This is a genomic window from Actinoplanes sp. ATCC 53533 (assembly GCF_003947245.1).
In genome coordinates this window covers 172,397-283,570 of sequence record NZ_QHHV01000006.1, presented here as the reverse complement: position 1 = coordinate 283,570, position 111,174 = coordinate 172,397, and the positions used below count along the sequence as shown (strand labels likewise).

Genomic DNA, 111,174 nt, shown 5'->3' with positions numbered 1-111,174 from the left:
TCGGCCTGTTCGGCTTGCTCGGCCTGTTCGGCTTGCCCGGCTGGCCCGGCTTGCTCGATCTGCTCGACCGGCCCGGCCGGCTCGACCGGCCCGGCCGGCTCGACCGGCCCGGCCGGCTCGACCGGCCCGGCCGGCTCGACCGGCCCGGCCTGTTCGGCTTGCCCGGCTGGCCCGGCCTGTTCGAGCTCCTCGGCTTGTGCGACCGGCCCGGCCTGTTCTGCCTGCACGGCCTGCTCGACTGCTTCGGAGTGCTCGACCGGTCTGGCGCGCGTTCCCTGGCTGGTCTGTGGGTCGCGGTTTTGTGCCGGCTGGCGCGCCGCACGAGAAGGTGGCGGCACAGGCGCCGGCGGGGGATCTGCCGCGCCGGGTCGGTCGGTTTCGAGGCTGGTGGGCTTGATCTGGAGATCTTCCGGCCAGCAGCCCGCCTGCTGTTCGCGGACGTGTCGCAGCCGCTCGGCGTGACGACGTTGTAGACCCCATGCGCGGCGTCGTTCATGATCGCGGCGAAACTCGTCACGGCTCGCCGAATAATTGCGGGCCTTCGTTCGGTCGCGTAGGCCCGCGAGTTCGGCCCGGGAAAACAATTGGAGTTGCCCCATGCCACCAATTATTCCGGACACGGGCCAAGATCACAGGCCCCTATCAACGGCGGGCGATACCAATTTCATGACCAGCGTCACACCCGTGAGAATTGGGTGGCAAAGGTGATCCAGAAAGGCATGTCATCGGTCCTGCCGCGATCTGGGCGCGACGCCGTGTGACGGCGAGCGGGCGCTCCCGACGTTCGCGGGCGCTCCCGACGTTCGCGGGTGCTCCCGACGTTCGCGGGTGCTCCCGACGTTCGCGGGTGCTCCCGACGTTCGCGGGTGCTCCCGACGTTCGCGGGTGCTCCCGACGTTCGCGGGCGCGTCCGCGTGCGGGGCCGGGGCCGGGGTGCGGGGGCGGTGCGGGGTCCGGTGTGAGTGCGGACGGTGGCCTCGGTGACCGGGTACCTGATCGGTTGGTGAGTTTGATCGTCGAGTTGTTCGTGGCGCGTGATGGCGCCGCTGTGCTCAGTGACGCTGGGAGCGGGCCAGGGTGAGGGCTTCGCGTCGGCGACCTACGGCAGATTTTCGCCGGCTGGTCCACGTTCGAGGAGTGGGAGAGCATTCTGACGTGCCGTAGCGTCGAGGGGCTCGTTGCCGGCCGTGGCCCGAACGTTGTTGCCGGCGGGGTTGGCTTGCCTGGTGCTCTGGCCGTTTCGCTGGATCTCACGAGGGCGTTGGCCGTCGCTGATGGGCACCGGCTCGACAGTGCTGCCGAGCGGTGGGTCGAACTGCGTGCCGAGGACGGTGAGGTCATCGACGACGAAGTGGCCCAGGAGATTGTCCACCACGTGGCGGCGCTGGCCGTCGGGGCAGTACGGACCGGGATGTCGCTCTTCTGCTGGATCTGTTGACCTCTATGGCTCAGGTAGTTCGCCGTCCGTTTCCCGATGAACGTGGAAGATCTCGTCCAGTGTGGCCCACGGGGAAGTGACTCGGTTCGGCGAGAGCGCCTCGGTGCGTACACCGAGGGCAGTGGCCGGGCTACCGGACGTCGGGAACCACGCGCGCGCCCAGTCCGTTGGCGGTTTGGCCACGGCGTCGCCTGTCGAGGACATCGCTCAATTGTGCCGCTCAAGATCGATCTCACACTCAGGCCGCCACGACGACCTCGGTCGCGGTCGCTGTGGGATCCGCACCTGAAGTTTTTTGACCATCGCGGCCGGCATCGAGTTCCGTGGGCCGCCGTGGACGCCGCCTGGATCTGCCGAACGCTTCACCGGCGAAACCGTCTACGCCAGCACCGACTTCCGCTTCCACCAGGCTGAACCAGCAGAACTGGCGTCCTGGATGCGTGGCCACCGGGCCTTCGAAACAAGGTCCATCGGGTTCGCGACGTCATCTACGACGAAGACCGATCCCAGATCCGCACCGGTAGCGGACCCCAGTCATGGCGGCTCTGCGCGCCGCCGCCAACCGCCACCACCGGGCAGACGCGACGATCCTGGGGGTCGGTCCCGGCTGGGCCGGAGACTGTTTCGGTATGGTCGGCGGATGCCAGTCGACCTGCGCCCCGCCACCGAGAACGACGTTGCCGCGATCGCGACGATCTGGGAGTCCGGGTGGCGCGACGGGCACCTTGGCAATGTGCCCGACGAACTTGCCGCCCTCCGCACCCCCGACACCTTCCGTGACCGGGCCGCCGGGCGGGTCGCGGACACGACCGTGGCTGTGATCGACACCCAGGTCGCCGGGTTCGTGATGGTTGTCGGCGATGAGGTGGAACAGGTTTATGTGGCCGCCGCTCATCGGGGCGGCGGCGTCTCCGGCACACTGCTCGCCGAGGCGGAGCGGCTCGTCGCGAGTGGCGGGCACCCGGTGGCCTGGCTCGCCGTGGTGCCCGGCAACGCCCGCGCCCGCCGGTTCTACGAGCGTAATGGCTGGACCGACGACGGTGGTTTCCTTCACGAGGCACCAGACGCCGGCCGCACCGTCATGGTGCCGTGTCTCCGCTACGTGAAACAAATCGCATGATCCGGCGCGACGGAGAGCTGCCGGTTGCACGGCTGGCAGGATGTCCGGCGTGACGTACCAGGTGCGGCCGCTGGGGCCGGGGGATCAGCAGCTCGCGTGGGAGCTCGGGAGCCTCGCGTTCGGATACCGCGAGCAGCCCATGCCGGAGGGCTGGACCTCTGACTCCGCGGGCCGGCGTACGCTCGGCGTTTTTGACCCGGCCGGGCGGATGGTCGCCAAGGCGGTGGACCGCGAGCAGGGCCAGTGGTTCGGCGGCCGGGTCGTGCCGACCAGCGGTGTCGCGGGCGTCGCGGCCGCGGCCGAGTCGCGCGGGCGCGGCCTGGGTCGGCTGGTGCTGACCCGGCTGCTGCAGGGAGCCCGGGAACGGGGCGCGGTGATCAGCACCCTGTTCGACACCACCCCGATGCCGTACCGGGCACTGGGCTGGGAGGAGGTCGGCGCGCTGGTCTACTACAGGGTGCCGAGCCGGGTGCTGGCCGAGATTCGCTTCGATGCCAGGACCACGTTGCGGCCGGCGACCACGGCCGACATCCCCGCCGTCCATGAGATCTACCGCGAGGTGGCGCGGGCGGGCACCGGCATGATGGAACGTTCCGGGCCGGCCTTCGGGGCGACCGCCACGCAGCTGCTGGCCGACTACCACGGCTTCACCGTCGCCGTCGACGACACTGGCACCATCGTCGGCTACGCGAGCTGGGACCGCGGTCCCGGCTACGACTCGAACGGCAAGCTCAGCGTGGACGACCTGATCGGACTGACGCCCGAGGCGACGCGCACGCTGCTGGCGATGCTCGGCGGCTGGGCCAGCGTCGCGCCGACCACGCTGATCCGGCTGGGCGCCGCCGATCCGGTCTGGTCGCTGCTGGCACGGAGCGACGCCAAGCCCGAGTCCACGCAGCCGTGGATGCTGCGCGTCGTCGACGCACCCGGCGCGGTCGCCGCCCGTGGCTGGCCGCGGCATCTGACCGGCGAGGTCGACCTGGAGCTCACCGATGACGTCTGCCCGTGGCACCAGGGCCGCCATCGGCTGGTGCTCTCCGGCGGGACCGGCCGGCTGGAGCCGGGCGGCGCGGGCACCGTCCGGCTGACACCGCGGGGCCTGGCCTCCTGGTACGCGGGCGCGGCGACGCCTCAGCAGCTTCGCCGCAGCGGATTCCTGACCGGCGGCGACGCCGGCACCGACGAGCTGCTGCGCACCGCGACCGCCGGCCCCGAGCCGACACTGCACGACTACTTCTGAGCTCCCGCGGAGAGATCACAGCTCCGCATCACGGGGCTGTGATATAGGGTCGTCACCCAGCGGGAAGGCGGGTCGGACGCGGGCTACCTCGGTGCGTTTGTGGTCGGTCTTGACCGACATCGTGCGCGAAGCCGTTGGTCTGGCCGTTTCCCGCTCTCACCGCGTTGGTGAACGACGATCCGCTGTCCGCCGCGATCGACGCCGTCTACCACGCCGCCGTGGCCCACGGCGACGACCGCGACCGCTTCCTCGCCGAGGCTCACAGCAGCCTCGGATGATCCGGATCTCCAGCGCCCGGCCGTGCCGGCGACATGGAACCCGGCTCCTGTCCGACATCCGGATTCGCCGATGCGAGGGCACTCCAGGACGGGGTGTGACACCGAGCGAATGCAGTCGGTCCTGCAGGTCGGTCATCAGCCGACCTTCGATCGCCGCACCCCTACACTCGCGAGGTGAGCTACGGGACTTTCGCACGGCAGGTGCGGGACAGTTCGTTGCCGGACGGTGTGCGGCTCGCCGCGTTCAAGGGTTGTCTGGAGCGCTACTGCCCGATCGGGTACGAGGCATCGTTCCGCTACCTCAAGCTGTCCGTCGGCCCCTTCGAGCGCGATCCTGATGCGCTGCTTCGAGCCCTGGTGATGCTGACCGCCAGCCGCGACCTGTGGCTCGTCGCCCAGGCCGCGTACGCGGAGAACCGGCGCACCGCCAAACGTTCCGGCCGGCGGACGCCCGCGAAGAACGAGCCGCAGCCCGGCGGGCACTGGCTGTGGCTCGGCGCGGAGCGCGCCGCGGCGTTGTTCGCCCTCGAGCACGAGTACAGCCGCCGCGGAGCCCCGGAAGCCAGCCTGGGATCGCTGGTCGAACGCACCCTGACAACTCGCGGCGTGCTGGACGCGGCCGACCGCACCCTCCTCGATCAGTTGCGGGCGGACGTCGACCACTACCGCACCCGTGGCTTCGACTGGGAGAAGCCCGACTGGCAAAGCTGGCACCGGTCGTCGGACGCTCTACGCCTGCTCGCTCACGTCCGCAACGCGGCCTACGCGCGCAACTGACAAACCCAGCCTGGTCCGGCAGCCACTCGCTCCGACCCCGCCGGGTAAGCCCTGCGGGCGCAACTGACAAGCCCAGCCTGGTCCGGCAGCCACTCACCCCGCCGGGTAGGCCCTGCGGGCGCTAAGCTGCCGCCCGTGGTGAGGGCTGTCCGCGCGATCGCGTTGCTGTCGCTGGTCGCCGGCTGCGATGCCGGCGGCGGCGCCGTCGTGCGGGCGGACCCCACGCCGGTCTCCTCATCGGTGGCGGCCGCCGTCGATCTCCGGACGCTGGAACGGTGGTCGTACTGGCGGATGACCCGCGGGGACGGGCTGGGTGATCCCGACCCTCCGGCCTGCGGCGCCGACCCCGGGTCGCAGCTGTGGTTTCTGGCCGCTCACGATACGACCCGATCAGATCGGCACTACGACTGCGCGATGCCCAGCGGGCGGGCTCTGCTGGTGGTGGCTCTGTCCATCACCAGTGCCGACAAGCCGCTCTGCGAACAGGGCCTCACGCGGGCGGTCGGCGGCAGCGCCGTAGCCGCGTTCGACGGCGACCCGGTGCCGCTGAGCGTGACGCGGATCGAGGAACCGGCCGCGCCGGGAGCCGTGTGGACGTGCGATGAGCTGATCTGGGGCACGGTTCCGCCGATGACCGCCGGCCGGCACCGCATTGTCCTGACGTACACCGACGACGTGGCCCCGGCCGCCTCGGCCACCGTGGATGTCACCGCGCAATAGTTCGGTGACCGGGTGTCGGACGGGGCGGATTCCGTCGCCGGTCCTCTATGCGATCGCAGCGCGCCGCATCGGCGCACATCGTGCTCCACGGAGGATCTGTGAGCCCTGTACCTCAACGTGTCATCGCGGTCGTCGCGGCGACCGTCCTGCTTGTCCTGCCCGCTTCCGCTGCCGGGGCCGCGCCGGCCAACCATCGGCCGGCCACCCCGGCGTCGCTGGCTGTCGGCGGTGTCGCCTGCGCTGCCGGCGGCGTGCTGGTCGGCACGACCACCCCGCAGATCGCCGCCGACTTCGCCGACCCCGACCTGGGTACGGGCACGGGCGAGACGCTGACCCCGACGTTCGCGGTCTGGCCGGTCGGCAAGCCGGCGCAGCGCACCGAGTGGACCGCACCGACGCTGACCCAACCGGGGAGGGTGCTCACGAAACTGCCGGCCACCCTCGTCGACGGTGCCCGTTATCGCCTGACCGCCCGCGCCACCGACGCCAGCGGCACCACGTCGGCCTGGGCATCCCTGTGCGGCTTCGCCGTCGACACGACCGTGCCACACCGACCGGTGGTGACGTCCGCCGACTACCCGGAGAACGAGAGCGCCGGCGGCGTCGGCATCACCGGCGGGTTCACGTTCGCGGTGGCCGGCGGGGACAAGGACGTCGCGAAGTTCCGCTATTCGTCGAGCGACGGCGGCTTGCTCGAGGTTCCGGTGGGCGGCGACGGCCGAGCCACAGTCGAGATCACCCCGGCGAGGATCGGGACCAACGTCCTCACCGTCCAGGCGATCGATCACACCGGCAACCGTTCGGCCGAGACGACGTACTCCTTCTCGGTCATCGACCACGAGCCCAAGGTCATCCAGGAGAACCCGGACGCCGGGATCGGTGAGCCGCGAACCATCCGATTCTGGAGCGCCGTCCCCGGCACGGCGTCGTTCACCTACCAGCTCAACGATAGCCCGGCGGCGACCGTCACCGCGGACGCCGACGGCTCGGCCACCGTGACCGTCACACCGGACCGACGCGGTGACAACCCGCTCACCGTTTCCAGCCGCACGGCGAGCGGCGTCGTCTCTCCCCAGGTCACCGTCAACCTCTATGTGGCCGTGCGGATCCCGCAACCGGTGATCAGCTCGCCGGACTTCCCCGAGGACGGCACCCCGCCGCCGACGGCCGGACGCGAGGTGACGATCGTCCTCCGTACGGACTCACCGGAGGTCACCGAGTTGGTCTGGTCCGCCGACTTCGGCGAGACCCAGCAGACCGTGGCCGCCGATCAGAACGGCAACGCGACGGTTCGCTACACGACGCCGGACTGGGCCCTGTATCTGGAGATCCAAGCCCGCGCCCGCACCGCGGACGGCCTCGAATCGAGCACAGCCTATGCCGGGTGGGAGCTGACTCCGGCGGACACACCGGCACGGTGACCGATCGCTGCGGGGCCTAGCTTCAGGCGCCCGTCGCCACCGGCCGGGGTCGGCGCTGTTGGACGCCGACCCCGGCCGGTGCCGGCTCAGGTCGAGCTCCTATGGCGTGGCCGGCTTCGTCGGGGCGCCGGCGATCCGGGTGATGAGGAAGTCGAGCCGTTCCTCCTGGCCGTCCGGGGGGATGCGGCCGCTTTCCGACAGGACGGCGATGCCGTGCAACGCGCTCCATAGAACCTCGGCGAAGAGTTCGCGTCGGTCGTTGTCCGGGTCGAAGCAGCTGACGAACTCGTCGAAACCCGCCCGCAGCGGGGGCGGTGTCTCGGCGCTCGCGAACTTCAGGTCGGTCGGCAGGATGAACATGGCCTGGTACAGGGCGGGTCGCTCGGTCGCGAACCCGAGGTAGGCGCGGCAGACGGCGCGCAGGGCCTCGCCGAGATCGGGGGCGGCCTGCCGTGCGCGGCGCAGGTGGGCGGCGAGCTCGCTGAATCCGTCCAGGGCGACGGCGCTGACGATGGCTTCCTTGCCGTTGAAATGGCTGTACAGCACCGGCTGGCTGTATTCGACCCGCTCCGCCAGCCGTCGTGTCGTGACCGCCTCCCAGCCTTCGGTCTCCGCGAGTTCGCGCGCGGCCGTGATGATCAGCTGATGACGGTGGGCGCGGTCACGTTCGCGGCGCTCGCTGATGGCGGACATGACCAGATTCTAGCAACGCTAGACATCCTGTCGAGGACAAACTATCGTCGCTACAACAACTAGCGCCGCTAGATTGCCGCTGTCACCAAGGGGGAAGCCGCCCATGCTCATCACTGTCGCCACCGTGCTCGCCGGGCTGATCGGCGCGGGCATCATCGCCATCGGCGTCCTGCAGATCCGGGCGCCACAGACCGCCGCCGGCTTCGGCATCCCCGGCACGCCGACCGGGGACCGCACCTTCCAGGCCTGGCTGACCGTCAAGTCCGTGCGCGACATCGCCTCGGGGGTCCTCATCTTCATCCTGCTGGCGGGAGCGACACCCCATCTGCTGGGCTGGTACATGCTGGCCGCCGTCGGCATTCCCGCCGGCGACGCGCTGATCGTGTTGCGCAGCAACGGGCCCAAGGCGGCCGCTTACGGCGTCCACGGGGCCACCGCCGCGGTGATGCTGGCGATCAGCGTGCTCCTGCTCGTCGCATAACCGTTCGCAGCCCGGAAGGAGCCGCCGCTCATGCTCAGCTTCGAGATCTCCCCGATAGGCACGGTCCGGAATGACAGGACCGATATCCAGCACACCGACAACTGGGGCGCCGTCCGCAGCACGATCACCATCGACGAGCGCTTCGGCGATTTGTGCCTCCAGGGCCTGGAGGGCTTCTCACACGTGGAAGTGCTCTTCATCTTCGATCAGTTCCCGGAACGCGGCGACTACCGCGAACCCCGTCCCTACCGCGGCCGTTCCGACCTCCCACCCGTTGGCGTATTCGCCGGCCGGGGCCCGCGCCGACCAAACCGCATCGGGGTGACGTGCTGCGCCATCGAATCCGTCCGTGGTCGCGCATTGACGGTGGTCGGCCTCGATGCGGTCTCGGGCACCCCGGTCATCGACCTGAAGCCGACGATGGCGGAGTTCCTCCCGGTGCGGGTCAAGCAGCCGGAATGGGTCAGCCCGCTGATGTCGGAATACTTCCAGCCGTGAGCGCGGGGGAGAGGGGGGTGATGCTCAATGTCATCGGATCGGCGGCGGCAACCCATGATGTCCGACCCGGAACGGACGAATTCCGCCGCTCAGAGTGCGGCGATCCGGGCCGGAGCGCGTTCGGCCCGGCTGAGGGTGCGGAGGACGGCGGTGCTTCCGTGCCGGGAGGCCGCCCAGCGGCACAGCAGGTCGAGCACTGTCTCAAGTGCTGACTGGGGAAGTGCCGGGGTCTGCGCCCCCACGCTGACGGCCAGATCGTCGCAGTGCACCGCGATCTCCAGCATCCGGGTGGCGAGGAAGTCGTCGAGGGACAGCGCCCACGGGCCCCAGGGCAGTTGGACGGCCCGGTCTGCCGGCTCGGCGGGCAGGCGCTGCCGCAGCACGGCGAGGGCGGCGCCGGCCTGTGCGTTCAACGCCGCTACGCCGACGGCGGCGGACTGCTCACCGCCGTGCCGGATGCCGGTGTTCAGTTCGCTGTCGATGTCGCCGTCGGTCCACGTCGACCGCCCGTAGTGGTCGAGCAGCGAAATCGGCCGCGTGTCGGGCGGGCCGGCGTCCAGCACCGGGACAACCTGGGTGATCTGGCTGACCAGGTGGCCGGCGAGCCCGCTGACCTGGAACTTTCTCAGTGCGCTGGGCGCGTCCCACGAGCGGGCCACCGCCGGGTCCGCGGTGAGGGTGGTGGCAACCGTAGCCGCGCTCAGATAATCCTGCCTGATCATCACTGCGTCTCCGATCACTGAAAGTGAACAGTCGATAATGCAGTGTGACAGTGGGCTCAGGTTCGATGCCAGCACGCGGTCTGCCGGGCAAGCTTCGGGTCATTGTTCGGCCCGGAGCGGAGTCCGCCGGTCGGGCCGGGCGCGAGTTTGTGGCCGGGAGGGCCGGTGATCACCGCTTCGTGTGGAAGGCTTCGACGATTGCGCCGGGGATGCGGCCTCGTTCGGATACCTCGTAGCCGTTCTTCGCGGCCCATTCCCGGATGGCCTGATTCTGGTCCCGGTTGGACCTGGCCGGCGCCGCCGCGGACCGCGAGGCGAGACGGCCTCCGGCGCCGGTGCGGCCGATCCGGGAGGCGACCGTGAGGTAGGGGTCGAATGCCTTGCGGAGTTTGCCGGCATTCTTCTCGGACAGGTCGATGGTGTATGTGACGCCGTCGAGTCCGAACTCGATCGTATGGTCGGCGCCACCGCCATCGAGGTCATCGGTCAGTACGGTGATGACTTGCTTGGCCATGATTTCTCACTCCCGTCGCGGGCGGCTCAAGCCGCGGTGAAATGCAGCTGTTCCGACAATCATAGTCACGGTGGATTCCCGCCATCGAGCGCATTGACGAACCGGGAAGTCGCGCGAATCGGAGCAACGGTGCGACGGCACACCTGCTGCCGCTGTATCGACGCGTCCGAAGTCGATGTCGAAATCGGCGGGCGGGTGGGGGTGACCGTCCCCACTAGGATCGCGGCGTGACGACGGCGACAGCGGAAACGGGCCTCATTCCGGAGCCACCCGGGGTGGCGGAGCCCGCCGGCGGGCGCGGCGTTCCGGACATCGTGCGGCGCCGCCTCGCGACCCTCGACAACTGGCTCAACCCGCATTCCTGGCTGGTCACCGTGGTCGTCGTGGCGATCGCCGCGATCCTGCGGTTCCAGGGTCTCGGCACGCCGAACAAGTTGATCTTCGACGAGGTGTACTACCCGACCGATGCGTGGGACATGCTCCAGCACGGCGTCGAGTGGGATGAGGCGAGGAACAGCCCCGCGTACGTGGTGCACCCGCCGCTCGGCAAGTGGCTGATCGCCCTCGGTGAGATGGTCTTCGGCAACACCACGCTCGGCTGGCGGGTCCCGGCCGCGATCGCCGGCACCCTGATGATCGGAATCCTGATCCGGGTCGCCTACCGGCTGTTCCACTCCGTGGTGCTGGCCGGCGCGGCCGGCCTGCTCATGGCGCTCGACGGCTTCCAGCTGGTGCTGTCGCGCACCTCGCTGCTCGACATCTTCCTCGGCCTGTTCGTGCTCGCCAGCTTCGCCGCGATGCTGCTCGACCGCGATCACTACCGGCGTCGGCTGCTGCGCGCCCTGGAGGACGGCGCCCGGGCCGGGCACCGCATCGTGCCGTGGTGGCTGCTCGTCTCCGGCGTGTTGTTCGGGCTCGCCTGCGGGGTGAAGTGGAGCGCGCTGTTCTTCCTGCCGTTCTTCGCCGCCCTGGCGCTGGCCTGGCGGTGGCAGGCCCGCCGTTCGGCCGGCATCTCGCGGCCGGTCCTCGCCGGGATCGTCGGTGACCTCGGCTGGGGTGCGCTCGGTGTGGCCCTGACCGTCGTGTGCTACCTGGCCACCTGGACCGGCTGGTTCGTCACCAACACCGGATACTTCCGGCACTACCGGGCCGACAACGGGCTGAGCGAGCCGCCGGTGATCGGGGCGCTGCTCAACCTCTGGCACTACCATCTCCAGGCGTACACCTTCCACAGCGGCCTGATCAAAGCGCACCCCTACCAGTCCTGGCCGTGGCAGTGGCTGCTGCTGGGCCGGCCGGTGGCCTTCGACTGGAGCACCGGCGGGAGCTGCGGGGCGCCCAGCTGCGCGCGGGAGGTCCTGCTGCTCGGCACCCCGATCCTGTGGTGGTCCTTCCTGCCGGCGCTCGCGGCGCTGGTCTGGTTCGGCATCGCGCGGCGCGACTGGCGGGCCTGGGCGATCGGCACCGGCGTGGTGGCGGGGCTGCTGCCCTGGTTCTACTTCGCGGTGCGGGACGGGCGGACGATGTTCTCGTTCTACGTCCTGCCGGCGCTGCCGTTCCTGATCCTGGCGGTCGTCTACGTGCTCGGGGCGATCATGACGCCGCCCGGCGGGACGGCCGCCGGCCGGGAAGGATCCGACAGACAGCTGATCGGCACGATCGTCGCCGGGACGTACGTGGTGCTGGTGGCGCTCTGCTTCGCCTACTTCCACCCGATCTTCGTCGGAGAGCTCATCCCGTACGACAGTTGGTCGCGGCGGATGTGGCTCGGCGGTCGCTGGATCTGACGGCACCGGGGCCGGGAAAGGTGATCTCGATGGTGAGGCCACCACCGGGCCGGGGGCGGGCGGTGAGAGTGGCCCGGCTGACCCGCAGGGACGCGCTAACCCTTCTCCGCGCCCTCGTTGGCGTCGCGGACGAAGTAGCGCTGGAAGATCACGAAGATGATCGCCACCGGGATCGTCGCCAGCAGCGCCGCGCCCAGTTTCAGCGGGTACTGGTTGCCCGCGCCGAGGGAGCCGCTGACCAGGTCGGCGAGCCCGCGGGGCAGGGTGAACAGGGACGGGTCCTGCACGGCGACCACGGTGTGCGGGAATTCGTTCCACGAGCCCTGGAACGCCAGGATGGTCAGCGTGATCAGGGCCGGCCGGGCGCTCGGCAGCACCACCGACCAGAAGGTGCGGAAGAGGCCGGCGCCGTCGATGCGGGCGGCCTCCTCGATGCTGACCGGGACCGAGTCGAAGAACTGTTTCATGATGAAGACGCCGGCGGCGTCCGCGATCATCGGCACGATCAGCGCGGCGTAGCTGTTGTAGATGCCGAGTTGGTTGAGGACCAGGAACTTCGGGATGAGCAGGACCACGCCGGGGACGGCCATGAGCCCGATCATGGTGGCGAAGAGCGTGCGCCGGCCGGGGAAGCGCAGCCGGGACAGCGCGTAGCCGGCCATCGAGCCGAACAGCACCCGGGCGATCGTGACGATGACGGTGACCAGGACGGAGTTGCCGAGCCAGATGGGGAAGTCGGTGCCGGAGAAGATCCGGGTCATCGAGGTGGTGTCGAACGGCTGCGCGATCGGCGACAGCGGGTTCGCCGAGGCGTCCGCCTCGGTCTTGAACGAGTTCGCGATCTGGATGACGAACGGGTAGAGGAAGACCAGCGAGAAGAAGACCAGGATGGCGTACCCGGCGAACCGGGCGCTGAGCGTACGCATGTCAGGGCCTTTCCCGCAGCGCCCGCCGCTGCAGCAGGGTGAGCGACACGATGATCAGGAAGAGGACGAACGAGATCGCCGCGCCGGAGCCGTAGTCGAAGTCGCGGAACGCGGTGCTGTAGGAGAGGTAGGCGGGTGTCAGCGTGGTCTTGGCCGGGTTGCCCTTGCTCATCACGTAGATCTGGTCGAAGACCTGCCAGGTGCCGATCAGGCCCAGGGTGAGCACCAGGAACATGGTGGGCCGCAGCTGCGGCAGGGTGATGAAGCGGAAGCGCTGCCAGCGGGTCGCCCCGTCGATGAGGCCCGCCTCGTCGAGCTGGGCCGGGACGTTCTGCAGCGCCGCCAGGAACATCAGCATGAACGTGCCCGAGGTGGTCCAGACGACGAGCGAGATGATCGCGCACATCGCCACGCTCGGCCCGGAGGTCCAGTCCCACCAGGACAGGCCGAGCAGGCCGTGCCCGGTCAGGGCCGCGGGTGGTGCGTCGGTGTCGACCAGCCCGACGGTGTCCAGGGCCAGGTGCAGCACGCCGCGCGGGTCGGCGAACCACTGTGGTCCGTTGATGCCGAAGAAGCCCAGGATCTCGTTGATCGCGCCGCTGTTGGCGAACATGAACAGGAAGACCACGCTGATCGCCACGGAACTGGTCACCGACGGGAAGTAGAACGCCGTACGGAAGAAGCCCTTGCCCTTGAGGAACCGGTTGTTGACGACGAGCGCGAGGCTGAGCGCCAGCACGGTCTGCAGCGGCACGACCGCGATCACGTAGTAGGCGTTGTTGCGGATGCTGATCATGAAGTTCTGGCGGGCCAGCCCGTCCTGCGTGAACAGGCTGGTGTAGTTGTCCAGTCCGGCGAAGGGGACCCCCGACTGGAACGGGCTGCCTTGGCCGTTCCAGTCGGTGAAGCTGACCCAGAGCGCCATCAGGATCGGCACCACGAGGAACAGTCCGAGGACGGCGACCACGGGTGCGACGAAGAGCCAGCCGGCCACCCGCTCGTTGCCGCGGATGCCGCCACGCTTGGAGTCGGCCACGGAGGTCAGCCGCCGAGCACTGTCTTGGCGTTCTTGTCGAAGCGCTGCAGCACAGCCTTCGGGGAGCTGGTGGCCAGGCCCTGCAGGCCGGTGTCCAGGTCGGCGAGGACGGTGTCCATCTTGGGGGCGTTTACCGGGCCGTGACCGTACGCGGCGCCGGCGATGAACGGTGCGTCCTCGGGGAACTTGGCCGTGTACTGCGCCTGGGCGGACTGCCGGGAGGGCATGACCCCGAACGCGGTCGCGAACTCCAGCTGCTGGTCGCCGGTTGTCATCGCCTCGACGAACTTGACCGCCTGGTCCTTGAACTTGCTCTTGGCCGCGATGCCCCAGCACTGGGTGAACGACAGCGTCCCCTTCGTGCCGGTGGGCCCGGCGGGCAGCTCGTGCACGGTGTATTTGACGGTCGGGAAGTCGGCCTTCATGGCGCCTTTGATCCAGTTGCCCTCGATGACCATGGCGGCTTTGCCCTTGCCGAACGCTTCGCCGCCCCAGCCGGCGTCGAGTTGCTTCGGGAACTTCGCTAGGCCGTCCTTGAGTAGCCCTTGGACGTAGGTCAGTGCGGCCTCGTTCTGCGGGGTGTCGGCGGTGGCCTGTTTGCCGTCGGGGCCGGTCCACCAGCCGCCGTTCTGCACCAGGAAGGCGCCGATCCGGTCGCGGGTGTCGCCGATCGCGAGCGGGACGGTGCCCTTGGCCTTGATCTTCTGCGCGGCGGCGGTCAGCTGGTCCCAGGTCGTGGGGATGTCGGCGTCGGTCAGCCCGGCCTGCTGCCACAGCTCGGTGTTGATCTCCAGGGCCAGCGTCGAGGTGTCCTTGGGCACGCAGTAGACCTTGCCGTCGTAGGTGAACGTCTGCCGCAGGTTCGGGTAGAAGTCGTCCACGTTGGTGATCTTGTCCGCGTACGGTTCGAGGGCCCCGACGCTGGCGTAGTCGGCGAAGCGGGCGGCGTCGATGTAGAAGACGTCCGGCGGGGTGCTGCCGGCGAACGCCTGCCCGAGCTGCTGGGTGATGTCCTGGGCCGGGGTGACGGTGGCCTTGCTGCCGGAGGCGCTCGCCCACTTCGCGGCGGCGTCGGTGACGGCCTTGGTCTCGGCGTCGCCGGACGACGCGATGAGGATCTTCAGGTCGGCGGGCCCGGCGCTCTGCTGGGCCGCGCCGCCCTGGTCGTCGTCGAAACCACTGCCACAGGCCGTGGTCGTCAGCAGGAGTGCGGCCGCGACCGCGGTGACAAGTCTGCTGCGTTTCATGAAGGGCTCCTCAGGGTGCTGTTTGGCGAATGACGAGAGCGGGCTGAAGCAGGAGCTGGCTGGGCGCCGCGGAGCGGTCCAGGACGCCGGCGAGCAGGTCGATGCAGCGGGCCGCCACCTCGGTGAGCGGCTGGTTGACGCTGGTGAGGCCGACGGCCTGGGCGACCGCGGTGTTGTCGAAGCCGATCACCGCGCAGGCCCGGCCGGAGTCACGGACGGCGCGCAGGGCGCCGAGGGCGAGCGAGTCGGAGGCGCAGACCAGGGCGTCGACCGACGGCAGGAGGTGGGCGACGGCGGCGGCGCCGTTCTCGATGCCGTCCTCGACGGCGACCTCGAGGCCGGCACCCGGCAGGCCGGCGTCGGCGAGCGTGGCCGCCCAGCCGGCGCGGCGTTCGTCGCCGACGCCGTCGCCGGGCGGCCAGCCGAGGAAGCCGATCCGGCGGTGCCCGGTGCCGAGCAGGTGCCGGGTCGCCGCGACGGTGCCGGCGGCGTTGTCGACGTCCACCCAGGAGTGGGTGTCCGGGGCGCCCCAGGGCCGGCCGAAGGTCACGAACGGCACCTCGTGCTCGGCCAGCCAGGACGTGCGGACGTCGCCGCGGTGCGTGCCGGTCAGCACGAAGGCGTCCAGTTCGTAGGAGCTCAGCAGGTTTTCATAGGTGGCTATCTCGTCGGTGTCGTCGGTGGCGGTGTAGAGCATCACCCGGTAGCCGGCCGGGGCGGCGGCGTCGGTGAGCCCGTGCAGGAAGCGGTCGAGCACCGAGCCGTTGATCCCGTCCCGGTCCGGCTCGATGCGCACCGCGATGAGCCGGGACCGCCCGGTGCGCATCTGCCGGGCGGCCTGGCTGACGCGGTAGCCGAGGGCCGCGATCGCCTCACGGACCCGCTCGCGGGTCTCCTCGCGCACCACCTCGGGGGTGTTGAGCACGTTGGAGACCGTCTGCCGGGAGACCCCGGCACGTGCGGCAACGGTAGCAATCGTAACCTTTGACAACTTTTAATCTCCTAAGTCCTCTTGAACGATCCAATCCCGATCGGGCATCATTGGATCGTTCAAGTTGCGGGGATGTTTCGAACTGTGCGCCACGTCACCGCTTTCTGTCAAGACCCGCCGAGGGGATCTCCATGAACCGTCTTCAGCCCTTGCTGCACGACCTGGTCGCCACCGTCGCCGCGCCGACCACGGCGCTGGCCGGGGCCGACGGGCAGATCCGCGCGGCCGGCGTGCAGGGCGCCTATCACGCCGACACGCGGGTGCTCTCCGCGGCGGTGCTGTGCCTGGACGGCAGGGAGACCGAACCGATCGGCCACGCGACCGCCGGCGCCGGCACCACCCACTTCGTCTCGCTGGCCCGCTGGCTCGGCGATCCCGGCGCGGACCCCACCGTGCGCGTCGAGCGGGTCCGCACGGTCACCCCGGGCCGGATCGAGGAGCGGATCACCCTCGCCTCGACCGCGTCCGCCCCGGTCGGCACCACGGTCACCGTCGACCTGGCGGCCGACCTGGCCCCGATCGAGGTGGTCAAGGACGGCGCCCCGGGCACGCCGGTGGCCGCCCGCCGCGCCGCGGACGGCGGCCTGACCTGGCAGCGCGACGGCATCACGGTCACGGTCACCGCGGCGCGGGCCGACACCACCGACGACGGGCGGCTGAGCTGGGCGGTCACCCTCGACCCGGGTGCCACCACGACCCTGACCTTCACCGTACGGGCACACGACGCGGCCGCCGTGGTGCACGCACCGGTCCGGGCCCGCGACTTCAGCGCCGCCGAGGTCACCTCGGGCGATCACCGCCTGGGCCGGCTGGTCGCGCGCTCGCTCGACGACCTGCACGCGCTGCGGCTGACCGACGGCCAGGACGTCTACCTCGGCGCCGGGGTGCCGTGGTTCCTCACCCTGTTCGGCCGCGACAGCCTCTGGGCGGCCCGGATGCTGCTGCCGATCGGCACCGGCCTGGCCGCCGGCACGCTCCGGGTCCTCGCCCGCCACCAGGGCACCAAGACCGACCCGGCCTCCGGCGAGGCGCCCGGCAAGATCCTGCACGAGCTGCGCCGGACGGAGTTCGTCCTCGCCGACGGCCTGCACCTGCCGGCGGCGTACTACGGCACCATCGACGCCACCCTGCTCTGGATCAGCCTGCTGCACGACGCCTGGCGCTGGGGCCTCGCGGAGGCGGAGGTCGCCGGGCTGCTGCCGCACCTCGACGCCGCGCTCGGCTGGCTGGCCGGCGCCGCCGACCCGGACGGCGACGGCTTCCTGGAATACCTCGACACCAGCGGGCACGGCCTGGCCAACCAGGGCTGGAAGGACTCCGGCGACGCCGTTCGCTACCGCGACGGCCGGATCGCCGAGGCGCCCATCGCGCTGGCCGAGGTCCAGGGGTACGCGTACCGCGCGGCCCTGGACGGCGCCGCCCTGCTGGACGCGTTCGGCCGGCCCGGCGGCGAGCGGTGGCGCGAGCACGCCGCCGCCCTGGCCGGGAAGTTCCGGGCCGTGTTCTGGGTCGACGGCGGCTACCCGGCGCTGGCCCTGGACCGCGACAAACGCCCGGTCGACTCGCTCACCAGCAACATCGGCCACCTGCTCGGCACCGGCATGCTGAACCCGGCGGAGGAGCGCGCGGTCGCCACCGCGCTCGGCGGCGAGGCGATGTCCGGCGGCTACGGGCTGCGCACGATGTCCACGAACGACGGTGGCTTCTCGCCGCTTTCGTACCACTGTGGTTCGGTGTGGACCCACGACACCGCGATCGTGGCCGCCGGGCTCGCCCGGGGTGGCTTCGCCGCCGAGGCGACCACCCTGATCGACGGGCTGCTGACCGCCGCGGAGACGTTCGACTACCGGCTTCCCGAGCTGCACGCCGGCGACGCGCGCTCGGCGCTGAGCCGGCCGATGCCGTACCCGGCGGCCTGCCGCCCGCAGGCCTGGTCGGCCGCCGCCGCGGTGCTGATGCTGCAGGCCGCGATCGGCCTGGAGCCGGACGTGCCGAACGGCCGCGTCCGGCTGAATCCGTTGCCCGGCCTGCCCTTCGGCGCGGTGACGGCGCGGGGCCTGCGGATCGCCGGCAGCCCGGTCGACGTCACCGTCGGCGCCGACGTCGGCATCACCGGGCTGCCCGCCGGCCTGTCGGTCGGGTGTTGACAAAGGAATAGACGCACGGCGGTTCACTCCTTGACCACGCAGTGCGATCATCGAGCTACGGCACGCCACCATCCGACGGAAGGGGTGGCTATCGATGAGAACCGCGCTCACCGACGGTCAGTTCGCGCAGGAGCTCAGCAGGTACCAAAAGTCCGCGTTCCGCCTCGAGCTCCAGCCCGTCTACACCGTCGGAAGCGAGCGCGAGCTGTTCGACACGTTCCGGGCCGGGCGCCCGGAATCCCCGGAGACTCGCGAAGGGTTCCGGGCGTACTACCGGCAGGTCCGCGAGAAGACCGACGCCGGGATCCGCACCGAGCGGGTCCGGCTCGCCGATGACCCGCCCACGGAATATCAGCGGTGGATCCGGTACATGGACCGCTGGAACATCGAAGCGGGCGAAGTCATCCACTATCTGCCGCGCGCCATCGCGCGACGCGTCGGGCTCACCGGCGCGTTCGGCGGCTGCGACTGGTGGCTCCTGGAGGACAGCCGGCTCATCCGGATGACCTTCGACGACCACGGCCGGCTGACCGGCACCGAACTGACCACTGAGGACGACGACCTGCGGCAGGCGCGCTCGTGGCGTGACCTGGCGATCCGCACCGCGCGAGGAGAAGCCGGGTGAGGCCGGACGTCAGCGTCGCGCGGCCACGGCGGTGGTCAGGGCGGTGAAGTGCCGCACGGCCTCCCCGGGGCCGCCGCGGGTCATGATCGTGAGGCCGATGGTGGCGCTGTCGTCGCGCAGGGGCCGAAACCGCACGGCGTGGTGCTGGGCGGCCGCCGTCGAGGGCACGATCGTGACGCCGAGGCCGCATTCGACCATCGCGATCTGCGAGGTGACCGACCGCGCCCAGTGCGCCGGGATCGGGCTGAACCCGGCGGCGCGGCACAATGTGGCCATCGCGTCGTGGTAGTCCGGTGAGATCTGCCGGTGCAGCCAGATCCAGGTGTCGCCGGCCAGGGTGGCGAGGTCCATCGGGCCGGCGGGCCCGGCCGCGGGATGGTGGGCCGGGAGCGCGGCGACGAACCGGTCGGTGAGCAGCGTGGTCGCGGTCGTTCCGGGCGCGGGGGCGGTCTGGCGGACGACGGCGAGGTCGAGGCTGCGGTCGAGCAGGCCGGCCGCCGCTTCGTGGGAGTCGATCTCCTGCGCCCGGATGTCGATGTCGGGCCGGTCGGCGTGGAAGCGTTCGATCACGACCGGGAGCGGCCACGCGAACGCCGACGTGACGGCGCCGATGCTGAGCCGGCCGCCGCGTCCGGTGGCGGCCTGCCGGGTGGCGCTCGCCGCGGCCTCGGCCTGGCGGACGAGAGCCCGGCACTGATCGAGGAACACGCCGCCGGCCGGGCTCAGCGCCACCGACCGCTGCGTGCGGTGCAGCAGCTCGCAGCCGAGCTGCCGTTCCAGGAGCTTGATGGCCTGGGACAGCGGTGGCTGGGACATCCGCAGCCGCCGCGCGGCCCGGCCGAAGTGGAGTTCCTCGGCGACGGCGATGAAGTACCGCGCCTGGCGCACCTCGATCATTGATTCATCCAGCCTCTCACTGAGATAGCGAATCAGACCTTCAGAATATGGGTCGGGTCTGCTGAGCTGAGCGACATGAACAGTCCGGACCTGCTCGACCAGTTCGCGGCGGTCGACTCCGCCGCGGTCAGCGACGCGCTCGACCGGCTCGGCCTGCCACCGGGCATCGGCGGCGTCCGGCCGGTGTGGGGCCCGGCGGCGATCGTGGGATTCGCGGTAACGGTCGGCCTCGAACCGGCCGACGACCGGCCGGCCGGTCCGCACATCGCCACCACGGCCGTCGAGTCCGCGGACGGCGAATCCGTGATCGTCGTCGACAACCAGGGCCGCACGGACGTGTCGTGCTGGGGCGGCATCCTGAGCCTGGGCGCGGCCCGGCGCGGCGTTCGCGGCGTGGTCGCCGACGGGGTGTGCCGCGACGTCGCCGAGGCCCGCGAGCTGGGCTTTCCCGTCTTCGCGCGGGGTGCGGTCCCGGCGACGGCGCGGGGCCGCCTGCGGCAACGCTCCGCGGGTGAAACGGTGCGGCTCGGCGGGCTCGCGGTCGCGCCGGGCGACGTGATCCTCGCCGACGAGACCGGGATCGTCGTGGTCCCGCGGGACCGGGCGGCCGACGTGGTCCGGCTCGCCGCCGCGATCGTCGCCCGCGAACGGACGATCGCGGACGAGATCCGGGCCGGGGCGCCCCTGTCCGAGGCGATGCACGACGCGCGCCTCGCCGGGGACCTGGGAGACAGCCGGTGAGCCCGGCCCGGCCCTTTACGACGGACGTGTCCACCGCCTCGGTCTCCGACGCCCTGGATTCCCTGGGTCTGCCGGGGTCGCTGCCCGGCATCGGACCGCTGCGGGCGGGCCAGCGCGCCCTGGGACCCGCGTTCACGGTCGGGTACGAGCCGGTCGACGAGCGCGGAGGCACGGTCGGGGACTTCCTCGACGACGTGCCGCCCGGCGCGGTGATCCTGATCGACAACGGCGGCCGGACCGACTGCACCGTGTGGGGCGGCATCATGACCCAGGTCGCGCGGTTGCGGGGCATCGCGGGCACGGTCATCCACGGGAGCTGCCGGGACGTCGCCGTCGCCGGGGCGATCGGGTACCCGATCTGGTCGGCCGCCAGGTTCATGCGTACCGGAAAGGACCGCGTCCGGGTCGCCGCCGTCGGCCGGGCCGTGACCATCGACGGCGTCACCGTCGCGCCGGGGGACATCGTGCTGGCCGACGATGACGGCGCCGTCGCCGTTCCGGCGGGCCGATGGGACGAGGTGCGGCGCGCCGCCGAGCGCGTCGAACGGGTCGAGCGGGCCGTCGTGGCCGCCGTGCACGGCGGCGACGGCCTCGCCGAGGCACGCGCCAGGCTCGGCTACCACTCGCTGCAGACCCGTACGGGCACCTCATGAGCGACCTCGCCCGCGGTCACTCGACGGCCACCCTGTCCGAGGCGTCCGGCCTCGCCGTCGCCCTCGCGCCCGGGGTGCGCCCGGTCTGGCCCGGCGCGCGACTGTGCGGGCCCGCCTTCACCGTGCAGGGCGCCGGCGGCGACAACCTCGCCCTGCACCGCGCCGTCGTCCGGGCACCGGCCGGCTCCGTGCTCGTGGCCGATCACGGCGGGGCCCGTTTCGGGCACTGGGGCGAGATCCTCACCGTCGCCGCCCGGCAACGGGGCCTGCGCGGCCTGCTGATCGACGGTGGCGTACGCGACGCCGCCGACCTCGAACGCCTGCGTTTCCCGGTCTTCTCCCGCGGCGACTCGATCCGTGGCACGAGGAAGGACTTCCCCGGCGTCCTGGGCGTTCCCGTCACCGTCGGGGACGTCACGGTGCATACCGGAGATCTGATCGTCGGCGACCTCGACGGGGTGGTCGCCCTGCCCGGGGCCGGCCTCGACGCGCTTCTCGACCGGGCCGACGCGCGCGTCGCCCACGAAGCCGAGATCATGGCCCAGTTGCGGCGCGGCCGGACCACGCTGGACCTCTACTCCTTCGGCGCGGACCGGTGAGCGCGGTGGCGGACAACCGGGACAAGCTCGAAGGATTCACCCTTCCGCTCGCGATCGGCGGGGCCCAGGTCGAGATCGCGGGCCTGTACCGGGCCGGCACCGGCATCCCGCTCGTCTTCCTGCACGGCTTCGGCTCCACGAAGGAGGACTACGCGGACGTCGTACACCAGGACGGGCTGGCCGGCCGGCCGATCCTGGCCTACGACGCACCGGGCTGCGGCGCCACGACGTGCTCGGACCTCGCCGCGCTGTCGATCCCGTTCCTGGTCACGGCCGCCGAACGGACGCTGCGGGCGAGACGGATCGGGCGGTACCACCTCATCGGCCACTCGATGGGCGGGCTGACCGCGCTGATGCTGGCGGCCCGCAACCCCGGCGCGGTGGCGGGCTTCGTCAACATCGAGGGCAACCTGGCGCCGGAGGACTGCTTCCTGAGCCGCCAGATCATCACCCACGCGCACGACGAACCGGCGGAGTTCCTCGCCCGGTTCGCCGGCCGGGTCGCCGGCTCGCGCTACTACGCCAGCAGCCTGTACGCCGCGAGCCTGCCCCACAAGGTCCGCGCCGCCGCCGTCCAGCCGATCTTCGAGTCCATGGTCGACCTCTCCGACCACGGCGGCCTGCTGGAACGCTTCCTGGCCCTCCGCGTCCCGAAGATGTTCATGTACGGCCGGCAGAACAACTCACTGTCGTACCTGACGAGGCTGGCCGGCGAGGGCGTGCACGTCGCCGAGATCGCCCACAGCGGCCACTTCCCGATGTACTCCAACCCGCCGGCGATGTGGTCGTCCATCACCGGTTTCCTGAACGGCCCCGCGAGACAGCCAGCACCGCCCCGATGAGCAGGACCGCCGCGCCCACGGCCTGCACGGCACCGAACGACTCGCCGAGGAAGATCGCGGAGCAGGCGATGCCGAAGACCGGCACGACGAACATCATGATCGACGCGGAGGCGGGCCCGACGGCGCGGATTCCCCGGTAGTAGAACAGGTTCGCCACCGCGGTCGGCCCGATCACCAGGAAGGCGAGATTCAGCCACCCCGAGGCGGGCACGCCGGACCAGGCGACGCCGGCCGCCGACGGTGCGGCGTAGGCGCCCAGCAGGACCGCACCCGTCAGCATCGCGTACGTCGTCGCCGTCAGCGGTGCGATGCCGGCGAGCACCCGCGGTCCGGTCAGGGTGAACGCCGCCCAGCAGGCCGCGCTCAGCAGGAACAGCGCGTCCCCGGCGAGCCGGTTGCCGCCGCCCGCGGTCACCGGCGCTCCGGCCGTACCGATGAAGAAGACCACCGCGCCGGCGGCGCCGGCACACAGGCCCGCGATCCGCGCGGCCGAGGCCCGCTCCCGGCCCATGACCAGCAGGAACGACGTCGTGAGCACCGGGCTCAGGACCGGGACGATGATGCTCCCGTCGATGGCCGGCGCCAGCGACAGCCCCCAGAAAAAGATCATGTTGTACGCGAAGACGCCGAGCACCCCCGCCCCGGCGACCCGCGCCCAGTCGCGCGGCGACGTCCGGCGGGCGCGGTCGCCGGCGCTGGTGCCGGCGCGGTCGCGGTGGGAGAGGCGCAGCACGGCCAGCAGCACCAGCGCGCCGCCGCCGAAGCGCAGCGTCGCCGCCACCGGGTGGGGCAGGTGCTCGACCACCTGCTTGGAGCTGCTGAAACCGCTGCCCCACAGCACCATCGTGGTCGTCAGCAGCAGGTACGGGCTGGTTTTGTCGGTGGTTCTCGATACCGTGTCTGGCATGTGCTCCCCTCCCGGTGGCCTGGTCATCGTCGGCCCGGGCCGGGTGCCGGGTCTTGTAGGCTCGTGCGCCGCGTGCCCGCCGGTGGCCGCATGACGGGCGACCGGGAATGGGCCAGCTACTGGCGGTCGGCCGACGCCCCGCTGGAGGCGATGCACGCGCACTTCCGGCACCACCGCTACCAACGGCACAGCCACGAGGCCTACTCGTTCGGCGTCACCGAGCGCGGCGCGCAGACCTTCGCCTGCCGGGGCGCGGGGCACACCAGCGCCGCCGGGATGGTGATGGCGTTCAACCCGGACGAGGTGCACGACGGGCACGCCGCCCACGAGCTGGGGTTCACCTACCGGATCGTGCACATCGGCCCCGAGCTGGTCGCCGGCGTGCTGGCCGACATGGCCGAACGCAGGGTCGGCCTGCCGCTGTTCGGCGCGCCCGTGCTGCACTCACCGCTGCTGGCGACCCGCCTGCGCAGGCTGCACGCCGCGCTCGCCCGGGGCGCGTCCCCGCTCGAACGCGACGAGATCGTCGCCTCCACGGTCGCCGCGGTGACCCGCCTCGCGGGGAGCGCCGGCGCCATCCGGACGCCGCCCACCGTCCCGGCGCCGGCCGCCACCCGGCTCGCCGCCCGGGCCCGCGGGTTGCTCCACGACTGCTACGCCGAGCCGCTCAGCGCCGACGCGCTCGCGGCCTGGGCCGGGTGCAGCCGCTACACCCTCTACCGGTCGTTCCAGGCGGTGTACGGGATGGCGCCCAGCGAATACCAGCGCCAGCTGCGGCTGCGCGCCGCCCGCCGGCTGCTCGTCGCCGGGCGGCCCGCCGCGCGCGTCGCCACCGAGGTGGGCTTCACCGACCAGGCGCACCTGACCCGCTGGTTCACCCGCCACTACGGCATCACCCCGACCACCTACCGGCGGGCCGGATGATGGGACGGTGACCGCGAACCTCTCGACGCCGCCCGCCATCCCCGCCGGCACGCTCCCCGCCGGCACGCTCGCCGCCGCCCCGCAACCCCGGCTCCCCGCCCCCGGCGGCCTGCTCCTGCGCCCCTGGGCAGCCGCCGACGCCACGGTCTTCCTCGCGGCCTACCGCGACCCCGAGATAGGGCACTGGCACACCCGCCAGCCCGCGTCCGCCGACCAGGTCCGCGAGTGGTTCGACCGGTACGGCGCGGACTGGGCGCGGGAGAAGGGCGCGCACTGGGCGGTCACCGGCGGCGGCGGTGAGGTGCTGGGGCGCATCGCCCTGCGCGGGATAGACCTCGACGACGGCGTCGCGGTGTGCGCGTACTGGGTGCTCCAGGCCGCCCGCGGCGCGGGAGTGGCGTCCCGGGCGCTGACCGCCGTGAGCGCCTGGGCCCTCGGCGGGGCCGGCTTCCACCGCCTGGAGCTGGATCACTCGACCCGCAACCGGGCCTCCTGCCGGGTCGCCGCCAAGGCAGGCTTCCTGCTGGAGGGCGTGAAGCGAAGCGCCGCGGTCCACTCCGACGGCCGCCACGACATGCACCTGCACGCCCGCGTCCGCGACGACGGGCCACCTGCCTGACCTCGCCCGATCGCTGTGCCGTGGTCGTCGGTCGTCGGTCGTCCGTCGTCGGGTCCGGGGAGGTGTTGACGGCCACTCCGCCTTGTCTCCCTTGCTCCCTCTGGAAGGACTTGCACGCTGGATCTCCCTCTGGAAGGACTTGCACGCTGGATCTCCCTCTGGAAGGGGCTTGCACGCTGGATGGACAGCGCCTCGGCGGCGATCGACAAGGCGATCAGCCGGTCGCTGCCGTCGTTCCTGGTGCCCGCGATGACGTCGTTCCTGGTGCCCGCGATGACGTCGTTCCCTGGTGCCCGCGCTGCCGTCGTTCCTCGTGCCCGCGATGACGTCTTTCCTCGTGCCCGCGACGATGACCAGGCACCGGATCGCCACCTGCGAGGCGCGGTCCTGCTGGACATCGGGCGGACGACGGTGCGACCCAGCGAGCGCATTGCGGCAGACGTGCACGGCCGCGCTCGTCGGGGCTACGTGCGCGTTGTATCGAGGTAGGTGAGATCGTCCTCGCCCTCTTGGCGGCGGCTCGCGAATGGATGTCAGGACGTCTCTGGCGTGGCACCGGCCTGTGGTGAGGCGCCGGAATCGTCGCGGAAGGCCAGCCCGGCCGCGTCCATCGCCGTGCGCAGGTGGCGAAGGGCGTAGGGCCCGACTCCGTGTAGTGCCTGCACCTCGCCGGCACTGAGGGCGGCGAGCTGTTCGAGCCGGAGCACGCCGTGCGCGGTAAGCGCGCGTGTCGCGGCGGCGCCGATGTGTGGCAGCGGGATGCCCGGCTCCGGTACCGACCGGCTCTGGGCCGACCGGGGATGACCCTCGTGGTCCAGGACGGCGGCGCCGCGCGCCGAGAGCCGGTAGCCGATGTCGAGCGATTCGGTCAGGCCGCGCTCCTTCAGCTTGCGCACGTTCTGTTTGAACGACGGGGTGTCTCGCCCGATCCGTTGCGCGAGGTCGGGTGCCCGGGTGGCCGGCAGTTCGTCGATCAGCATGAGCGTTGCCCGGGTCCACGGCCCGGTCGGCGAGGCGCGGTCGAGCCGGTCGAGCCACGCGACGATCGCGTCGATCTCCGCGGCGTCGGGTACTGCCTCCCGCAGCGCCTGCCGCGGGTCGACGCCCGCATACCGCAGCCCGATCCGATACACCGGCCGGTCGGGGTGCAGGCGGTCCAACCCGTGGCGGAGCGCGGCCAGCGACGCCGCGCCGGCCCGGCGGGCGTCCGCGGCGGTCAGCGACCTGATTGGCACGCGTTCGACGGACGTGACCTCGACCAGTCCGACGGCGGTACGCATCCGGGTACCGACCCTGACCCGAGGCCGTTCCCACCGGCGGAACGCCACGTCGATATCGCCGGCCCGGATCGCCGCCAGTTCTGTGGGACGCATCTGCACGCCACCCAGTTCACCACACACCACGATCGCTCCGGGCATTCCCGTGTGCATACGCCACGGATGTGGGGGTCGCCATGGGTGTCGAGCACCGGTGGTCCTGGCAGATAGCGCTGACCAGCGGCTGCACATCGCCGCGCGCCCGGATCGCGGCAGATGATCGTGGCCGGCCGACGGCCGCCTGAGCGGGCCGTCGGCCGGTATCGACGCCAGTCAGTCGCGGACGTAGTAGTGGCCGTTCGTGTCGTCATACCGTCCAGCGGACCGGCAACAGCGACGGAAACCGCCGCCCGGACCCGCAGGGACAGGGGTCCCTGCCGCCGAGCTTCTCCACGAGTTCCGTATCGTGACCGACGATGCGGTCGCCTCGCTTGACGTGGGTCTCGCTAAAGGGAACCCCCGACGGCGCTTGCTGCTCGGCTCAAAAGGACATCTCGAACTTCTCGTCGCGGTCCATCATGACCTCCTGACCATCACGAAACCTCTCTGCGGTGGTGGATCGCAGCGCGGGAGAACGATAGGCGCCGTGGTCGCCACCGCGCGACAGAGTTTCGAGGTCTTCCGCCGGGCCGCGCGATCAGCGCGGACGGCCCGTCACCACATCGACAGCCGGCTGCGCCTTATCGAAGGCCGAATCCTGACTTTCCCGAAAGCTGTGTTCCGCCGAGGTCAACCTAGATGAGGAAGTCTTTCGTCAGGTCGCGGCGGTCGCCTGTGGTCGAGCCAGAATCCATAATGGCGGAGATCGGCTTCGAGCCCGCTTCCCAGGTATTCGGCGTACTCGCGAAGCCCCGCCGCGTTCTCGCGTTCGTCAGCCCGTTCGCGGGATGACCATCGTCGTTGTAGGTCGTCGATCCAGGCGGCTAGCCGACCGCGATCGACCCACCACTCCTGCAGCAGCCGGAGCGTCCAGTGTTCATCGCCATCAGCGGCATAGCCGCCGCACGGGTCGTTCCAGGCTGCCGTCAGCACGAGCTGAACCTCGCTCGCGTTCCTGGGTTGCCGGTACACGATCTCGCTGCCGTAATCGTCCTCGTAAACCACATGCGCGGGCGCGATGTCGCGGCCTGTCCAGCAGGAATCGGTCAGTGCGCCGTAGAACGGGCCCGGCACGTTGCGCCAGTCACGCTCTGTCCACCGACCCCGTAGATACGCCTCCGGCGGTCCCAGTCGCCGTTCTCCTCGGGAAAAGTTCGCCACATCCAGGCCGGCAGAAGCAGCGACCGTTGGCATGGGATCCCAGTACATGGCAAACAGGCTAACCAGATGGCGAACAGAGCCCGGAACCCACTCATTGAGGAAGGACGAGACGTCGGACGCCAAGAGTCTCGGCGTTGCGCCCAAGAGATCCCGCCGCATCCTCGCATGCCTCCGGCGCACTGCATTGGCGCCTGCTGATCCAGTCCGGTGGCCCGGCACGCGTTGACCGCGGCTGTCAGGAACTGGCTCGGGGCCCGAGTCTCAGCCGCAGCGGCTCCTCGCCTTCGGTGTGCAGCAGATCGGCCAGCCTCGCGACGCCCAGAGCGTCGCGGACCTCCGCTTCGCTGACCAGCAGACGCCTCGCCAGCTCGCGAGTTGTGGTCTCCAACGGCAGCCGCGGTGTCCACCGCAGTATCGCTTCGATGTCCTCGGCCAGTCGGGCATCCCTGACAGCCTCACTTCGGGCCAGCCAGACCGGAGGCTCGATCGCCGAGTCGGGCCAGAACTGCAGCAACCAGTGATAGCGGAATTCTGGAGGGCCCTCGGCGTCTTCTCGTCGCCGGGCGATCCGGACCCGGAACCATTCGGCTGCACCCAGCTCGAGGTCTTCCCTGTCCCCGGGGCCACTGGTCACCCAGGCCAGCGAAATCGCGCCGGAGCTTGAACGGTACGGCGTCTCGAGGACGTCGTCGAAGTGTCCCCGGTCGGCCGGCGGTGGCTCGCTGTCGTGCAGTTCAAGACGAATACGGTGATCGTCCAGGTCGGGGGCGTCGGCATAGATCCAACCCGCGCCCGAGCCGGCGAATGTGCCGTTCGGCGTGTCCCCCCGGTCGCGGTAGTGCGGAATGTGCGGATCTTCGTGTGGCCACGCGACGCTCGGGTCCACGAGGACGAGAAGGCTGTATTCCAGTGAGAGGTCATCGTCTTCGAATGTCCGTACCACCCCCATGCGCAACAAGCTACCAACAATCACCGCCAAGCCTCGTGTGAACAGCTGGGCGGGTCGGCGCGAAGCTCCGGTGGGAGCAGATTGACCCGACGCGGACAAGGGCTTCTACCGCGGCCCGATGGAGTCCGCCCGCTGCCGCGATTCAAGCCGACCTCAGGGCAGATCTAGGCTGTGCGCGTGGGATACACGGGGACCGTGGTCGTGGGTTGGTCGGCGGGGTTGCTCGTCCATGAGGACGGTATGGACAGTTTCGGGCACCAGCATCGGTATGTGCGGCAGCTCGGCGACGGCTGGCAGCTCGTGGAGACCGGCGGCCGGATCGAGGCGCCCGAGCTGCGGAAACCATGCCGTCGACTGGCGACATCGACCGGGCGCCCGGTGCTCGCGGCACAGGTCTTCGACAGCGACTGGGCCCTGCTGTGTGCCGCTGTCGGCGATCGTGCCGGGCGGGTGACGCGTCTGCATGACGTCGAAGAGGGCTGCTGCGACGAGCATGGGCCCAAGGGTCTGCCCGGTCCGAGCGGTCGCGCGGTCGAGGACGTGGTCGGCGAGCTGTTGGAGTGGAGCGCGACGGCCGGCCTGCGCGCCGACCCGGCGGCGGTGCACGCGGCCGTGACCGGAGATCAGCTGGCGGACGACACCGTCTTCGCTGTCGTCCGTGCCCTCGGCTTGACAACCATCGGCCGGACGTCGCCGCGGGCCTTCCCGGTGGAGGGCTGGCCGTTCTCGCCAATCTCCACGCTGGCCTACTTCGCCCGGATGCGGGCTGCCGCCCAGGAGATGGACGACGAGGCTGAGCCGGCGGCGCCCTGGGAGGTGGCCGCGATCGCGCTGGACGCCGAGCTGTGGGCGGCGGCCTATCGTCCGCCGGTCGACGTCGCTTCGCTGGCCCTGCGAGCGGTCGACGTGATGGCTGCCCGCCGTCTCGCGCGCGGCGAGATCGACGAGAGGCAGGACGACCTCGATCTGGTGGACACTCTGCTGGCCGAAGGACGCCTGAACCCGGAACCGGAGATCGCGGACGACCACGACCGACAGTGGGCCGACCTGAGGGCCGCCCGGTAGGCGTACCTTCACGGCCGCGCCACCTGACCACAGGCGATCGGAGCAGCTGTCGTGCCTTGGGCCCGCCGCGCTGGGCACGGATCGCGGCAAATGAGCGCACGCATCCTTGCCACCTTGCGTCCGTGCACAGGCGGAGGCGCAGCCCTCGAGTTCACCGCTCCCTCGAGTTCTGCACGGGCGTACGGGTGCCGGCCGGGCCTTCCGGCCGCAAGCGCGGTGGCTACTTGACGGTCACCGCGCGGGTGATGTCGTTCGTCGTATCGACCGGGTGCACCGCACCGCTGTACAGCAGCCAGATGATCCCGTCGCCTGGGTGAGCTCCTCACGGATGAGGTGACAGCGGACTCCCTATGTTGTACGACCACTTGATCGAGAAGAAGCCGTCGTTCCCGGCCACATAGTCCGAAGCCAGAGACCGGAACTTGGAGACGGGAGCGAAGTACAGCTCGACGTCGGCAGGGTCCTTCGTCAGCTTCAGGTCCGTCGTCGCCGTACGGGCATTGAAGTCGGAGATCACCGTGTTCAGGCAGCTTCCGCTCTTGCCGGAACCACCATGAACCCGCACCATCGCCACTGGGCGCTCCCACCTGCTCGGGCGCGCGTCGGTCACCGGTCGGCGGGCACCAGATGGGGAAAGACGTGGCGGACCGCGACCACGATCCAGTCAGGGCTGTCCCCGGAAAGACGACCCGTCGTTAGCAGGCGGCCAGCGCGGCGGCGCGCACGAGGTTGAGCACGTCTCGGCCGGACGGCTGCCACCCATTCCAGGCGGCGTAGGCCGCCCCGGTGCCGGACGCGAACACGCCCTCGTCGATCGCGCGCTAGGTCAGCCCGGCGCCGCCGGCGACCGTGAGGGTGGCGCCCCCGAGCCCAGCAGACCCGGGAACCGGCGGTGGCCGAACCGCCGGTCAAATATTGCAAGAGGAGGCCAGCGGTAGCGGGCCTAGAGGGTCGTCACACTGGATCGGGCTCGCCGCCGCAGGTCTGCACGATGTACTTCGAGTAGCCCTGCTTGATGCCCCAGTCCAGCACGACGCCGTCACAGTTCGTCGTGTGGCCGCCCTGTTGGTGGGTCCGGGCTGCGTCGGAGTAGTACAGCCAGCCGCACATGGTGTTGGCGAGGCACTGGGGGTAGGCCGCGGCCGGGGCGGGCGGGGCGAAGGCGAACGCGGCCGCGGAGACCGCGGACACTAGCGCGAGACGGCGCACCATCGATGTCATTCAATGATGGTCGCCGCCGCGAGGGTGATGCGCAAGAAACTCCAACGGTCAGGTCTCGGCGAACAGACGGTGATCTTGGTGATGCTCGGCGAGGCGTGTGGTCGGCCCGTACAGATGAAATGGTGGCCAGATGCCTTTCGTAGTCGATGTCTGCGTCGTCTTCCGTGCCAGTCAAGGCCTGCCCTCGCCCGTCAGGGCCGCTGCTGGACAGCAACGGCTCGTCTCCGGCGAAGATGTCGAGGTGGCCCTGCGAGCGGGCGTCGGCTTCGAGGACGACGACCTCACCGAACGCGGCTGGTTTTTCGATACGGACGCGTTGTCGGCGCGGCTGGCGGCGTGGGCGGACCTGCTCGGCGACGGTCCGTGGACCAACCGGTTCCCCTTCCGGCCGACCTTCGAGCTCGTCGCCCGCCACCTGTACGGCGAGCTCGTAGCCGTGGTCCCCGGGCTGGCCTTCGTGGAACTCGAGGACCGCACGTACGGTAGCCGCACTCGCTACCTGCCCGCGGCCTGATCCGGCTGGTCTTCAGGCTCGCGGTGACGGGTGGTCACGGACTTGGTGCTCCCGGAGCGCGGCGGTCGAGGCCGTTGCCGCGCACGCTCGGCAAGATGAGAGCGTGCTCGATCTTGGCCGCGGTGGCGTCCGCACGGTCATGCAATGGATGTAGTGGCATAGTGAGCCGGTCGTCGGACTGTTTATGGTGTCCGCCATGGCGCGAGCGGTCTACGGATATCGAGTCGATTTCGGCGGAGGCGAGCGAGCGGTGATGTCGCTGCTCGAGCCGGTGTGGGTGGACAAACACGGATTGCATCCGGAGGTCGTGCTGGCAGTCGTACACCATGATGCCGACCTGGATGAGCCCGGTCCGGCTGACATTCGGGAGAACCCGCCGTTTCTGCGCCTCTTGTCTCGAACGATCTGGGAAAGCGTGGTCAGTTGCGAGGCGATCCGCAGGCAGGCGCACATCCAGGGCAACGGCTTCGTCTACCTGCTCGACGAGCGCACGAGCGACCCTGGCGGCCGGGTGCCGCCAGAGGACATCCTCGGAACGGTGCAGGTCCGTGATGCCCAGCCGGTGGCGGGCAGCTACCAGCACAACCCGCGGCACCGCCTCTATACGGCGGCCGGATGGTTCCAGCTGCCGGAGGAGATCGAGACAGTCCTGCAACGTACAGTGCGGTCGCGCACCCTGCGGTGACCTGCGCATCCTCGAAACCTTGACGCGGCGGATCCCACACGCCGGCCGCCGCCGCACGACACGTGCTCCGCGCGGATCGCGGCAGAGCGTGCACCGGGCGGTGCGAGGCGTCGATCATTACCCTACGATCCCGCCATGTTTTGGAAACGTGCGAATCCGCGGCAGCCTCCACCCGATCGCCCCACCGATGACGAGGCCATGGCGCTGTTGCGCGACAAGCTCGAGGAACTCGCGCCCGGCTTCACCAAAGGCAGCTGGGTGAAGAACGGCATGCTATTCGGTCGGCACAGTCCGTGGGCGGTGATGTCGCTTCCCAACCACACCGAAAGTCCCGAGCATTTCGATCTCGGATTCTCCACGAGGTTGGGCGAGTCCGAAGCCGGTCTGATCATCGACTGCATCAGCGGTTTCGGAACGGGGCCTGCGGCATTCGACACGGTCCTGCACATCTGGAGCGAGACGTCCGGAGCCTGCTTCCTGGAGATGGCGACCGGCGGAACCGGTCGGTACGCCACCCATCTGCGCGACGACGATCCCGCGGCCATCCCAGGATGGCACACGATCAGCTCCGGCGTGCTGGGCTACGGCCCCGATGACGCGAGCAACGAGGTGCTACAGGCCGCGGTGCTCGACAGCCAGATCCTGCGTGCATTGGCGGCCGAACTGACGCCCGACCTGGACCGCCCGGAACTCAACGGCGTCAAGGTGTATCTCTGCCGGACCCCGGACTCGACCATCGCCGAGATCCGAGTCAACGGCGAGCCGGCCGTACTCGCCTCCGAAGCCATGGCCGCGCACCCCTGGCCCAACGTGGCCGTTTCCGCGATAGCCCGCTTCTATGCCGTCGCCGTGCATCCCACCTGACGCCAGAAGGCGCGGCCCGCAACATCCGCTCATCGGCTACGTCCGTGCGCCAGCCGCTTACCTCGCCGGCACGCTGCGTAGCGAGCGGATCGCGGCAGAAGAGAGCACCGCGATCTTGGCGTCCGGTCGCCGGGTTCGCGGCATTGAGGACGTCAGGGTTCGTCGGTTGTCGGACGGATGCGGTTCCATTGTGGATCGAAACAGACCAGTCCCCGATCGGCCGCCATGCGAGCGGCGGCAGCGGAGACCTCGTCGGCCATGCTGAATCGCATGGCGAAGTAGATGATCGGCCCGGATGCATTGTTGATCAGTGGGCCGTCCGACCAAGGGCTGCTGTCGTCCTCATCCTCGGTAAGGTCGACCCAACGGGCAAGCAGTGCCATGACGTAATCGCGTATCGCCTGGGTCGGTGGAACTTCGACGTCCGACTCCATGTAGTCGCGATACAGCCGCTCGAAGGCTTCGCCGCCTTCGGCGTCGGGGGGTCGGCTACCCTCCCAAACCGCAAGATCGTAAGACATTCACACTCGCTTTGACTGCGCCAAGAGGGTTTACGCGTAAACTACTACGGTTGCCCGCCAGTCTGCAGGTGGGAGCAGCTTGGCAGGCCCGAGACGCCGAGCTGGGGCCGACCAGCCGTCGAGACACGAAGGCACGACACCGCCGTCAGGGTCTGGCGCCGTCACAATCCGGCCCACGGCTACCCGCTGTGGCCGGTCGCGTGGTCGGACCATACGCCAATCGCGGCAAATGAGTTGACCGGCGCTCACAGGTCGTGAACGTAAAGCCGCATCGTGACCGGGGTTCCATCGGGTTGTTTGTCGGTGCTGGAAGTGAAGTCGTGGACGTAGACAAAGCCACTCTTCTCGGCGACCCGGACGGACGAATAGTTGTCCGGATCGACCCGGATGGCAGCGCGCGTTCCGATCCGGTGCTTGCGCATGTATTCGCACATGAGACGGACGGCTTCACCCGCGACCCCACGCCCGCGTGCCCACGGGTGGACGGCGTAGCTGATGTTGGCATCTCCCGTTTCAAGGCCGTCCCCAACATCCGGGTCATAGTCGACGTACCCGGCGAGACGACCATCGAGGCACACTCCGAAGCCTCGCTTGCCGCACCCCGCGCGGGCATTGTCGGCCAGCCTGTCGAAATGGACTGTCGTCGACTCGACAGCGCCATAACCGCCGGTCAACCATCGAACCGTGCGTTCATCCTCGCCAGCGTTGTGCGCCTCGACATCCTCGTGCGTCAGCGCGCGCAGCGTGATCCTCATACGAGAACCTTAAAGAATGCGCCGCAGTGCACGACAGCGATATTCGATGCCCTCATATCGGCCATGACAATGCGGCCCGTTGCCGAGTGGTCTCAGGATTGACCGCCGTCCGACGTGTCAGTCCCGTAGACATGCTGGCGGACCTTCCAGAGCTCGGTGAGCCGGGGGTGGGCCAGTCCCTGCGCCCGGCTGAGCTTCTGGCCGAAGATCGGACTGTCGGGCGCGGCGGCGCCGCCGTCTATGAGGGTCGCGGCGGGCGTCGGCGAGTCTGTGACGGGTCCGACACGGCATCCGAAGGTGATGTGGTCGTCGAGGCGCGTCGCTACGACCGCGGTGGTGCGGTGACGATCGAGAACGGCCTTTTGGGCTCCCAGGCGCGACGCCCCCGGGGAGCGGCGGGCTTCCGCGCGAAACTCGATGGCCCGCCCGGCTCGGGCCGTGTGATGATCGACGTCGGGTCGCTAGCTCAACTGGTAGAGCATCCGGCTGAAACAGCGCGTCCGCTCTCCGCCCACGCGGTCATGGGAGCGCTTCCTTCTCTCTATGGGATCGGAGGGTTCGGGGTTCGAGTCCCCGGCGGCCCACATGTACGAGAAGATCATCATCCAGAAGACCCTGCGCGTGCCGGCCAGCACCGGCGTGGCCGGCGACGGCACGCCGGTTGCCCGGCAGCTGGATGCGGCGCTGCTCGACGTGGGATTCTCCGCGTCGCGGGCGTTGCTGGACCACATCGGCGCCCTGGCACCCGAGCCGGCGATGGATCTCGCCGCCACGGTCGTCTCCGCGGTGCGCGAGCTGGTCGGCGACCACGTCCGGCACAACGCCTACTTCATCGGCTTTCCGGGCGGCGTGCCGGACACCGTCGAGTTCTGGACCGAGCGGCTGCGCGCGGCCGTGCTCACCGGCGGCGGCACGGCGACCGAGGCGCAGCTGCGGGACGCGGTCCGCTCCGGCGGGATCGACCTGCTCGAGCTGCCGGGCTACGGCACTTACCAGCACACCTACGACGAGTTGCTGGCCGCGCACGACGAGCTGATCGCCACCGCCGGGGACCGGGTGACCCTGCTCCACCTCGGCGACACCGCCGAGGTGGAGGCGGAGCGCCTCTACCTGGCTTTGGCGGGCAGCACGACGCCGCACGGCGAGGCCGACCTCGCGATCCTCAGCGAGCTCGCGGTGGCCCGGATGGACGGCGCGCAGCCGGCCACGATCCCGGTGCGGGAGAACCGTGCCGTGCTCAACGGGGTCCGGCTCGTGCTGGGCCGGCCGCTGGTCGCGGTGGACAGCATCACCGACGTGCTGCGTCTGGCCAGCCAGGTCTCCGGCGGCGATGTCTCACTCGCGGCGCCCACGCGGTTGCGTGCCTTCCCGCGCCGGGAGCGGCGGGTCCTGCTGGCCGCCCTGAACGAGGTCGTCGCCGCGAGCCCGGCCAAGCTCGGTGACGTCGCCCGGCACACGGAGCGGTGGAAGCGGCTCGGGGAACGGCTGCACCCCCACGAGTACGCCGAGTGGCCGCACGCCCGGGAGGTGTTCGCGGTCGCGCGCGGCGAGCGGCGGGTCCGTAACGTGGCCGGCCGCGCGGAGGAGGCGTTCCGCGCCGGAGCCGTCGGTTCGGCCGCGTCGGTGCTGTCGGCCGCGCCGGGCATGCTCCTGCGATCCGCGGACCGGCTGCTGCGGCAGGCCTCGCCGGCGGAGCGCGCCGCCGTGGTCGAAGCCGTCACCGGCGCGCTCGGCTCGGCGTCCGGCCGGGTGCTCTGCTCGCTGCGGGAGCACATCGACAACCGGCTGACTCCCGCGTCCGCCCGCATGTACGCGAGCCGTTCCCGGAACGCGTGGGTCGGGCCGGATCGGCGGCCACCGCTGCCGGCCGAGCTGGTGGCCGAGCTGTCGGCGCTGCTCGACGCCGAGATCAGTGCCCGGCTGCCGCAGCCGCGGCGCCCGCTGCTGGTGGACCCGGAGGTGCTCGAGGTCGCGCTGCCGCTGTCCGGCAAGGCCACCGAGGGCGGTTTCCGGGTGCTGCCGCGGGGTTCGCGGGCGCCGGTCTCCGGTGAGCTGCTGCGCTTCTTCACCTACTGGCGGCAGACCAGCCGCCGCACCGACTACGACCTGTCGGCGCTGCTGCTCGACGACGATTTCCACACCGCCGGCCAGGTGTCCTGGACGAACTACCGCCACGACGGCGCGGCGTACTCCGGCGACATCACCGATGCGCCGGACGGCGCGACCGAGTTCATCGACATGCCGCTGACGGTCGGCGGCCGCTACGTGGTTCCGCAGGTCAACATCTATTCGGGCGAGTCGTTCGGCGAGGTCGCCGAGTCGATGTTCGGCTACCAGGCCCGCGCCCGGGAGCAGCGGGGCGCCCCGTTCGACGCGCGGACCGTGCGGGCGCGCTCGCAGATGCGCGGTTCGGGCCGGGTCGCGCTGCCGATGGTGTTCGCCAAGGGCGAGCACGGCTGGCAGGCGGTGTGGCTGCACCTGTACCTGTCCGGCAGGCCGTCGTTCAACCGGGTGGAGGACAACACCTTCACCACGGCAGACCGGGTGCGGGCGCTGCTGGAGCGGCGTTACCTCACCGTCTCCTACCTGGTCGACCTCTGGCGCGCGGGGACCGAGGTGACCGCGTGGGACGGCCGGCTGCCGGACGAGCCGGTCACCTTCCTGGGCCTTGAGGCACCTGAGGGTCTGCCTGAGGGTTCGCAGGTCTATCCACTGGATCGGCTCGGTGAGCTGATCCCCGAGTAGCCGTGCCGGCCGAGGCCATGCGGGCGCTTCCTTCTCTTCCGTTCGATTCGGGAACCTCCGCGCAAGCGGAGGATTGACGATTCAGCGACCGCGCTCTCCTCGGCCGGTCACCGGCACAGCCGTCGACCACAAAGCCGTCCCGGCCCACCAGTCGGCGGCTTGTGCCCAACTACGTTCGCACCCGGGTGATGAAGGCGGAGATGAGCGGCCAGTAGCGGTCGGGGCGGTCCAGCCAGGGGAAATGCCCGGCCCCCTCGATCACCTGGAGCCGGCCGATCCCGGGCGGCAGCGCGTCGACGATCTCTCGCGCCGCCGCCACGGAGGTGACCGGATCACGATCGCCCGCGCAGGCCAGCGTCGGGCAGCTGATGCGGGCCAGCTGGTCGACCACGTCGAGCCGGCGAAGCAGCTCCGCGCCGCGCGTGCCCAGGCCGGGGTTGCGGATCGTGCGCGCCCGCTGCTGCGTGGTCGGGACCGCGGGGCCGAAGGCGGCGAAGACCGCCGCCGACTGCTCCTCGGTCACCGGGTCGCCACCGTAGTCACGCCGGGCGAACTCGGCCACCTCGTCGCCCGCCACCGCGCGGAAGCCCTCGACCAGCCGGCCCAGATCGAACCGGGCCATGGTGGACTGCAGCACCATGGCGCCGGCGTGGCCGGGATGGCGGGCACCGTAGAGCATGACGATGAAGCCGCCCATCGAATGGCCGAGGACGACCGGGCGGACGATGCCGAGAGCGTCGCAGAAGGCCCGCACATCGTCGGCGCAGACCTCGAAACTCCAGTCCGCCGGATCGTGCCGCGCCGAGCGGCCATGATTGCGCACGTCGAGATAGACGACCTGGGACTCGCCGGTCAGGCGGGCGAAATGCGGCTTGAAGTAGGAGTGGTCGAAGCCGCCGGGCCCGCCGTGCACGAGGATGACCGTCGGTCGCTCGCGCGTCCGCGAGCCGTGGGGGACAACCCCCGGCCCGTCGACATCGAACCACAACCGCGTCCCGTTGACCTCGATCTGCATCCGACGCTCTTTCCCGCGCCTCCGGCCTCGCCCCCTCGGCACAGCCGACCCTACTCAGCGCCACCTCCCGCACCGTCGGCGAGGGCCGGTGGGTTCGGCTATTTGGGCGGTTCTGTGCCGGCCTGCTCGCTGACCATGTATTCCGCGTACCAGTCGGGCCAGTTCTCGTCCACCTCGCCGGTCCGCCGCTCGTGCTCGCCGTGCGCGGCGGCCGCGCGCCGCAGCGCGCTCGCCACCTCGCTGGCCGACGTGAACGTCGTCGTCCCGGTGTCGACGCGGCCGGGCAGCCGGGTGGTGACCTCCTGCAGCAGCCAGCCGTTGCCGTCCGGGTCGCTGAAGGCGGCGACGGAGCCGTAGGTGGCCCGGTCGGGCGCGAGCCCGGCGGCCTGTCCCTCCGGCGTCAGGTGGAAGATCTCGCCGACGTCGGCGCCGCGCTTGACCAGGTCGTCGCGCGCGGCCTCGATGTCGGCGACGATCAGGAAGATGCCCTGCGCCGAACCGGGCGGCGCCGCCGCGGTGCCCGGGCTGAAGTGGATCGAGCACGCCGAGCCCGGCGGCGTGAACTGGATCGCGCGGGCGCCGCCGAGGATGAAGTCGGCGTCGAGCCGCCAGCCGAGCCCGGCGTAGAACGCCTTCGCCCGGTCGAGGTCCGTGACCGGGATGGTGATCACCTCAAGCTTCAGGTCCGTGCCGTCGCGGTTGTCCATTGTCGTCATTACGGCCTCCTCGAGTCGCTCGGAGACCACGTTGCCACCGTCCGGGTCACATATCCAGGGCGATCGCGTGACAAGCCGTCAGGCCCGCGGGGCGCTTTCGCCGCGGTTCGCGAGCGCTCGCAGGGAGCGTACGTAGCGGTTGGTGACGTGCTCCTGGACCAGGCGGGTGAACGGGCCACCGGCGCGCGCGAGGGCCGTGGCCGGCCGGGAGAACGCCCGGATGCGCATGCGGACCTCGCCGTCCCGGGTCAATCGCACGGTGAATGCCTCCTCGCCCCGTTCCGGGTGGCCGGGCAGGGTGCCGTAGGCGAATCCCTGGCAGTCCTCGGCGTCGATGGCATAGACGACGCGGCACGGAATCGCGATGCTCATCGGGCCCCAGCCCGCGCGCAACACGACGAGCGTGCCGGCGGCGGCGCGGGCCGCGTCGGCCGCCACTCCCAGGCCGGCTCCGCGATGCATCTGCCAGCCGAGCAGGGCCTCGGTCGCGTCGTGGAAGCATTTCGGTCCGTGCCCGATGACGACATCACGAGAGACGTGGCCATATCCGGAAGGCAGGAACTCATCGCGGGTCGCGCCGACTTGCTCGTACGTGAAGGGGGCTGGATCTCCGGATCCCACAGCGAGACCCTATCGCCCGGCGCGGCCGGCCGCGGCGCGGTTAAATCGGTAGGCGGTGTCGATCTCCGATCGCCATACTGGCGCCATGAAGCTTGCCGAGGCACTTGCGCTGCGCGCGGATGCGTCGCGTCGCGCCGAACAGCTCCGTTCCCGCATCACGGGCAGCGCGCGATACCAGGAGGGCGAGGAGCCGGCCGAGGACGCCGAGGCCCTGCTGGCCGAGGCCGGCGCGGTGCTCGATGAGCTCGAGTCGCTGATCCGGCGGATCAACCGCACCAATTCCGCCACCCCGGTCGGGAGCGGCACGCTCACCGACGCGCTCGCCCGCCGCGACGTCCTGCGCCTGCGGCACAGCGTGGTCACCTCCGCCGCCGAGGCCGCGGCCGGGGACGGCCAGCGGGGGTTCCGGCAGTTGCGGTCCGAGCTGAAGATGATCCCGGCGCTGCCGGTGGCCGAGTTGCGGGGCCAGGCCGACGATCTCGCCCGGCAGCTTCGCGAGGTCGACACGCTCATTCAGCGGACCAACTGGGAGGCCGACCTGCTCGACTGACGATCGCGGTGCGGAGCGGGTAGCCGACGTGGAGGCGTGCGCAGACCCGAGGGCCGGCGGGTATTTCCGGCTCCCTCCTGGTGCGCCGAGGGCAGGCGCTGGGGTTCGATTCCCTGACTTACCTCGCATGCCCAGCACGGCACACAGGTGAGGGTGCACAGTGCACAGCACACTACCGAGTGCAGATCCACGACGGTGAGGGTGGGACAGGGGCATTCCGCACCCCATTTCAGATCGGCGCGCCGCCGAAACCGATCTCGTTGCCGTCCGGATCGCGGAAGGTGGTCTTGCGGACGCCGTTTCCGTAGGTTTCGCGCGTGGCCGGCTCCAGGCCGCGCTCGGCGATGTGCGAGATGCGCTCGTCGAAGTCGCTGACGAAGACGGTGTGCCTGGCATGCCCGGCGTGCTCGGGCAGCACCTCGATGAACAGGTAGCGGTGGGTGGCGAGCTCCCACACCGCCTCGGTCTCGTTGGGCAGGAACGACGGCGGGCCGCCGAGGAGCCGCTCGTACCAGGCCGCCGCCTCGGTGTAGTCGCGGACGGGGACGCCGGCGAACAAATCTACGGTCATGGGGTCATGCTAAGAGCTCGCTCGAGCACGTCGAGCGTCGTGTCGCGCAGCAGGCCCACCTTGTACTCCGTCTGGGCCAGCGGGGCGCAGCGTGCGGTCGCGTGGGTGGATGCGGCGCGGAGAGTCGGGAGAGTGGCCGGCCGGCCCACCAGCGCGGCCTCGACGCCGGTCAGGCGGACGGGAGTGCGTGCGACGCCGCCCGCGACGACCACCGCGAAGGTGATCGTCGTGCCTGACAGCACCAGGCGGGCGATGGCCTCCACGAGCGGCCATTCGGCGCCGGACCGGGCCGCGACGCGCTGGTACGCGGCCCGTTCGCCGGTGGCCGGTGCCGGCAGGTCGACGGCGAGGAGCACCTCGCGGTCGGCCAGGGTGTGGTCCCGGGTGGGGTCGGAGCCGTCGCCGTACAGCTCGGCCAGGGCAACCGTGCCGCGGGTGTGCACCTCCACGGTCGCGTCGTAGGCGAGCAGGACGGTTGCGAGCGACGACGGGTGGGGCGCGACGCACGGGCCCTGGTCGATGACGGCGGAGTAGAGGTGCACCCCCGTGCGCGCCGGGCAGGTGTCTCCGCCGGTCTGATGGCAGGAGAAGTGTGGGTTGCGGTAATACCAGCAGCGGTTGCGTTGCAGCAGGTTTCCGCCGACGGTGGCGGCCGCGCGGATCTGGGGCGTGGCCAGCTCCGCCGCCGCGAGGGGCAGGCCCGGATAGGCCGCGCGGAGCCGGTCGTCGTCGACGATCTCGGCGATGGTGGTCATCGCGCCGAGGCGGGCGGCACCGCCGGCGCGCCAGGTCACGCCGCGCAGCGCGGGCACGCCTTGGAGGTCGATGAACGGCCCCCGAGCCCGGGCCCGGACGTCGGTGCCGCCGGCCCGCAACTCGCCGCCGTGGGTGGCGAGTGCCTCGACGACCTCGTCGACGGTGGACGGGCGGGTCATCAGCTGATTCCTTCGCGGAGTCGGTCGGGCCGGATCGGGAGGTCGTGCGGACGCCACCCGGTCGCGGCGTGCACCGCGTTTCCGATCGACGCCGCCATGCCGACGGTGGACATCTCGCCGAGCCCGACACCGTGTCCGGTCACGTGCTCCCAACCCTCCTGGTGGAAGTGGAGGCTGATCTCCGGTGTGTCGCCGATGCCCGGGATGCGGTAGTCCTCCAGGTTGTCGGTGAGCACGACACCCGTCGCCGGGTCGACGTGGCGTTGCTCGAAGAGCGCGTAACCGATGCCCTGGATGATGCCGCCCTCGCACTGGCTGCGGGCGAGCCGCTCGGCGTAGATGTGCCCGGCGGCGATGCCGCACCACACCCGGGTGACCCGGACCGTGGCCAGGCGGGCGTCGACCTCCACCTCGGTGAGGTGCACGGCGCCGGCGAAGCCCCGGCCGATCGCGAGGTTGCCGATCGGGAACGGGGTCACGTATCCGCGGCGGTCGCGGCGACGCTTGCCGACCACCCGCACACCCTCGGCGTCGCCCAGGGACTCCAGGACCGGGCCGGCGGGGAGCGCGGCGCGCAGCCGCCGCGCCGCGTCGATGGCGGCCGGGCCGATCGAGGGGGTCGCGCTGCTGGCCACCGACGCCGGTCCGTAGACCGTGCCGGTGCGGCCGACCTCCACCCTGACCCGGCCCGCGGGCAGGCCGAGCTCGGTGCGGACGAGATCGGCGATCACGCTGCGGCTGCCGGTGCCGATGTCCTGGGTCGTCGTCCGGGCCACGACCACGCCCCGCTGCACGACGAGTTCGATCTCGGTCCCGGGATCGAGCAGGTAGAGCCAGTTGGTCGCCGCGACGCCGACCCCCCGGCGGAACCTGCCGTCCGGCGAACCCACCGGCTGCCGGCCGGTCCAGGCCGGGAGCGCCGCGGCCCAGTCGTAGAGGGCGCGCCGCTTGGGGTTGCCGTCCCAGCGCCGGCGCAGGGCGATCGGGTCCTCGCCGCAGCGGTGGGCGATCTCGTCCACCGCCTGTTCGAGGGCCCAGGCCATCGGCGGCCCGCCGGGCCCGCGGAACGGCGCGGCCGGCGGCCGGTGGGTGAGCACGTCGAAGTCCCGCAGCCGCCGGGGCGCGGTGCCGTAGATGTACCGGCTCAGCGCCGCCGCGTTGGATCCGATGGATGTCCCGCCGTCGCTCCACGCGTCCAGGCTCATCGCGGCGAGGCCGGCGCCGGCGTCGGCCAGCAGCGAGAGCTCGATGCGGGTGGCGGGCCGGCTGCCGCCGTCGGTCAGCTCCTCCGCCCGGTCCAGCACCACCCGGACCGGCGCCGCGGTGATCCGGGCCAGCTCGACCGCCGCGACGAGGTCGCTGGTGATGTGGACCTTCGAGCCGAAGCCGCCGCCGACGTGGTCGGCGACGATGTGGATCTGAGCGGGCTTCAGGCTCCACCGCTTGGCCGCTTCCGCCGCGACCGCGCTGACCGCCTGGGTCGACAGGTGCAGGTGGAGCTCGCCCTTGTCGTCCCAGCGTGCGACGCAGGCGTGCGGCTCCATCGCGGTATGGACCTGGGTGGCGGTCGTGAACGTCGCCGACACGAGGCGCTGGTCCCCGCGCTCGCGGGCCTCGTCGATCCGCCGCATCGCGGTGCCCGCGCGCCAGCTCGCCGCGGCCGGCCCGCGCACGTTGCCCTGCCACTTGGCCGGGCTCAGCGGCGCCTCGTTCGATTTGGGCGCGCCGCGCCTCTCGGCGCGGGAGCCGTACACCACCGGCGCGTCGGGCTGCTCCGCCTCGGCGGTGGTCAGCGCGGCGGGCAGCGGCGTGTACTCCACTTCGGCGCTGGCCGCGGCGGCCAGCGCCGCGGCGCGAGTCGGGGCGGCGACCGCCGCGATCGGCTGCCCGACGTAGCGCACGACGCGGTCCGCCGGCATCAGCTCCGCCACCGCGGCACCCTCGACGTGCACCGCGCCCACCCGGGCGTGCGGCCGCGTGGCACGGATGATCACGCCTTCGAGCTGGCCCTCCAGCCGGACGTCGGTGGTGTAGCGGGCCCGGCCGGTGATCTTCTCCCAGGCCTCGACCCGGGCCGGCACCGGGTCGTCGCCGTCGTGCCGGCCCGCGCACGCGGCCGCGATCGCCGCCAGGATCGACTCGTAGGCGCCGCATCGGCACAGGTGCCCGGCCATGGCCCGGGCGATCTGCGACCGGGTGGGGGCGACGTCGCCGTGCGCGGCGCGCCACCGGTCGGTGAAAGCAGCCGCCGCCACGACGAAGCCCGGCGTGCAATAGCCACACTGCAACGCGTCGTGGGCGGCGAAGGCGCGCTGGACCGGATGCGTGCCGCCGAGCCCCTCCACCGTCGTGACGTCGCGTCCCTCGATCGCGGCGCCCGGCGTCAGACAACTGACGACCGGCGTCCCGCCGACGAGGATCGTGCAGGCGCCGCAGACCCCGCTGCCGCAGGCCGGCTTCGCCCCGGTCAGGCCGAGACCCTCGCGGAGCAGCTCCACCGCCGGGGTGTCGGCGCCGGCGTCCACCTTGGCGGTCTTGCCGTTGACGACGAACTCCATCGCCTACCCCCTCAGGAAACCGTCGACCCGGCCGGCGATGGACACAGTGGACCATCGAGACGTCATGGTAGCGACAAATTCGATGGATGAGCGGCCGTCAGGGCGACGTGCGGGCGAAATCGCCGTGGATGGGATCCAGCTGAGGCTGGACCGAGTTGCGGCCGCGCTGCTTCGCGGCGTACAGCCTGCCGTCGGCGGCCTGGAGCAGCTCCGGGACGGTCTCGCCGGGGGTCAGGCAGGCCACCCCGAAACTGATGGTGACCGTCAGGTCCGGCCGCACGCCGGGCCAGTCGTGCATCTCGACCTCGTGGCGCAGCCGCTCGCAGATGGCGTACGCCGCGGCCAGGTCGATGCCGGCGAAGGCGAGGAGGAACTCGTCGCCACCCATCCGGGCGACCAGGTCGGCCGGACGGCTGCCGGACCGGAGGATGCCGGCGACCGTCCTGAGCACCTGGTCGCCGACCGGATGGCCGAGCCGGTCGTTGATGGACTTGAACTCGTCCACGTCGCACACCGCGACGCACAGCGGCCGCTCGGTGGCCTCGGCGGCGCTGAGCAGCCTCGGGAGTTCCTCGTCCTGGTACCGGCGGTTCCACAACCCGGTGAGCTGGTCCTCGCGCGCGTGGCGGACCGCCTGGCGGGCCTCGGTCTGCAACGCCCACTTCTCGTGCTCGAGCTCCTTCAGCCGGACGCGGTGCAGCTCGGCCTCCAGCCGCGCGTTCTCCGTCTGCATCCGCGCGTCGGTCAGCTCGAAGCGGTTGGTCAGCAGCCGCGCCCGGGTCGCCGCCACCGCCGACCGGGCGGTGCGTTCGAGCTCGTGGTACGCCCGGTAGTGGCGCAGCGCCGCCTCGAAGTCGCCCCGTTGCTCGTACGCCGCGGACAGCTGGGCGTGCACGGCCATCGCGGTCGCGCGCCGGTTGGGGTCGGCGGCCATGGCCAGGACGCCGTCGAGCAGGGCGACGGCCCGGTCGATCTGGCCCCGCGCGAGGTGGACGGCGGCGACGGCCTCCTCGGCCGCCAGCTCGAGCGCACGGTAGCCGTGCTCGGCGGCGATCTCGCCGGCCCGGCGGAGCCGCGCCAGCGCGGTGTCGTGCTCTCCGGCGAGGCCGAGCAGCGTGCCATAGGTGACCAGGCAGGTGGCTTCGCGGTTGGGGTGCGCGGTCGCCCGGGCGATCGCGAGCGACTTGCGCGCGTACCCCAGTCCTTCGCGCAGCGCCCGGTCGGCCGCCGCGGTCTCGCCGCGGTCGCGCAGCTGCCCGGTCAGGCCGACCGCGTTGTCGCCGAGGTTGTTGAGGATGCCGAAGCGGCACTCGTCGTCGAGGCCGGCCTCGGCGAGATCCCGGGCCCGGGTGAGGAAGAGCTTGCCCTGCGGGAAGTCGGACAGGTTGCTGTGCACCCCGCCGATCCGGTTGTACGTCCAGAACAACAACTCGTCGTCGTCGAGCTCCTCGGCGATGTCGAGACCGGCCGACAGGGCGGCGAGGGCCTCCTCGTGCAGGCCGAGCTTCATGTGCGCCAGACCCTGGACGGCGAGCGCGTCGCAGGCCTCGGCCCGCTCGCCGAGCTCGGTCAGCGCCTGGACCGCCTGGGCCGCGCAGCGCACCGCCCCCTCGTGGTCGCCGAGGCGGATCAGGTGCTTGGCCAGCAGCCGCATCGCGAGGCCATGCGCCCGGTTGTCACCCAGGTCGGCGGCGGCGCCCGCGGCCCGCAGGGCCAGGTCGGCGCCGATCCGGTAGGCGCCGGTGGCACGGGCTTCCTCGGACAGATCCAGCAGGGCAGCCGGCTGAGGCCCCGGGTCGTCCGTCACGTGGGGCCCCGATCTCCTGGACACCCTTCCCAATCTGCCGTCGCGTGAATGGCCGCGCAACCGTCCTTCGGGTCACAAGGTGGAATGTCGTGGTGACGACGTGCCGGCCGCCGGAGGTCTCGCAGGCCAGGCTGAACAGGCCGGCGGGCGGCGGGGCGACGCGGAAGCAGCCGTCCTCGTCGACCGGCACGGTGCTGGTCGCGTCGCCGTCGAGCCGGACGGTCACCTCCGCCGGCCCGGGCGGGACGAGCTGGCCGAGCAGCGCGGTGGGCGACACGCCCAGTTCGATGGTCAGGCCGGGGGCCGCGAAGCTCAGCGTCCGCAGGTCGGCCTCCTCGGCGCGCAGGCCCGCGAGGGCGGGCGACTTCCCGCGGGAGTCGTGGACGAGCTCGGCGAGTTCGGCGTCGACGGTCCGCCAGGTGTAGACCGCGCGGGCCGCGTCGAGGATCGCCGGCGGGGTGGGATCCGGTCTGTGCACAGCCTCGTCGAGCGCCCGCAGGAGGCTGTCGTTCGCCAGCCAGTCTTTGCTCATCATGGTCGTCTCCTCAGGGGCGTCGGCTTGGTCACGGTCCGTCGCCCGGATCGGCGTCGGCGAGCAGGGCACGGAGGGTCGGGCTGGTGCGCAGCCGGTCCAGGCAGCGGGCCCGGGTCGGTCCGATCGCACCGCAGGGCATGTCGAGCCGGGCGCTGATGTCGGTGTACGAGGTGGGCGGGTCACGCATCAGCAGGCCGAGCAGTCGCTGACAGCGTTCCGGAAGCTCGGTGAGCGCGGCCCGCAGCGCGGCGTCGCGCTCGTCGTCGATGAGGCGCCGGTCGACCGGTTCGGCCTCGTCGGCGGGCGCGTGGGCCAGCCGGTCGACGAGATCGTCGGGTCGCTCGCGTTGCCGCGCGTGGTAGAGCCGGGTGCACTCGCGCACCGTCGTGGTGCGCAGCCAGCCGGGCAGCGCCTGTGGCTCGCGGAGCCGGCCGAGATTCTCCACCAGCCGCAGCCACACGGTCTGGCTCACGTCGGCCGCGTCGGCGGGATCCAGGCGCCAGCGCCGGCAGGTCGCGTGCACCAGCGGAGCGTACCGCTCCACCAGCGCGTTCCACGCCGTCGAGTCACCGGCCGCCGCCGAGGTCACCAGGGCGGTGAGGCCACCGTCGGCCGCCTGGAACTCCTCGTCGGGCGGTACGCCGCTGCGGGCCCGGGCCGGAACCGCGTGCGGGTCGCGGGCCGCCGTCGCGGCCCCGAGGGCGGCGGTGTCGCCGTCGGTCATTGCTGACTCCTCTGGGAATGGTGCGTGGCTGTCGCCGGCTGGGGTCCACGCCAATGCGGAATAATAGCCGCAAATGCGGGCGAGTCACCCAGACCGCTCCTATGCGCACTGATCGGGCAGTCGGGCCGCGGTGGTTCCGGCGCGGGCGTCCTCGATGAGCTGGCGCAGCGCGTCCCGCGCGCCGACCCGGCCGGGCCGGATGCGGCCGGCGAGCAGGCCGGAGACCCACGCCGCGGCGAACGACGTGCCGCTCCACGCGGCCACGCCGCGGTAGCGCCGGGTCTCGCCCGAATACGGGTCGGTGACCGTCACCGCGTCGTCGAAGTAGTCGCTCACCACGTTGACGCCGGGCGCCAGCAGCTGCACCCACGGCCCGCCCGTGCTGAACGGCGCCGGCGTGCCCAGGGCCGTCAGCGCGCCGACCGCCACTACCTCGTCGTGCGCCGCGGGCCACAGCGGGCGCCGCGGCTTGTCCTCGGCCCCGCCGTGGTTGCCGGCCGCGGCCACGATGACGGTCCGCGGGCCGACCAGCCGCAGCGCGGTGGTCATGGCCAGGGCGGGCTGGTCGTCGCCGGTGAAGAAGCCGGCCGAGATGTTGATGACGTCGGCTCCCCGCCCGGCGAGGTCGACCAGGTCGTTGGCGAGCTGCCACGACGTGCCCTTCGCGTGGTCGTCGAGGGTGGCGTGGACGGTGATCGCCGCGCCCGGTGCGTTGCGCAGGATCGTGCCGGTGACGAAGGTGGCGTGGCCGGCGGTGAACGGCAGGCCCGCCGGGCCCGGCTCCGGCGGCAGCATCGCCTCCGGCGCCGCGAGGTAGGCGCCGGCGAGCGAGGGGTGTGCCCACAGCCCGGTGTCGCAGACGGCGACGCTCGCGCCGCGACCCCGATCGCCATCCGGACGGGGGAGGCCGGCACCCACCGCGAGGGGGCCGGCCGCAGCGCCGGCATCGGACTCGGGCACGGGCAGGACGTAGGCGCCGTCGGACAGGAAGCGCCGGTCCCAGCCGCCGGCCACGGCCTCGGCCTTGCCGATCGCGGCGACCGGCAACTCGCTGCCGCCGCCGCTGATCACGTGGGTGCCGCCGACGGTCTCCACCTCGCGGTTCTTGCCGAGCACCGGCATCCAGCCGTCGTAGCCGGCGCTGAAGTGGTCGCGCAGGCCGGCGATCAGGACGTCGAGGGGCGAGTCGCCGAGGTCGGCGGCGGTGCTGGCCGCGGCCCCCAGCCCGGTCAGCTCCACCAGGGCCAGCCCCAGGGCCTCGCTGACGGCCGGCGGCCTGCCCAGCCCGTAGCCGAGGGCGCTCAGCCGCTCCCGGACCAGGCCCAGGTGTGGCAGCGCCACGACCAGGTCGTTGACCCGGTGGACCGCGCCACGTACGGCGCTCTGCTCGTTCATCGTTCCCCCTGCGGGATCTCATGCTGTCCGGGTGGTGCCGGTTCACCGATGCGGATCGGCGCTTGGCCCTATTTGATACAAATGTCGCTGGGAAAGGTCGCCGACGCGGCGCGGCTGGAGAGAGAATCGCTGGAGTGGGAGGGCGCCATGGTGCGGGACGCCACCGCCCGTGCGCTCGGCGACGAGGCGCTGCGCCTCGTCGACGGGCAGCCGCGACGCGCCTGGGGGCGCGCCGCGCAGGCCCTCGAACTGGCCCGGCGCGCCCACGATCCCGAGTCGGCGGCGGTCGCCGAGCGGGCCCGGGGCCTGGCCGCCCTGCACATGTCGGACCTGGACACCGCGCTGCGCTGCGAGCGCGGCGCCGTCCGGCTGGCCCGGCGGGCCCGCAACCACACGCTGGCCGCCGAGGCCCGGATGAGCCTGGCGTACGTGCTGAGCTGTCGCGGCCAGCCCGGCCGCGCGCTCGGCGTCATCGACCGGGCCCGCGCCGACCTGACCGGGGTCCAGCGCTGGCGGGCCACCGCCCAGCGCGGCGCCATCCTGCAGCAGCTCGGCCGGCTCGGCGAGGCGCTGGAGGTCTACCGCGAGGTGCTGCCCCGGCTGCGGACGGCCCGCGACTGGGTGTGGACCTGGCGAGTGCTCAACAACCGCGGCGTGCTGCAGGTCTTTCGCTACCACTTCGCCGAGGCGCTCGCCGACCTGCGCGAGGCCGAGCGGCTCAGCCGGCGGGAAGGGCTGGGCCTGCTCGCCGCCAACGTGCGGGAGAACCTGGGCTTCGCGCACAGCCGGCAGGGTGCCGTGCCCGAGGCGCTGCGGCACTTCGCGGAGGCGGAACGGCAGTACCGGGCGCTCGGGGTCGGGGTCAGCTCGCTGCTGCTCGACCGCGCCGAGCTGCTGCTGTCCGTGCGGCTCGCCCGGGAGGCGCAGGAGGCGGCCGAGCAGGCGGTGGCGGAGCTGACCCGTTCCCGCGGCGGCTTCAAGCTGCCCGAGGGACACCTGCTGGTCGCCACCGCGGCGCTGCTCGCGCGGGACTGCGGGACCGCGTTGCCCGCCGCGCGCCAGGCCGCCGCCGCGTTCGCCCGCCAGCACCGCCAGGACTGGAGCGCGGTGGCCCGGCTGGTCGCCCTGCGCTGCCGGCTGGGTCAGGGGCTGCCGGTCGCCGTACCGGACGTGGTGCGGGTCGCCGAGGCGCTGGACGCGGCCGGCTGGCGGCTGCCGGCCCTCGACGCCCGGGTCATCGCGGCCCGGCTCGCGCTCGGCCAGGGTCGCCGGGCCGAGGCGCGGGCGCTGCTGGCGGCCGCCGGTGCCGCTCGCCGCGCCGGGCCCGCCGAACTGCGCATCCGCGCTTGGCAGGCCACCGCGATGCGCCACCTGGTCGACGGCCGGCGGCGGGCGGCCAGCGCCGCGATCTCGGCCGGCCTGCGCATCGCCGAGCAGTACCGGGCCACCCTCGGCGCCGCCGACCTGCTCGCCCACGTCTCCGGGCACCGCACCGAACTGGTCGAGCTGGGGCTGCGGATGGCCGTCGAGGCGCGCTCGGCGCGCCGGGTGCTGTGCTGGGCCGAGCGCGGCCGGGCCAGCCACCTGCTGCTCGGCCGGGCCCAGCCGCCGCGCGATCCGGTGCTGGCCGCGGCGCTGACCGAGGTACGGGCCGTCGTCGCGGAACTGGCCGACGCGCGCCGGTCCGGCACGCCGGTCGCCCCGCTCGAACGACGGCAGGCCCTGCTGGAGAACCGGGTCCGCGACCACCTGCGGCACCGGCGCGGGGACTACACGGGCACCGCCGCCCCGGCCTCGCCGCAGCAGCTGACCGAGGCCCTGCACGGCGCGGCGGTCCTCGAATACGTGGAGAGCGACGGCGTGCTGTACGCCCTGCTCCTCGCCGGTGGCCGGGTGCGCCTGCGCCGGCTGGGCCGGGCCGCGGAATTCGCCGGGCCGCTGGAGCACCTGCCGTTCGCCATGCGCCGGGCCGCCTCCCGGGACCCCGGCACCGCCGAGGCGGCCGGGCGGCTGCTCACCAGCCTCGGGCGCCGGCTCGACGAGCTGCTGGTCGGGCCGGTCCGGGCGGAGCTCGGTGACCGGCCGCTGGTGATCGTGCCGACCGGTGCCCTCCAGTCGCTGCCCTGGGCGCTGCTGCCGTCCTGCGCCGACCGCCCGGTGACGGTCTCGCCCTCGCTGACCCTCTGGTACCAGGCCGCTCAGCGGGCGCCCCGGGGCGGGACGCCGCTCGCGGTGGCCGGCCCCGACCTGCCCGGAGCGGTCGCGGAGATCGCCGCGCTGCGCCGCCTGCACCCCGGCGCCCGGGTGCTCACCGGGGACGAGGCCACCGCCGGCGCGGTGCTGGCCGCCCTTCCGCACGCCGGGATCGCGCACCTCGCCGCGCACGGCACCTTCCGGCGCGACAACCCGCTCTTCTCCAGCCTGCGGCTCGCCGACGGGCCGCTCACCGTCTACGACCTGCAGACCCTGCCCGGCGTGCCCGAGCTGGTGATCCTCGCGGCCTGCGACAGCGGGCTGTCCCTGGTCTGCCCCGGCGACGAACTGCTCGGCTTCTCCGCGGCGCTGCTGACCATGGGCACCCGTGCCCTGATCGCGGCGATGCTGCCCGTACCGGACGCACCCGCCGCCGCGCTGATGACCACCGTGCACCGCCGGCTCGCGGCCGGGGCGTCGCCGGCGGCGGCGCTCGCCACCGCCCGCCGCGACCTGGCCCGCGACGGCGGCCCCGCCGAGCGCGTGGCCGCCGCCGGCTTCGTCTGCCTCGGCGCCGGCCTGCACACCTGACGTCCCGGCCCCGGGCGGGCCGAACCCCACGAACCGCCGGTCTCACCCGACCCGGACATCCAGCGGGACGGCGGCCGTCCAGTCGTCGAACCGGGTGACTTTCCCCTTGCCGGACGTCTTCGCGGCATACATGGCCAGGTCGGCGTTCTGCATCAGCTGCTCGACATCGATGTCGCCGCGCCACATCGCCACCCCGATGCTGGCTCGCGGGTGCAGCTCGGTCCCCTCGTACGGGACCGCCTCCTGGATGCTCTCCAGGAGGCGGTCGGCCACCGCGTAGGTGTCTTCCTCGGTGTCCATCCCATCGAGCAGCACGGCGAACTCGTCTCCGCCGAGCCGGGCGACGGTGTCCGCGCCGCGGACGGCCGCGAGCAGTCGGTGCGAGACCGCGACGAGCAGCTGGTCGCCCGCCGCGTGCCCGTGCCGGTCGTTGATCTCCTTGAACCCGTCGAGGTCGATGAAGAGCATCGCCACCGGTACCCCGCTCAGCGCGTGCGGAGCGGCCGCGTTCAGCCGCTCGCGTAGCAGTGCGCGGTTGGCGAGCCCGGTCAGCCCGTCATGCGACGCACTGTGCTGCAGCTGTTCGAACGCGTCGCGCAGGATGGCCAGCGTGTCGTTGAGCGAGTTGCCCATCTGACCGATCTCGTCCTTGGTCCGCACCTCCACCTGATGGCTGAGATCGCCCCGGGCCACCCGGGCGAGCACGTCCATGGTTTCCCGGATCGGGCGGGAGATCGTCCGGGCGGCCACCACGGCCAGCGCCACGGCCACCAGCCCGCCGAGGATGAGCAGCAGCAGCGTGAGGCGTTCGGCATTGCGGCTGCTGGCCTGCGCGTTCCGGACGCCGAGCGCGACCGCCTCCACGAGCTGGCCCAGCAGCGCGTCCGCCCGGTCCTTCAGCGAGCGGGCGACCGCCGCCGACCGGACGAGCATGATCGAGGTGGCCTGATTGCGGTTGCCGGCCCGGCTGGCGGTCAGCCCGACGTCTCGCGCCGAGCGCCACAGCCGCACCGTTCCCTCGAACGCGGTCAGCGCGACGACCTGCGTCCGGGCCAGCTCGATGTGGTGCAGCTCGGCCAGGTTGACGTCCATCGCCGCATCGGTCCGCGCGATGATCAGTTCGTAGTTCCTGCGGTGAAAGCCCTCGTCCGACAGGATGTGCGACAGCACGGCCTCTTGCTGGGCGCTGACCGCCGAGCGGACCGCGGCCATCCGGGAGAGGGCCATCACATTGGTCCGGTACTGATGGTCCTGGTGCTCGGTGAGGTCACGGTTGCCCATGAGGCCGACCACTCCGACCGCGGCGAAGACCGACGCGACCGCGAGCGCCACCGAGATGATTTTGGTACTGATCCGGCGGTTGCCGAAGATGGGGTAGGCGGAGCGCTGCCGGTGTCGCGTGCTCGCGACATCGCCAACCGCGCCCGCGGGCTCGGACACGCGGTCGTCTCGGCGGTGCGGACCGACGGCGTACCTCACTGCTCCACCCCCGGGCGCCGGAATTTCCGGCCTACCTTATTTGGATCGACCGGCGGACGGGCGAGTCAAGGGCTTTCGGCCCCGGGTCGCGGCGGCTTCGGCCGCGCGGGCGGCTATGTGGCGTAAATCAGGATATAACGGTCCGCCCGTGCTTGGATGAGACGCTGAACCAGATGGACGTCGGCCATGGTGCGGGAGTGAGGCGGGGCGATGGTGTCACGGGGGATCCGCCGGCGGATGGGGCTCGTCGCTCTGGTGGCCGGGCTCGGCTTGGCCGGCGGATGCGGCGATGCTGAACCGGCGGACCAGGTCGCCGACGAGTGCTCCCCGTTCGCGGCATATCTGGGCCACGAGGGCGCCAAAGTGACGCTGTACTCGTCGATCACCGACGTGCTGGCCGACAAGCTGCAGCGGTCCTGGGAGAAGTTCTCCGAATGCACCGAGATCACCATCGACTACGAGGGCTCCACCGACTTCGAGAAGCAACTGGTGGAGCGGGTGGACGCGGGCCGGCCTCCGGATCTGACGATCTTCCCGCAGCCCGGGTTGCTCGCCAGCATGGCCCGCCGCGGCGAACTCCAGCCGGCGACCGAGCAGGTGGCGAAGAACACCGACAAATGGTGGTCGGCCGACTGGAAGACCTACGGCACCGTCGACGGCAAGTTCTTTGCCGCGCCCTTCACCGCGAACGTGAAATCGTTCGTCTGGTATTCGCCCAAACTCTTCACGTCGAAGGGGTACCAGGTCCCCGGCAGCTGGGACGAGATGATCGCGCTCAGCGACAAGATCGCCGCCAGCGGCATCAAGCCCTGGTGCGCCGGCATCATGTCGGGTGAGGCCACCGGATGGCCGGTCACCGACTGGCTGGAGGACGTGCTGCTGCGGACTGCCGGCGCGGAGGTCTACGACCAGTGGGTCGCGCACGGCGTCGCCTTCGACGACCCGCGGATCAGTGCGGCGCTCGATCGGGTCGGCGAGATCCTCAAGAACCCGGCGTACGTCAACGGCGGCTTCGGCGGCGTCCGGAGCATCGCGAAGACCGGTTTCCAGGAGGGCGGTCAGCCGATCCTGGACCACAAGTGCGCGATGCACCGCCAGGCGTCGTTCTATGCCAGCCAGTGGCCCAACGGCGTGAAGATCGCTGAGGACGGCGACATCTACGCGTTCTACCTGCCGCCCATGGGCGGCACCAAGGGCAAGCCGATCCTCGGCGCCGGCGAGTTCCTGGGTGCGTTCAGCGACCAGCCCGCCGTCGGCGCGGTCACGGCCTATCTCTCGACGCCGGAGTGGGTCAACAGCGTGTTCCGGCTCGGCGGCATGGTCAGCGCCAACACCGGCAGCGACAAGAGCCTGCTGCTGATGCCGATCGACCGGTTGTCCGCCGATCTGCTCACCGACCCGGACGTCATCTTCCGCTTCGACGGCTCCGACCTGATGCCCCCGGCGGTCGGCGTCGGATCGTTCTGGCGCGGGATGACCGACTGGATCAACGGGAAGCCCACTCCGGCGGTCCTCAGCGAGATCGAGTCCACCTGGCCGGACTGATGTCCGGCACGCCCGATCAGGCGGCGAGCGCCTGGTCGGCGGCCCGCTCCCGGCGCGCCCGCAGGCTCGCCGCGGCGAACCGGCCCTCGGCCGCCAGCAGCAGCTCCAGCCGGTCCCGGTCGCCGGCGTCCCGGGCCTCGGCGACCCGGTCCAGGTGAGCCTGCCAGTCCGCGCGCAGCCGGGTCCGCCCGGCCGCCAGCGTGTGATGGCCGCCGGCGAGCAGCCGGTCCGCCCAGCACAGCAGCGGGTGCTCCGCGTCGTCCGGCAGCCCGGACACGTGGGCGACCGCGTCGAGCAGCCGGCGCAGCTCGCCGATGTCGTAGCGGCCCGCGCTCAGCGCGGTGAACAGGTCGTGCCGGTGCACGTCGTCCCAGGCGGTGATCGTGGCCTCGAAGGCCATCCGGTCCAGCCGGCTCAGCACCCGTGCCGCCTGCCCGAGCACCGAGGTCTCCGCCAGATCCCGCTCGGCCAGGATCGCCGGGATGTTCCCGTCCAGGAACGGGCCGTGGAAGCCGGTGTCGGCGTCCATGTAGCGCAGGATCTGCGCGCCGCCGACCCCGATGCCGTCCACCCCGGTCATGACCGCCTGCGCCAGGTTGTGCAGGCGGAAACCCGCCGAGAAGTACGTCAGCAGGCCGCGCTCGTGCGCCCGGTGCACGAGCGTCACCGCCTCGGCGTACGAGAGCTGCTCCAGCACGCACCGGCTCGGGTAGGTGTTGGCGGTGCCGTCCCAGGTGACCTTGTCGAAGCCGCCGGCCCGGGCGAGCTCGATGCCGAGCAGCCCGACGTCCAGCCGCTCGGTGACCAGCCGGCCGTCGTACAGCTGGCCGGACCGGTCGTCCAGCAGGGGCGTGTTGATGTTGAACGCGGCGGACAGCACCTGGGTGAAGCGGTCCCGGGCGACGCCGGCGCGGACCGCCCGCATGAACCGCACGGCCTGCCGGGCGGTCATCCCCTCGATGGCGATCTTGCATTCGGCGAGGCCCTGCGCGAAGAGCGCCGAGCAGGCCGCGGCGACGGTACGGGCCGTCTTCAGCATCGACGGCTCCACCGACCCCTCGAAGACCGGCCGCCCGACGTAGGAGGAGACGGGCGCGTCGTCGCCGACGAGCAGCCGCACCTGCCGCACCGTCTGCGGGTCCGGGATCCGGTAGGGCTCCACGTGGGTGCGGTCCTGGTGGCCGCCGCGCTCCAGGTGTTCGATGTGGACGATGACACCGTCCAGATTGGCCAGCGCCCGGACCGTACCGTCGAGGTGTCCCTCTCCCGGATCGGTCACCGACATGTAGGTCTGGTGCGCGCGGAAGCCGGAGGTGCCCCAGTGCCGGACCGATCCGGCGCCGCGGCTCAGCGCGTCGAAGGCGAAGCGCTCGGCGAGCAGTTGAGCGGCCGACGGCAGGCGCCCGTCCCGGCGGGCCGTGGCGGTCAGCCGCCGCAGCCCGGCCAGGAAGGCGGCGGTGTCGAGCTCGGCCGCCGGGCCGGGCCGGAGATCCGCCCCGCCGGCGCCGAGGCGGATCTCCAGCGCGCCGTCGGCCGGGGTGACCGCGCAGTCGCCGGCGCCGGGATCGCCGCTGCCCGGGTCGACGGCGCCGAGCATCGCGGCGTGCGCCCGGAACACCTCGGCGACGGTCGCGTCCGGCTCCAGGACCACCGCGAGGTCCCGCACCGCGGCGACGACCGGGCCGCACCGGTCCGGGAAGTCCTCCGCCAGCCGCTGGCCCTCCGCGGTCAGCTCCGCGTAGCTCTCGTCCAGGGTCAGCGCCTCGGCGAGCACGGCGCCGCGCAACTGGCGGTATGCGGCGTCGGCCGGCACGGTCCGCAGCACCCAGCGGGCGCGGGCCTGGCGGAGCAGGTCCCGCGCGTGGGCCAGGACGACCCACCGGACGCTGCCGTCCGGAACGCGGAAGACGCCGGCCGGGCCGGCGCCGTCGGCGGTGCGAGCGGTGCCGGCGGTGGTGGTGGTGGTGAACGACTGTGCCATGGGTGCTGTCCTCCGTCAGGCGGCCGGCGGGTCGCCGGCGGGTTGCCACTAACGCAGGACCGAGCGGGCGGACCGGCACCTTGATACGGCCGGCTCACCGGTCAGTGACCATGCCCACCACTCATGCCGGTCAGTGATCGTGCCCGGCACCCATGCCGGTCAGTGACCATGCCCACCACCCATGCCGGGGATGCCGGCCGGCATCACCACGAACGGGCGCATCATCCCGGCGTCCTCGTGCTCCAGCAGGTGGCAGTGGTAGACGTACCGCCCGCTGTGGTCGGCGAAGCGGGCGGCGACCACGGCCATCTCGTTCGGGTTGACCCGTACCGTGTCCTTCCAGCCCGCCTCGTCGGGCGGCACCGGGAGCGTCGCCACGTGCTGGATCGGCGGGTCCGCCTCGCCGGTGGCCGGGTCGAAGCCGCTCGCGTCGTACACCTCGCGGCGCAGGATCTGGAACTGCACCAGGTGCAGGTGGATCGGGTGCATCTGGCCGCTGAGGTTGAGCACCCGCCAGATCTCCCACGAGTCCTGGACGACGTGGATGGTGGCCGCGTCCGCCCACGTGCCCGCGGCCACCCGGAAGCCGGCGGTGGTGCCGTCGGAGCCCTTGACCCGCACGATCCCGGGCCCGTCCGGTGCCGGCTCCATCTCGCGCAGCGGCTTGCTCGACTTCACCAGCATCACCAGCCGGTGCCCGTGGTCGTGCGGCAGGTCGGCGTGGGTCAGCCGGCGGAAGGTGGGGGAGAGGACGGTGGGCAGTTGCGGCTCGGGCGCCGGCCCCGGCGCCACCCGCAGCTGCAGCACCTGCGGGAAGGGCAGCCGGTGCGCCGGGTCGGGCACGCCCGGCGGGGTCGCGGCCGGCACGCCCAGGTAGGGCGCCGCCGCCGTGTTGACCACGGTCAGGGTCTGCCCGGCGTGCGCGTGCAGATCCAGCAGCACGTCCGCCCGCTCGGCGGGTGCCAGGACCAGACCTTCCGGTGGTACGGCCACCGGCGCGCCCAGCAGCCCGCCGTCGGTGCCGATCAGCGACATCGCGCCCGTCACCGGCGTCCCGGAGTCGTCGAGCAGCACCAGCCGGTAGGTGCGGGCGTTGCTGGCGTTGAGCAGCCGCAGCCGGTACACCGTCGGCCGGAGCCGCGCGTACGGCCAGATCCGGCCGTTGACCGTGGTGTACGGGCCGAAGAACTCGTTCGCGCCCAGCTCCGTCTTGTGCAGCAGCCGGCCGGTGAACCGTCCCTCGCCGTCCTGGTCGAGGTTGATGTCCTTGAGCATCAGCGGCAGTTCGCGCCGCCCGGACGGCAGGTGCAGCGCGTCCTCCTCGTCGTCGCGGATCAGGTACATGCCGGCCAGCCCCGCGTAGACCTGGTAGGCGGTCAGGTTCATGGCGTGGTCGTGGTACCACAGCGCGGTGGCCCGCTGCCGGTTCGGATAGGTGTAGACGGACCGGTCGCCGGGGGAGACGCCGTTCTCCGGCCAGCCGTCGCTGTCCGCGCCCACCGCCGCCCCGTGCACGTGCACGGCGGTCCAGGCCGGCATCCCGGACAGGTCCTTCGGGGAGGCGCCGGAGCGGCCGGGCTCGTTCTGGCTGCCGGGCGGGCCGGTGACGGCGACGATCGGCAGCGGGCCGGCCAGCTTGTTGATCCAGTGCACGCGCAGGGCGGCGTCGCGGCGGACCTCGATGGTGGGGCCGGGCAGCTGGCCCTCGTACGCCCAGACCGGGGTGCGGGGCAGTGCCCGGTGCAGGCTCACCATGCTGGCGCGGGCGTGCACCCGCAGGACGCCGGTGCCCTGGCTGTTCTGCTGTGGGCGCAGGACCGGCGGGACCGGGAGCTCGTCGGTGAACGGCGTCGGCGCGGCGCCGGTCGCGGTGGTCCTGCTGGTGGTCGCGGTCATGGTCATGTCTCGGGCCTCCGTCTGCTTTGCCCCATATTGTGAGTGCTGGCGGTGCCCGGATGTCGCCAGTTGGCCGAGCTCGACAGCTCGCTTTGTAGGGTTTCCACAACATCTGGGCCCCGGCATGCGTGACGGCGGACATTGGTGTACTCGCCAGTAATCAAGCAGGGTGTGTAGACAGATGGAGGCGGCGCTCCGGGACCCGGACCGTCGCCTTCCGCGCGTGGTTATCTGGGAGGCTCAGCCGGTGTTCAGTCGTGTCGCCATCGTCAACCGTGGAGAGGCCGCGATGCGGCTCATCCATGCTGTCCGGGACCTTTCGGCCGAAACCGGGACGCGGATCGAGACGGTCGCCCTCTACACCGATGCCGACCGCACCGCGACCTTCGTCCGCGCGGCGGACATCGCCTACCCGCTGGGCCCCGCCTCGGCCCGCCCGTATCTCGACCACGCCGTCCTGGCCCAGGCGCTGCTGGCGACCAAGGCCGACGCCGCCTGGGTCGGCTGGGGATTCGTCGCCGAGGACCCGGCGTTCGCCGAGCTGTGCGAGAAGATCGGCGTCACCTTCATCGGGCCGAGCCCGGAGGCGATGCGCAAGCTCGGCGACAAGATCGGCTCGAAGCTGATCGCCGAGGAGGTCGGCGTGCCGGTCGCGCCGTGGAGCCGCGGCGAGGTCGCCACCCTCGCCGACGCCCTGCGCGCCGGCGACGAGATCGGCTACCCGCTGATGCTCAAGGCGACCGCCGGCGGCGGCGGGCGGGGCATCCGGATGGTCGCCTCGGGCGCCGACCTGACCGACGCCTATGAGCGCACCAGCCAGGAGGCGCTGCGCGCCTTCGGCTCCGGCGTGGTCTTCCTGGAGCGCCTGGTCACCGGCGCCCGGCACGTCGAGGTCCAGGTCATCGCCGACGGGCAGGGCACCGCGTGGGCGCTGGGCGTGCGCGACTGCTCGGTGCAGCGGCGCAACCAGAAGGTCATCGAGGAGTCCGCCTCCCCGGTGCTGAGCCCGGAGCAGACCGCGGAGCTCAAGGAGTCGGCCGCGCGGCTGGCCGTGGCCGTCGGCTACCGCGGCGCCTGCACTGTCGAGTTCCTCTACCACCCCGGCGAGAAGCTGTTCGCGTTCCTCGAGGTCAACACCCGGCTGCAGGTCGAGCACCCGATCACCGAGATCACCACCGGCGTCGACCTGGTCCGGCTGCAGCTGCACGTGGCCAACGGCGGGCGGCTGGAGGGCGCCCAACCGGCCGAGACCGGCCACGCCGTCGAGGCCCGGCTGAACGCCGAGGACCCGGACCGCGACTTCGCCCCGTCGCCGGGCCGCATCGCGCGGCTGGTGCTGCCCGCCGGGCCCGGCATCCGCGTCGACACCGGCGTCAGCGAGGGCGACACCATCCCGGCCGACTTCGACTCGATGATCGCGAAGATCATCGCCTACGGCCGCGACCGCGACGAGGCGCTGGGCCGGCTGCGCCGGGCGATGGCCGAGACCATGGTGATCATCGAGGGCGGCGCGACCAACAAGAGCTTCGTGCTCGACCTGCTCGACCAGCCCGAGGTGATCGACGCGAGCGCCGACACCGGCTGGATCGACCGGGTGCGCGCCGAGGGCCGGCTGGTCAACCACCGCAACTCCGCGGTCGCCCTGGCGGCGGCGGCGATCGAGGCCTACCAGGACGAGGAGGAGATCAGCCGGCATCGGCTGCTGGCCACCGCGCACGGCGGGCGCCCCCAGGTGCAGCACGAGAGCGGCCGCCCGCTGGATCTCAAGCTGCGCGGCGTCGGCTACCGGGTGAGCGTCGCCCGCATCGGCCAGCAGCGCTTCCGGGTCGGCGTCTCCGGCGGCGGCGACCTGCACCCGGCCGACGTCGAGGTCGAGCGGTTCGACGCGTACAGCGGCCGGATCGTGGTCAACGGGCAGCGTTTCCGGCTGGTGTCGGCCACCCACGGCCCGATCCACCTGGTCGAGGTCGACGGTGCCACCCACCGGATCAGCCTGGACGAGGGCGGCGTCGTCCGCTCGCCCGCGCCCGCGCTGGTGGTGGCGACGCCGCTGGCGGCCGGCGACGAGGTCGAGGCGGGCGCGCCGATCCTGGTGCTGGAGAGCATGAAGATGGAGACGGTGCTGCGCGCGCCGTTCCGGGCCCGGGTGCGCGAGTGCCCGGTGTCGGTGGGCAGCCAGGTCGAGACCGGCGCGCCGCTGATGCGGCTGGAGCCGCTGGCCGACGAGGGCGCCGACGAGCAGGCCGCGAGCACCGGCGAGACCGTCGAGATCGACCTGCCGGCCGAGCCGGTGGACGTGTCCGCGGCCGAGCGCGCCGAGCGCGGCCTGCAGGACCTGCGCAGCCTGCTGCTGGGCTTCGACGTCGACCCGCAGGACCGCAAGCGCGTGCTCTCCGGCTACCTGGCCGCCCGGGCCGAGCTCGGCGGCCGGCCGCTGCCGGGCGAGCTGGACCTGCTGACCGCCTTCGCCGACCTGTCGGAGCTGGGCCGCAACAAGCCCGGCGGCGAGCTGGAGGTCGAGCCGGGCAGCCCGGTGCACAGCCCGCGCGAGTTCTTCCACAGCTATCTGCAGAGCCTCGACGTCGAACGCGCCGGCCTCACCGAGGCGTTCCAGGCCAAGCTGAAGCAGATGCTCGGGCACTACGGCATCACCGAGCTGGACCGCACGCCGGAGCTGGAGGCCGCGGTCTTCCGGATCTTCCTGGCGCAGCAGCGGATGCCGACCGACGTCGCGGTCGTGTCGGAGCTGCTGCAGCAGTGGCTGGCCGGGGCGCCGCCGCTGGAGTCGCTGAGCGAACGCGCCGGGCTCGCCCTGGAACACCTGGTCGAGGCCACCCAGGTGCGCTTCCCCGCGGTGTCGGACCTGGCCCGGGGCGTGGTGTTCCGCTGGTTCGTCCAGCCGCTGCTGCGCCGCAACCGCGCCAAGGTCTACGCCGCGGTCCGCGAGCAGCTGACCTACCTGGACCGCAACCCGGACGCGCCGGACCGCGCGGCGCGGATCCAGCTCATGGTGGCCAGCGCGGAGCCGCTGGTCCGGCTGATCAGCCAGCGGATCGGGCGCCCCGGCCGGGACCACGCCCCGCTGCTGGAGGTGCTGTCCCGCCGCTACTACGGCAACCGCCGGCTGTCCGCGGTGACCGCGCGGGAGGCCGCCGGCTGCCGGTTCGTCACCGCCGAGCACACCGGCACCCGGGGCGTCACGAGCCTGGTCACCACCGCCGTCGACATCGCCGCCCTGCCCGCCGCCATCGGCGCGGTCGGCGCCTTCGCCGCCGGCGTCACCGAGCGCGGGCTGGTCGCCGACCTCTACGTGACCTGGGAGGGCCAGCCGGACGCGGACACCATGGCGGTGCGGCTCGGCGAGCTGCTGGCCGAGGCCTCGCTGCCGGTGGGCGTCCGCCGGATCACCACCACCGTGGCCGGCCCCAGCGGCGCGGTGATCCACCACCACTTCACCTTCCGGCCCGACGGCGCGGGGTTCGCCGAGGACAGACTGATCCGCGGCCTGCACCCGCAGCTCGCGCAGCGCCTGCAGCTGCAGCGGCTGCGCGAGTTCGACCTGACCCGGCTGCCCTCGGCCGACGAGGAGATCTACCTGTTCAAGGCCGTCGCCAAGAGCAACCCGGCCGACGAGCGGCTCTTCGCGATGGGCCAGGTCCGCGACCTGACGCCGCTGCGCGAGTCGGACGGCCGGCTGGTCGCGCTGCCCGCCGTCGAGGAGGCGATCACCGCGGGCCTGGACGCGATCCGCAACATCCAGGCGCAGCGGCCGCAGAACAAGCGGTTCGACACCAACCGGATCATGATGTACGTCTGGCCGTCGACCGAGCTGACCGCCGACGAGCTCAACGCGCTGGTCCAGCGGATCCTGCCGACCTCGGCGGGGGCGGGGCTGGAGGAGGTCCAGTTCGTGGCCCGCCAGCGCAACGCCGCGGGCGAGCTGACCGAGGTCGCCGTGCGGATCACGCTCGACCCCGGCGGCGCGCGCCTGCACGTCGACAAGCCGTCGACCGAGCCGGTGCAGCCCCTGGACGACTACCGCCAGAAGGTGCTGCGCGCGGCCCGCCGCGGGACCGTCTACCCGTACGAGCTGACCGGGCTGCTCGCCGGGCCCGGCGGCGACTTCACCGAGCACGACCTCGACGAGCACGGCGTGCTCGTGCCGGTCGACCGGCCGAGGGGCCGGAATTCCGCGGCGCTCGTGGCCGGGGTCGTCACGACCCGGACCGAACGGCACCCCGAGGGCCTCACCCGGGTCGTGCTGCTCGGCGACCCGACGAAGGCGCTGGGCGCGCTGTCGGAGCCGGAGTGCTCGCGGGTGATCGCCGCGCTCGACCTGGCCGAGCGGATGCGGGTCCCGCTGGAGTGGTTCGCGCTGTCGGCCGGCGCCCGGATCTCGATGTCCTCGGGCACCGAGAACATGGACTGGGTCGCGGCCGCGCTCAAGCGGATCGTCACGTTCACCCAGGACGGCGGCGAGATCAACATCGTGGTCGCGGGGATCAACGTCGGCGCCCAGCCGTACTGGAACGCCGAGGCGACGATGCTCATGCACACCAAGGGCATCCTCGTGATGACGCCGGACTCGGCGATGGTGCTGACCGGCAAGCAGTCGCTGGACTTCTCCGGCGGCGTGTCGGCCGAGGACAACTTCGGCATCGGCGGCTACGACCGGGTGATGGGCCCGAACGGCCAGGCGCAGTACTGGGCGGCCGACCTGCCGGCCGCCCGCGAGGTGCTGATGGCGCACTACGACCACACCTACGTCGTGCCCGGCGAGGCGGCGCCGCGGCGGGCGGCCACCACCGACCCGGCCGACCGCGACGTCTCCGGCTTCCCGCACCCGACCGCCGGCAGCGACTTCGCCACCGTCGGCGAGATCTTCTCGGCCCGGCACAACCCGGACCGCAAGAAGCCGTTCGACATCCGGACGGTGATGCGCGCGCTGGCCGACCAGGACCACCCGGTGCTGGAGCGCTGGGCCGGCATGGCCGACGCCGACACCTCGGTGGTGCAGGACGTGCACCTCGGCGGCTGGCCGGTCTGCCTGGTCGGGATCGAGTCGCGGTCGGTGCCCCGGCGCGGCTTCCCGCCCACCGACGGCCCGGACACCTACACCGCCGGCACGCTGTTCCCGCGGTCGTCGAAGAAGACCGCGCGGGCGATCAACTCGGCCTCCGGCAACCGGCCGCTGGTGGTGCTGGCGAACCTGTCCGGCTTCGACGGCTCGCCCGAGTCGATGCGCAAGCTCCAGCTGGAGTACGGCGCGGAGATCGGCCGGGCCATCGTCAACTTCGTCGGCCCGATCGTGTTCTGCGTGATCTCCCGCTACCACGGCGGGGCGTTCGTGGTGTTCTCCAAGGCCCTGAACCCGACCATGACCGTGCTGGCGCTGGAGGGCTCGTTCGCCTCGGTGCTCGGCGGTGCCCCGGCGGCGGCCGTGGTGTTCTCCGGCGAGGTGAACAACCGCACCGCGACCGACCCGCGGGTGACCGGGCTGCAGGGCCAGGTCCGGGCGGCCAGCGGCGCCGCGCGGGCGGCGCTGACCACTCAGCTCGCCGAGGTGCAGTCCGCCGTCCGGGCGGAGAAGCTCGGCGAGGTCGCCGCGGAGTTCGACCGGGTGCACAGCATCCAGCGCGCGGTCGAGGTCGGCTCGGTGGACGCGATCATCGGCGCCGCCGAGCTGCGGCCCCGGATCATCGAGGCCATCGAGCACGGCATGAAGCGCTGACCGCTCCCGCCGGTCAGCCGCCGCCGGTCACCCCTCGCCGCACCGCTTCGGTGGCGAGGTGGTGCCGGCGGCGCTCGTCGTTGGTGTGCAGCCCGAACTTGTCGTACAGGTTCGTCAGGTGCTTCTTGACCCCGCTGGAGGACAGGCCGAGGCGCGCGGCGAGCTCCCGTACCGATGGCGGCTCCGGGAAGGGCGCACCGCCCACCGTGTGCGGCGCGCAGAGCTCGGCCAGGACGTCGCGCTCGCGGCGGGTCAGCGGCGGTGGCGGCGGCACCGGGTCGGCGGCCACCGTCTGAGTCTGCGAATCCTCCGGCGCGTGGAACAGCAGCCGGACCCCGCCGATCTCGATGCGGTCGCCGTCCCGGAGGTGGCGGGCCTGCCGCAGCGGGGCGCCGTTGACCGTCGTGCCGTTGGTGCTGCCCAGATCCCGGATGGACCAGCCGGGCGCGAACCGCTCCAGCACCGCGTGCAGCCGGGACACCCGCTTGCTGTCGATGGTCAGCGTGTTGGTGGGGGAGCGGCCGATCGCCAGCGTCGCCTCGGTCAGCGGGACCAGGCGCACCGCGCCGGCCTCGTGCACCTCGAGATAGCTCACCGGCAATGCTCGTCGGTCGTCACGTCGAGCGGCGCCGGCAGGCCGGTGCCGGTCATGGTCGCGCTCGCCTTGCTGCAACCGGCCGGGCTGCGGACCGGGGCCGTCCACAGCTCCAGGGGCTGGCCGACCGCCCGGTGCGCCTTGTCCAGGCCCGCGATCCTCAGATCGACCGCCCAGGTGCCGCGGGTGCCGGCGTTGTCGCGATACTGCTTCCAGACCCAGGTGTACGCCATGACGGCCCGGCACGCCGGCGACCAGTACTGCTTCACCGAGATCGCCTTCTGCCCGCCCACATAGCCGTACGCCGTGTGCCCGACCTGGTAGGCGTCGGCGTAGCAGGCGCCGGGCGGCGGATCGTCCTCGGCCGCCTGCCGGATCAGCCCGGTGCCGGTGACCGCGACGGCACGACCGGGCAGCCGCAGCGTGGCCCGCCGGACACCGGCGCCGGACGGCGCGAAGGCGAGCTTGAGCTGGCAGGTGGACGCCGGCGTCAGCGTGCGCCCGTGGCAACCGTCGGTGACGATTCGGAAGTCCGCGCCGTCGAGGGACGCGGTGCCGGCCAGCGCCGGCCCGTTGCCGCCGTTGCGCACCGTCACGAGCTTTTCCTGCGGCTCGGCGCTGGTCTGATGGCCGCCGAAGTCCACCGCCGCGACCTCCAGCGGCTCCGCGGGGCCGGTCTCGGCCCCGACGGCGGCGAGCATGGCCGCCGTCACCAGCACCGCCCCGGCGAGGCGGAACGGCACCCGCCGGCGCGCCGGGCGCTGCGTGATCGTCGCCGACAGGTCCCAGGAACCGGCGGTGGGCGTCACCGCCCGGGGCGCGGGAATCGGCGCGCCCTCGCCGGAATCCTCCGTCGTGCCCACGACCACCGCGGTGACGGGCTGGCCGGCCGCCCGCTGGGTGGCCTGCAGCTCCTCGGCGAGCGCGGCGGCGGAGGCGGGCCGGGCGGCCGGGTCCGCCGCCGTCGCGCGGTCGAGGATGGCGCTCACCGCCTCGGGCACGTCGCGACCCCGCAGGTCGGGCCCGCCCAGCCACCAGCGGATCGTGGAGGCCAGGGCGTACACGTCCGAGGCGACGGTGGGCGCTTCCCCGCGCAGGATCTCCGGGGCCGCGTGCGACAGGGTGGCGGTCACGGTCCGCGGCGGGGCGGTCCGACGTACGGGACGGGCCAGGCCGAAATCCGCCAGCTTGGGCTCGCCGTACCGGGAGAACAGGATGTTGCGCGGCGTGACGTCGCGGTGCAGCAGCCCGGCGTGGTGTGCGCTCTGCAGCGCACCGGCGATCGTGATGCCGCCCGCGACGGCCTCCGGCCAGGAGCGGGCGGGGCCGCGGTCGGCGAGCGAGCCGCCGTCCTCGTAGGCCATCAGGATGTACGGGTTGCCGCCCGCGGTGAAACCGGCCTGGTGCACGGTGACGATGTGCGGGTGACCGCTGAGGCGGCCCATCGCCTGCACCTCGCCCTCGAAGCGGCGGCGGGCCTCACCGTCGAGCCCGTCGGCGGCGAGCACCTTGACGGCGACCGTCCGTGAGATAGCGGGCTGGCGGGCCCGGTAAACCACACCGAATCCACCGCGACCGATCTCAGAAGCGTCCCTGCATCCAGGAACGCCGATGTCCAGCACAGTCTCTTCCCCGCGAATCATGTCGTCCTCACTCCGGCGGCGCCCGATGATACCCATCCGGTACGAGAGCCGGGAGGGAATGGTGGCCGGATCGACACCTGTCCGTCGGTGGTGGACAACTGGTTGTCTCTGTGCGTCCCGATGGAACCAGGGAAGGACCGTTTCATGTCAATCGTCCGTCGCACCATCGCCGGCACGGCCGCAGTCGTCGCCGCCGCGGCCGGGTCGCTGACCCTCGCGTCGCCGGCGCTGGCCAGCACGCCGTCCAGCTGCTCCAACGTCCGCCAGATCGGCACCACCCGGGTGCTGACGGTGGGCGGCATGGAGGCCGCGTCGGTCAAGCAGTACTACGGATGCGGCTACAACTACGCCTACATCTATGTCTGGGAGCAGTACCGCAACACCCACAGCAACTGGGACCTCGAGATCCACGTGATCAACCACGACGACAGCGGGTCGGACTACGGCTACGCGACGGCGAACAACACCACCCGGTCGGAGCTGTGGGGCTCGCCCGCCGACACCGCCGCGCACTGCACCCACGTCACCGGTTACCTCAACTCGACCGGCGGCTCCACCAGCACGGTCTGCTGATGAAGCTGACTCGTAAGCTGGCGGGCGCGGGAGCGGCCGTCGCACTGACGCTCACCGGTCTCGCCGCCACCGCGGGCCCGGCCCAGGCCGCCGCGTACAACGGCGCCTGCGGCACGGGATACCGCGTCATCGACTCGATGAGCGTCGGCGGCAGCGGGACGGGCACGGCGTACCTGACCTACAACAACGGCTGGAACTGCGTCGTCACCGTCTCCAACACCCCCGGCCAGCGGGACTGGATGAAGGCCTCGATCGAGCTGTCGAGCGCGAAGGGCGGCGGCTGGATCGACGACGAGGACTACTACACCAAGTACGCGGGCCCGGTCTACGTGTACGCGCCGAGCGCGTGCATCGACTGGGGTGGCACGGTGGGGTACAAGGGCTCGATCTGGCTCCAGTGGAACGACCACTGCGGCTGAGTCGCGCAGAGTGCGGGCGCTCCGCTGTTTCGGCGGGGCGCCCGCTCCGTTCCGGCGCCCTCGTCGCGGCCGGCGCCCTCGTCGCGGAGATGTCTCCTCCGGGGTGTCGAGATGGCGACTGCGTTCTGGACCGCGGCGGGCTACGTTCGCCAGGACGGACTTCTGGCGAGGTAGCCCATGCTTCCGGGAGCAGATCCAGGCGGGAGGAACCGCCGTGTTCGATGCCGTTTACGGGCTTGCCGAGCTGACCGGGCGGCTCAACGCCGTCCGCCAGGTCAGCGTGAAACTGCTCCGCAACGACCCCGGCCACAGCGCGGACCAGTTGGTGACTGTCCTGCAGGAGGTCTCGAAGACGTTCAGCGCCTTCGAGCTCGACCTCGTCCGCTATCTCTCCTTGCAGTTCCAGGCGACGACGCGCGACCGCGACCGCAGGGAACTGGTGGCTCTGGAGGGCGGCGCCGCCCGGCAGAGGTCCGGCGAATTCCGCGCCCGGTGCTCGAAAATCGGCGTGCTCTACCACCAGGTCCTGCGGGGGTGGTTCATGAGTTCGCCGATCTCGCCCGATGAGCTGCGGGAGCTCGACGAGCTGTTCCTCGCGCTCGAGGATTCCGACGGCAACGTCATCATCCCGGCCGTCTCCGAACTCGCCGCCTGGATCGAGAACAAGGTGTCCGAGACGCTGTCGCTGGTCGACGACGGGCGGTTCGACGACGCGGATGCGTACGTGATCGCCGCCCGGCACGAGATCCTGCCGCTGCGCCGAGAGATGGGTCGGATCGTCGGGGAATTCCGTGACTTGGAGTTCCAGTTCACTGCCTAGGCTCGGAGGCTCTCGTGTCGGCCGCCCAGGCAGCGCCCAGCAACACGTGGATGACCATCATCGTCGCGCTGATCGCGGCCTCGGCAGCCCTCATCGGAGCGACCATCGCGGCGGTCACCGCCGGCCGCCGACAGCAGCGCCAGCTCGACCACGACCGTCAGCTCGCCGACGTGACCGAGCTCCGCGCGGTGCTCGACGAAGCAGCCGGGAACCTCGCGGACGCCGAGCGGGCAATGCAGACGGTGCAAGACCTCCTGACGGCGGGAAGGAAGGTGACCGATCAGGCCAAGGCCAACGTTTCCACCGCTCAGGACGCGCTGACGTGCAGTGCCCGGCGGGTCAGGATCCGGCTCGGCGAAGAGGGACCGTACGGACCGTACCAAGATGCCCTCGACGCGGAGCTTCGATTCCGCGCCTCGACGGTGGACCGGGCCCCGGCGGGGGGCGATCCGACCGCGGACATGAGAACCCATCGCGCGGCCTTCATCGCGGCCCGGGACGAGTATTTCCAGGCAGCGCACCGCGTTGTCGGGTCACACATCGGCCCGGACCCGCGACGGTGATCCCAGCGGGGCTGTACCGCTACTCCGCCAATGCGATCCGCCGTGAGGCATCGATTACGGATCGGGTCAGTGACCATGCCAGGGCATGCGGAACAACGGTCGTATGCGGCAGCTGCCGTGGGGTCGGGGTGCGTCGGGTTTGCCGCGGCCCAGGACGCACCGTGTGGTGACGGCTATGCCGTCGCTGACGGCGACGGGGTGGGCGCGCCGGGCGGAGGCGGCCCGCCCGGGCCGTTCCCCGGATCGTCGTCGGCGCCGACCGCGGCATCGGAAAGGTCGAGGCCGATGCAGAAGCCGGCGACCCATCCGTTGCGTTGCCTGCGCGGGCTCAGCAGCATCTGATCGCCGATGTCGCCGAAGATCCCGTCGGTGTCGTTGGTGGTGTCCCGAGGGCGGGTCCTGCCGGCGGACCGTTGTCATCGACCACAGCGCCCAGCTCCGGAGCAGGCACGCCATCGAGGCTGAACCAGCCGGGCGGGGCCACACCACCCTCACGGTGCCCGGCCTGCCGGTGACCGTCGACGTGACCAGCCTCAAGGCCTCAATCTTCTCGATGTCACAAGTGCTGAGCGCCGCCAGCACCCGCGAGCGGCATCTGGTCCGCGTGCTGCCGACCCGGTACCAACTGTCCGACGGCACAACGTGGTCCCAGGCGTATTTCACCGTGACCGGCAGCGGCCAGGTGCAGTACGACCAGTCCGCGACCTACCTGTCGGGCAGCGGCTCGCAAACCCTCAGAACCGCCACCGCGACCCTGCCCACCTGACCCGCACCCCGCCGGGCGGCTACTCCGGGCCGGCGTGCGTCTTGGTAGCGCCCCTATCGTCGCGTGCCGCCGATGTTCGTGAGTTTCGGTGCCACCGGCTGGGTCGGCTGGCCGCGCCTGTCACCGAAGAAAAGATCCGCTTACACAAGGTGACGGGCTGCGGAAGCGCGGGTGCGTTGTCGGCGGCAACTGAGGGTGACGCTGCGGAAGCCTACGTGCCCCCGGCTGAGGTGCACCCCGACTGTGGTCGCATCGGCCGATCGGATAGGACCAGGCGATGATCGGCTATTTCCATGTGCGATGGACCGTCCGCGACGCCTAGGAAGGAGCCATGACCAACGAGGTGACCGTTCCCCTGCTGCCCTGCGCGTCGATTGACGACATCCTCACCTTCTACGGGGTTCTCGGCTTCAGCACCACGTACAAGCAGCGCAAGCCCTACCCCTGCGCGGGACTGCAACGTGAAGACCTGCATCTGCAGTTCTTCGAGATCGCCGGGTTCGACCCAGAGCAGTCCTACGGCTCCTGCATCGTGCTCACCTCGGACATCGCGGAACTGCACCGGGCTTTCGCTGCCGGCATGCGGGCCGCGTACGGCAAAGTCCTGGTCTCCGGAATGCCGCGGATGACCCGGCCCAGGGCCCGAAAGAACGCCGACGGGGTGGGCGGGTTCAGCGTCATCGACCCGGGCGGCAACTGGATCCGCGTCTTCCAGAAGCCCGCCACGATGGCCACGCCAGTACCCGCACCCGCCGGACGACTCGCCAAAGCGCTGGCGAACGCCGTCGTGCTAGCCGACTCCAAGGGTGACGCCGGCCAGGCAGTCCGCATCCTCGACAGCGCGTTGGCTCGCCCGCAGGCCGACGATGACCCTGTCACCCACGTCGAGGTTCTGGTGTACCGCGCAGAACTGGCGATGACGCTCCATGACCGGGAAACCGCAACGGAGATGCTGGCCCGCGTCGAGCACATCGCGCTGAACGCGGACGAGACCGCAAGGGCGGCACCGACCTTCGAGATCGCTGCCGACCTCGCAGCGGCGCTGCGATGAATTCGGGGTGCAGGGGAGGTTTTGGCGATGCCCGCTCATCGGCTAGCAGCGCGCGTCGACGTTGGGTCCAACATCGCGATCGGCGTCTACGCAGGGTGACATAGCGGCCCTGTGTCAATCTGGCCGCTGACTCCCGATGGCCAAAAAAGTGCGCTCGTTCTGACGAACATCCGCGGGGACCGGGAGCGCGAGGTGGCGCCGAAGGTGGCGAACATCTGGCTCCGGTTCTCGGTTCTCGCGGAGAAAAATCACCCCGCCTTTCCGCCCGGTGCGGAGGGCCTGCGGACGCACCGCTGGATGAACCGGCGACGCTTCCTGCTGTAAGAAGGCTGGTACCTGTTCGCGGTTGTCCCTGCTCTGCTGCTCACCGGCCTCGCGGCCCGGCAACACGAGGTGCCCGGCGCCGCGGACCGGACGGCGTCGCGATCACCACGACCTGCGCGCCGTGTCGGCAGTGCTGCGCGAGTCATCTCATGAGGCCGACCGGGCCGCCGCGCGGGGCGTCGACAGCCTGGCCGTGCAGTCCCAGGTCGGTGCCCGGCGATCGTCGCCGCGAGGGTCGATTTGCCGGAGCCGTTCTCGCCGCGAGGAAGCGGACGTACTCGTTGAAGAACTGACCGCTGGTGTAGACCCGGTCCACCTGGAACGTCACCTGCGCGAGGGACCGCTGCGCGGCCTGGACGGCGATCACACACGTGGCAGCCGTTGTCATCAACAACGCCGACCGCGTCGCGCCTTCGCCCGCCCGGACCGTACCCGCTGATGCGCCGGCCGCACCGGCTGTCCGTCGTCGTCGGCGGTCCCCGAGCGGGAACCGCCATAGGCTCCGGGGACGAAGCCCATGCGAGGCGCCCGGCCGCTCCGGAGCGGCACCGCTATGTCCTGACCCGCCTCCAGGACCGTCCGGCCAGATCAACGGCGCACCGCCGATCGCAGGGAACGGGGCACAGGTGAAGACCACGACGAACCAGACCCAGGGCCGCGGCTCCGTCCCCTCGCAGCCCGGCCCGGGCACCCGCGAGGCCGTCCTGCCCGAGCTGCGCCCGTCGTGGTGGGAGACCGGGGTCCGGGCCCGGGCGGCCGCGGGTCTGCTGGGGGTGTTCACCGAGCTGCCCGGGCTGGTGGTCAGGGCGTTGCGGGTGGCCTGGCGCGCCGACCGGCTGCGGACGGTGACGGTGGGGGCGGCGACGCTGGCGTCCGGTGTGCTGGCGGCGTTCGGGCTGCTGGCCACGCAGCGGGTGCTGATCGAGCTGTTCGCCGGCGGCCCGACCCCGGACCGGGTCCGCGCGGCGCTGCCCGCGCTGGTCTGGCTGGCTGCCGCGACCGCGGTCCGCGGCGGGCTGGGCCTGGTGGTCGGGTACGCCCTGAACGGGTTGACGCCGCGCGTGCACCTGGTGGTGGAGCGGGAGTTGTTCGAGCACACGACCGCGGTGGAACTGAAGGCGTTCGACGACGACAGCTTCGCCGAGGGGATGGAGCGGGCGACCCGCGGCACGGAGGCCGCGATCGAGCTGGTGCAGAACACGATGAACCTGTTCGCCGGCATCGTCAGCGTGCTCGCGGTCACCGCCGCGGTGGTGACCATCCATCCGCTGCTGTTGCTCGCCCTGCTGGTCGCGACCGTCCCGACCGCGTACGCCGCCCTGCGCGCCGGCCACGTGAAGTTCCAGAGCTATCTGGCGAGCTCGACCCGGCGGCGCCGGCAGTGGGTGCTGCAACAGCTGATGGCCGACCGGGTCTCGGCCGCGGAGCTGCGCTCGTACGGGCTGCGCGGCTTCCTGCTCGGCCTCTACGACCGGGTGATGGGCGCGCAGACCGCCGTGGAGCTGACGGTGGCACGCCGGGTCACCACGACCACCAGCGTCGGCGCGGCCGTCGGCGGCATCGCCCTGACCGGGGTGTATCTGCTGCTCGGCACGCTGCTGCTGGACGGGCGGATCCCGCTGGCCGCGGCGGCCACGTGTGTGATCGCCGTCCAGGCCGCGCAGCGGTCCCTCGCGCAGGTGACGTTCCAGGTGGACCGGGTCTACACCAGCGGTCAGTTCTTCAACGAGTACGTCCGCTTCCTCGCGACCGCGGACGGCTACCTGCCACTCCCGCCGCCGGGCAGCGCCGATCTCGGCACCCGGCCTGCCCCGGAGGGTCTGCGCGAGCTGTCCGTACACGAGGTGACCCTGCGGTATCCGGACCGGGACCGGCCGGCGGTCGACCAGGTGAGCCTGACCATCCGCACCGGCGAGACCATCGCCCTGGTCGGCGAGAACGGCTCCGGCAAATCGACCCTCGCGGCGATGATCGCCGGGCTGCGGGAGCCGACCGGCGGCACGATCCGCTGGAACGGGCAGCCGTACGCCGGCTGGGACAGCGACGGGCTGCGCCGCAACATCGCCGTCGCGTTGCAGGAGCACCACAAGTGGCCGTTCAGCGCCGCCACGAACATCGCGATGGGCGACGTCGACAGCACCACCGACCCGGCGCGGATCGAGGCCGCCGCGATGATGGCGGTCGCGCACGACATGATCAGCGACCTGCCGCACGGCTACGACACCCTGCTGGACCGCACCTTCCAGGACGGACAGGACCTGTCCGGCGGGCAGTGGCAGCGGATCACCGCCGCCCGGGCCTTCCTGCGCGACGCACCCTTGCTGATCATGGACGAGCCATCCTCGGCGCTCGACCCGCGCGCCGAGGACGCCCTGTTCCGGGCGCTGCGGGGCCGGCAGGGCCGCAAGACGACGATCCTGATCACGCACCGGCTGGCCAACATCACGCACGCCGACCGGATCTTCATCCTCGACCGCGGCGCCCTGGTCGAGGCGGGCACGCACGCCGAGTTGATGGCTGCCGGCGGCATCTACTCGCAGTTGTTCACGTTGCAGGCCGCCGGCTACCGGTCGTCACCACCGCCGCACGGCGACAACCTCGAAGCCGCGGGCACGCTCGGCCCGGCGGACGATCCCGCCATCCCGGCGTGAGCTCCGCGATATCCGCCGGCTTCCGCATCGGTCTCGACCTCTCCGACGCCGCGGTCGGCGCCGACGACGGTCCGGGCGGCGGCCCGCCCGGGCCGCCGCCTCCCGACGCACCCACCCCGTCCGCACTGTCGAGCATCAATAATCCGTGGAGTTGTCCGGCGGCGCGCTGCTAGCGTCCCATCGCCGAGACGCACGCGCATGAGGCGCCGAACAAGGACGGGCCGTTGTACACCAGCTGAGACTCCACCGCGCCGAGTAGGCACGCCATGAGTTCCGGGGCCACCACAGGGAGCTGAATCCGCTCCCGCAGGTGGCCCCATCGGACCATGTCCGCGGCGTGTGATCGGGGCAGGGCCCGCTCTCTCGAGCACTGACATCCCGCATGGACCAAGCGAGTGCGGCGCGCCGTCGTGACACCCGGCCCGCCACTCGCTCCTCCGTCATGCGCGGACTCCCTCCGCGGAGCGTCGTCTCCGCACGGAAATGTCGCAGCAGATCGGTATCCACCGATGACCAACAACGAAACCGTACGACGACTCGCGACGCGCTGGCTGGTGTGCTCCACGGGCCTGCCGCTGATTCGTCGCCGCTGCCTGAGCTGTCCCTCGGCGTGGTATCGCTCCGACGGGAAGTTCCGGGTCAACGCGAATCACAAGCTCCTCGACGTCTGGCTGCTGGCGCTGTGCGTCGGATGCGGGGAGACCGTCAAACTGACGGTCCTGGAACGAGTTCACGTCCGCGCCGTCGATCCGTCGGCCCTGACCCGATTCCACGACAACGATCTCGACCTCGCGGCGAAGGTGCTGGCGGACCCGGGGTTGCTGCGCCGAAACCGCGTCGCGCTCGACTGGGACGGCGCGTGGACTCTCCGGAAGACGACGGTCGGCGTTCCCGAAGCCGAGGTGATCGACACCTCGGTCCGCTTCGCCCAGCGGATCCCGATCAGGCTGACGAGATTGCTGTCGGTCGGTTTGGACGTGTCGCGATCCGAAGTACGAAGGCTCGTCGCCGCCGGCAACCTCTCCTCGACGCGTCGTCTCACCGGGACATCGTCCGGCGACTTCAGCTTCACCCTCCGCCGACAGGGGGTGGATGAAGACTGCCGCTGAGCGCCGCGGGTGACGATCCCCTGGGGGAGGTCCGATCAGTCGGAGACGCCGGCGAGGCTGACGATCTTGTCGATGTGGGCGCGGACGAGCAGCTCGCCGGGCGCTCCGTTGCGGGCGCCGTACTCCTCGGCCCGGTCCTCGCCCACGTAGCGGGCGGCGAGCCGGGTGGCCCATTGCCGCAGCTCGTCCGGCTGCTCGGACACCGCGACGCGCCCCTGCAGCACGACGAAGGCGAACGGCGGGCGGTCGTCGTCCACGCAGAGCGCGAACCGCCCGTCGCGGAGCAGGTTGCGGCCCTTGACGCTGGCCGCGCCGGTGGTGAACACCAGGTCGTCGCCGTCGAGCAGGAACCAGATCGGCGTCACATGCGGGCTGCCGTCGGCCCGGACTGTCGACAGCTTGCCGGTGCGCGTGCCCGCCGAGACGAAGCTCCGCCACTGCTCCTCGGTCATCCTCGGCATGGGTCCACCTCTCCTGCCACCGGACCCAGAGCCTAGCCGGGCCGGCCCCTGCTGGGGCCGGCCCGGACGGATCAGGCGATGTCGAACCGGTCGAGGTTCATGACCTTGACCCAGGCCGCGACGAAGTCGTGCACGAACTTCTCCCGCGCGTCGTCGCTCGCGTAGACCTCGGCGAGCGCGCGCAGTTCCGAGTTCGAGCCGAAGAGCAGGTCGACGCGGCTGCCGGTCCACTTCAGCTCGCCGGTGGCCAGGTCGCGACCCTCGAAGCTGCTCGCGTCGTCGGCGATCGCCCGCCACGCCGTGCCCATGTCGAGCAGGTTGACGAAGAAGTCGTTGGTCAGCGACCCCGGGGTGGTGGTGAGGACGCCCACCGGCGACTGCTGGTGGTTCGCGCCCAGGACGCGGAGCCCGCCGACCAGGACCGTCATCTCGGGGGCGCTCAGGGTCAGCAGGTTCGCCTTGTCGACCAGGAGGAACTCGGCCGGCAGGCGGTGGCCCTTGCCGAGGTAGTTGCGGAACCCGTCCACGGTCGGTTCGAGCGGGGCGAACGACTCGGCGTCGGTCTGCTCCTGCGACGCGTCGGTGCGGCCCGGCGTGAAGGGGACCTCCACGGTGTGGCCGGCGTTCCTGGCGGCCTGCTCGACGCCCGCCGAGCCGGCGAGCACGATCAGGTCGGCCAGGGAGACCTTCTTGCCGCCGGTCTGGGTGGCGTTGAACGTCTCCTGGATGCTCTCCAGGGTGCGCAGCACGCCCGCCAGCTCGTCCGGGTTGTTGACCTCCCAGCCGCTCTGCGGCTGGAGGCGGATGCGGGCGCCGTTGGCGCCGCCGCGCTTGTCGCTGCCGCGGAACGTCGAGGCCGAGGCCCACGCGGTGGAGACCAGCTGGGGGATCGTCAGGCCGGAGGCGAGGATCTGGCCCTTGAGCGCCCCGATGTCACCGGCGTTGATGAGCTCGTGGTCGACCGCGGGCACCGGGTCCTGCCAGATCAGCGTCTCGGCCGGCACCTCGGGGCCCAGGTAGCGGGCGATCGGGCCCATGTCGCGGTGGGTCAGCTTGAACCACGCGCGGGCGAAGGCGTCGGCGAACTCCTGCGGGTTCTCCTTGAAGCGCCGCGAGATCGGCCCGTAGATCGGGTCGAGGCGGAGCGCGAGGTCGGTCGTCAGCATCGTCGGCGCGTGGCTCTTCGCCGCGTCGTGGGCGTCGGGGACCGTGCCGGCTCCCGCGCCGTCCTTCGGCTTCCACTGGTGCGCGCCGGCCGGGCTCTTCGACAGCTCCCACTCGTACCCGAAGAGGATCTCGAAGAAGCTGTTGTCCCAGGCGATGGGGGTGTTCGTCCAGGCGCCCTCGAGGCCGCTGGTGATCGTGTCGCCGCCCTTGCCGGTGCCGTAGGCGTTCTTCCAGCCCAGGCCCTGCTCCTCCAGCGAGGCGGCCTCGGGCTCGGCGCCGACGTTCTCGGCCGGGCCGGCGCCGTGGGTCTTGCCGAAGGTGTGGCCGCCGGCGATCAGCGCGACCGTCTCCTCGTCGTTCATCGCCATCCGGCTGAACGTCTCGCGGATGTCGCGGGCCGAGGCGATCGGGTCCGGGTTGCCGTTCGGGCCCTCCGGGTTGACGTAGATGAGGCCCATCTGGACCGCCGCGAGCGGGTTCTCGAGGTCGCGGTCGCCGGTGTAGCGGTCGTCGCCCAGCCAGGTGGTCTCGGGACCCCAGTAGACGTCCTCGTCGGGCTCCCAGACGTCCGGGCGGCCGCCGGCGAAGCCGAAGGTCTGCAGGCCCATCGACTCCAGGGCCACGTTGCCGGCCAGGACCATGAGGTCGGCCCAGGAGAGGTTCTGGCCGTACTTCTTCTTGACCGGCCAGAGCAGGCGGCGGGCCTTGTCCAGGCTGGCGTTGTCGGGCCAGCTGTTGAGCGGCGCGAAGCGCTGCTGCCCGGCGCCGGCGCCGCCGCGGCCGTCGCTGATCCGGTACGTGCCCGCGCTGTGCCAGGCCATCCGGATCATGAACGGGCCGTAGTGGCCGTAGTCGGCCGGCCACCAGTCCTGCGAGGCCGTCATGACCTCGGCGACGTCCCGCTTCACGGCGGGCAGGTCGAGGGTCTGGAACGCCGCGGCGTAGTCGAACTCGGCACCGAGCGGGTTGGCCACGTCGGGGTTCTTGGCGAGAATCCGCAGGTTGAGCCGGTTTGGCCACCAGGCGCGGTTGCTGTCGCCCTGGGTCGGGTGCGGGGCACGACCGTGCGCCACGGGACAGCGGGACTCGGCGCCCACCTCCGCGTCGTGGTCGATGGGCTGGTGCTCCTCGGACGGTACGGAGGCCGCTCCCACCTCGGGGTCGTGGACGATGGGGTCGTGGTTGTCAGACATGATTTCCTTCCGTGACGGGACAGTCGGGGCACCGGCCCCAGAAGACGACCTCGGCCTCGTCGATGGCGAAGCCGCTGCCGTCGGAGGCATGCAGACAGGGCGCCTCGCCGACGGCGCAGTCGACATCGGCGATGCGACCACATGACCGGCAGACGACGTGGTGGTGGTTGTCGCCGACCCGGGCCTCGTAGCGGGCGACCGAGCCGGCGGGCTGGATGCGTCGCACCAGGCCGGCCGCCGTCAGCGCGTGCAGGCAGTCGTAGACGGCCTGGTGCGACACTTCGGGAAGATTCCGGCGGACGGCACCGATGATCGACTCCGTGTCGGCGTGCGCATGCGTGTGCACCGCGTGCAGCACCGCGACCCGGGGACGGGTCACGCGCAACGCGGCTCCGCGCAGCATCCGCGGGAAATCCGGAGTCGTGGCCACGACTCCGGATTCTGGTCCCTTTTCTGGAATCAGTCAAGAATATCGACGAGGTGCCACGCCGGGTCAGGCGGCGGCCAGCGCCTCCGTCGGCGCCAGCCGGGCCGCCCGGATGGCCGGATACAGCCCGGCCAGCGCCCCGATCACCACCGTCGCGGCCACCCCGCCCAGCAGCACCCAGACCGGCACCACGGTCGGCCAGGCCTGCGTCGTCGCGTACAGGGCCGTCACCGCGAAGCCGAGCAGCACCCCGCCCGCACCGCCGGCCAGCGACAACAGCAGCGACTCCGCCACGAACTGCACCCGGATCTGACCCCGCGTCGCGCCCAGCGACCGGCGCAGGCCGATCTCCGCCCGGCGTTCCAGCACCGAGATCACCATCGTGTTGGCGACCCCGATGCCGCCGACCAGCAGCGCCACCGCCCCGAGCCCCAGCAGCAGCTGGGTGAAGGTCTTGTTGGTGGCCTGCCGGGCCGGCAGCGCGTCCGAGGGTCGGGAGACCTTGACCTCGTCGGGATTCTCCGGGTTCGCGGTCGCCGCCAGCACGTCGCGGACGGCCGTGACCTGCGCGTCGTCGGACCGGGTATAGACGGTCGTCGGGTGCCCGTCGAAGTCCAGGTACTCCGTCGCCGCCGGCCAGCCGATCAGCGCCGCCGAGTCGAGCTCCGGCGCCAGCGGCACCGGGGCCAGCACCCCGGTCACGGTGAACCACCGGCCGCCGAGGTAGACCGCGGGCCCGGTGCCCAGCCGCCGGGCGGCCACGGCGCCCAGCACGACCGCCGGGTATCGCGCGGTCGCCGCGTTGAGCCAGGAACCCGACGCGACCGAGGCGCCGACCGTCGACAGCAGGTCGAGCTGGGCCGCCGACACCGAGATCCCCCCCGGTCTGCGCCGACGGGATCCGGTCGGTCCGGTACACCGACGTGTCCGGCACTGTGCCCGTCGCGGCCACCGCGTGCACCGGCCCGATCCGGGCGATCATCGCCGGCGACTCGTCGGGCAGGGTCGCCTCCTCGCCGAACATGGTGTTGCCCGGGCCGACCGTGAGCAGGTTCGTGCCCAGCGCCGCGAGCTCGCGGTCCAGGTCGGCGCGGCTGGACGCCGAGATGCCCACCACCGCGGTCATCGCCGCGATGCCGATCGCGATCCCCAGCGACGACAGGACCGCGCGCAGCGGCCGGGCCCACAGGCCGGAGAGGCCGACCCGCAACAGGTCGGCGACGCCCAGCCGGGCGGGTGTCAGGAGAGCCATCGTCAGCTCACCCGCCCGTCGCGCATCGAGATCTGCCGCGGCAGGCCGGCGGCCAGGTCCCGGTCGTGCGTGATCACCAGGACGGTCGTGCCGCCCGCGTGCAGTTCCCGCAGCAGCTCGACCACCCCCGCCCCGGCGACCGAGTCCAGGTTCCCGGTCGGCTCGTCCGCCAGCAGCAGGGCCGGATCGCCGGCGACCGCCCGGGCCATCGCCACCCGCTGCCGCTCACCGCCCGAGAGCTGGTGCGGCCGGTGCCCGAGCCGGGCGCCCAGGCCCACCCGGTGCAGCGCGGCCTCCGCGCGCCGCTCCCGCTCCTTGCGGGGTACGCCCGCATACAGCAGGCCGTCCGCCACGTTCGCGACCGCGGTACGGCCGGGCGCGAGGTGGAACTGCTGGAAGACGAAGCCGATCCGGCGCGACCGCAGCGCCGACAGCTGCCGGTCGGACAGCCGGGACACGTCGTGCCCGTCGATCTTCACCGTGCCCGCCGACGGCCGGTCGAGGGTGCCGATGAGGTGCAGCATCGTCGACTTGCCCGAGCCGGACGGGCCGACGACCGCGGCCAGCTCGCCGTACTCCACGGTCAGGTCCACGGCGTCCAGCGCGGTCACCCCGCCCGGGTAGGACTTCGTCGCGCCGGACAGCTCGATCACGGTCATGACGGCATGCCCACGGTCGTGCCGTCCGCGATCCCACTGCCGGAGACCTCGACACGGCCGTCGGCGAACAGGCCCGTCTCCACCGCGGCGATCCGGGCGCCGCCGCCGTCGATGACCTGCAGGCCGTACCCGCCCTCGGCGAGCGCGAGCAGCGCCGCGACCGGGACCGTCAACACCCCGGGCCGCTGGGAGGCGGTGAACGCCACGCTGACCGAGGCCTGGTCCAGGCCGGCCGGCGCGGTGGCGAAACCGATGGTCACCGACAGGCTGGTGGACGCCTCCTCCTGGCCTTCGCCGGGGGTGACCACGGTCTCGACGCTCTTGATCGTCCCGCGGACCTCCTTGCCGTCCGGCAGGGTCACCCGCACGGCCGCGCCCTCGCGGGCCAGCCGCTGGTCCGAGATGTCCAGCTCGACGGTGGCGACCCGGCCGGTGCCGGTCGTCTCCAACAGGGCGGTGCCGGGTTGCGCGGCGTCGCCCGGCGCGGCCGACCGGCTGTCGACCCGGACCGCGCCGGGCGCGAACACGATCCGGGCCGGATCGACGGTCCCGGTCTCGGAGACCCCGAGATCATCCTGCCAATCCCGTACGGCGGAAGCCGTCGCCGACGTGTAGTCCCGGTCCACGGTGAAGCCGCGATACCCCAGCGCCCACAGGTTCTTCTCGAACTGCTTGACGTCCCTGCCCGTGTCCCCCGATGACAACGTCCGATACGCGGGCAGTGATCCGTACAGCAGCACCACCGGGTCGTCGTCGATCCGGTAGAGGGCCTTACCCCGGGTCACCGTGGCGCCCTCCGCCGCGAGCGCGGTCACGGTGCCCGACAGCCGGCAGGCGTGCGCCGTCGTGTCGCCGTACCCCAGCTCGCCGTCGCTGGTCTCGGTGTCGACCAGCGTCTGCCGCGTCACGACCGCCGTGATTCCCGGCGTGGTCGCCTCGGCCTGCTCCTGCGCGTCCGGCAGGCCGACCACGACGGCGGCCGCGGCACCCGCCGTCAGCGCGACCGCCGCGGCGGCGTACCCCATCCGGCGGCTCACCCCGCACTCGTCTCGTTCTTCGCGGTGCCGCCGTCGGTGCCGCTCGGCCGGTACTTCGAGCAGGCCTCGTCGGCCTTGTCGAAGGTGGCGTCGCCGGGCCCCGCGCCGATCTTCTCGCCGTCGACGTGCATGTTGCCGTCGGCATCCGGATCGGGGAAGTTCGGCACCCCGTTGTCCCGCATGCACTGCGCCATCTGCCGGGCCTGCTCCAGCTGCTTCGGATCGGCCGGGCCCCGCTCGCCGCCGTCCGGCGCCCACTTCTTGCACGCCGCCATGGCCGCGTCCATCTTCTCCTTGGCCGTACCCTTGGGGACCTTGATCTGCAGCCCGCCGCCGCCCGGTTTCGGGTCGGGGAACCAGGTCATGCCCTGCTCGCGCATGCACTGGGAGAACTTCAGCGGCGCGTCCTCGCCCCCGGCCGCCGCGGCGCTCGCACTCGCGGTGGGCGCGCCGCCCGCGGAGGCCACCTCCTCGCCGGCCGGTGCCGGCCCGCAGCCGGCCGCCGCCGCGGTGAGCAGCAGGCCGAGCGCCAAGATCCTGGTACGGGACATCCCGGTAGTGGGCATCCTCGTTCTGGGCATCGTCGTCTCCTCGTCGGCGGCCGGGCGGCCGCCACGGGAAGCAGTGAAGTCCCCGGCGGGTTTCCCGGCCGTCACGAAAAACGATGACGCCCAGGTGACGTGACCATGAGTCACTATGAAGGCATGCGCATCCTGGTCGTCGAGGACGAACCGCTGTTGGCCGACACCGTCGCGGCGGGTCTGCGCCACGACACCCACGCGGTCGACGTGGTCTACGACGGCGCTTCCGCGCTGGAACGCGCCGGGCTGAACGACTACGACGTGATGATCCTCGACCGGGACCTGCCCGTCGTGCACGGCGACGAGGTGTGCCGGCAGCTCGCCGGGCGGGACGCGACCCTGCGGATCATCATGCTGACGGCGGCGGCGGACATCGACGACCGGGTCGAGGGGCTGGCCCTGGGCGCCGACGACTACCTGCCCAAACCGTTCGCCTTCCGGGAGCTGGCCGCCCGGGTCGCCGCGCTGGGCCGCCGGTCGCGGCCGGCCGCGCCGCCGGTGCTGCGCCGGGCCGGGATCAGCCTGGACCCGCACCGGCGCGAGGTCTTCCGGGACGGACGGTACGTGCCCCTGTCGCGCAAGGAGTTCGCCGTGCTGGCCGAGCTGCTCCGGGCGGACGGCACGGCGGTCTCGGCCGAGCAGCTGCTGGAGAAGGCGTGGGACGAGAACGCGGACCCGTTCACGCACGCCGTACGGATGACGATTTTGAAGTTGCGCCGCAAGCTCGGCAACCCGCCGGTGCTGCTCACCGAGCCGGGAGTGGGGTATCGGATCGGATGAGGCTCACCGTGCGCGGCCGGCTGACCCTGGTGTACGGCGGGCTGTTCCTCGTCGCCGGCGTCGTCATGCTGGGCTTCACCTACGTCCTGGTGTCGCAACAGCTGCCGGGCAAGACCCTCGTGACCGGCGGCAGCGTGGCCGCCGAGACCGGGGTGGCCGGCGAATCGCCGCCGGAGGCGATGACGCCCAACGTGATGTTCCAGCGCGTCGTCGCGGACACCCGCGACGACGCGCTCTCCGCCCTGCTGACCCAGGGCGGCATCGCACTGCTGGTGGTGGGTGCCGCCGCGATCGCGCTGGGCTGGCTGGTGGCCGGCCGGATGCTGCAGCCGCTGCACCGGATCACCGAGACCGCGCGGCGCATCGCCGAGTCCCCGGCGGCCGACCGCGGCCTGCACGACCGCATCGCGCTGGCCGGCCCGGACGACGAGATCAAGCAGCTCGCGGACACCTTCGACCTGATGCTGACCCGGCTGGACCGCTCCTTCGACGGCCAGCGGCGGTTCATCGCGAACGCGTCGCACGAGCTGCGCACCCCGCTGACCCTGAACCGGACGCTGCTGGAGGTCACCCTGCACCAGGGATCGGCGTCGGCGGAGATGCGCCAGCTCGGCACGACCCTGCTGGCGATCAACGACCGGCACGGCCGGCTGATCGACGGCCTGCTGCTGCTGGCCCGCTCGGAACGGGAACTGACCGAACGCTCCTACGTGGACCTGGCCGACATCGCGGCACACGTGTGCGGCGCGGAGATCAAGGTCGAACTGGACGAGGCCACCACGATCGGCGACCCGGTGCTGCTCGAACGGCTGGTGCAGAACCTGGTGGAGAACGGGCTGCGGCACAACCTGCCCGGCGGCGGCTGGGTCCGGGTGGCCACGTACGCCAAGGACGGACTGGCCACCCTGGAGGTCACCAACACCGGCCCGGTCGTGCCACGGTACGACGTGGAGGGCCTGTTCGAACCGTTCCGCCGGCTCGACACCGAGCGGCTCGCCGGTCCCGGCGTCGGGCTGGGCCTGTCGATCGTGCGGGCGGTGGCCCGGGCGCACGGCGGCGAGGTGCACGCGACGCCCCGCGACGAGGGCGGCCTCACCGTGACGGTCACCCTGCCGGCGGCCACCTGAGGCCGGCTCCGCGACCGGGTACAGGTCTTCGTCTTCGCATATCCGAGACCGGCCTCATCCGCCCGGGTGAAGAGGGGGAGACCCGGCGACCTGCCAACTAAGATCAATTACCGCGCGGAACATCATCGGCCAGGTGCGGAGAAGTCGTCTAGGTTCACCAGCTCCCGGCCGAGCGGCGTGGCGCGGTGCACGATCGCGCCACCGTCGCGACGGCTCGCCACCAGGCCGGCGGCGCGCAGCATGGTCAGATGTTCCGAGGACGACGACACACTGATGCCGGCCGCACGGGCGACGCTCGACGTGGTGTGCGGGCCGGGCCGGGTGGTATGGATCAGCACCGCGCTGCGGGTCCGCCCGAGCAGGCCGGCCAGGGGATCGGGCGTGGTCCGCCGGCCGTTCAGGGCGGCCGGCGGTTCGACGGGATAGACCACCAGGGCGGGCCGGTCCGGCTCGAGCAGCACCCGGGGTCGCGGGCCGGCGAACGGCGACGGCACGAGGACCAGCCCGTGACCGCCGAGGCGCACGTCGCCGCGCCGCCAGGCGTCCACCTCCAGCACCGGCTCCCGCCAGCGGATCCCCTGGTGCAGACCCGACAGGAGCCCGCCGGCCCCCGAGCGGGCATAGCGGTCCGCGGCTTCGCCCACCTGCCCGCGGTGCGCCCGGGCCAGCGCCGGCCAGTCCGGCGCCAGCACCTGGTGGAAGTACGACCGCATCGCCGCGACCAGCAGGTCGAGCACCTGCGGATCGGCCTCGGCGAACCGGCGCCGGGCGGCGCTCACCGTGACCCGGGCGTACGCCGCGGCGACCTCCGCCCGGACCCGCCGCACCGGCGTCGACCGGATGACCGCCAGGCCGTCCTCGAGGGAGCTCAGGCCCTCGAACGGGGTGAGGAAGTCCGGCGCAAGACCCCGCGGCGGCATCAGATGGTGCAGCGGCCGCAATGCCGGCGCCGCCCGGGCGACCCGGCGCGCCAGCCCCGGCACCGAGGCCGCGATGGCCGGCTCGCGCAGGGCCTGGCTCGCCAGCAGCACCGTGCCCGCCGGATGTAGCCGGTCGCCGAACCGGACCCGTGCGAGGTCCGCCGGCGTCAGCCACAGACGCAACATCCAGCTAGTTTGGCATGCGTTTCGGCCGTCGCCGAAACCGTTGACCGGCCGTCGGCCGGTGGCCGACCCTGCTGACGTGGCGGTCGACGACAACGGGGGTGACCGATGCGGCGCGTGGTCGTGATCCTGAGTGTGCTGTGCGGCCTGTCGCTCGCCGGCTGCGGCGAACCCAAGGCCAACCGGCCGTCGCCGCCCGCTGTGGCCTCGCCGGGGTCGAGGCCGCCCGCGGCCGGTGACCACCGGCTTACCCTCGATGTCGACGGCAAGCGGCGCACGTACCTGCTGCACGCGCCACCCGGCTACGACGGCGACCGGCCGGTGCCGCTCGTGGTCGGCCTGCACTTCTATCCCGGTTCCGGTGCCGCCCTGCGCGACCTGATCGGGCTGGATGCCAAAGCCGACGAGCACGGCTTCCTGGTCGCGTACCCGGACGGGACCAACGGTGGCTTCAACGCGCTGATCTGCTGCGGGGCCGAGGACGATGTCGCGTTCCTCACCGCGTTGACCGAGCGCCTGATCGCCGAGTGGCGGGTGGACCCCGACCGCGTCTACCTCACCGGGATATCCAACGGCGGCGACATGAGCTTCCGGGCCGCCGTCGAGGCGGCCGGGGTGTTCGCCGCGATCGGCGTGGTGAGCGGCGGTCTCGGCGGTGCCCGCGCGGCGGCGGCCGGATTCGTGCCGGAGAGGCCGGTGTCGGTAGTGACCATCATCGGTGCCCAGGACCGGTACTTCGACGACTTCCGGACCGGCCTCACCAGGTGGCAGCGACGGTTGAGCTGCGTACCCGTCTCCGGACGGCCGGGCGGCCCGGCGGGCGTCCGCCGGTCCAGCGCCCGGTGCGCCGACGGCAGCGACGTCGAGGTGTACGTCGTGGCCGGCATGGGCCATTCGTGGCCGGGAGCGGCGAGTGGACAACTGGCCGCACCGGACGCCCCGATCGTGGCGACCGACATCGTGTGGGACTTCTTCGCCGCCCATCCACGCCGCCGCTGACCGGCCATGCGCCCGTCGTCGTTACTTGCCCACCGATGCGGCCACCCAGTACGTCTGCTTGTGCCCACGCGCTTCCATCGTGGCGGCCAGGTCGTCGGCTTCAGCACGCGACTCGCGCCGGGCGACTTCGAATTGGTTGCCGTTGTCGTCCTGGCGCCAGACGATCCATCGGTCTGGTCGCCCGCCGGCAACCGGGCCGGGTTCGCTGTCGGCTGTGGGTTCGTCCGCCATGGGCTCAGTCGGCATGCGCACACGATCCCAGGTCATCGGCGCGGCGGCCATCCCTTCCCGGCCACCCGACGGCTTCAGCGCCACGCCGAGTTCCCCGGCCAGTGGCCCGCGCTTGATCCGGCACCCTCTCAGCAGGTCGAGTGGAAGAGCCCGCCGACCGGCTGAGACCCCGCCAGCTCGTTGTATATCCGTACCGCTTCGGTCGTCTCGCCGACGTGGACCTGCACGCCGCGTTCGTCGAGCAGCCGCAGCGTTTCGGGATCGACCTCCAGCCGAAGCTCCATGCCGCGGGACAGCACGACGACGAGGGCGCCGCGATCGAGAAGCTGCTGGACATCCCCGGGCTGGATGCCCGGACTGTGCCTGGTCCCGGTCTCGGACCAGTCCCACTCCCGGCCGCCACCCGGATACAGCATGAAGTCCTTGCCCGGGGCGAGGCCCTCCACCTCCAGATGACCCCAGGAGACCGTCAAGATCCTCGGGGACCTCGCTGCAGAATCGGACATGGCAACCCCGCTCGGTGGATCGGTGGTCATTGTGGAAAGGCGAGCATGAGCCGCCGGCACCGCTGGGGGTCCTCGGTGAGGCCGGCCGCCAGTGCCCAGAGCCAGTAGTCGACGGTGCGGAAGGCGACCCAGTCCCGGCCGTGGTCGCGGTCGATCTCGGCGGCGCTCACCACCGTCTCGAAGTGACGGACGATGTCGCTCGCGTCGCTCATGTCGTCGATGCGCGTCCAGAGGATCCGGCCGAGGTCGTAGGCGATGTCGCCGCGCATCAGCTCCGGGTCGACCGTCAGCCACCGCTCCCTGTCGCCGCGAAGGACCTGCTCGGAGTGGAGGTCGGCGTTCACCGCGAGCTGCGATTCCGTGTGTGACAGGCGGGACCCGGCCGCGACTGCCCGGTGCAGCATGGACTCGGGGAAGGGGCGGCCCCGGCGCTCCCACTCGGCCCGTAACGCCGCAGTCCTGGCCGCCACGACATCGGCGGTGCTGCGCACGTGCTGCGGCGCCGGTATCGCCAGCCGGCGCATCATGCCGCCCAGGATGCGCATGGCCTCCGCGACCGGCACGTCCCGCACCGAGGCGTCGGTTGCCAGCCGTTCGAGCAGCATGGCTCCGCCCGCCACGTCGGCGTCGATCAGCTGGACCGTGCCGCGCCCGTCCCAGAATCGCAAGGCGTCGGCCTGCTCGGCGACGCCGGGCCCCGGGGGTGTCAGGCGGAGGGCGAAAGACTCACCGGCACCGGCGACAGGTATGACTGCCGCGTTGGAGCCGTGTTTCATGTCGCCGGTGACGGTCAACCGCCAGCGTGAGCAATAGGCACGGACGAGATCGGGCAGCGCCTCCAGCCATCCTGAGCCCTCGCTCCACCAGCGGGGCATGTCGAGGAAGGTCTGCGGGACAGTGATGTCGGCCGGCGGAGGGGGAGCGCCGTACTCGTGACCTTGCACCCGGCAGACGCTACCAAGTCAGGGACTCAGCCCTGGGGGCGCGACTCCATCGCCTGCAGCGACCAGCTGTTGCCGTCGGGGTCGCGGAAGTAGACGAAGTTGCCCCATGGCTGCACGTCGACCTCGCTCGCGTCGACGCCGGCGTCGAGCAGCTGTTTGCGCGCGGCCGGGGCGTCGGCGACGACGACCTGGATCTCCTGGCTGCCGGGGATCTTGGTGGTGATGCCGTCACCGATCACGATGGAGCAGGCCGAGCCGGGCGGTGTCAGCTGGACGAACCGCAGGCCTTCCTGCACCTTGTGGTCGTGGTCGGCGTTGAAGCCCACCTTTTCGTAGAAGGCCTTGGCGCGGTCGACGTCGGTCACCGGCACCGGGATGAGCTCGATCTTCCAGTCCATGGCTTGACGCTAGAACCCGGGTACGACATTTAGCGTCGGCGCGGTCGGCGGCGCTCCCGAATTCGCACGCTGTGCACATGTCTTGCCGGGCCGCCCTAGCGTCAACGGTGACCGGCTCCCATGTCCGGCCCCGGAGGTGCGACATGCGAATGTCGGTCGGCAAGACCCTGACAGCCGTGGCCCTCTGCCTGGCGCTCGCCGCTTGCGGCGGCCCGGCGGCCGGCGGCGAGAATGCGCCGGCGGCCACCGGGGAAGGCGCCGCACCGGCCGTGCTGGCTCCGGCCGCATGCGCCATCACCTGGGGGAGTGGCGAGCAGACCGCCGGCCCGCTCAGCACGGCGCCGCTGCTGACCGTGCGGACCGGCCGGCACGAATGCTGGGACCGGGTCGTGTTCGAGTTCGACGGCACGGCGCAGGGCTATTCGGTGCGATACAGCGCCCAGGTGCCCACCGACGGCGAGGGCCTCGATCTGGTGCCGTACGCGGCGGGCGGGGCATATCTGTGGGTGACCCTGCGGGCTCCGGCGTACGACGAGGGTCACGTCTCGACGATCGACGCGCGCAGTGGCGACCACGTGGCCAATGTGCTGCGCTACGACACGCTCCGCGACGTGGTGTTCGGCGGTTCCTTCGAGGGCTACACGACCTTCGCCGTCGGGGTGCGGGCGCGGCTACCGTTCCGGGTCATGCCGCTGGCCGGCCCGGGCGCACACAGCCGGATCGTGGTAGATGTCGCCCACCGTTGGTAGTACATGCTGCGGAGGCTTCACGGCAGCACCACCACGCTGCCAGAATGCCGGCATGGAAGACACAGACCGCAAGGCGGCGCACGGCCCCAGTGCCGGCACCGGGATCGACCGACGAGCCTTCTTCGGCCGGGCGCTGCTGGCGGCCGGCGCCACGGCCACCCTGCTGACACTCTCCGGCTGCCCGGGCGGTGACCAGGACGACGACGATGACGGTGACGGTGAGGACGACGACTAGGACAGATCCTCGCCGTGGCAGGATCGGCCGATGGCTGACGTCTTTCAGGTACGGATCGCGGTGCGGGGCTACGAGCTCGACCTCCAGGGGCATGTGAACCAGGCCGTCTACCTGCAGTACGGCGAACACTCCCGCTGGCAGTGCTTTCATGCTGCCGGATTGACGCCGGAGGTGCTGGTCGGTGCGGGCGTGGGCCCGGTCGTGCTGGAGACCACGATCCGCTATCTGAAGGAGCTGCGCGCCGGCGACGAGGTCGAGGTCACCTGCCAGTTCCTCTGGGGTACGGGCAAGACGTTCCAGGTGGAGCAGGACTACACGCGCATCGACGGCACGCCGGTCGCCCGGCTCGCCAGCGTCTGCGGCGTGCTGGACCGCGACCTGCGCCGCCTCGTGCCCGACCCCGCCGAGCGGTTGCGGTCCCTGGCCGCCGTTCCGTCGTATCTGGGGATGTAGCGACCTTGGGAGGTCGAGATCTCGCGGCCCGACTGGCCCGCGCGGGTTCGGCGTTTCACGGCGCTGCTGGAAGCGACCGGGCACGCCGCCTGCATCGAGCTGGTGGCGGTCCGCGGGCTGACCGATCCGCTGCTCCGCGCCCGCCGCGGACGTCCTGGAGGCGGCCTCGCGCCCGCCGAAACCTGCCAGTTTCAGCCGGGTGATCGCCGACGCCCTGGCGATGGCGCGGGATTCCCCGAGCCGTCCCCGGGCGGGCTGTCAGGAACCGCTGAGCGGGTCGGGGACCGGGGGCCGGCTGCGCAGGAGCTTGGTGATGGGGCGCAGCGCGATCTCCAGGCTGACCCGGCGGGCGGCGGTGTCGCGCACCGCGGCCAGCACCCGGCTGCGGTGGAGCATCAGCCGGGCCAGGGCGCGGGAGTTGTCCTGGGCCGCCAGCACCCGCGGCGCCTGGGCCCGCTCGTAGCCGCGCAATATCGCCGGTATCCGGGCGGCCGGCCCCGACCGCAGGTGGGCGCAGAGCAGGTGGGCGGATTCGATGGCCATGCCGGCGCCGATGCCGGCCGTGGGCAGGAATCCGGCGGCGGCGTCGCCGAGCAGCACAACCCGCCCGCTCGCCCATCGGGTGGCCCGCCGGTCGACCAGCGGCCAATAGTAGGTCGACGGGTTCGTGGCGACCGAGTGCAGCGCCGCCCCGAGCCGATCGCTGAGCCGGGGTATCCGGTCGCGGATGGCGGCGGTGAAGGCTCGCGGCCCGCGGCGGGTGTCCTCGCGCGGCCCGCCGACGAACACGCCGATCCGCCCGGCGACGGGATAGGTGCCGGCGAAGAAGCCGGTGCCCCACAGCTCCTCGCCGAGGTCGGGGTCGGCGTCGGGCGGCGCCCACGACACCCAGCCACCCCAGCCGCTGTCGAACCGCCGCACCCGTTCCGCCGGCAGCAGCAGGTCGCGGGTTGCCGAGTGCAGCCCGTCGGCGGCGATGACCACGTCGAACTCGGCGTCCACGGTCGCCCTGCCGGCACCGGTCCGCAGCGCGACGGTGACCCGGCCGGGGTCCTGGCGTAGCTCGGTGACCGTGGTGCCGTAGCAGGCCGGCCCGTCGCCGAGCAGGTCCAGCAGGGCGCCGCGGCTGAGGCCGCGGTAGTCGCCGTGCCGGCCGAGCATCCCGGCCAGGGAATACTCGCGGATCAGCCGGCCGTGCCGGTCGGCGATGCGGTATCGGTCCAGGCCCACACCGGCGGCCAGGTAGCGGTTCCGCAGCCCGAGCGCGGCGATCGCCGGATCGACGAGCGGCATCAGCGCCAGCATGTACCCGGGATCGGCGCCCGGGCCGGCGCGCTCGATCACCACCGGGTGCAGGCCCTGGGCGCGGAGCAGCGCCGCCGCGGTTGCCCCGGCGATACCCGCCCCGATGATCAGAACCCGCAACCGGTCGGTCGCGGCCGCTGCCAGCTGGGTCGCGATCGCGCCCCGCGTGAATGTCATCCCGGCCGCCTTCCTCGTCGCCAAGTCATGCCTGAGCTGCGCGAAGCGCGCAGGGGATGGGCTCTGGACCGGGTGGTCCAATCGACCGTAGCACCGTTGGACCACCCGGTCCAGCGGTGCTAGCGTGGGGGCTGTGACCATGTCCGGGGTGGGGCGGATGGCCCAGGCGCGGCGGGAAGCGCTGGTGTGCTTCGCCGCGGCCGAGTTCGCCGGCCGCGGCTATGAGCAGGCCTCGCTGAATGCGATCATCCGCAGCGCGGGGATGAGCAAGAGCTCGTTCTATCACTTCGTCGGCTCGAAGCAGGCGCTGTTCGAACTGGTGATCAGCGACGGCGCGGAGCGGCTCGTGCGGGCGCTGCACATCCCCGCTCCGGAGGACCTGTCCGACGACTTCTGGCCGCAGATCACCGAGCTGATCGGCCGCCTGGCCGCGCTCGGCGAGCGCCAGCCGCAGCTCGGCGACGTGGGGCGGATGTTCTACCTCGACGACGCTCCCCGTCAGCCCGGCGCGGCGCTGCACGGGGCGTGGGCGGTCATCGACCGGTGGCTGGCCGAGGCGATCGCCGTGGGCCGCCGCACCGGGCAGATCGGCGACGACCTGCCGGCGGCGCTCCAGGCTCGCCTCGCCGTTGCCGTGCTGCAGGTGATGGACCAGTGGTCGCTGCGCAACGACGACCAGCTGACCGCCCACGACCGGCGGCAGCTCGGTCACGCCCAACTCGCCGCCGTGCGCCGTCTCCTCGGCGGCGCGCCGTGACCGGTCGACCAAATCGCCGCCCGCCGCCCGCTGCGCCGGGCCTGCCGCCCGCTGCGCCGGGCCCGCTGCGCCAGGCCCGGCGCCGAGGGGTGGCCGGAAGGTGCATTTCGGGTGAATGACCCCACCTCTCGACGGGGTTAGATCCCCGGAGTGGGGCCGTGATCAGGGCGGCGACGCGCGATCCGCGATCCGCCGCGGCGGCCGGGGGGCGTATTCGTGTTGCCGGATTGTTATGCCGCGTTACAAGATCGCCCGGCGACATCGCTTGTGCTACCGGCCGTTATGGGAAAACGTTGCCGGGCACAACAAACCAGCTCCTGCTGTGCGGCGTCGCGGGGAGTGACCCTCCCGGCAGTGCGCACCATCGAACCTGATCGTAGGCCCGGAATACCCCCGAAAGGACATAAGATGCGTAAGGGATTGTTCGCCCTTGCCGCGGCTGGCCTCCTGGCCACCGGCAGCGTTGCCGCCTGCGGTGACAACACCGAAGGTGGCACCGGCACCGGCAGTGGTGACAAGGCGGCCGGGAAGGTCGGCGTCATTCTGCCGGATACCAAGAGTTCGGCGCGTTGGGCGACTGCCGACCTGACGTACCTGAAGGCGGCCTTCGCGGCGGCTGGTGTCGAGGCTGATATTCAGAACGCGCAGGGTGACAAGACGCAGTTCCAGACGCTCGCTGACGGGATGATCTCCAGCGGGGTCAAGGTGCTGATGATCGTCAACCTGGACTCCGGTACCGGTAAGGCTGTGCTGGACAAGGCCAAGGCCGCCGGTATCGCGACGATCGACTATGACCGGTTGACTCTCAATGGTGGTGCGAACTACTACGTGTCGTTCGACAACGTCAAGGTCGGTGAGTTGCAGGGTCAGGGTCTGGTCGAGTGTCTGACCGAGAAGAAGTACGTCAAGCCGGTCGTGGCCGAGCTCAACGGTTCGCCGACGGACAACAACGCGACGTTGTTCGCGCAGGGTTACAACTCGGTGCTGGACCCGAAGTATGCCGACGGGACCTTCACCAAGGGTCCGAACCAGTCGGTGCCGGACTGGGACAACGCCCAGGGTGGCACGATTTTCGAGCAGATGCTGACCTCGAACAAGAACATCAAGGGTGTGCTGGCCGCTAACGACGGTCTGGGTAACGCGGCCATCTCGGTGTTGAAGAAGAACAAGCTGAACGGTCAGGTCCCGGTCACCGGTCAGGACGCGACGGTGCAGGGTCTGCAGAACATCCTCGCCGGTGACCAGTGCATGACGGTCTACAAGGCGATCAAGAAGGAGGCCGACGCGGCGTCCGCGCTGGCGATCTCGTTGGCCAAGGGTGAGAAGCCGACCACCGCGACGGGCACCATCAAGGACCCGGACTCGGGCAAGGATGTGCCCTCGGTGCTGCTGGACCCGCAGTCCATCACCAAGGCGAACGTCAAGGACGTCGTCGCCGACGGGTTCGTCACCAAGGCCGAGCTCTGCACCCCCGACTTCGCCAAGGCCTGCACCGACGCGGGCATCAGCTGACGTTCGGCTGAGGCCGGGTCAGTTCCCGGAAAGCTACGACGGCGCCGCTCTCGCCCCTGCGGGCGGGGGCGGCGCCGCAAGCCGGTCACCAAGCGAAGGAGAACCACCGTGGCCGCGACACCCCTTCTGGAACTCAACGGGATCGACAAGAGCTTCGGTCCCGTCCAGGTCCTGCACGATGTCGGACTCAGCGTCTACCCCGGCGAGGTGACCGCGCTCGTCGGCGACAACGGCGCCGGCAAGTCCACCCTGGTCAAATGCGTCAGCGGGATCTACACCATCGACGCGGGCACGGTCACCTTCGGCGGCGACCAGGTCGCCATCCACAGCCCCCGCGACGCCTCCGCCCTGGGCATCGAGGTCGTCTACCAGGACCTCGCGCTCTGCGACAACCTCGACATCGTCCAGAACATGTTCCTCGGCCGCGAGAAGGTCCGCGGGCTGGTCCTCGACGAGCCGACCATGGAACAAATGGCCGGTGACACCCTGGCCAGCCTCTCGGTCCGCACCGTCAAGTCCCTGCGTCAACTCGTCGCCAGCCTCTCCGGCGGTCAGCGCCAGACCGTCGCCATCGCCAAGGCCGTGCTCTGGAACAGCCGGGTCGTCATCCTCGACGAACCCACCGCCGCGCTCGGCGTGGCCCAGACCGCCCAGGTCCTCGAGCTGGTCCGCCGGCTCGCCGACAACGGCCTCGGCGTCGTGCTGATCTCGCACAACATGAACGATGTCTTCGCCGTCTCCGACCGCATCGCCGCGCTCTACCTCGGCCGCACCGCCGCCCAGGTCAAGACCAGCGACGTCACCCACTCCCAGATCGTCGAACTGATCACCTCCGGCCGCAGCGGCAACCTCGGCCTCCCGCCGGAGAAGCCCTCCGACTTCAACGGCGGCATCGAGATCACGCCCGGAGGCGACCAGTGACCACCACCACGACCACAGCCGGCGGCCTCAAGGTCGTCAAGCCGACCGTCGGCAGCCACATCCACGACTACTGGGGCCGGGTCCGCGGCGGCGACCTCGGCAGCATGCCGGCCGTCCTCGGCCTCATCGTCCTCTCCCTGATCTTCGGCATCGCCCGGGAGACGTTCTTCAGCCCGCTGAACTTCGCGAACCTGTTCACCCAGAGCGCCCAGGTCGTCTTCATCGCGATGGGGCTGATCTTCGTCCTGCTGCTGGGCGAGATCGACCTCTCCGCCGGCTTCGCCAGCGGCGTCTGCGGCGCGGTCATGGCCATCCTGCTGACCAACCACGGCATGGCCTGGTACGTCGCCATTCCGGCGGCACTGGTAACCGGCGTGGTCATCGGCCTGGTGCTCGGCGTGCTGATCGCCAAGGTCGGCATCCCGTCGTTCGTCGTCACGCTGGCCGCGTTCCTCGGCTTCCAGGGCCTGTTGCTGCAGTTGCTCGGCGGCGGCATCAACATCTCGATCCGCGACGAGTTCGTCATCTCGCTGAACAACAACAACATCCCGGTGCTGTGGAGCTGGGTGCTCGCCGTCGGCGTGCTGGCCGGCTACGCGCTGGTGCAGTTCAGCCGGGTCCGCAGCCGGGCGGCCCGCGGCCTGGTGACCGACCCGATCGGCGTGGTGCTGCTGCGGATCGGCGGCCTGGCCGTCCTGGTGCTGGTCACCACGGCGGTGCTGACCCAGGAGCGGGCGGTCAACCCGGCGATCAACTCGCTGAAGGGCGTGCCGATCGTCGTCCCGATCATCGTGGCCTTCCTGATCTTCTGGACCTTCGTGCTCGGCCGGACCACGTACGGCCGGCACGTGTACGCGGTCGGCGGCAACACCGAGGCGGCGCGCCGCGCCGGCATCCCGGTCGACCGGATCCGGATCTCGGTCTTCGCGATCTGCTCCTTCATGGCCGCCATCGGCGGCATCATGGCGGTCAGCCGGGCCAGCTCGGTCGACCCGAACACCGGCGGCAGCAACATCCTGCTCTACTCGGTCGGCGCGGCCGTGATCGGCGGCACCAGCCTCTTCGGCGGCAAGGGCAAGGTGATCAACGCGGTGATCGGCGGCGCGGTGATCGCCGTGATCGACAACGGCATGGGCCTGATGGGCTTCTCGTCCGGCCAGAAGTACATGTTCACCGGCGCGATCCTGCTGGTCGCCGCCAGCGTGGATGCCTTGGCCCGGCGCAGGGCGTCCGCTACCGGAACCAGGTGAGCGGAACTCCGGGCACGGGGACGGCGATCCGATGCGAGCCGCCCCCGGCCCGGAGGAGGTCCGCCGGCACAATCTCGGTTCTCTGCTGCGCTACGTGCACCTGCACGGCGCCACCTCCCGGGCGGAGCTCACCAGCCGCCTGGGACTCAACCGCAGCACCATCGGCGTTCTGACCGCCGAGCTGACCACCGCGGGACTGGTCAGCGAGGCGGCACCCCGCGAGACCGGCCGGGCCGGGCGACCGTCGCTGGTCGTCCGGCCCGAGTCGTCGAAGGTGCACGCGTACGCGCTGAGCATCGAGGTGGACCGGCTCCGCGCGGCCCGGGTCGGCCTGGGCGGGTGCATCCTGGACCGTCGCGAGACCGACCGCCCGCGCGGCATGCCGCTGCTGGACACGGTCCGGCCGCTCGCCGACTTCGTCCACGACATGAGCCGCGCGATGACCGACGATGTTCGTACCGTCGGCACCGGGGTGGCCGTCGTCGGCCGGGCCCGCCGCGCGGACGGGATGGTCGGTCTCACCCCCACTATCGGATCGGCCGAGGAACCGGTCGATGCGGCGCTCCGCTCCGCGCTCGGCGCCGCGGGCCGGGTGACCGTGGGCAACCACGCCGACGTCTCGGCGCTGGTCGAGCACAGCCGGGGCGTCGCGGCCGGCTGCGACAACGTCGTCTATCTGCACGGTGACATCGGGATCGGCGCCGGCATCATCGCCGGCGGCCGCCGGGTGGCCGGCTACGGCGGGTACGGCGGCGAGGTCGGCCACATGGTCGTCAATCCGTACGGCCGCGAGTGCGGCTGCGGGTCCCGCGGCTGCTGGGAGACCGAGATCGGCGAGTACGCGCTGCTCGAACACGCCGGCAGGGCCGGCGAGACGGGTCGTGAGGCCGTGCTGGGCGTGGTCAACGCGGCGATGAGCGGCGACAGCCAGGCCCAGTTCGCGGTCCGCCAGGTCGGCGAGTGGATCGGCTTCGGGGTGGGCAACCTCGCGAACATCTTCAACCCCGAAGCGGTGATCTTCGGCGGCACCCTGCGCGACGTGTACCTGGTGGCGGCGGCCCAGATCCGGAGCCGGATGAACGCCATCGCGCTGCCGGCCTTCCGCGAGCACATCCGGATGCGGACGCCCGGGCTGGGCAACGACGCCGCCCTGATCGGCGCCGCCGAGCTCGCCTTCGCGCACCTGCTGGACGACCCGCTGTTCGGCTGAGCGGCACGGCCCGGCACCGCCGGACCTCCCGGAAGTTGACCGCAAGGAATCCGCCCGGTGGCGGCGATCCGCACGCCTGCGACAAGATTCCACGATGACCATCGTCAATGTCAAGGGCGCCCGGACGTGCCTTGACATCGGGTGGGAACGAAATTACGTTCGCCAATGTAACGCCGATATTTACGTCGGCGTGCCGAAAGTTTCGGCCGGTTGGAGGACTGCGGGTGAGCGCGTTGAGCACGTCCGATCCGCCCCCGCCGACCATCGTGGACTCCCGCGAGCCCGCCGGCCGCGCCGGGCGCCGCACCTGGCGGCACACCCTGCGCCGGGACTGGCAGCTCTATTCGCTGGCGGTGCTGCCGCTGCTGTTCTTCCTGGTCTTCCGCTATCTGCCGATGCTCGGGAACGTGATCGCGTTCCGCCGGTTCAAGCCCGGCGGCAGCGTGTTCGGCGAGACCTGGGCGGGCCTGCGCTATTTCCGGCTGTTCTTCAGCGACCCCACGTTCTGGGAGGTCTTCGGCAACACCCTGCTCCTCGGCGTGCTCACCCTGGTCTTCTGTTTCCCGCTGCCCATCGTGCTCGCGCTGCTGCTCAACGAGGTCCGCACCCGCAAGCTCAAGCGTTTCGTCCAGTCCGTGTCCTACCTGCCGCACTTCCTGTCGATCGTGATCGTGGCCGCCATCGTCATGCAGTTGCTCTCCGTCGACGGCACGGTCAACCAGCTGGTTCGTGGCCTCGGCGGCGACGCCGTGCCGTTCCTGCAACGCCCGGAGTGGTTCCGGACGATCTACGTGTCGTCGGAGGTCTGGCAGACGGTCGGCTGGGGGACGATCCTCTACCTCGCCGCGCTGACCACGATCGACGAAAACCTCTACGAGGCGGCCCGGATGGATGGCGCCAACCGCTGGCGGCAGACGTGGCACGTGACGCTGCCGGGCATCCGGCCCACGATGGTGACCCTGTTGATCCTCAACATCGGCACCTTCCTGGCGGTCGGCTTCGAGAAGATCCTGCTGCTGTACAACCCGCTGACCTATCCCACGGCGGACGTGATCTCCACGTACCTGTTCCGGATCGGCTTCGAGTCCAGCAACTTCAGCTATGCCGCCGCGATCGGGCTCTTCGAGGCCGTGATCGGGCTGGTGCTGGTGCTGTCGGCGAACGCCATCGCCCGGCGCACGGTCGGGACGAGCCTGTGGTGACCGTCGGCCCGGCCGTCCGCGAGCCGAAGCGGGCCCCGCGCCGCGGGATCCGGTCCACCCGGGGCGAACGGGTGTTCCGGGCGGTGAACGCGGTCTTCCTGACCGCCGTGGTGTTCGTGACGCTGTACCCCTTCGTCAACATCGTGGCCCGCTCGCTCAGCGACGAGTCGTACCTCATCGCGGGCAAGGTCAGCCTCGTGCCGCGCGGCTTCGACCTGACCGCCTACAAGCTGGTGATGTCCGACTCGATGTTCTGGACGAACTACCGCAACACCGTGGTCTACACCGTGGTCGCGACGTTCATCGCCATCGTGCTGACCACCTGTTACGCCTACGTGCTGTCCAAGCCGCGGCTCAAAGGGCGCGGCGCGCTGGTCGGCATCGCGGTGTTCACGATGTTCTTCTCCGGCGGCCTGATCCCCAACTACGTGCTGATCACCAGCCTCGGCATGAAGAACTCGATCTGGGCCGTGGTGCTGCCCAACGCCATCAACGTGTTCAACCTGCTCGTGATGAAGGCGTTCTTCGAGAGCCTGCCGGTCGAGCTGGAGGAGGCTGCCGCCGTCGACGGGCTCAGCACCTACGGCACGCTGCTGCGGATCGTGCTGCCGCTGTCGAAGGCCGTCATCGCCACGATGGTGCTGTTCTACGCGGTGTCCTACTGGAACTCGTGGTTCACCGCGTTCCTCTACATGGACCGGCAGGAACTGTTCCCGGTGACCGTCTACCTGCGCAATCTCCTCGCCGGGGCAACCGGTGCCCAGTCGGCTGGTGGCGTGGCGGACGCCGACGCGGTCCAGGCGGCGGCCACCCTGCAGGCGGTGACCGTCGTGCTCACCACGCTGCCCATCCTCGCGGTCTATCCCTTCATCCAGCGGTACTTCGTGTCGGGCGTGATGCTCGGCGCCGTCAAGGGCTGATCCACCACCTCCTCCTCCGATCCCCGAAAGGACAGCCATGCGCACAGGAACGTGGCGCGGCGTGGCGGCAGCCGCCGCCGGCCTGCTCACCCTCGGCCTCGTCGCCTGCTCCGAGGAACCCACCAAGGCCGAGGACCTCTCCGGCAGCCGGGTCGGCGCGATGGCCCAGTACGGCATCGGCGACCAGTTCAAGGCCACCGAGCCGCTGTCCTTCACCGCCCTCTACAACAACCACTCGTTCTATCCGCTGAAGAACGACTGGATGTTCTGGTCGGAGCTGACCAAGCGGACCAACGTGAAGATCGAGCCGGTGGCCGTACCGCTGAGCGACTATGAGCAGAAGCGCAGCCTGCTCATCGGCGCCGGGGACGCGCCGATGATCATTCCGAAGACCTACCACCCGGCCGAGGACGCCTTCGTCTCCTCCGGCGCGATCCTGCCGGTCAGCGACTACCTGGACCTGCTGCCCAACCTGAAGGACAAGATCGCCAAGTGGAAGCTCGAACCGGAGATCAACCAGTTGCGGCAGTCGAACGGCAAGTTCTATCTGTTGCCCGGGTTGCATGAGAAGCCCACCCAGGACTACTCGCTGGCGCTCCGCGCGGACATCCTCGAAGAACTGAACCTGCAGCCCCCGAAGACCTGGGACGAGCTCTACACCGTCCTCAAGGCGATGAAGGCCCGGTACCCGTCGTCGTACCCGTACTCCGAGCGGTGGAGCAAGCCCAATCCGGGCGGGAGCCTGCTGAGCATCCTGGGCGCGTCCTACGGGCTCTACGCCGGCTGGTCGTACCAGCACGCCCACTGGGACGCGGCCACGAAGAAGTTCGACTACACCGGCGCCACGGACCAGTACCAGCAGATGCTGCGATACCTGAACAAGCTCGTGGCCGAAGGGCTGCTCGACCCGGAGAGCTTCACCCAGACCGACGACGCCGCGCGGCAGAAGCTGGCCAACGGAAAGTCGTTCGTCATCGGCGCCAACGCGCAGACCCTGGTCAACGAGAACCGGCCGGACCTGAAGAGCACGCTGCCCAAGGCCAGGCTCATCAGGATCCCGCTGCCGGTGGGCCCGGCGGGTGAGATCAACCCGGCCAGCCGCTCGGAGAACGGCATCATGATCTCGACGAAGGCGCTGCAGAGCAAGAACTTCGTGGCGATGATGCAGTTCATCGACTGGCTCTGGTATTCCGACGCCGGCCAGGAGTTCGCCAAGTGGGGAGTCGAGGGGACGACCTACACCAAGGACGCGGCCGGCAAGCGCACGCTCGCCGCCGACGTCGGCTTCCTCGGGAACAACCCCAAGGCGGGCAAGCACCTGCAGAAGGACTTCGGCTTCCAGAACGGCGTCTTCGTGTACGGCGGCAGCCTCGACCTGGTCCAGTCCTTCTTCCCGCCGGAGGAGATGGAGTTCCAGAAGGTGATGAACGCCCGGACGCCCCTGGTGGTCGCGCCCCCGCACCCGCTGAACGACGAGGAGCGCGAGCAGGCGACGCTGTGGGAGTCGTCGCTGAAGGACCACGTCACCCAGAACTCGCTGCGGTTCATCCTCGGGCAGCGGCCGCTCACCGAGTGGGACGCCTACGTGGCCGAGCTGAAGGCCAAGAAGTCCGACAAGTACATCGAGATGGTCAACAAGGCGTACGAGCGCTTCCAATGAGCGTGGACACCACCCGGCGCGAGTTCGGCACGGGCCCGCTGGCCCGTGCCGCGGCGCTGATCCACACGCTGCTCACCGCCGAGCTGCTCTTCCTGCTCTGCGCCGCGCCCGGCCTGACCGTCCTCGTGCTGGTGGGCCGGGACGCCAGCAACCTGCCGCTGGCGGCGGCCTGCGCCCTGCCGCTCGGCCCGGCGTTCTCGGCGGTGCTCGGCGCGGTGCATCATCGCGGCACGGACCTGGCCGACCTGCGGCCGGCGCGGGCGTTCTGGCGGAGCTACCGGCAGAGTCTGCCCGGCGTCCTCGGCGTCTGCCTCCCGCCGCTGGCCTGGTGCACCGTGCTGGCGCTGAACATCGCCCACCTCGGTGCGGCGGGCCTGCCGGGCTGGTGGCTGGTGCCGCTGACGCTGGTCCTGGTCACGGCGGCGGTGTGGGGCGTCAACGCGCTGGTCATCCACGCCCTCTTCGCGTTCCGCCTGCGTGACGTCGCCCGGCTCGCCGGCTACTACCTCACCCGTACGCCCTCGGTGAGCCTGGGCGTCGCCTGCCTGCTGGCCGTGGCCGTCAGCCTCACGGCCCGGTGGTCCGAGGCGGTGCCGATGCTGCTGGTGCCGGTGTTCGCCCTGGCCCTGCTGCGGATCAGCCGGCCGATGATCGCCGACCTGCGGAAGGAGTTCATCGCATGACCCTGCCCGTCACCCCCAAGGTGTCCTTCGGCGGCGACTACAACCCGGAGCAGTGGCCCGAGCAGGTGTGGAAGCAGGACTACCGGCTGTTCGACGAGGCCCGCATCGACACCGTCACGCTCGGCGTCTTCGACTGGGCGCTGACCCAGCCCGGACCGGACGAGTACGACTTCGCGCTGCTGGACCGCGTCGTCGCGCGCGCGGCGGCCGAGGGCCGGCGGATCTGCCTGGCGACCGGCACCGGCGCGCATCCGCCCTGGCTGGCCCGCGCCTTCCCGGAGGTGACCCGCACCGACTTCGAGGGCCGGCGGCACCGCTTCGGGCAGCGGCACAACTCGTGCCCCAGCTCGCCGGTGTTCCGCCGGCTCGCCACCGAACTGGCCCGCCGGGTCGCCCGGCGCTATGCCGGGAACCCGGCCGTGATCGCCTGGCACGTCGGCAACGAGTACGGCGGCGCGTGCTACTGCGACCTCTGCGCCGCCGGCTTCCGCGAGTGGCTGCGGGCCCGGTACGGCACCCTGGACGCCCTCAACGACGCCTGGAACACCACCTTCTGGTCGCACGTCTTCACCGGCTGGGACCAGATCGAGGCGCCGTCCGCGCTGACCGAGCACTGGCGCGGCCCCGACCACACCGCCTTCCAGGGCATCACCCTGGACTACCTGCGGTTCATGTCGGACGCGATGCTGGCGAACTTCCGCGACGAGAAGGCGGCCATCCGCGAGTCCAGCCCGGACGTCCCGGTCACCACCAACTTCATGGGCATGTACCGGCCGATCGACTACCACCGCTGGGCGCCGCACCTGGACTTCGCCTCCTGGGACAACTACCCGCCCGACGACGAGTCGGCCGCGCGGATGGCCCTGACCCACGACCTGATCCGCGGGCTGAAGGACGGCCAGCCGTTCTGGCTGATGGAGCAGACGCCCAGCCACACCGCCGCGCGGGACGTCAATCCGCTCAAGCGGCCCGGGCTCATGCGGCTGTGGAGCTGGCAGGCCGTCGCGCACGGCGCGGACGCCGTGCTGTTCTTCCAGCTCCGCGCCTCGCGGGGCGCGTGCGAGAAATACCACGGCGCGGTCATCGGCCACGCCGGCCGGTCCGACACCCGGGTGTTCCGCGAGGTCGCGGCGCTCGGCGAGGAGCTCGGCCGGCTCGGCGGCGCGGTGCTGGGCGCGCGGACCCCGGCCCGGGTGGCGCTGCTGTTCGACTGGGACAGCTGGTGGTCGCTGGAGATCTCCGACGGCCCGTCCCGGCTGGTCCGCTACCAGCAGGTGGTGCTGGCCTACCACCGCGCGCTGTGGGAGGCGGGTGCGGATCTGGACGTCGTCGCGGTGACCGCGGACCTGGCGGGCTACGACGTGGTGCTGGCGCCCGCGCTGCACATGGTGAAGGGCGATCTCGCGGCGCGGCTGGAGGCGGTCGCCGAGCGCGGCGGCTCCGTGGTCACCACCTTCCTGTCGGCGCGGGTGGACGAGAACGACAACGCCTTCCTGACCGACGTGCCCGGGCCGCTCGGCGCGCTCATGGGTGTCCGGATCGACGAGTGGGACGCGCGCGGTCCGGAGTTCGTCAACCCGGTCCGGCTCGGCGCCGACGTCGAGGTCGCCGCCCGGCTGCTGTTCGAGCTGGTGATCCCCCAGGGCGCGGCGACCGTCGGCACGTATCAGGCGGACTTCTACGCGGGCACTCCGGCGGTCACCCGGAACACCTTCGGCGCCGGGCACGGCTGGTACGTCGCCGCCGGCCTCGACGCCGCCGGTGTCTCCTGGGTGGTGCGGCAGGTGCTGGACCGGCACGGCCTGACCGGGGCGTACCCGGACCGGCCCGCGCTCGAGACGGCGACCCGGGTGACGCCGGACGGGACCCGCATCCTGTTCCTGCTCAACCACGACTCCGTACCGGTGCGGGTGACCGCGGCCGTCGACGGCACGGAGCTGCTCTCCGGTGATCGGATCTCCCGCGGGGCGCCGCTCACCGTCGGCGCCCGCGACGTCCTGGTGGTACGCGAGGACCCGCGGTGATCATCGAGTCCGCCGAGGTCGTCGTCACCAGCCCGGGCCGCACCTTCGTCACGCTGCGGATCACCACCGACGAGGGCCTGATCGGGCTCGGCGACGCCACCCTCAACGGCCGGGAGCTGGCCGTCGCGTCCTACCTGAGCGACCACGTCGCACCGCTGCTGATCGGCCGGGACGCGCACGCCGTCGAGGACACCTGGCAGTACCTGCACCGCGGTGCGTACTGGCGGCGCGGCCCGGTGACCATGACCGCGATCGCGGCCGTCGACGTGGCGCTCTGGGATCTGGTGGCGCAGCGCGCGGGGCTGCCGCTGTATCAGCTGCTCGGCGGGGCGAGCCGGCGCGGGCTGCTCGCCTACGGCCACGCCGGCGGGCGGGACCTGCCCGAGCTGTCCGAGGCGATCCACCGGCGGCTGGCCGAGGGCTTCCGCGCGATCCGGGTGCAGTCCGGGGTGCCGGGCATCGCCGCGCTCTACGGCGTCACCGACCCCGGCACCGCCTACGAGCCGGCCCGGCGGGCCGCGCGGCCGGTCGAGGAGCAGTGGGACAGCCGCGCCTACCTGCGGCACCTGCCCGGGGTGCTGGAAGCCGTCCGCCACGAGTTCGGGCCGGAGCTGCCGCTGCTGCACGACGTGCACCACCGGCTGACCCCGATCGAGGCCGCCCGGCTCGGCCGGTCACTCGAACCGTACGACCTGTTCTGGCTGGAGGACTGCACGCCGGCCGAGAACCAGGAGGCGCTGCGGCTCGTCCGCTCGCACACGGTCACCCCGCTGGCGATCGGCGAGGTCTTCAACTCCGTGCACGACTACCGGACGCTGATCGGCGAGCAACTCGTCGACTTCATCCGCTCGTCGCCCACCCACACCGGCGGCATCACCGCGCTGCGCCGGATCCTCGACCTCGCCGGGCTGCACCAGATCAGGTCGGGCATGCACGGGCCCACCGACGTCTCCCCGGTCGGCATGGCCGCCGCGCTGCACCTCGGACTGGCCGTCCACAACTTCGGCATCCAGGAGTACATGCCGCACGCCGCCGTCACCGCGGACGTGTTCGAGACCTCGTTCACCTTCGCGGCGGGTCTGCTGCACCCCGGCGAGCTGCCCGGCCTCGGCGTGCGCCTCGACCTGGCTGCCGCGGCGAGGTACCCGTACCAGGCGGCCTACCTGCCGGTGAACCGGCTGCCCGACGGCACCGTCCACGATTGGTGAGCCCGATGAGCGAGACCGAGGTCCATCACGCCTGGCTGCCGCCGGTGGCCTGGCAGCCGATCGGGTCCCGGCGCACGCTGGTCGTCGGCACGGGCCCGCTCGTCGACACCGTGCGGAACGAGGTGGCCCAGGCCTGCGCGCGGTACGGCGGCGAGGTCCGTACCGGCCAGCCGGGCGGCGGGGCGCCCGACCTCGTCCTCCGGACGGATCCGGATCCGGCTGCCGACGGCGACGGCTACGAGCTGGTCCGGGCGGCCGGGACCACGACGGTACGGTCCGCGACGCCGGCCGGCCTGCTGTACGGGCTCTTCCACGTGGTCAGGCTCGGCGCCGCCGCCTTCGGTGCCGACTTCCCGGCCCGCACCGAGTCCCCGGCGGCGCGGCGCCGGATGCTCGACCACTGGGACAACGTGGCGGTGCACCCGGTCATGGGCCAGGTGGAGCGCGGCTACGCCGGCGGCTCGCTGTTCTGGCGGGACGGCGCGCTGCGCGAGGACCTGAGCCGGGTCCACGCGTACGCCCGCCTGCTGGCCGCCTGCGGGATCAACGCGGTGACCGTCAACAACGTCAACGTGCACGCCGCGGAGGCTCGGCTGCTCACCGATCGGCTCGCCGACGTCGCCGCCATCGCCACGGTGCTCCGGCCGTACGGGATCCGGGTCCATCTCTCGGTGAGCTTCGCCGCGCCGATGCTGGTCGGCGGGCTGCCGACCGCGGACCCGGTCGACGAGGGGGTGCGGCGCTGGTGGCGCGAAGCGGCCGGCCGGGTGTACGCCGCCATCGCGGACTTCGGCGGTTTCGTGGTGAAGGCGGACTCCGAGGGCCAGCCGGGCCCGTTCGGCTACGGCCGCAGCCACGCCGACGGCGCGAACCTGCTCGCCGCCGCGCTGGAACCGTTCGGCGGGGTCGTGCACTGGCGGGCCTTCGTCTACAACCATCACCAGGACTGGCGGGACCGTGCCACCGACCGGGCCCGGGCCGCCTACGACCACTTCGTGCCGCTCGACGGCCGGTTCCACGCCAACGTCGTCCTGCAGGTCAAGTACGGCCCGATCGACTTCCAGCCGCGCGAGCCGCTGTCGCCGGTGATCGCCGCGATGCCGGCCACCAGCGTCGCGGTGGAGCTGCAGGTGACCCAGGAATACACCGGCCAGCAGCGGCACGTGTGCTACCTGGCCCCGCAGTGGAGCGAGCTGCTGCGTTTCCCGCTGGCCGGCCGGTCCGTCGCCGAGCTCGCCGGCGGCGGCCTGGTGGCGGTCTCCAACGTGGGCGACGACCCGTTCTGGACCGGCCACCCGCTCGCCCAGGCCAACCTGTACGCGTTCGGCCGGCTCGCCTGGGATCCGGGTGCGGACCCGGGCGAGCTGCTCGACGAGTGGATCAGCCTCACCTTCGGCCCGGACGATCCGGCCCTGCGGCGCACCCTGCACCTGATGATGGACGGGTCGTGGCGCACCTACGAGCGGTACACCGCGCCGCTGGGTGTCGGCTTCATGGTGCACCCGGGCGATCACTACGGCCCCGCCGTCGACGGCTACGAGTACAGCCGCTGGGGCACCTACCACTTCGCGGACCGCGACGGGGTGGGCGTCGACCGGACCCGCGCGTCGGGCACCGGCTTCACTGGGCAGTATCCGGCGCCGTGGTCCGACGTCTACGAGTCGGTGTGGTCGTGCCCGGACGAGCTGCTGCTCTTCTTCCACCACGTGCCGTACGGCCACCTGCTGCGGTCCGGCTCCACCGTCATCCAGCACATCTACGACACCCACTTCGCCGGCGCCGAGCAGGCGGCGGAGCTCGTGGCGTGGTGGCGGGCCGTGCCGGTCGGCGGGCTGGTCACCGCGGAGCTGCACGCCCGGGTGACCGAGCGGCTCGGCGAGCAGGTGCGCTGCGCGCGGGAGTGGCGTGACCAGATCAACGCCTATTTCTGGCGCAAGTCCGGGGTGCCCGACGCGCACGGCCGCCCGGTGGACGGCAGCTGATCAGGCGGACGGCCGGCCCGCGGTGTGAGCCCGGATGAGTTCCTCGACGCCGCCGAGGAAGGTCGCACAGATCAGCACCCGGTCGAAGAGGCAGCCGGTCGCCATGGCGCCGTCGCGGAGCATGACGAAGTGCTGCGCGGCGGGCTCGGCCCCGGTCTTCCGGAGGCTCGCCATAAAGGTGTCGACCGTGCCGAGGAACCACAGCCAGCGGTGCCCTGCCCTGGCGAACCGGCGCCCGTACCCGGGTGTCGACGGTGTGGTGTGGCAAGATCGCCGGATGCTGCGACTCACCGATTTCATCATCGACTGCCCGGACACGATGAAGCTGGCAGCCTTCTACTCCGAGGTGACGGGTCGCCCGGTCAAGGGGAGCAGCGACGAGAACTGGGCCGGTGTCCAGTTCGGCGAGATCGAGCTGGCCTTCATCCGGGTGGCGGACTACCGCGCCCCGCGGTGGCCCGACAGCGAGCACCCCAAGCAGTTCCACCTCGACTTCGAAGTCGACGACATCGAGGCCGAACAGAGCCGCGTCCTGGCCCTCGGCGCGACCCTGCAGCGGGACTCCATCGGCCCCGACGGCTACGGCTTCCGCGTCTACACCGACCCCGTCGGCCACCCCTTCTGCCTCTGCCGCAACAAGGGTGTCACCTGGACCGACCAGGGTCCCACCTGGCCCACGAGCGACTAGCCCGAGCGGGCCCGTCGCGGAGGCGAAAGCGGCCCGGTCAGACCGCGTACGGCGAGCGGAACAGCCGGTCCGGGTCGGCCGCCGCCCGGATCCGGCGCAGCCGCGCGAGATTTCCGGCGTAGTAGCGCGGCACGTGGGCCGGGTCCGGTTCGAGATAGTTGACGTACCGGCCGGCCGACCAGCGGGCCATCGCCCGGTGACCCGCGTCGATCCACGCGTACGCGGCGCTCACCGTGGCGGGATCGCCGGCCGCCGGCTGGACCAGCCACTGCAGCATCGTGTGCGCGTCGCGCCAGGGGAACGCGGTCGCGCCGGCGGGGACCCGGGCCTGCGCCCCGGTCATCCGCTTGAGCTTGGCCACCCCGGGCCGGCGATCACGGGCCCGGCGTTCCACGGTGGCCAGCAGCACGGCGATCGCGCCGGCGGGCAGGATCCGCGGGAAGACGTCGCTGCCCACCAGTTCGGTGGCCCGGGGACCGCAGTCCCGGGCGTCGTCGCAGTCGCTGCGGTTGTGCACGACGGTGCGGTGTGGCAGCCGTTCGAGGCGTACCGTTTCCGGTTCGCGCCCGATCGCCCGGACGATCTCCGCTACCTCGGCGTCCGCGGCGCCGCCCAGCAGCACCCCGGCGATCCGCACGCCGAGGCGGCCCTCGGCGTCGGTGGCGAACTGGCACGCCGACCAGGTCTCGTCGGGGGCGCCCGACAGGCGGGCCTGCCAGCCGGCGGCCACCCGGGCCGCGTCGCTCCACGGGTAGGTCAGGACGAAGGTGCCGACCGTGGTCGCCGGGTAGGTGCGCATCCGCCAGGCCGTGACGACGCCGACCTGGCCGCCCCCGCCGCCCCGCAGGGCCCAGAACAGGTCCGGTTCCCGGCCGGCGTGCACGGTGCGGTGCCGCCCGTCGGCGGTGACGACCTCGGCGGCGGTCACGGCGTCGCAGGTCAGCCCGTACGCGGAGGCCGCCATGCCGACCCCGCCGCCGAGCGTGACCCCGCCGATGCCGACCGTGCCGCAGGAACCCGAGGGGATCGAGACGCCGTGCCCGTCGAGTTCGTCATAGACGTCGATGAGCTTGGCGCCGCCGCCGATCCTCGCGGTGCGGCTGCCCGGGTCGTACCCGATGGCCCGCAGGCCGCGCAGGTCCAGGACCACGGCGGTGCGGCTGGTGGAGGCACCCACATAGGAGTGGCCGCCGCCGCGCGGGACCACCGGCACGCCGAACCGCCGGGCGAAGCGGATCACCTCGGCGACGTCGGCGCGGCCGGCGCACCGGGCGACCGCCGGTGGGGCGACGGTGTCGAAGCGGGGATCGACGAGGCGGCGGGCCTGGTCGTAGGCGGTCGTGCCGGGCAGTTCCACGGCGCCGTCGAGGCTCGCGGCCAGCGCCTTCCAGTCGCCGGGCGTGGGGAGGCGGCCGGGAACCCGCGGCGCGGCCGGGGTGCCGGCGGCCGGCATGGCGACAGCGGCCGAAACAGCGACAGCGGCCGGCGCAGCCGCGGCGGCACGCAGCAGGGTGCGGCGAGAGACGGACATGATGACGATATTCGCATATCAGACATAAGGCTGTCTCCGCAGCCGCCGGACTAGGGCGGTCCGAGACGATCGGCCGGCCCCGGTGAGCTCACCCCGGCCGGATCCTCGAAGATCACGCTCGGGCTCTCCGGGGCCTGGTTGAGGGCCCACAGCCCGATGCCGTCGGCCACGGCGAAGACCAGCGCGATCAGGATCGCGAGGATCAGCCGGCGGCGCCGCTCGCGGCTGCGCCACTGGGCCCGCGCCCGGCGATATTCCGGCGGGGCGGCTTCGACCCCGGCGGCCAGGGTCTCGAGCGTCCGGCGCAGCTGCTCCTCGGTGTCGCCCGTACTCTTCATCGTCGCTCCTCCAGGACCCGGGACAGCGCGGCCATCCCGCGCGACGTGTGTGATTTGACGGCCCCGCAGGAGATGCCCATGGCCGCCGCGATCTCCGCCTCGCGCAGGCTCAGCCAGTACCGCAGCACCAGGGCCTCGCGTTGCCGGGCCGGGAGTTGCTTGAGGGCTCCGACGAGCGCCCGGTGGTCGTCGTGCAGCATCGCCTCGGCCTCCGCCGACGACTCCGCCCGGTCGGCGAGCAGGGTCGCGGGATATGCCAGCCGGGCCGCGGGCCCGGCGTGCCGGCGGATCACCTGCAGGTGACGCAGGCGCATCCGGCTCAGGTTGCAGACCACCGAACGAAGATACGGCAGCGCGTTCTCGACCCCGCGGAGCCGCCGCCAGCGCCGGTAGAGCTGATAGAACGCCTCCGCCACGATGTCCTCGGCGTCGTCGGCGCCGAGCAGCACGGCCAGCCGCAGCATGCTGCTGTAGTGCTCCTGGAACAGCCGCGCCAGCGCGGCCTCGCGTTCCGGATCATCGCCGGCGGCGAAACCGGCCGCCGTCGGGCCGGGCGGCGCGGCCGTCGGCATGGTCGCCGGGGCCGGCTTGGTCTCCTCCGTCATGACGGTCCGACCCCCGATCCGGTACGCAGGCGACGCGGCCCGCCCCGCGCGAGCACCGGGCCGGCGGCGGCGACCACGACGAGATTGACGGCCAGGGCGACGACCGCGGCGTACACCGGTGTGCGGTGGTCGCCGAGGCCGATCCACACCACGGCGGAGAAGCCCTGCCGGACCACCAGCAGCGTCCCGACGATCATGCCGGCGACCCAGCCCGCCAGCAGCGCCCGGCTGTGCGACAGGCGGGTGAACAGGCCGAGCACGACCGCCGGGAACGTCTGCAGGATCCACACCCCACCGAGCAGCTGCAGGTTGATGGCATCCTGGTTGCGGAGCCCGACCACGAAGCCGACCGCGCCGACCTTCGCGGTCAGCGAGATCAGCTTGGCGATCCGGGTCTGATGCTTGGGCGTGGCGGTCGGGTGGAAGTATTCGACGTAGACGTTGCGGACGAACAACGTCGCGGCCGCGATGGACATGACCGCGGCCGGCACCAGCGCCCCGACGACGAACGCGCCGAAGATCGCGCCGGTCAGCGCGGCCGGCATGAGATCCCGGACCAGCAGCGGCACCGCGGCCTCGGCGTTGCCGGCCGGGGCGAGCACGCCCGCCGCGAGCGCGGCGATGCCCAGCAGCCCGAACAGGCCCAGCACCGCGGTCCAGGCCGGCAGCGCGACGGTGACCCGGCGCACCACGTCCGCGCTGGACGCGGCGAACGTCGCGGTGTGCAGGTGGGGATACATCAGCAGGGCCATCGCCGAGCCGAGCGCGAGGGTGGCGAACGCGGGGTAGAGCGTGGGGTCCAGGTGCATCGAGGCCCCGGGCAGGCCGGGTGTCGGCAGGCGCGCCTCGGCGGCGGCGAACATCGGGCCGGGCCCGCCGAACTCGTCCAGCGCCACGGCCACCACGGCGACCACCGCGCCGCCGATGGCCACGCCCTTGACCAGGGAGATCACCGCCGGCGCGCGCAGGCCGTGGTGGTAGGTGGCGACGGCCAGCACGGCGAACAGGCCGATGAGCGCCAGGTCGCCGGCCCAGCCCTGCGGATACAGCCCGCCCGCGGTGAGCACCGCCCGGATGCCCAGCAGTTGCAGCGCGATGTAGGGCATCGTGGCGAGAATGCCGGTGAGCGCCACCGCCAGGGCCAGCAGCGGGGAGGCGTACCGGGCCTTGATGTAGTCCGCGACGGTGATGTGCCCGCCGTCGCGCGCCGCCTGCCACAGCCGGGGCAGCACGACGAACGCCAGCGGACAGAGCACCACCGTGTACGGCAGCGCGAAGAAGGCGAGCGCGCCGACGCCGTAGACCAGTCCCGGCACCGCCGCGAACGTGTACGCGGTGAAGATGGTGCCGCCGAGCAGAAACCACGTGACGCTGCCGCCGAGACTGCGGTCGGCCAGCGCCCAGCCGTCCAGGCTGGGCAGCCGGTCACGCCGGCGGAACCGGCGGGCGGTCACGGCGAGCAGCGACGTGCCACCGACGATGAGCAGGAACGTCACCGCGGTCGTCGACTGAATCATGCTCACCACCTGGGTTGGCTGTCGTGTACGGGTTGCGTGAGGACCGGGTTCGGTTGACCGCCGTGCCGAGGTATTTCGAAACCTGCGGGAAATCTGTGTAAACCATGGGGACGGCCCAGGCAACTCGTCGACGTGACCTCAGAACTCACCCCACGGGCAAGCCGGGCACAACGGCGGAACACCGTCCTGTCTGCCCTGTGCCTCGCCGCGCCGCTGCTCGGCCTGCTCTGGGTCCCCTGGTACGCCGGCGGCGGCCCCGCCCTGGCCGGCGTGCCGTTCTTCTACTGGTACCAGTTCGCCTGGGTGCCGGTGAGCGCGTTGCTGCTGCTCGCCGCGTACCGCCTCCGGCGTGCCGATCCGCCCCGCACCGATCCGCCCCGCACCGATCCGCCCGGCCCCACCCTGACCCGAGGGGGAACACCGTGACCGCAGATACGACCAGCAGCCCACCCACCGGCCGCTCCCGGCCGACCATGAGGACCGTGATCACCTGGATGGCGGTCGCCGTCGTCGGCGCGGTCGCCTGGGGCATGATCGCGCTGTCGCGCGGCGAGGACATCTCGGCCATCTGGCTGGTGATCGCCGCCCTCGGCTCGTACGCGATCGCGTACCGGTTCTATGCGAAGTTCCTCGCCCGCAAGGTGCTGCGGGTCGACGACCGGCGGGCCACCCCGGCGGAGCGCCTCGACGACGGCGTCGACTTCCAGCCGACCGACCGCCGGGTGGTGCTCGGTCACCACTTCGCGGCCATCGCGGGGGCCGGCCCGCTGGTCGGGCCCGTGCTCGCCGCGCAGATGGGCTACCTGCCCGGCACCATGTGGATCATCTTCGGGGTGATCTTCGCCGGCGCGGTGCAGGACATGGTGATCCTGTTCTTCTCGATGCGGCGCAACGGCAAGAGCCTGGGCCAGATGGCCCGCGACGAGATCGGCGCGTTCGGCGGCGCGGCGGCCCTGATCGCGGTGTTCTCCATCATGATCATCCTGTTGGCGGTGCTCGCCCTGGTCGTGGTCAACGCCCTGGCCCACTCGCCGTGGGGCACCTTCTCGATCGCGATGACCATCCCGATCGCCCTCTTCATGGGCTTCTACATGCGGGTGATCCGGCCCGGCCGGGTGGTCGAGACCTCGGTCATCGGCGTGGCCCTGCTGCTGCTCGCGATCGTCGGCGGCGGCTGGATCCAGGACTCCGGCCTGGCCGGCGCGTTCACCCTCAGCCCGGAGACCCTGGTGATCTGCCTGGTCGCGTACGGGTTCCTGGCCTCGGTGCTGCCCGTCTGGATGCTGC

Annotated in this window: 108 protein-coding genes, 1 tRNA gene and 2 pseudogenes (1 of these 111 running past the window's edge); 59 read left to right on the top strand and 52 right to left on the bottom strand. The window is 71.7% G+C overall.

Annotated elements, in window-relative coordinates; translation table 11 throughout:
- Positions 1-599 (bottom strand): annotated as a pseudogene (locus tag DMB66_RS63425) (hypothetical protein); the annotation flags it as partial.
- A 662-nt stretch (positions 600-1,261) separates the two neighbouring features.
- Here DMB66_RS63425 and DMB66_RS60965 point away from each other — a divergent pair.
- The 6 genes from DMB66_RS60965 to DMB66_RS02430 all read left to right on the top strand — a co-directional run bounded on the left by DMB66_RS60965 (position 1,262) and on the right by DMB66_RS02430 (position 6,994).
- Positions 1,262-1,438 carry a hypothetical protein gene (locus DMB66_RS60965; RefSeq protein WP_158647117.1) on the top strand — a complete coding sequence of 59 codons (177 nt, stop codon included), beginning with the start codon at positions 1,262-1,264 and terminating at the stop codon, positions 1,436-1,438.
- 640 nt (positions 1,439-2,078) lie between these two features.
- Positions 2,079-2,558 (top strand): GNAT family N-acetyltransferase, encoded by a 480-nt coding sequence (locus DMB66_RS02450; protein WP_125802310.1) that lies wholly within the window; start codon positions 2,079-2,081, stop codon positions 2,556-2,558.
- Between the two features lie 49 nt (positions 2,559-2,607).
- The gene (gene eis, locus DMB66_RS02445; RefSeq protein ID WP_158647116.1) at positions 2,608-3,798 is read left to right on the top strand and encodes an enhanced intracellular survival protein Eis; all 1,191 of its coding nucleotides are present in this window, start codon (positions 2,608-2,610) and stop codon (positions 3,796-3,798) included.
- 452 nt (positions 3,799-4,250) lie between these two features.
- On the top strand, positions 4,251-4,853 hold the full coding sequence (locus tag DMB66_RS02440) for a hypothetical protein (RefSeq protein ID WP_125802308.1): 603 nt from the start codon (positions 4,251-4,253) through the stop codon (positions 4,851-4,853).
- Between the two features lie 135 nt (positions 4,854-4,988).
- Positions 4,989-5,573, top strand: coding sequence for a hypothetical protein (locus tag DMB66_RS02435; protein ID WP_125802307.1), 585 nt, complete (start codon positions 4,989-4,991; stop codon positions 5,571-5,573).
- A gap of 98 nt (positions 5,574-5,671) precedes the next feature.
- Entirely contained in the window at positions 5,672-6,994 is a 1,323-nt protein-coding gene (locus DMB66_RS02430; protein ID WP_125802306.1) for a hypothetical protein, read from the top strand.
- Positions 6,995-7,093: 99 nt separating this feature from the next.
- Here the strand turns inward: DMB66_RS02430 and DMB66_RS02425 are convergent, their stop codons facing one another.
- On the bottom strand, positions 7,094-7,687 hold the full coding sequence (locus DMB66_RS02425) for a TetR/AcrR family transcriptional regulator (RefSeq protein ID WP_125802305.1): 594 nt from the start codon (positions 7,685-7,687) through the stop codon (positions 7,094-7,096).
- Positions 7,688-7,790: 103 nt separating this feature from the next.
- Here DMB66_RS02425 and DMB66_RS02420 point away from each other — a divergent pair, with 103 nt between their 5' ends.
- Both DMB66_RS02420 and DMB66_RS02415 read left to right on the top strand, forming a co-directional pair.
- The gene (locus DMB66_RS02420) at positions 7,791-8,168 is read left to right on the top strand and encodes a DUF4267 domain-containing protein (RefSeq protein ID WP_125802304.1); all 378 of its coding nucleotides are present in this window, start codon (positions 7,791-7,793) and stop codon (positions 8,166-8,168) included.
- A gap of 30 nt (positions 8,169-8,198) precedes the next feature.
- Positions 8,199-8,666, top strand: a complete 468-nt coding sequence (locus tag DMB66_RS02415) for an SAM-dependent methyltransferase (protein ID WP_125802303.1) — start codon at positions 8,199-8,201, stop codon at positions 8,664-8,666.
- Positions 8,667-8,755: 89 nt separating this feature from the next.
- On the opposite strand, the gene DMB66_RS02410 is transcribed toward DMB66_RS02415, so the two are convergent.
- Positions 8,756-9,388, bottom strand: a complete 633-nt coding sequence (locus DMB66_RS02410) for a maleylpyruvate isomerase N-terminal domain-containing protein (protein ID WP_125802302.1) — start codon at positions 9,386-9,388, stop codon at positions 8,756-8,758.
- Positions 9,389-9,557: 169 nt separating this feature from the next.
- Positions 9,558-9,902, bottom strand: coding sequence for an Lsr2 family protein (locus DMB66_RS02405; protein ID WP_125802301.1), 345 nt, complete (start codon positions 9,900-9,902; stop codon positions 9,558-9,560).
- A gap of 227 nt (positions 9,903-10,129) precedes the next feature.
- Between DMB66_RS02405 and DMB66_RS02400 the strand changes: the two genes are divergently transcribed.
- On the top strand, positions 10,130-11,689 hold the full coding sequence (locus tag DMB66_RS02400) for a dolichyl-phosphate-mannose--protein mannosyltransferase (protein ID WP_125802300.1): 1,560 nt from the start codon (positions 10,130-10,132) through the stop codon (positions 11,687-11,689).
- A gap of 95 nt (positions 11,690-11,784) precedes the next feature.
- Here DMB66_RS02400 and DMB66_RS02395 read toward each other — a convergent pair whose 3' ends face one another.
- The 4 genes from DMB66_RS02395 to DMB66_RS02380 are packed head-to-tail and all read right to left on the bottom strand — an operon-like array spanning position 11,785 to position 15,889.
- Complete coding sequence (locus tag DMB66_RS02395; protein ID WP_125802299.1) at positions 11,785-12,615, bottom strand: carbohydrate ABC transporter permease; 831 nt, start codon at positions 12,613-12,615, stop codon at positions 11,785-11,787.
- Position 12,616: 1 nt separating this feature from the next.
- The gene (locus DMB66_RS02390; RefSeq protein ID WP_199751773.1) at positions 12,617-13,651 is read right to left on the bottom strand and encodes a carbohydrate ABC transporter permease; all 1,035 of its coding nucleotides are present in this window, start codon (positions 13,649-13,651) and stop codon (positions 12,617-12,619) included.
- A gap of 5 nt (positions 13,652-13,656) precedes the next feature.
- Positions 13,657-14,898: an extracellular solute-binding protein gene (locus tag DMB66_RS02385; RefSeq protein ID WP_125802298.1), complete on the bottom strand. Its 1,242-nt coding sequence runs from the start codon at positions 14,896-14,898 to the stop codon at positions 13,657-13,659.
- Between the two features lie 10 nt (positions 14,899-14,908).
- The gene (locus DMB66_RS02380; RefSeq protein ID WP_125802297.1) at positions 14,909-15,889 is read right to left on the bottom strand and encodes a LacI family DNA-binding transcriptional regulator; all 981 of its coding nucleotides are present in this window, start codon (positions 15,887-15,889) and stop codon (positions 14,909-14,911) included.
- A gap of 131 nt (positions 15,890-16,020) precedes the next feature.
- On the opposite strand from DMB66_RS02380, the gene DMB66_RS02375 reads away from it, so the two are divergent.
- Positions 16,021-18,036 (top strand): glycogen debranching N-terminal domain-containing protein, encoded by a 2,016-nt coding sequence (locus DMB66_RS02375; protein WP_125802296.1) that lies wholly within the window; start codon positions 16,021-16,023, stop codon positions 18,034-18,036.
- Between the two features lie 94 nt (positions 18,037-18,130).
- The gene (locus DMB66_RS02370; protein WP_125802295.1) at positions 18,131-18,661 is read left to right on the top strand and encodes a DUF6879 family protein; all 531 of its coding nucleotides are present in this window, start codon (positions 18,131-18,133) and stop codon (positions 18,659-18,661) included.
- Between the two features lie 9 nt (positions 18,662-18,670).
- Here the strand turns inward: DMB66_RS02370 and DMB66_RS02365 are convergent, their stop codons facing one another.
- Positions 18,671-19,558, bottom strand: a complete 888-nt coding sequence (locus tag DMB66_RS02365; RefSeq protein ID WP_125802294.1) for a LysR family transcriptional regulator — start codon at positions 19,556-19,558, stop codon at positions 18,671-18,673.
- A gap of 75 nt (positions 19,559-19,633) precedes the next feature.
- Here DMB66_RS02365 and DMB66_RS02360 point away from each other — a divergent pair, with 75 nt between their 5' ends.
- Genes DMB66_RS02360 through DMB66_RS02345 form a run of 4 tightly spaced genes read left to right on the top strand, consistent with a single transcriptional unit; the run spans position 19,634 to position 22,393 of the window.
- Positions 19,634-20,299 carry an RraA family protein gene (locus DMB66_RS02360; RefSeq protein WP_199751770.1) on the top strand — a complete coding sequence of 222 codons (666 nt, stop codon included), beginning with the start codon at positions 19,634-19,636 and terminating at the stop codon, positions 20,297-20,299.
- Positions 20,296-20,952: an RraA family protein gene (locus tag DMB66_RS02355; RefSeq protein WP_125802292.1), complete on the top strand. Its 657-nt coding sequence runs from the start codon at positions 20,296-20,298 to the stop codon at positions 20,950-20,952. The genes DMB66_RS02360 and DMB66_RS02355 overlap by 4 nt, the downstream gene beginning before the upstream one ends.
- Positions 20,949-21,551 carry an RraA family protein gene (locus DMB66_RS02350; RefSeq protein WP_125802291.1) on the top strand — a complete coding sequence of 201 codons (603 nt, stop codon included), beginning with the start codon at positions 20,949-20,951 and terminating at the stop codon, positions 21,549-21,551. The genes DMB66_RS02355 and DMB66_RS02350 overlap by 4 nt, the downstream gene beginning before the upstream one ends.
- A gap of 5 nt (positions 21,552-21,556) precedes the next feature.
- On the top strand, positions 21,557-22,393 hold the full coding sequence (locus DMB66_RS02345) for an alpha/beta fold hydrolase (RefSeq protein ID WP_125802290.1): 837 nt from the start codon (positions 21,557-21,559) through the stop codon (positions 22,391-22,393).
- Here the strand turns inward: DMB66_RS02345 and DMB66_RS02340 are convergent.
- On the bottom strand, positions 22,344-23,300 hold the full coding sequence (locus DMB66_RS02340; RefSeq protein ID WP_125802289.1) for a DMT family transporter: 957 nt from the start codon (positions 23,298-23,300) through the stop codon (positions 22,344-22,346). The two genes, DMB66_RS02345 and DMB66_RS02340, sit on opposite strands and share 50 nt — an antisense overlap.
- 90 nt (positions 23,301-23,390) lie before the next feature.
- Here DMB66_RS02340 and DMB66_RS02335 point away from each other — a divergent pair, with 90 nt between their 5' ends.
- From DMB66_RS02335 to DMB66_RS02325, 3 genes are all read left to right on the top strand, one after another.
- Complete coding sequence (locus tag DMB66_RS02335) at positions 23,391-24,224, top strand: AraC family transcriptional regulator (protein ID WP_125802288.1); 834 nt, start codon at positions 23,391-23,393, stop codon at positions 24,222-24,224.
- 7 nt (positions 24,225-24,231) lie between these two features.
- Positions 24,232-24,843, top strand: coding sequence for a GNAT family N-acetyltransferase (locus tag DMB66_RS02330; protein WP_125802287.1), 612 nt, complete (start codon positions 24,232-24,234; stop codon positions 24,841-24,843).
- 180 nt (positions 24,844-25,023) lie between these two features.
- Positions 25,024-25,332 (top strand): hypothetical protein, encoded by a 309-nt coding sequence (locus DMB66_RS02325; RefSeq protein WP_125802286.1) that lies wholly within the window; start codon positions 25,024-25,026, stop codon positions 25,330-25,332.
- A 44-nt stretch (positions 25,333-25,376) separates the two neighbouring features.
- On the opposite strand, the gene DMB66_RS02320 is transcribed toward DMB66_RS02325, so the two are convergent.
- From DMB66_RS02320 to DMB66_RS02305, 4 genes are all read right to left on the bottom strand, one after another.
- Positions 25,377-26,216 (bottom strand): hypothetical protein, encoded by an 840-nt coding sequence (locus DMB66_RS02320; RefSeq protein ID WP_233624239.1) that lies wholly within the window; start codon positions 26,214-26,216, stop codon positions 25,377-25,379.
- A 250-nt stretch (positions 26,217-26,466) separates the two neighbouring features.
- Entirely contained in the window at positions 26,467-26,553 is an 87-nt protein-coding gene (locus tag DMB66_RS65740; protein ID WP_370318326.1) for an SEC-C metal-binding domain-containing protein, read from the bottom strand.
- Positions 26,554-26,888: 335 nt separating this feature from the next.
- Complete coding sequence (locus tag DMB66_RS02310; protein ID WP_199751767.1) at positions 26,889-27,467, bottom strand: ferredoxin; 579 nt, start codon at positions 27,465-27,467, stop codon at positions 26,889-26,891.
- Between the two features lie 187 nt (positions 27,468-27,654).
- Positions 27,655-28,368 (bottom strand): hypothetical protein, encoded by a 714-nt coding sequence (locus DMB66_RS02305; RefSeq protein WP_125802285.1) that lies wholly within the window; start codon positions 28,366-28,368, stop codon positions 27,655-27,657.
- A gap of 177 nt (positions 28,369-28,545) precedes the next feature.
- Between DMB66_RS02305 and DMB66_RS02300 the strand changes: the two genes are divergently transcribed.
- Positions 28,546-29,433 carry a hypothetical protein gene (locus tag DMB66_RS02300; RefSeq protein ID WP_125802284.1) on the top strand — a complete coding sequence of 296 codons (888 nt, stop codon included), beginning with the start codon at positions 28,546-28,548 and terminating at the stop codon, positions 29,431-29,433.
- A 322-nt stretch (positions 29,434-29,755) separates the two neighbouring features.
- Here DMB66_RS02300 and DMB66_RS02295 read toward each other — a convergent pair whose 3' ends face one another.
- Positions 29,756-30,007 (bottom strand): hypothetical protein, encoded by a 252-nt coding sequence (locus DMB66_RS02295; protein WP_125802283.1) that lies wholly within the window; start codon positions 30,005-30,007, stop codon positions 29,756-29,758.
- 380 nt (positions 30,008-30,387) lie between these two features.
- Complete coding sequence (locus DMB66_RS02290; protein ID WP_125802282.1) at positions 30,388-30,654, bottom strand: DUF6289 family protein; 267 nt, start codon at positions 30,652-30,654, stop codon at positions 30,388-30,390.
- A 130-nt stretch (positions 30,655-30,784) separates the two neighbouring features.
- Between DMB66_RS02290 and DMB66_RS02285 the strand changes: the two genes are divergently transcribed.
- The 3 genes from DMB66_RS02285 to DMB66_RS02275 all read left to right on the top strand — a co-directional run bounded on the left by DMB66_RS02285 (position 30,785) and on the right by DMB66_RS02275 (position 32,717).
- On the top strand, positions 30,785-31,168 hold the full coding sequence (locus DMB66_RS02285; RefSeq protein WP_125802281.1) for a hypothetical protein: 384 nt from the start codon (positions 30,785-30,787) through the stop codon (positions 31,166-31,168).
- Positions 31,169-31,364: 196 nt separating this feature from the next.
- Positions 31,365-31,853, top strand: a complete 489-nt coding sequence (locus tag DMB66_RS02280) for a hypothetical protein (RefSeq protein ID WP_125802280.1) — start codon at positions 31,365-31,367, stop codon at positions 31,851-31,853.
- Between the two features lie 198 nt (positions 31,854-32,051).
- The gene (locus tag DMB66_RS02275) at positions 32,052-32,717 is read left to right on the top strand and encodes a DUF6348 family protein (RefSeq protein ID WP_125802279.1); all 666 of its coding nucleotides are present in this window, start codon (positions 32,052-32,054) and stop codon (positions 32,715-32,717) included.
- A gap of 152 nt (positions 32,718-32,869) precedes the next feature.
- Here DMB66_RS02275 and DMB66_RS02270 read toward each other — a convergent pair whose 3' ends face one another.
- Together DMB66_RS02270 and DMB66_RS02265 are read right to left on the bottom strand one after the other, a co-directional pair.
- On the bottom strand, positions 32,870-33,238 hold the full coding sequence (locus tag DMB66_RS02270) for a hypothetical protein (protein ID WP_125802278.1): 369 nt from the start codon (positions 33,236-33,238) through the stop codon (positions 32,870-32,872).
- A gap of 245 nt (positions 33,239-33,483) precedes the next feature.
- Positions 33,484-33,993: a GNAT family N-acetyltransferase gene (locus DMB66_RS02265; RefSeq protein ID WP_125802277.1), complete on the bottom strand. Its 510-nt coding sequence runs from the start codon at positions 33,991-33,993 to the stop codon at positions 33,484-33,486.
- 455 nt (positions 33,994-34,448) lie between these two features.
- On the opposite strand from DMB66_RS02265, the gene DMB66_RS60960 reads away from it, so the two are divergent.
- Both DMB66_RS60960 and DMB66_RS02260 read left to right on the top strand, forming a co-directional pair.
- Positions 34,449-34,577, top strand: a tRNA-OTHER gene (locus DMB66_RS60960).
- 1 nt (position 34,578) lies between these two features.
- Positions 34,579-36,738 (top strand): hypothetical protein, encoded by a 2,160-nt coding sequence (locus DMB66_RS02260; protein ID WP_125802276.1) that lies wholly within the window; start codon positions 34,579-34,581, stop codon positions 36,736-36,738.
- 169 nt (positions 36,739-36,907) lie between these two features.
- On the opposite strand, the gene DMB66_RS02255 is transcribed toward DMB66_RS02260, so the two are convergent.
- From DMB66_RS02255 to DMB66_RS02245, 3 genes are all read right to left on the bottom strand, one after another.
- Positions 36,908-37,753 (bottom strand): alpha/beta fold hydrolase, encoded by an 846-nt coding sequence (locus tag DMB66_RS02255; RefSeq protein ID WP_125802275.1) that lies wholly within the window; start codon positions 37,751-37,753, stop codon positions 36,908-36,910.
- Between the two features lie 98 nt (positions 37,754-37,851).
- Positions 37,852-38,469, bottom strand: coding sequence for a VOC family protein (locus DMB66_RS02250; RefSeq protein WP_125802274.1), 618 nt, complete (start codon positions 38,467-38,469; stop codon positions 37,852-37,854).
- Positions 38,470-38,547: 78 nt separating this feature from the next.
- Positions 38,548-39,090, bottom strand: coding sequence for a DUF1990 family protein (locus DMB66_RS02245; RefSeq protein ID WP_125802273.1), 543 nt, complete (start codon positions 39,088-39,090; stop codon positions 38,548-38,550).
- Between the two features lie 85 nt (positions 39,091-39,175).
- On the opposite strand from DMB66_RS02245, the gene DMB66_RS02240 reads away from it, so the two are divergent.
- The gene (locus DMB66_RS02240; RefSeq protein WP_125802272.1) at positions 39,176-39,640 is read left to right on the top strand and encodes a DIP1984 family protein; all 465 of its coding nucleotides are present in this window, start codon (positions 39,176-39,178) and stop codon (positions 39,638-39,640) included.
- A gap of 229 nt (positions 39,641-39,869) precedes the next feature.
- Here the strand turns inward: DMB66_RS02240 and DMB66_RS02235 are convergent, their stop codons facing one another.
- The 7 genes from DMB66_RS02235 to DMB66_RS02210 all read right to left on the bottom strand — a co-directional run bounded on the left by DMB66_RS02235 (position 39,870) and on the right by DMB66_RS02210 (position 48,165).
- Positions 39,870-40,211, bottom strand: coding sequence for a VOC family protein (locus DMB66_RS02235; protein ID WP_125802271.1), 342 nt, complete (start codon positions 40,209-40,211; stop codon positions 39,870-39,872).
- Positions 40,208-41,146 (bottom strand): xanthine dehydrogenase family protein subunit M, encoded by a 939-nt coding sequence (locus DMB66_RS02230; RefSeq protein ID WP_125802270.1) that lies wholly within the window; start codon positions 41,144-41,146, stop codon positions 40,208-40,210. The genes DMB66_RS02235 and DMB66_RS02230 overlap by 4 nt, the downstream gene beginning before the upstream one ends.
- Positions 41,146-43,704: a molybdopterin-dependent oxidoreductase gene (locus DMB66_RS02225; RefSeq protein WP_125802269.1), complete on the bottom strand. Its 2,559-nt coding sequence runs from the start codon at positions 43,702-43,704 to the stop codon at positions 41,146-41,148. The genes DMB66_RS02230 and DMB66_RS02225 overlap by 1 nt, the downstream gene beginning before the upstream one ends.
- 97 nt (positions 43,705-43,801) lie before the next feature.
- Positions 43,802-44,437 carry a GGDEF domain-containing protein gene (locus DMB66_RS63420; RefSeq protein WP_233624242.1) on the bottom strand — a complete coding sequence of 212 codons (636 nt, stop codon included), beginning with the start codon at positions 44,435-44,437 and terminating at the stop codon, positions 43,802-43,804.
- A 943-nt stretch (positions 44,438-45,380) separates the two neighbouring features.
- Entirely contained in the window at positions 45,381-46,046 is a 666-nt protein-coding gene (locus DMB66_RS63415) for a hypothetical protein (RefSeq protein WP_233624238.1), read from the bottom strand.
- Between the two features lie 28 nt (positions 46,047-46,074).
- Positions 46,075-46,770, bottom strand: coding sequence for an RNA polymerase sigma factor (locus DMB66_RS02215; RefSeq protein ID WP_125802267.1), 696 nt, complete (start codon positions 46,768-46,770; stop codon positions 46,075-46,077).
- Positions 46,771-46,869: 99 nt separating this feature from the next.
- Positions 46,870-48,165, bottom strand: coding sequence for a S8/S53 family peptidase (locus tag DMB66_RS02210; protein ID WP_125802266.1), 1,296 nt, complete (start codon positions 48,163-48,165; stop codon positions 46,870-46,872).
- 81 nt (positions 48,166-48,246) lie between these two features.
- Between DMB66_RS02210 and DMB66_RS02205 the strand changes: the two genes are divergently transcribed.
- Positions 48,247-50,949: a CHAT domain-containing tetratricopeptide repeat protein gene (locus DMB66_RS02205; RefSeq protein WP_125802265.1), complete on the top strand. Its 2,703-nt coding sequence runs from the start codon at positions 48,247-48,249 to the stop codon at positions 50,947-50,949.
- A 42-nt stretch (positions 50,950-50,991) separates the two neighbouring features.
- On the opposite strand, the gene DMB66_RS02200 is transcribed toward DMB66_RS02205, so the two are convergent.
- Positions 50,992-52,389, bottom strand: coding sequence for a diguanylate cyclase domain-containing protein (locus DMB66_RS02200; protein WP_125802264.1), 1,398 nt, complete (start codon positions 52,387-52,389; stop codon positions 50,992-50,994).
- 276 nt (positions 52,390-52,665) lie between these two features.
- Between DMB66_RS02200 and DMB66_RS02195 the strand changes: the two genes are divergently transcribed.
- Entirely contained in the window at positions 52,666-53,973 is a 1,308-nt protein-coding gene (locus DMB66_RS02195) for an ABC transporter substrate-binding protein (RefSeq protein ID WP_125802263.1), read from the top strand.
- 16 nt (positions 53,974-53,989) lie between these two features.
- Here the strand turns inward: DMB66_RS02195 and DMB66_RS02190 are convergent, their stop codons facing one another.
- Together DMB66_RS02190 and DMB66_RS02185 are read right to left on the bottom strand one after the other, a co-directional pair.
- The gene (locus tag DMB66_RS02190; RefSeq protein WP_158647115.1) at positions 53,990-55,954 is read right to left on the bottom strand and encodes a hypothetical protein; all 1,965 of its coding nucleotides are present in this window, start codon (positions 55,952-55,954) and stop codon (positions 53,990-53,992) included.
- A 159-nt stretch (positions 55,955-56,113) separates the two neighbouring features.
- A complete protein-coding gene (locus DMB66_RS02185) occupies positions 56,114-57,856 on the bottom strand; it encodes a multicopper oxidase family protein (protein ID WP_199751764.1) in 1,743 nt (580 codons plus the stop codon).
- Between the two features lie 241 nt (positions 57,857-58,097).
- On the opposite strand from DMB66_RS02185, the gene DMB66_RS02180 reads away from it, so the two are divergent.
- A complete protein-coding gene (locus tag DMB66_RS02180; RefSeq protein ID WP_125802261.1) occupies positions 58,098-63,581 on the top strand; it encodes a biotin carboxylase N-terminal domain-containing protein in 5,484 nt (1,827 codons plus the stop codon).
- A 13-nt stretch (positions 63,582-63,594) separates the two neighbouring features.
- Here the strand turns inward: DMB66_RS02180 and DMB66_RS02175 are convergent, their stop codons facing one another.
- Complete coding sequence (locus DMB66_RS02175) at positions 63,595-64,176, bottom strand: FHA domain-containing protein (protein ID WP_199751761.1); 582 nt, start codon at positions 64,174-64,176, stop codon at positions 63,595-63,597.
- Positions 64,173-65,819, bottom strand: a complete 1,647-nt coding sequence (locus tag DMB66_RS02170) for a protein kinase (RefSeq protein ID WP_255440261.1) — start codon at positions 65,817-65,819, stop codon at positions 64,173-64,175. The genes DMB66_RS02175 and DMB66_RS02170 overlap by 4 nt, the downstream gene beginning before the upstream one ends.
- Before the next feature lie 144 nt (positions 65,820-65,963).
- Here DMB66_RS02170 and DMB66_RS02165 point away from each other — a divergent pair, with 144 nt between their 5' ends.
- From DMB66_RS02165 to DMB66_RS02135, 7 genes are all read left to right on the top strand, one after another.
- Positions 65,964-66,392 (top strand): hypothetical protein, encoded by a 429-nt coding sequence (locus DMB66_RS02165; RefSeq protein WP_125802259.1) that lies wholly within the window; start codon positions 65,964-65,966, stop codon positions 66,390-66,392.
- On the top strand, positions 66,392-66,811 hold the full coding sequence (locus DMB66_RS02160) for a spore-associated protein A (RefSeq protein ID WP_125802258.1): 420 nt from the start codon (positions 66,392-66,394) through the stop codon (positions 66,809-66,811). Before DMB66_RS02165 ends, DMB66_RS02160 begins: the two co-directional genes overlap by 1 nt.
- Before the next feature lie 214 nt (positions 66,812-67,025).
- Positions 67,026-67,631 (top strand): hypothetical protein, encoded by a 606-nt coding sequence (locus DMB66_RS02155; RefSeq protein WP_125802257.1) that lies wholly within the window; start codon positions 67,026-67,028, stop codon positions 67,629-67,631.
- Between the two features lie 50 nt (positions 67,632-67,681).
- Positions 67,682-68,194, top strand: a complete 513-nt coding sequence (locus tag DMB66_RS02150) for a hypothetical protein (RefSeq protein ID WP_125802256.1) — start codon at positions 67,682-67,684, stop codon at positions 68,192-68,194.
- A gap of 496 nt (positions 68,195-68,690) precedes the next feature.
- On the top strand, positions 68,691-68,960 hold the full coding sequence (locus tag DMB66_RS02145; protein WP_125802255.1) for a hypothetical protein: 270 nt from the start codon (positions 68,691-68,693) through the stop codon (positions 68,958-68,960).
- Positions 68,961-69,291: 331 nt separating this feature from the next.
- Entirely contained in the window at positions 69,292-70,011 is a 720-nt protein-coding gene (locus tag DMB66_RS02140) for a VOC family protein (RefSeq protein ID WP_125802254.1), read from the top strand.
- Between the two features lie 111 nt (positions 70,012-70,122).
- Complete coding sequence (locus tag DMB66_RS02135; RefSeq protein WP_125802253.1) at positions 70,123-70,335, top strand: hypothetical protein; 213 nt, start codon at positions 70,123-70,125, stop codon at positions 70,333-70,335.
- 142 nt (positions 70,336-70,477) lie between these two features.
- Here the strand turns inward: DMB66_RS02135 and DMB66_RS02130 are convergent, their stop codons facing one another.
- Positions 70,478-70,723: a hypothetical protein gene (locus DMB66_RS02130; protein ID WP_125802252.1), complete on the bottom strand. Its 246-nt coding sequence runs from the start codon at positions 70,721-70,723 to the stop codon at positions 70,478-70,480.
- A gap of 325 nt (positions 70,724-71,048) precedes the next feature.
- Here DMB66_RS02130 and DMB66_RS02125 point away from each other — a divergent pair, with 325 nt between their 5' ends.
- The 3 genes from DMB66_RS02125 (at position 71,049) to DMB66_RS02120 (ending at position 74,095) form a co-directional block, all read left to right on the top strand.
- Positions 71,049-72,986: an ABC transporter ATP-binding protein gene (locus DMB66_RS02125; protein ID WP_370318325.1), complete on the top strand. Its 1,938-nt coding sequence runs from the start codon at positions 71,049-71,051 to the stop codon at positions 72,984-72,986.
- Complete coding sequence (locus DMB66_RS60955) at positions 72,983-73,159, top strand: hypothetical protein (protein ID WP_158647113.1); 177 nt, start codon at positions 72,983-72,985, stop codon at positions 73,157-73,159. Before DMB66_RS02125 ends, DMB66_RS60955 begins: the two co-directional genes overlap by 4 nt.
- Before the next feature lie 222 nt (positions 73,160-73,381).
- Positions 73,382-74,095 carry a DUF1062 domain-containing protein gene (locus tag DMB66_RS02120; RefSeq protein WP_233624236.1) on the top strand — a complete coding sequence of 238 codons (714 nt, stop codon included), beginning with the start codon at positions 73,382-73,384 and terminating at the stop codon, positions 74,093-74,095.
- Positions 74,096-74,130: 35 nt separating this feature from the next.
- On the opposite strand, the gene DMB66_RS02115 is transcribed toward DMB66_RS02120, so the two are convergent.
- The 7 genes and pseudogenes from DMB66_RS02115 to DMB66_RS02085 all read right to left on the bottom strand — a co-directional run bounded on the left by DMB66_RS02115 (position 74,131) and on the right by DMB66_RS02085 (position 80,872).
- A complete protein-coding gene (locus tag DMB66_RS02115; RefSeq protein ID WP_199751759.1) occupies positions 74,131-74,556 on the bottom strand; it encodes a PPOX class F420-dependent oxidoreductase in 426 nt (141 codons plus the stop codon).
- A gap of 71 nt (positions 74,557-74,627) precedes the next feature.
- A complete protein-coding gene (gene katG, locus DMB66_RS02110; protein ID WP_125802250.1) occupies positions 74,628-76,916 on the bottom strand; it encodes a catalase/peroxidase HPI in 2,289 nt (762 codons plus the stop codon).
- Positions 76,909-77,319, bottom strand: coding sequence for a Fur family transcriptional regulator (locus DMB66_RS02105; protein ID WP_199751799.1), 411 nt, complete (start codon positions 77,317-77,319; stop codon positions 76,909-76,911). Before DMB66_RS02105 ends, katG begins: the two co-directional genes overlap by 8 nt.
- 90 nt (positions 77,320-77,409) lie before the next feature.
- Positions 77,410-78,595 (bottom strand): annotated as a pseudogene (locus DMB66_RS02100) (ABC transporter permease).
- Between the two features lie 2 nt (positions 78,596-78,597).
- Positions 78,598-79,254 (bottom strand): ABC transporter ATP-binding protein, encoded by a 657-nt coding sequence (locus tag DMB66_RS02095; RefSeq protein ID WP_125802248.1) that lies wholly within the window; start codon positions 79,252-79,254, stop codon positions 78,598-78,600.
- Positions 79,251-80,291 carry an efflux RND transporter periplasmic adaptor subunit gene (locus tag DMB66_RS02090; protein WP_233624235.1) on the bottom strand — a complete coding sequence of 347 codons (1,041 nt, stop codon included), beginning with the start codon at positions 80,289-80,291 and terminating at the stop codon, positions 79,251-79,253. Before DMB66_RS02090 ends, DMB66_RS02095 begins: the two co-directional genes overlap by 4 nt.
- Positions 80,288-80,872, bottom strand: a complete 585-nt coding sequence (locus DMB66_RS02085) for a hypothetical protein (protein WP_125802247.1) — start codon at positions 80,870-80,872, stop codon at positions 80,288-80,290. The genes DMB66_RS02090 and DMB66_RS02085 overlap by 4 nt, the downstream gene beginning before the upstream one ends.
- A 123-nt stretch (positions 80,873-80,995) precedes the next feature.
- Between DMB66_RS02085 and DMB66_RS02080 the strand changes: the two genes are divergently transcribed.
- Both DMB66_RS02080 and DMB66_RS02075 read left to right on the top strand, forming a co-directional pair.
- The gene (locus DMB66_RS02080; protein ID WP_125802341.1) at positions 80,996-81,652 is read left to right on the top strand and encodes a response regulator transcription factor; all 657 of its coding nucleotides are present in this window, start codon (positions 80,996-80,998) and stop codon (positions 81,650-81,652) included.
- A complete protein-coding gene (locus DMB66_RS02075; protein ID WP_125802246.1) occupies positions 81,649-82,779 on the top strand; it encodes a HAMP domain-containing sensor histidine kinase in 1,131 nt (376 codons plus the stop codon). Before DMB66_RS02080 ends, DMB66_RS02075 begins: the two co-directional genes overlap by 4 nt.
- Positions 82,780-82,901: 122 nt before the next feature.
- On the opposite strand, the gene DMB66_RS02070 is transcribed toward DMB66_RS02075, so the two are convergent.
- Positions 82,902-83,885 (bottom strand): helix-turn-helix transcriptional regulator, encoded by a 984-nt coding sequence (locus tag DMB66_RS02070; RefSeq protein WP_125802245.1) that lies wholly within the window; start codon positions 83,883-83,885, stop codon positions 82,902-82,904.
- Between the two features lie 105 nt (positions 83,886-83,990).
- On the opposite strand from DMB66_RS02070, the gene DMB66_RS02065 reads away from it, so the two are divergent.
- The gene (locus DMB66_RS02065) at positions 83,991-84,881 is read left to right on the top strand and encodes a PHB depolymerase family esterase (protein WP_125802244.1); all 891 of its coding nucleotides are present in this window, start codon (positions 83,991-83,993) and stop codon (positions 84,879-84,881) included.
- 21 nt (positions 84,882-84,902) lie between these two features.
- Here DMB66_RS02065 and DMB66_RS02060 read toward each other — a convergent pair whose 3' ends face one another.
- From DMB66_RS02060 to DMB66_RS02045, 4 genes are read right to left on the bottom strand one after another with little or no spacing between them, the layout of a single operon-like run.
- Positions 84,903-85,196, bottom strand: coding sequence for a hypothetical protein (locus DMB66_RS02060; protein ID WP_125802243.1), 294 nt, complete (start codon positions 85,194-85,196; stop codon positions 84,903-84,905).
- A gap of 44 nt (positions 85,197-85,240) precedes the next feature.
- The gene (locus DMB66_RS02055; protein ID WP_233624234.1) at positions 85,241-85,585 is read right to left on the bottom strand and encodes an Mth938-like domain-containing protein; all 345 of its coding nucleotides are present in this window, start codon (positions 85,583-85,585) and stop codon (positions 85,241-85,243) included.
- A 59-nt stretch (positions 85,586-85,644) separates the two neighbouring features.
- Entirely contained in the window at positions 85,645-86,562 is a 918-nt protein-coding gene (locus tag DMB66_RS02050; protein WP_199751756.1) for an aminoglycoside phosphotransferase family protein, read from the bottom strand.
- Positions 86,563-86,588: 26 nt separating this feature from the next.
- On the bottom strand, positions 86,589-86,960 hold the full coding sequence (locus DMB66_RS02045) for a VOC family protein (RefSeq protein WP_125802241.1): 372 nt from the start codon (positions 86,958-86,960) through the stop codon (positions 86,589-86,591).
- A gap of 143 nt (positions 86,961-87,103) precedes the next feature.
- On the opposite strand from DMB66_RS02045, the gene DMB66_RS02040 reads away from it, so the two are divergent.
- From DMB66_RS02040 to DMB66_RS02030, 3 genes are read left to right on the top strand one after another with little or no spacing between them, the layout of a single operon-like run.
- A complete protein-coding gene (locus DMB66_RS02040; RefSeq protein WP_233624233.1) occupies positions 87,104-87,709 on the top strand; it encodes a hypothetical protein in 606 nt (201 codons plus the stop codon).
- A gap of 52 nt (positions 87,710-87,761) precedes the next feature.
- Positions 87,762-87,944 carry a hypothetical protein gene (locus tag DMB66_RS02035; RefSeq protein WP_125802240.1) on the top strand — a complete coding sequence of 61 codons (183 nt, stop codon included), beginning with the start codon at positions 87,762-87,764 and terminating at the stop codon, positions 87,942-87,944.
- A gap of 30 nt (positions 87,945-87,974) precedes the next feature.
- Positions 87,975-88,397 (top strand): thioesterase family protein, encoded by a 423-nt coding sequence (locus tag DMB66_RS02030; protein ID WP_125802239.1) that lies wholly within the window; start codon positions 87,975-87,977, stop codon positions 88,395-88,397.
- Between the two features lie 258 nt (positions 88,398-88,655).
- Here the strand turns inward: DMB66_RS02030 and DMB66_RS02025 are convergent, their stop codons facing one another.
- Positions 88,656-89,879: an NAD(P)/FAD-dependent oxidoreductase gene (locus DMB66_RS02025; protein ID WP_125802238.1), complete on the bottom strand. Its 1,224-nt coding sequence runs from the start codon at positions 89,877-89,879 to the stop codon at positions 88,656-88,658.
- 139 nt (positions 89,880-90,018) lie between these two features.
- Between DMB66_RS02025 and DMB66_RS02020 the strand changes: the two genes are divergently transcribed.
- The 12 genes from DMB66_RS02020 (at position 90,019) to DMB66_RS01965 (ending at position 105,208) form a co-directional block, all read left to right on the top strand.
- Positions 90,019-90,636 carry a TetR/AcrR family transcriptional regulator gene (locus DMB66_RS02020; protein WP_255440275.1) on the top strand — a complete coding sequence of 206 codons (618 nt, stop codon included), beginning with the start codon at positions 90,019-90,021 and terminating at the stop codon, positions 90,634-90,636.
- A 408-nt stretch (positions 90,637-91,044) separates the two neighbouring features.
- Positions 91,045-92,148, top strand: coding sequence for a sugar ABC transporter substrate-binding protein (locus DMB66_RS02015; protein WP_125802236.1), 1,104 nt, complete (start codon positions 91,045-91,047; stop codon positions 92,146-92,148).
- Between the two features lie 108 nt (positions 92,149-92,256).
- Positions 92,257-93,069 carry an ATP-binding cassette domain-containing protein gene (locus tag DMB66_RS02010; protein ID WP_125802235.1) on the top strand — a complete coding sequence of 271 codons (813 nt, stop codon included), beginning with the start codon at positions 92,257-92,259 and terminating at the stop codon, positions 93,067-93,069.
- Entirely contained in the window at positions 93,066-94,319 is a 1,254-nt protein-coding gene (locus DMB66_RS02005; RefSeq protein ID WP_125802234.1) for a sugar ABC transporter permease, read from the top strand. The genes DMB66_RS02010 and DMB66_RS02005 overlap by 4 nt, the downstream gene beginning before the upstream one ends.
- Before the next feature lie 31 nt (positions 94,320-94,350).
- The gene (locus DMB66_RS02000) at positions 94,351-95,529 is read left to right on the top strand and encodes an ROK family transcriptional regulator (protein WP_125802233.1); all 1,179 of its coding nucleotides are present in this window, start codon (positions 94,351-94,353) and stop codon (positions 95,527-95,529) included.
- A 224-nt stretch (positions 95,530-95,753) separates the two neighbouring features.
- Complete coding sequence (locus tag DMB66_RS01995; protein WP_233624232.1) at positions 95,754-96,731, top strand: sugar ABC transporter permease; 978 nt, start codon at positions 95,754-95,756, stop codon at positions 96,729-96,731.
- Positions 96,728-97,651 (top strand): carbohydrate ABC transporter permease, encoded by a 924-nt coding sequence (locus tag DMB66_RS01990; protein ID WP_233624231.1) that lies wholly within the window; start codon positions 96,728-96,730, stop codon positions 97,649-97,651. The genes DMB66_RS01995 and DMB66_RS01990 overlap by 4 nt, the downstream gene beginning before the upstream one ends.
- 37 nt (positions 97,652-97,688) lie before the next feature.
- Positions 97,689-99,311 carry an extracellular solute-binding protein gene (locus DMB66_RS01985; protein ID WP_125802232.1) on the top strand — a complete coding sequence of 541 codons (1,623 nt, stop codon included), beginning with the start codon at positions 97,689-97,691 and terminating at the stop codon, positions 99,309-99,311.
- A complete protein-coding gene (locus DMB66_RS01980) occupies positions 99,308-99,994 on the top strand; it encodes a hypothetical protein (RefSeq protein ID WP_125802231.1) in 687 nt (228 codons plus the stop codon). Before DMB66_RS01985 ends, DMB66_RS01980 begins: the two co-directional genes overlap by 4 nt.
- Positions 99,991-102,018: a beta-galactosidase gene (locus DMB66_RS01975; protein ID WP_125802230.1), complete on the top strand. Its 2,028-nt coding sequence runs from the start codon at positions 99,991-99,993 to the stop codon at positions 102,016-102,018. The genes DMB66_RS01980 and DMB66_RS01975 overlap by 4 nt, the downstream gene beginning before the upstream one ends.
- Positions 102,015-103,226, top strand: a complete 1,212-nt coding sequence (manD, locus tag DMB66_RS01970) for a D-mannonate dehydratase ManD (protein ID WP_125802229.1) — start codon at positions 102,015-102,017, stop codon at positions 103,224-103,226. The genes DMB66_RS01975 and manD overlap by 4 nt, the downstream gene beginning before the upstream one ends.
- A 5-nt stretch (positions 103,227-103,231) precedes the next feature.
- Positions 103,232-105,208, top strand: coding sequence for an alpha-glucuronidase (locus tag DMB66_RS01965; protein WP_125802228.1), 1,977 nt, complete (start codon positions 103,232-103,234; stop codon positions 105,206-105,208).
- On the opposite strand, the gene DMB66_RS62375 is transcribed toward DMB66_RS01965, so the two are convergent.
- The gene (locus DMB66_RS62375; protein ID WP_199751750.1) at positions 105,209-105,499 is read right to left on the bottom strand and encodes a hypothetical protein; all 291 of its coding nucleotides are present in this window, start codon (positions 105,497-105,499) and stop codon (positions 105,209-105,211) included. It abuts the gene before it with no gap.
- Here DMB66_RS62375 and DMB66_RS01955 point away from each other — a divergent pair.
- Positions 105,486-105,896, top strand: a complete 411-nt coding sequence (locus tag DMB66_RS01955) for a VOC family protein (protein ID WP_125802227.1) — start codon at positions 105,486-105,488, stop codon at positions 105,894-105,896. The genes DMB66_RS62375 and DMB66_RS01955 overlap by 14 nt on opposite strands.
- A gap of 37 nt (positions 105,897-105,933) precedes the next feature.
- On the opposite strand, the gene DMB66_RS01950 is transcribed toward DMB66_RS01955, so the two are convergent.
- The 4 genes from DMB66_RS01950 to DMB66_RS01935 are packed head-to-tail and all read right to left on the bottom strand — an operon-like array spanning position 105,934 to position 109,887.
- Positions 105,934-107,427 (bottom strand): FAD-binding oxidoreductase, encoded by a 1,494-nt coding sequence (locus DMB66_RS01950; protein ID WP_125802226.1) that lies wholly within the window; start codon positions 107,425-107,427, stop codon positions 105,934-105,936.
- Between the two features lie 50 nt (positions 107,428-107,477).
- Positions 107,478-107,765 (bottom strand): hypothetical protein, encoded by a 288-nt coding sequence (locus DMB66_RS01945; RefSeq protein ID WP_125802225.1) that lies wholly within the window; start codon positions 107,763-107,765, stop codon positions 107,478-107,480.
- Entirely contained in the window at positions 107,762-108,370 is a 609-nt protein-coding gene (locus DMB66_RS01940) for an RNA polymerase sigma factor (RefSeq protein ID WP_125802224.1), read from the bottom strand. Before DMB66_RS01940 ends, DMB66_RS01945 begins: the two co-directional genes overlap by 4 nt.
- On the bottom strand, positions 108,367-109,887 hold the full coding sequence (locus DMB66_RS01935; protein WP_199751747.1) for a sodium:solute symporter: 1,521 nt from the start codon (positions 109,885-109,887) through the stop codon (positions 108,367-108,369). Before DMB66_RS01935 ends, DMB66_RS01940 begins: the two co-directional genes overlap by 4 nt.
- A 132-nt stretch (positions 109,888-110,019) precedes the next feature.
- Here DMB66_RS01935 and DMB66_RS01930 point away from each other — a divergent pair, with 132 nt between their 5' ends.
- Positions 110,020-110,313, top strand: coding sequence for a DUF3311 domain-containing protein (locus DMB66_RS01930; protein WP_199751744.1), 294 nt, complete (start codon positions 110,020-110,022; stop codon positions 110,311-110,313).
- Positions 110,310-111,174, top strand: partial view of a carbon starvation CstA family protein gene (locus DMB66_RS01925; protein ID WP_233624230.1) — the 5' end (the start) only. 1,325 nt of this gene lie beyond the right edge of the window; the window shows 865 of its 2,190 coding nt (coding positions 1-865); its start codon is at positions 110,310-110,312; the stop codon falls past the right edge of the window. The genes DMB66_RS01930 and DMB66_RS01925 overlap by 4 nt, the downstream gene beginning before the upstream one ends.

Bases quoted from the DNA above. Each gene is read 5' to 3' on its own strand.
- DMB66_RS02105 (WP_199751799.1), bottom strand. From the start codon at position 77,319: ATGCTGCGCGGAGCCGCGTTGCGCGTGACCCGTCCCCGGGTCGCGGTG.
- DMB66_RS02360 (WP_199751770.1), top strand. From the start codon at position 19,634: ATGAACAGTCCGGACCTGCTCGACCAGTTCGCGGCGGTCGACTCCGCC.
- DMB66_RS02255 (WP_125802275.1), bottom strand. From the start codon at position 37,753: ATGCAGATCGAGGTCAACGGGACGCGGTTGTGGTTCGATGTCGACGGG.
- DMB66_RS01975 (WP_125802230.1), top strand. From the start codon at position 99,991: ATGACCCTGCCCGTCACCCCCAAGGTGTCCTTCGGCGGCGACTACAAC.
- DMB66_RS02285 (WP_125802281.1), top strand. From the start codon at position 30,785: ATGCCTTTCGTAGTCGATGTCTGCGTCGTCTTCCGTGCCAGTCAAGGC.
- DMB66_RS02370 (WP_125802295.1), top strand. From the start codon at position 18,131: ATGAGAACCGCGCTCACCGACGGTCAGTTCGCGCAGGAGCTCAGCAGG.
- DMB66_RS02075 (WP_125802246.1), top strand. From the start codon at position 81,649: ATGAGGCTCACCGTGCGCGGCCGGCTGACCCTGGTGTACGGCGGGCTG.
- DMB66_RS01950 (WP_125802226.1), bottom strand. From the start codon at position 107,427: ATGTCCGTCTCTCGCCGCACCCTGCTGCGTGCCGCCGCGGCTGCGCCG.
- DMB66_RS02170 (WP_255440261.1), bottom strand. From the start codon at position 65,819: ATGATTCGCGGGGAAGAGACTGTGCTGGACATCGGCGTTCCTGGATGC.
- DMB66_RS02340 (WP_125802289.1), bottom strand. From the start codon at position 23,300: ATGCCAGACACGGTATCGAGAACCACCGACAAAACCAGCCCGTACCTG.
- DMB66_RS02140 (WP_125802254.1), top strand. From the start codon at position 69,292: ATGACCAACGAGGTGACCGTTCCCCTGCTGCCCTGCGCGTCGATTGAC.
- DMB66_RS02240 (WP_125802272.1), top strand. From the start codon at position 39,176: ATGAAGCTTGCCGAGGCACTTGCGCTGCGCGCGGATGCGTCGCGTCGC.
- DMB66_RS02195 (WP_125802263.1), top strand. From the start codon at position 52,666: ATGGGGCTCGTCGCTCTGGTGGCCGGGCTCGGCTTGGCCGGCGGATGC.
- DMB66_RS01965 (WP_125802228.1), top strand. From the start codon at position 103,232: ATGAGCGAGACCGAGGTCCATCACGCCTGGCTGCCGCCGGTGGCCTGG.
- DMB66_RS01985 (WP_125802232.1), top strand. From the start codon at position 97,689: ATGCGCACAGGAACGTGGCGCGGCGTGGCGGCAGCCGCCGCCGGCCTG.
- DMB66_RS02150 (WP_125802256.1), top strand. From the start codon at position 67,682: ATGACCATCATCGTCGCGCTGATCGCGGCCTCGGCAGCCCTCATCGGA.
- DMB66_RS63415 (WP_233624238.1), bottom strand. From the start codon at position 46,046: ATGATGAGCAAAGACTGGCTGGCGAACGACAGCCTCCTGCGGGCGCTC.
- katG (WP_125802250.1), bottom strand. From the start codon at position 76,916: ATGTCTGACAACCACGACCCCATCGTCCACGACCCCGAGGTGGGAGCG.
- DMB66_RS02225 (WP_125802269.1), bottom strand. From the start codon at position 43,704: ATGGAGTTCGTCGTCAACGGCAAGACCGCCAAGGTGGACGCCGGCGCC.
- DMB66_RS02030 (WP_125802239.1), top strand. From the start codon at position 87,975: ATGGCTGACGTCTTTCAGGTACGGATCGCGGTGCGGGGCTACGAGCTC.
- DMB66_RS02350 (WP_125802291.1), top strand. From the start codon at position 20,949: ATGAGCGACCTCGCCCGCGGTCACTCGACGGCCACCCTGTCCGAGGCG.
- DMB66_RS02235 (WP_125802271.1), bottom strand. From the start codon at position 40,211: ATGACCGTAGATTTGTTCGCCGGCGTCCCCGTCCGCGACTACACCGAG.
- DMB66_RS02335 (WP_125802288.1), top strand. From the start codon at position 23,391: ATGACGGGCGACCGGGAATGGGCCAGCTACTGGCGGTCGGCCGACGCC.
- DMB66_RS02070 (WP_125802245.1), bottom strand. From the start codon at position 83,885: ATGTTGCGTCTGTGGCTGACGCCGGCGGACCTCGCACGGGTCCGGTTC.
- DMB66_RS02275 (WP_125802279.1), top strand. From the start codon at position 32,052: ATGGCGCTGTTGCGCGACAAGCTCGAGGAACTCGCGCCCGGCTTCACC.
- DMB66_RS02385 (WP_125802298.1), bottom strand. From the start codon at position 14,898: ATGAAACGCAGCAGACTTGTCACCGCGGTCGCGGCCGCACTCCTGCTG.
- DMB66_RS02450 (WP_125802310.1), top strand. From the start codon at position 2,079: ATGCCAGTCGACCTGCGCCCCGCCACCGAGAACGACGTTGCCGCGATC.
- DMB66_RS02305 (WP_125802285.1), bottom strand. From the start codon at position 28,368: ATGGGGGTGGTACGGACATTCGAAGACGATGACCTCTCACTGGAATAC.
- DMB66_RS02270 (WP_125802278.1), bottom strand. From the start codon at position 33,238: ATGTCTTACGATCTTGCGGTTTGGGAGGGTAGCCGACCCCCCGACGCC.
- DMB66_RS02425 (WP_125802305.1), bottom strand. From the start codon at position 7,687: ATGTCCGCCATCAGCGAGCGCCGCGAACGTGACCGCGCCCACCGTCAT.
- DMB66_RS02165 (WP_125802259.1), top strand. From the start codon at position 65,964: ATGTCAATCGTCCGTCGCACCATCGCCGGCACGGCCGCAGTCGTCGCC.
- DMB66_RS02405 (WP_125802301.1), bottom strand. From the start codon at position 9,902: ATGGCCAAGCAAGTCATCACCGTACTGACCGATGACCTCGATGGCGGT.
- DMB66_RS02065 (WP_125802244.1), top strand. From the start codon at position 83,991: ATGCGGCGCGTGGTCGTGATCCTGAGTGTGCTGTGCGGCCTGTCGCTC.
- DMB66_RS02205 (WP_125802265.1), top strand. From the start codon at position 48,247: ATGTCGCTGGGAAAGGTCGCCGACGCGGCGCGGCTGGAGAGAGAATCG.
- DMB66_RS02230 (WP_125802270.1), bottom strand. From the start codon at position 41,146: ATGACCCGCCCGTCCACCGTCGACGAGGTCGTCGAGGCACTCGCCACC.
- DMB66_RS02015 (WP_125802236.1), top strand. From the start codon at position 91,045: ATGCGTAAGGGATTGTTCGCCCTTGCCGCGGCTGGCCTCCTGGCCACC.
- DMB66_RS01935 (WP_199751747.1), bottom strand. From the start codon at position 109,887: ATGATTCAGTCGACGACCGCGGTGACGTTCCTGCTCATCGTCGGTGGC.
- DMB66_RS02290 (WP_125802282.1), bottom strand. From the start codon at position 30,654: ATGACATCGATGGTGCGCCGTCTCGCGCTAGTGTCCGCGGTCTCCGCG.
- DMB66_RS02185 (WP_199751764.1), bottom strand. From the start codon at position 57,856: ATGACCATGACCGCGACCACCAGCAGGACCACCGCGACCGGCGCCGCG.
- DMB66_RS02210 (WP_125802266.1), bottom strand. From the start codon at position 48,165: ATGAACGAGCAGAGCGCCGTACGTGGCGCGGTCCACCGGGTCAACGAC.
- DMB66_RS02395 (WP_125802299.1), bottom strand. From the start codon at position 12,615: ATGCGTACGCTCAGCGCCCGGTTCGCCGGGTACGCCATCCTGGTCTTC.
- DMB66_RS02375 (WP_125802296.1), top strand. From the start codon at position 16,021: ATGAACCGTCTTCAGCCCTTGCTGCACGACCTGGTCGCCACCGTCGCC.
- DMB66_RS02095 (WP_125802248.1), bottom strand. From the start codon at position 79,254: ATGACCGTGATCGAGCTGTCCGGCGCGACGAAGTCCTACCCGGGCGGG.
- DMB66_RS02250 (WP_125802274.1), bottom strand. From the start codon at position 38,469: ATGACGACAATGGACAACCGCGACGGCACGGACCTGAAGCTTGAGGTG.
- DMB66_RS02325 (WP_125802286.1), top strand. From the start codon at position 25,024: ATGGACAGCGCCTCGGCGGCGATCGACAAGGCGATCAGCCGGTCGCTG.
- DMB66_RS02035 (WP_125802240.1), top strand. From the start codon at position 87,762: ATGGAAGACACAGACCGCAAGGCGGCGCACGGCCCCAGTGCCGGCACC.
- DMB66_RS02310 (WP_199751767.1), bottom strand. From the start codon at position 27,467: ATGTACTGGGATCCCATGCCAACGGTCGCTGCTTCTGCCGGCCTGGAT.
- DMB66_RS02410 (WP_125802302.1), bottom strand. From the start codon at position 9,388: ATGATCAGGCAGGATTATCTGAGCGCGGCTACGGTTGCCACCACCCTC.
- DMB66_RS01945 (WP_125802225.1), bottom strand. From the start codon at position 107,765: ATGAAGAGTACGGGCGACACCGAGGAGCAGCTGCGCCGGACGCTCGAG.
- DMB66_RS63420 (WP_233624242.1), bottom strand. From the start codon at position 44,437: ATGCAGACGGAGAACGCGCGGCTGGAGGCCGAGCTGCACCGCGTCCGG.
- DMB66_RS02365 (WP_125802294.1), bottom strand. From the start codon at position 19,558: ATGATCGAGGTGCGCCAGGCGCGGTACTTCATCGCCGTCGCCGAGGAA.
- DMB66_RS01980 (WP_125802231.1), top strand. From the start codon at position 99,308: ATGAGCGTGGACACCACCCGGCGCGAGTTCGGCACGGGCCCGCTGGCC.
- DMB66_RS02215 (WP_125802267.1), bottom strand. From the start codon at position 46,770: ATGACCGACGGCGACACCGCCGCCCTCGGGGCCGCGACGGCGGCCCGC.
- DMB66_RS02320 (WP_233624239.1), bottom strand. From the start codon at position 26,216: ATGCGTCCCACAGAACTGGCGGCGATCCGGGCCGGCGATATCGACGTG.
- DMB66_RS02260 (WP_125802276.1), top strand. From the start codon at position 34,579: ATGTACGAGAAGATCATCATCCAGAAGACCCTGCGCGTGCCGGCCAGC.
- DMB66_RS02080 (WP_125802341.1), top strand. From the start codon at position 80,996: ATGCGCATCCTGGTCGTCGAGGACGAACCGCTGTTGGCCGACACCGTC.
- DMB66_RS02025 (WP_125802238.1), bottom strand. From the start codon at position 89,879: ATGACATTCACGCGGGGCGCGATCGCGACCCAGCTGGCAGCGGCCGCG.
- DMB66_RS01955 (WP_125802227.1), top strand. From the start codon at position 105,486: ATGCTGCGACTCACCGATTTCATCATCGACTGCCCGGACACGATGAAG.
- DMB66_RS02000 (WP_125802233.1), top strand. From the start codon at position 94,351: ATGCGAGCCGCCCCCGGCCCGGAGGAGGTCCGCCGGCACAATCTCGGT.
- DMB66_RS02190 (WP_158647115.1), bottom strand. From the start codon at position 55,954: ATGGCACAGTCGTTCACCACCACCACCACCGCCGGCACCGCTCGCACC.
- DMB66_RS02085 (WP_125802247.1), bottom strand. From the start codon at position 80,872: ATGCCCAGAACGAGGATGCCCACTACCGGGATGTCCCGTACCAGGATC.
- DMB66_RS02115 (WP_199751759.1), bottom strand. From the start codon at position 74,556: ATGCCGAGGATGACCGAGGAGCAGTGGCGGAGCTTCGTCTCGGCGGGC.
- DMB66_RS02265 (WP_125802277.1), bottom strand. From the start codon at position 33,993: ATGAGGATCACGCTGCGCGCGCTGACGCACGAGGATGTCGAGGCGCAC.
- DMB66_RS02160 (WP_125802258.1), top strand. From the start codon at position 66,392: ATGAAGCTGACTCGTAAGCTGGCGGGCGCGGGAGCGGCCGTCGCACTG.
- DMB66_RS01940 (WP_125802224.1), bottom strand. From the start codon at position 108,370: ATGACGGAGGAGACCAAGCCGGCCCCGGCGACCATGCCGACGGCCGCG.
- DMB66_RS02280 (WP_125802280.1), top strand. From the start codon at position 31,365: ATGGCGCGAGCGGTCTACGGATATCGAGTCGATTTCGGCGGAGGCGAG.
- DMB66_RS02040 (WP_233624233.1), top strand. From the start codon at position 87,104: ATGCGAATGTCGGTCGGCAAGACCCTGACAGCCGTGGCCCTCTGCCTG.
- DMB66_RS02420 (WP_125802304.1), top strand. From the start codon at position 7,791: ATGCTCATCACTGTCGCCACCGTGCTCGCCGGGCTGATCGGCGCGGGC.
- DMB66_RS02045 (WP_125802241.1), bottom strand. From the start codon at position 86,960: ATGGACTGGAAGATCGAGCTCATCCCGGTGCCGGTGACCGACGTCGAC.
- DMB66_RS02415 (WP_125802303.1), top strand. From the start codon at position 8,199: ATGCTCAGCTTCGAGATCTCCCCGATAGGCACGGTCCGGAATGACAGG.
- DMB66_RS02130 (WP_125802252.1), bottom strand. From the start codon at position 70,723: ATGACAACGGCTGCCACGTGTGTGATCGCCGTCCAGGCCGCGCAGCGG.
- DMB66_RS02020 (WP_255440275.1), top strand. From the start codon at position 90,019: ATGTCCGGGGTGGGGCGGATGGCCCAGGCGCGGCGGGAAGCGCTGGTG.